Genomic DNA, 114,973 nt, shown 5'->3' with positions numbered 1-114,973 from the left:
CGATCTTGGACTGGGACGTGCGCACCAGGGACAGCAGGGTCTCGTGCTCGTCCGGCAGGGTCGTGGACTCGAGTAGCACCAGGTGGTGCGCGTTGAGCTCGCGGTACTCGGCCACACCGCTGTTGGTCACGGCCGGGTCCACTCCCGTGCGCACGTGCAGCCTGCCGGTGTAGCCGCGCGAGACGATCCTGGTCTCCTGGGCGCCCAGGTGCCGGTACCGCAGGGAGACCAGGCGACGCTGGACGACCTCCAGGCTGCGGGCGGGTTCCTCCGAGTCGGGGTCGGCGTCCGCGTCCGTGAGGACCAGGGTGCGGGTCAGCAGACCGCGGCGCAGGTCCAGCTCCACGCGCTCGTCCGAGGGGCGCAGACCGCCCTCGGACCACCACTGGCCCTCGGAGAAGCGCAGGTCCAGGTGCAGCCAGTTGGGGGCGTTGACCATGGACTCGTGCTCCACGTCCCGGCCGTTGAGGTGGCTCAGCACGCGGTTGAAGACCCCGGCGAGGTACGTGCCGGGGTAGTGGACGGAGTTGGCGGGGAACTCGCACGCGGCCCCGCGCACGCCCATGTAGCCGTTGGCCAGGGTCAGCAGCGCCTCGCGACGGGACTCGGTGGCCGGGTCGAAGCCGTCGAAGACGAGGGCCCAGGGGTCGTCGCGGCGCGCGCCCAGGTCCAGCTCGCCGACGTCGTTGAGCACCACGTGCGCGCCGGCGCGGTACAGGCGTTCGCGGGCGCCGTCGCGGTTGATGCCCACCACCAGACCGAAGCCGCCGGCGACGCCGGCCTGCACGCCGGCCACGGCGTCCTCCACGACCACGCTGTTGTCGGCAGCCACGTCCAGCAGCCGCGCGCACTCGAGGAAGGTGTCCGGGGCGGGCTTGCCGGGAAGATCGTGCTCCGCGGCCCAGTTGCCGTCCACGATGCGGTCGAAGGCGTCCTGCAGCCCCGCGGCGGCGAGGACGACGGCGCTGTTGCGGCTCGCGGTCACCAGGCCCACGGGAACCCCGCCCTCGCGCAGCCGCTCGATCATGGCCACGGTGCCGTCGAAGACGCGCACGCCGTGGACCGTGAGCTCCTCGTGGAAGTAGCCGTCCTTCGACGCCGCCTGGCCCTGTACGGTCCACTCGCCCGGCTCGGGATCGGCCTGGCCGTCCGCCTCGGGCAGTGCGGCACCGCGCGCGGCGAGCAGCGCGCGCACACCGTCCTCGCGGCGTCGGCCGTCCACGTAGGTGCGGTACTCCGCGCCCATGTCGAACGGGGAGCGGTCCACCTCCGCGCCGTCCTCCGCGGCCTCCAGGCGCGGGTCCGCGAGCAGCTCGTCGAAGAGCTTCTTCCACGCGCGGGCGTGGACGCTCGCGGTGTCCGTGACCACGCCGTCCATGTCGAAGATCACCGCCGAGTAGGAGGTGCGCAGCACGTCCACGGGGTGGGACTGCACGGACCCGTCCGCGACGCGCGGCATGGTCGTGGTGAACGGGGCGGTGGGAAGAGCGTTCACTGTGCGGGAACTCCTAGCGCAAGGATGGACTGACGTCCTGGATCGGGTGGTGCGGTGGCGCACGGTCACTGGTCGAGGGCGGTGGCCCGGCATCGTCACGGAAAAACCGCGCGGACCCGTGGTACGCGCGCGGTACCAGCACACACGTTACCCTCATCTGTTCGCCGTGTACCACATCACATGATGGGGCCCACGGTGCGTGGGGGGTGCGGCGGCACGGGCCCCCCGGGCCCCGGTGTCACAGGGGGCGGCGGAGCGACCCGGGGCACGGCGGGTGAGGCGGCCCGGATATACTGGGACGGACCCTACCGTGCACAAAGAAGGTGGAGCATGACGCAATCCCTGGGACACCCCGTCACCGACCAGCCGCTCTCGGAGGTGGACCCGGACGTCGCGCGGGCCATCGAGGACGAGCTGGGACGCCAGCGCTCGACGCTCGAGATGATCGCCTCCGAGAACTTCGCACCGCGGGCCGTGCTCGAGGCGCAGGGCTCCGTGCTGACGAACAAGTACGCGGAGGGCTACCCGGGCCGCCGGTACTACGGCGGGTGCGAGTACGTGGACGTCGTGGAGAACCTCGCCCGTGACCGCGCGTGCGCGCTGTTCGGTGCCGACCACGCCAACGTGCAGCCACACTCCGGCGCGCAGGCCAACACGGCCGTGATGGCCGCGCTGATGCAGCCGGGGGACACCCTCATGGGCCTCTCGCTCGCGCACGGCGGGCACCTGACCCACGGCATGAAGATCAACGTCTCCGGCAAGCTCTACAACATCGCCGCCTACGAGGTGGACCCGGAGAGCTACCGGATCGACATGGACCGGGTGCGCGAGCAGGCCCTGGCCGCGCGCCCCGCCGTGATCGTGGCCGGCTGGTCCGCGTACTCCCGGCAGCTGGACTTCGCGGCGTTCCGCGCCATCGCGGACGAGGTCGGCGCCAAGCTGTGGGTGGACATGGCGCACTTCGCGGGCCTCGTGGCCGCGGGCCTGCACCCGAACCCGGTGCCCCACGCGCACGTCACCACCTCCACCGTGCACAAGACGCTCGCGGGGCCCCGCTCCGGCGTGATCCTGTGCGAGGCGGACCTCAAGAAGAAGATCGACTCCGCGGTGTTCCCCGGCCAGCAGGGCGGGCCGCTGATGCACGCGATCGCCGCGAAGGCCGTGGCCTTCAAGATCGCCGCGTCCGAGGAGTTCGCCCAGCGCCAGCAGCGCACCATCGAGGGCGCCCAGATCCTCGCGGAGCGGCTGAACTCCCCAGACCTCGCCGAGCACGGCGTCTCCGTGCTGACCGGCGGCACGGACGTGCACCTGGCGCTCGTGGACCTGCGCAACTCGGAGCTGGATGGCAAGCAGGCGGAGGACCTCCTGCACCAGGCCGGGATCACGGTCAACCGCAACGCGGTGCCGTGGGACCCCCGTCCGCCCATGACCACCTCCGGGCTGCGGATCGGCACGCCGGCGCTGGCCACCCGCGGGTTCGGCGCGCAGGAGTTCACCGAGGTCGCGGACATCATTGCCGAGGCCCTCAAGCCCGGTGCGGACATCTCTTCCCTGCGCTCGCGCGTGGACGCGCTCACCGCGCAGTTCCCGCTGTACCCCGGCCTCGAGGAGTGGTGAGATGACGGCGCAGATCCTCGACGGCAAGGCCACGGCGGCGCAGATCAAGTCCGAGCTCGCGGAGCGCGTGCGGCGCCTGGCCGAGCGCGACGTCGTACCCGGGCTGGGTACCGTGATCGTGGGCGACGACCCCGCCTCCCACTCGTACGTGGCGGGCAAGCACCGCGACTGCGAGCAGGTGGGCATCGCCTCGATCCGCCGGGAGCTGCCCGCGGACGCGAGCCAGGAGGAGCTCGAGCGCGTCATCGACGAGCTCAACGAGGACCCCCGGTGCACGGGCTACATCGTGCAGCTGCCCCTGCCCGAGCACATGGACACGAACGCGATCCTCGAGCGCATCGACCCGGACAAGGACGCCGACGGGCTGCACCCCACGAACCTGGGGCGGCTCGTGCTCAACGTCAACGAGCCCATAACCTCGCCGCTGCCGTGCACGCCCAACGGCATCGTGGAGCTGCTCACCCGCCATGGGGTGGAGCTCGCGGGCCGCGCGGTGCTCGTGATCGGCCGCGGCGTGACCGTGGGCCGTCCCATCGGCCTGCTGCTCACGCGCAAGCCGATCAACGCGACCGTGGTCCTCGCCCACACCGGCACGCGCAACCTGCCCGAGCTGCTCGCTCAGGCGGACGTGGTCGTGGCCGCCGCCGGTCGCCCGCACATGGTGACCGCGGACCAGATCAAGCCCGGCGCCGTGCTCCTGGACGTGGGGGTCTCCCGCGTGGAGGACCCCGAGACCGGGAAGAAGAAGCTCACGGGAGACATCGCCCCGGACGCCGCGCAGAAGGCGTCCTGGATGTCCCCGAACCCCGGAGGTGTGGGTCCCATGACGCGGGCCATGCTGCTGGTCAACGTGGTGGAGTCCTGCGAGCGGGCGGTCGCGGCCGACTCCTGAGCGCTCCGTCACTCACCGGTCACGACGCCGCGGTGCCGCCTCCCCCGGGAGGCGCCCGCGGCGTCGTCGTACCCGGGCCCCGGGGTCCGCTCTCGGCGCAGTTCAGGATTCGGCGGGTCCGTCGCGGTTTTGAGACAATGGCCCCATGCAGCCGATCGGATCCTCGAACGCCCAGCCCACCGTCACGCCCGAGGGGCCCCGCACGGGGCGCACGGCACTGTGGGGGACGGTGATCGGGCTCGCCGTGCTGGTGGTCATCTTCGCCGTGGCGCTGCTGCAGGCGGCCCACTCGAACTCGGTGCTGGGGTGGGTGCTCGCGGGCATTGCGCTCGGCTGGCTCATGCTCGCGGTGTGGGCCCTGTCCATGGTGCGCAAGGCCGCCGTGTTCGGCCGGGAGCAGATGCGCCAGGCGCAGGAGCAGTTCCAGGCCCAGCACGGCCGGGCGCCGGCCACGGCCTCGGCGGTCGCCGGGGAGGGCCACTCCCTGCGGGACGAGAAGCTCGCCCACGGCATGCAGGTGATCCTGGTGCAGTCGAAGGTCGTCAAGGAGCAGCTCTCCTCCCCGAGCCCGGAGGCCGAGACCGTGCAGCGCGCGCTCGAGACCATCGACATGACCGCGGCCAACGGGCTGCGCAGCCTCAAGGACTCCGGCACCCCGGTCAGCGGTACCGTGGAGGACTGAGACCGGACCCGCGCGGCAGGCACGCACGAGCCCCGGCCGGCACACACGTACAGAACAGAGGAAACGGACGGACATGGCGGATTCAGGGCAGACGGTGCGCATTGCCACGGTGAACGTGAACGGCATCCGTGCCGCGTACCGCCGGGGCATGGCGGACTGGCTCGCGCCCCGCGGCGTGGACCTGCTGTGCCTCCAGGAGGTGCGCGCACCGGACAAGATCACGCGCGAGCTGCTGGACGAGGACGTCTGGGACGTCCGGCACACAGAGGCCGCGGCCAAGGGTCGGGCGGGCGTGGCCATCGCGACCCGCCGTGACGCGTTCGACGGCGCCCTGCTGCCGGTCGAGTCCCGCGTGGGGATCGGCGAGGAGTACGTCGACGACTCCGGGCGCTGGATCGAGAACGACGTCCGGCTGCCGAACGGTCAGACCCTCACCCTGGTCTCGGCGTACGTCCACTCCGGCGAGGTGGACACCCCCAAGCAGGTGGACAAGTACCGCTTCATGGACGCCATGCTCACGCGCCTGCCCGAGATCGCAGCGAAGAGCGACCACGCCCTGGTGGTCGGCGACCTCAACGTGGGCCACACCGAGCTGGACATCAAGAACTGGAAGGGCAACGTGAAGAACGCGGGCTTCCTGCCCGAGGAGCGCGCGTACTTCGACAAGTTCTTCGGGGACGTGGGCTACGTGGACGTCGCCCGCAGCCTCGCCGGCGAGGTTCCCGGCCCGTACACGTGGTGGTCCTACCGCGGCAAGGCGTTCGACACGGACGCCGGGTGGCGCATCGACTACCACATGGCCACCCCGGGCCTCGCGGCCCTCGCCGAGTCCGCGACCGTGGACCGCGCCGCCAGCTACGACACCCGCTTCTCTGACCACGCGCCGCTCGTGGTCGACTACCGCCTCGCCTGAGCCGGCAGAGCTCACCCGAGCGGGCGGAGGAGACGGGGGCACGACGACGCCGCGGCGTCGTCGTCACCGCGGCCTTCCTGCGCGGTGGCTGGCCACCGGACGTGAAGTGTCCCGGAAGAGCACGGCAGTCAGCCGCGCGGGCCACGGCAGCGCAGCACGAAGCACACCACCACGACATACACGTCCCCGGCACGGGGGCCGAGAGAGAGCCGGAGCACCATGACCGATCAGATCGCCCAGGAACGCGCCGTACCGCGAGTCGTCTCGGGGGTGCAGCCGTCCGCGGACAGCCTGCACCTCGGCAACTACGTGGGTGCGCTGCGCAACTGGGTGGACATGCAGGACAGCAACGACTGCGTGTTCTTCGTGGCGGACCTGCACTCGATCACCACGGGCCAGGACCCGGCCACGATGTCCGAGCGCACGCGCGTCACGGCGGCGCAGTACATCGCGGCGGGCATCGACCCCGAGCGATCCACCCTGCTGATCCAGTCGCAGGTCCCCGAGCACACGCAGCTCGCGTGGGTGCTCAACTGCATCACGGGCTACGGCGAGGCCGCCCGGATGACCCAGTTCAAGGACAAGTCCGTGAAGCAGGGCGCGGAGAACACGACCGTGGGCCTGTTCACCTACCCCGTGCTCATGGCTGCGGACATCCTCGTGTACCAGGCGAACCAGGTCCCCGTGGGGGAGGACCAGCGCCAGCACCTGGAGCTGACCCGCAACCTCGCGCAGCGCTTCAACGCGCGCTTCGGCGAGACCTTCGTGGTGCCGGACGCCAAGATCCTGCAGAACTCGGCCAAGGTCTACGACCTGCAGAACCCCACCGCGAAGATGTCCAAGTCCGCGCCGTCGGACGCCGGGCTCGTGCGGCTGCTGGACCCCGCGAAGACCAACGCGAAGAAGATCAAGTCCGCGGTGACCGACGACGGCACCGAGGTGCGCTTCGACCGTCAGGCCAAGCCGGGCGTCTCCAACCTGCTGACCATCTACTCGTCGCTGACCGGGCGGCCCGTGGAGGAGATCGTCGCGGAGTACGAGGGCAAGATGTACGGCCACCTCAAGGTGGGTCTGGCCGAGGTGGTCACGGAGACCCTGGACCCCATCCAGAAGCGCGCCCAGGAGCTGCTCGACGACCCCGCCGAGCTGGACCGCCTGCTTGCGCGCGGTGCGGAGAAGGCCCGCGGGATGGCGGCGCAGACGCTGCACACCGTCTACGACCGGATGGGCTTCGTCCAGGGTGCGTGAGGCCCTGCGCGCGTGAGACCACGCGTGCGCAGCCCTCGTGGGGCGGATCACGCCGGTGGGATACTGTGGGACGCGGCCGAACTGAGGAGGATCGCGTGAGCTCTGGTCATGTGTCTCCCACCGTGCGCCCCGGACAGGTCTACGCCGGCGTGGTCATCCGCCTGCCCGAGCCCGTGGGACAGGAGCTGCAGGACTGGCGGGCGTCCTTCGGGGACGCGGTCGCGGGCAGCGTTCCGGCGCACATCACCCTCATGATCTCCCCGCGCGGGGAGAACGGGGAGGAGCTCGTCCGCCACGTGCGAGAGGTCGCGGGGCGCTGGTCCCCGTTCCACGTGGAGATCAACGGCACCGGCACCTTCCGCCCGGTGACGCCGGTGGTCTACCTGCGGATCGGCCGCGGCTTCGACGAGTGCGTGCGGCTGCACCGCGATCTGCGCGGGGATGCCATGACGTCCGCCTCGCCCTTCGAGTTCCACCCGCACGTGACGCTCGCCCACGGCACCACCGAGGAGGGCTTGGACCGGGCCCAGGCCATGCTGCGCACCTACCGCGCGGGCTTCCAGGTGGACCGGGTCGACCTCTACGAGGGGGACGAGCACGGCGACTGGCACGTCCGCGAGCGGATCCCCTTCGGCGCGCCCACGGCGGAGCACCGTGGCCGGCACTGAACCACCCCCGGTGGTCCCGGCGCTCACGGACAGGGCGGGACTGGTTGCCGAGCACCGGCGGCTGCGCGCCGTCCGCCGTGATCTCGCACGCCAGCACGCCCCGGTGCTGCGCCGCACGGGAGCGTTCTTCGCCTGGGCGTTCGCGCGGTTCATGGCCGTCTACCCCGTGCGCGTGGTCTCCCACTACATGTTCCACGGCGGTCCGCTCATGGCGGCGGGCCTCGCCTACCAGCTGCTCTTCGCCTCGACGTCCCTGCTCGTGATCTTCTTCGCGGGCCTCGCCACGTTCCTGGGCACCGACTCCCCACTGCAGCAGACCCTCGTGGAGGGCCTCGTGCGCAGCATCCCGGGTCTGCTGGACACCGGTGACGGCCGCGGGGGAGTGGTGCCCCTGTCCCTGCTCGAGAACACCGGGCCCTTCACCACCGCGTCCACCGTGGCGATCGTGGTGCTGCTGTTCACGGCGTGGCGCTGGGTCGCGGGCATCCGGCTGGCCACGCGCCGCATGTTCGAGCTGCCGCCCGCACCCGGTGTGCCGATCGCCTCAGTTCCCCGCGACCTCGGGTGGCTCGTGGTGATCGGTGTGCTCTTGCTCGCCTCCGCCACGGTGAGCCTCTTCGCGTCCGGTGCGGTGGACGGGGTGATCGGCTGGCTCGGACAGATCGGCCTGACCAGGGTGCAGCCCTGGCTGGACGGCGGCACGAAGTCTCTGATCATCCTCGCCGTGGGTCTGTTCGTGGACATCCTCATGAGCCTTGCGCTCGTGCGCGGCGTCTCCCGGCTCGCTCTGCACCGCAAGGCGCTCGCGATGACGGTGCTCGTGGGTGCCGTCGGTTCCCAGGCCCTGCGCTACGGCGGCAGCGAGCTCATCGGCCGCACGGCCGGCAACCCCTACCTGCTCTCCGCCGCCGTGCTCGTGGGCGTGCTGCTGTGGTTCAACCTCTACGGCCAGATCCTGCTCATCGCCGCAGCATCCGGTGCGGTGGTGCAGGCGGACATCCGCGGTGCCCGCGCCCAGCCCGAGCGCGAGGACCGCGCCGTGACGGTCGTGGCGGCGTCGACCCTGCCCGGTGCCGCACGGGGGAGGGGCGTGCCGCCCGCGGTGCGGTTCGACCGTCCGGAGGCGGGCAGCAGCGCCGTCCGCGCCGGTTCCCACGCGGCGTCGGACGACAACGCCGCCCGGCCGGCCGCGGCGCCCACCCCCCCCGGTCGAGGCGCTGAGAGAAGACCACTGCTCGACCCGCAGGACGACGACAAACGGCGACCCCGGAACTCAACGAGGAGTTCCGGGGTCGCCGCGGTCTCAGAGGGTGCTCACAGGGCGGAGGCGAAGACCGCCTTCTTGACCTCGGCGATGGCCTTGGTCACCTGGATGCCACGGGGGCAGGCCTCGGTACAGTTGAAAGTCGTGCGGCAGCGCCACACGCCCTCCTTGTCGTTGAGGATCTCCAGGCGCATGTCTCCGGCCTGGTCGCGCGAGTCGAAGATGAACCGGTGCGCGTTCACGATCGCGGCGGGGCCGAAGTACTGGCCGTCCGTCCAGAACACGGGGCACGAGGAGGTGCACGCGGCGCACAGGATGCACTTGGTGGTGTCGTCGAAGCGCGCGCGGTCCTCCTGGGACTGGTACCGCTCCCCGGTGGGGGTGTGGTCCTCGTTCACCAGGAACGGCATGATCTCGCGGTAGGACTGGAAGAACGGCTCCATGTCCACGATCAGGTCCTTCTCGCACGGCAGACCCTTGATGGGCTCCACCGTGATGGGCTTGGACAGGTCCAGGTCCTTGAGCAGGGTCTTGCACGCGAGCCGGTTGCGGCCGTTGATGCGCATGGCGTCCGAGCCGCACACGCCGTGCGCGCACGAGCGGCGGAAGGACAGCGAGCCGTCCAGCTCCCACTTGACCTTGTGCAGCGCGTCCAGCACGCGGTCCGTGCCGTACATGGTCAGCGGCCACTCGTCCCAGTGGGCCTCCGAGCCGAGCTCAGGGTCGTAGCGGCGGACCTTGAGCACGATGTCGTACGTGGGGATGGCCTCCTCGCCCTCGGCTGCGGGCTTCTGAGCGTCCTGGTTCTGGTTCTCGGTGAGTGCAGTGGACATCAGTACTTACGCTCCATCGGCTCGTAGCGGGTCATGATCACCGGCTTGGTCTCCTGCCGGATTCCCGCGGTGGGGGAGGACGGATCCTCGTACACCATCGAGTGGACCATGAAGTTCTCGTCGTCTCGGTTCGGGAAGTCCTCACGGAAGTGACCGCCGCGGGACTCCTCGCGGTGCAGCGCGGCCACGGACATCACCTTGGCGAGCTCGAGCAGGAAGCCGAGCTCCACCGCCTCGAGCAGGTCCAGGTTGAACCGCTTGCCCTGGTCCTGGATGGAGATGTTCGCGTAGCGCTCCTCGAGCGCCGCGATGTCGTCCAGAGCCTTCTGGATGGTCTCGGCGGTGCGGAACACCTGCATGTTCAGGTCCATGGTGTCCTGCAGGTCCTTGCGGATCGCCGCGACCTTCTCGTCGCCGTGGGGGCTGCGGGCGTTGTCCAGCAGCGCCTCGGTGCGCTTCGTGGCGTCGTCCGGGATCGGCAGGAACTCGGCGTCGCGGGCGTACTCCGCGGCGTAGGTCCCCGAGCGCTTGCCGAAGACGTTGATGTCCAGCAGGGAGTTCGTGCCCAGCCGGTTGGAGCCGTGCACGGACACGCAGGCGACCTCGCCGGCGGCGTAGAGGCCCGGGACCGTCTTCTCGGAGTTCTCGAAGACCTCGCCCTTGATGTCCGTAGGAATTCCGCCCATGCAGTAGTGCGCGGTGGGGAACACGGGGACGGGCTCGGTGTAGGGCTCCACGCCCAGGTAGGTGCGCGCGAACTCGGTGATGTCCGGCAGCTTGGCGTCGATGTGCGCCGGCTCGAGGTGGGTGAGGTCCAGCAGCACGTAGTCCTTGTTCGGACCGCAGCCGCGGCCCTCACGGACCTCGTTGGCCATGGAACGGGCCACTATGTCACGGGGGGCGAGGTCCTTGATGGTGGGGGCGTAGCGCTCCATGAAGCGCTCGCCCTCCGAGTTGCGCAGGATGCCGCCCTCACCGCGGGCGGCCTCGGACACGAGGATGCCGAGCCCGGCCAGGCCGGTCGGGTGGAACTGGACGAACTCCATGTCCTCCAGCGGCAGGCCGTTGCGGAACGCGATCGCCATGCCGTCACCGGTCAGGGTGTGCGCGTTGGAGGTGGTCTTGAAGACCTTGCCCGCGCCGCCGGAGGCGAAGACCACGGACTTGGCCTGGAAGACGTGCAGCTCGCCGGTCGCGAGCTCGTAGGAGACCACGCCCGCGGGGCGACGTCCCTCCGGGGTGTCCACCATGATCAGGTCCAGCACGTAGAACTCGTTGTAGAACTCCACGTTGTGCTTGATGCACGTCTGGTAGAGCGTCTGGAGGATCATGTGGCCCGTGCGGTCCGCGGCGTAGCACGCACGGCGCACGGGGGACTTGCCGTGGTCCCGGGTGTGGCCGCCGAAGCGGCGCTGGTCGATCTTGCCCTCGGGCGTGCGGTTGAACGGCAGGCCCATGTGCTCGAGGTCCAGCACGGCGTCGATGGCTTCCTTGGCCATCACCTCCGCGGCGTCCTGGTCGACCAGGTAGTCACCGCCCTTGACCGTGTCGAACGTGTGCCACTCCCAGTTGTCCTCCTCGACGTTCGCGAGGGCCGCGCACATGCCACCCTGCGCGGCACCCGTGTGGGAGCGGGTGGGGTAGATCTTGGTCAGTACGGCAGTGCGGGCGCGTTGGCCGGACTCAATGGCGGCACGCATGCCGGCGCCACCGGCGCCGACGATTACCACATCGTACTTGTGAACCTGCATACCAGATGTTCTTTCTACGTGGGTGAGTGTGAGAAGTGCGGGGTCCGGCGGGACGCCGGGACGACCGTGACCGGTGGGGCCCGTGGGCGCCACCGGTCACCGGTTCATCGTGCGGGGCAGAAGGACGCCAGCAGGGACGGATCGGCGCCGGACGGGCACGGCTCGAAGGTGAAGATCACCATGGTGCCCAGGAGGATCACGAACGCGGCCGCCACGAAGAGCAGCACCTTCAGCCAGAAGCGCGTGGTGCTGCGCCCGGCGTAGTCGTCGATGATGGTGCGGATGCCGTTGGTGCCGTGGAGCATGGCCAGCCACAGCAGGACGAGGTCCCAGACCTGCCAGAAGGGGTTGGCCCACTTGCCGCCCACGAAGCCGAAGTCGATCGCGTGCACACCCTCGCCCACCATGAGGTTGACGAAGAGGTGGCCGAACACAAGGACCACGAGCACGACACCGGACATGCGCATGAACAGCCACGCGAACATCTCGAAGCTGCTGCGCGAGGACTTGGCGCGGTTGTACTTGACGCCGTCCACTTGGAGGTCGCGACTGCGGGGTACTTGGATCTTGGTCTTGAGAGGAGTGCTCACGGTATCAACCCCCGAAAACGACTGACAGGTGACGGATGAGGAACGGGGCCATGGTGATGACCCACAGGGCGATCACGCCCCAGAGCAGGCCCTTCTGGTGCTTGGTGCCGCCCTTCCAGAAGTCGATCAGGATGATCCGCAGGCCGTTGAAGGCGTGGTAGACGATGGCGGCCACGAGGCCGGCCTCGCCCAGACCCATCACGGGGTTCTTGTACGTGGCCATCACTGCGTTGTAGGCCTCCGGGGAGACACGCACGAGGGCGGTGTCGAGGACGTGGACCAACAAGAAGAAGAAGATGGCCACGCCTGTGATTCGGTGGGCAACCCAGGACCACATGCCGTACTGGCCGCGGTAAAGGGTGCCCCTGGATAAGTTCGCCACGGAATGTCCTCCCTGTGTCGCTCGTCGTCGTGCGCACTGAAAGTGGTGGGTAACGGCAGCGTTCTCGCGTTCCTGCACGGCGATGGCGGAGCCCTGGCTGGCTCTGTCATGGATGATGCGTTAGTTCTCACTCAAGATACCAGCCCCGCGGATGGTCACTGACACCGTGTCTCCAAGTGCTCTGCCCCGTCCTGACGCGGAATTAGAGCACTGCGGCATGCCCGAATCCGGGCCCGAGTGTCGTCGTCGGGCGTGCTCCACGCGGTGGCTCCCGGGGGCGTCACACGCGCGAGATCCAGGCCGCTCACCGGCCCTGCCCTTACACTGACCGTCGTGACTTCGCCATTGCAACGATTCCATCCGTTCATCCCCGCAGGAGGGGTGGGTTCACGGCTGTGGCCGCTGTCCCGAGCGGACGCGCCCAAGTTCCTGCTGGACCTCACCGGCTCCGGCTCGTCGCTGCTGCGCGCGACCTACGACCGACTCGAGGGGCTCTCGGCAGGCCCGCTCATGGTGGTCACCGGACGCTCTCACGCGGGGGCGGTGCAGGAGCAGCTGCCGGAGCTGTGCGCGAGCGACCTCGTGCTCGAGCCCTCCCCGAAGGACTCTGCGGCGGCGATCGGCCTTGCGTGCACGCTCATCGCGCGGCGGGATCCGGACGCGATCGTCGGCTCGTTCGCCGCGGACCACGTGGTGGAGCCGGCGGAGTCCTTCCAGGACGTCGTGCGGGAGGCCGTGCAGGCTGCGGACACCGGGCGCATCGTGACGATCGGCATCACGCCGTCCTCGCCGGCCACCGGCTTCGGCTACATCAAGGCGGGGGAGCCGCTGGGCCTCGCGCAGGCGCCCCACGCCGTCACGGTCGAGCAGTTCGTGGAGAAGCCTGACCTGGAGACCGCCCGCGAGTACGTGGCCAGCGGCCACTACACGTGGAACGCCGGCATGTTCGTGGCGCCGGTGGGTCTCATGCTCGACTACCTGCGCCGCAGCGAGCCGGAGCTCGCGCGCGGTCTGGACCGGATTGCGGACGCCTGGGAGACACCGGAGCGCGACGCCGTGGTGGACAAGGTCTGGCCCACGCTGACCAAGACCGCGATCGACTACGCGGTCGCGGAGCCGGCGGCGGCCGCCGGGGACGTCGCCATGGTCCCCGGCGACTTCACCTGGGAGGACGTGGGGGACTTCGCGGCGATCAACCGCCTGAACAAGGTGGACCCGCAGACCGACTCGCAGGTCTCGATCCTGGGCAGCAACAAGCGCGTGCTCGAGGACGAGTCCTCCGGGATCGTGGTCTCGGACACCGCGCGGCTGATCGCGCTGATCGGGGTGGACGACATCGTGGTCGTGGACACCCCGGACGCCCTGCTCGTGACCACCGCGGAGCACGCCCAGCGCGTGAAGAACGCCGTGGACTCGCTCAAGCGCAACGGCGACACGGACGTCCTCTGAGACCGCGCGCGGCACTGCCCCGGCGCTGACGTGGCGCGTCGCACACGGGGCCGTGTCCCGGCGGTAACCTGAGTGCCATGTTGGATCTGCCTCTGCCGAACGCCGACGACGTCGGCCAGCCCCCCGCCATCGGGCCCCTGCTCTCGCACTACCTGCCGGACCTGATCCGGTTCCGCAGGGACATCCACCGCCACCCGGAGCTCTCCTACGAGGAGTACCGCACCACCGAGCGGATCGTCCATGCCCTGGAGTCCGCCGGGCTGCAGCCGGTGCGGTTCGAGCGCACGGGATGCTACGTGGACATCGGGCGCGGACCGGTGATGGTCGGGTTGCGCGCGGACATCGACGCCCTGCCGATCCTCGAGGAGACCGGCCTGCCGTACGCCTCCATCAACGAGGGCGTGATGCACGCGTGCGGGCACGACATCCACACGACCGTGATGCTGGGCGTGGCCCGGGTGCTCGCGGACCTGCACCGCTCCTCGCCGTTCGCCGGCACCGTGCGCGTGGTCTTCCAGCCCGCGGAGGAGAAGCTGCCGGGCGGCGCGCTGAGCATCATCAAGCAGAACGTCCTGGACGGGGTGCCGCGGATGTTCGCGCTGCACTGCGAGCCCAAGGTGGACGTGGGCAGCGTGGGCACCCGGATCGGCGCCATCACCTCCGCGTCCGACACCATCCGGATCGAGCTCTCCGGCCGCGGCGGGCACACCTCGCGCCCGCACCTGACCGAGGACCTCGTGTACGCGATGAGCCAGATCGCCATCGACGTCCCCGCCGTGCTCTCGCGGCGCGTCGACGTGCGCTCCGGGGTGGCCGTGGTGTGGGGGCAGATCCACGCCGGGGTGGCCCCGAACGCGATTCCCATGAGCGGATTCATGGCCGGCACCATGCGCTGCCTGGACGCGGACGCCTGGTACCGCGCGGGCGAGATGCTCGACGAGGTCGTGGGACAGGTGGCCGCGCCCTACGGCGTCACGGTGGACCTCGAGCACATCCGGGGCGTCCCGCCGGTGGTCAACGGCGAGACCGAGACCACGCTGCTGGAGATCTCCGCGCGCGCCGAGCTGGGCGAGGAGAGCATCCTGCTGGTCGAGCAGTCCATGGGCGGCGAGGACTTCGCGTGGTTCCTGCAGCAGGTGCCCGGGGCCATGATGCGTCTGGGCACGCGGGAGCCGGGCGGGCGCACGTTCGACCTGCACCAGTCCGACTACGCACCGCAGGAGGAGGCCATCCGCTGCGGCGTGCAGGTCATGGCCTCCACCGCGCTGCGGGCGCTGCGGCTGCGCGTCCGGGAGGTGGCCGACGCCGCCCTCCCGCAGGAGACCGCGGAAGCCCCGGAGGACTGACGGAATCCATGAGCGCTCGTCCCCTCCGCCGCGCGGGTGCGCTCTGCCTGGCGGGTGCCACCGGCGTGGTGCTCGCGGGCTGCGGTGCCGTCGCCGGGGGTTCGGGTGAGGCCAGCGGTCAGCCCTCGGACGTCAAGGCGTGCGTCGTCACGAGCGACGGCGGGTTCCAGGACCGTTCCTTCAACCAGGGTGCCCACGACGGGCTCAGGGCCGCCGCGCGGGGCGGGGGCGTCCGTACGAGCCAGGCGGAGTCGCGCTCCGCCGCCGAGTTCGAGCCGAACCTGCGGTCCATGGTGCAGCAGGGCTGCGCGCTCACCGTCTCGCTGGGCCACCAGCTTGCGGCCACCACCCAGAAGGTCGCGGCGGCCCACCCGGAACGCCACTTCGCGGTGGTGGACGACGCCTCGGTCTCCGCCCCCAACGTCACCTCCGTGGTCTACCGGAGCGAGGAGGCGGCGTTCCTGGCGGGCTATCTCGCGGCGGGCACCACGAAGACCGGCAGCGTGGGCACCTTCGGCGGCGTGGACGACCCCGCGGTGAGGGCGACGATGGACGGCTTCGCAGACGGGGTGCGGCACTACAACGAGAAGAACGGCAAGGACGTCGCGGTCCTGGGGTGGAACCGCGACGAGCGCAGGGGCTCGTTCCTGGGCTCCTTCCACGACACCGCGAAGGCGAAGAAGGTCACGCAGGACCTGGTGGACGACGGCGCCGACGTCGTGCTGCCCGTGGCGGGGCAGGCTGCACAGGGTGCGGCGGACACCGTCGTGGCGGCCAACAGGAGCGGCCACACCGTGCGACTGATCTGGCCGGACACGGACGGCTACGAGGTACTCCCCGCGGGCAGGGAGTACGTGCTGACCTCGGTGCTCAAAGGACTCTCCGCCTCGGTGGAGGACCTCGTGACGCACACCGCGGACGGCACGTTCACCACCGGCACGACCGTGGGCACACTCGGCAACGGCGGTGTGGGACTGGCCCCGTACCACGACCAGCAGTCCGTCGTGGGGGAGGCGCTGGACCGGCAGGTCCGGCAGCTGAAGCAGGATGTGATCGGCGGCAGGGTCAGGGTGCGCTCGGACAGCACGGGAGGCACCCCGAGTCCCTGAGCACTCGGTTCCGGGCGTGCCGCCCCCCCCCCAGAACCAAAGCACCACAGCACCACGACGACGCGGCGTCCCGAGCGCGGTCGGCAGACAGAGAAACAGAGAAGGAGACACCATGGAACACACGCACACACCCGTGGACGAGACCACCTGGCAGGAGCTGCAGCGCGCGGCCACCGAGGCGCTCGCCCACTCCTACTCCCCGTACTCGAACTTCCCGGTGGGCGCCGCCGCACTGGTCTCCGACGGCCGGGTGGTCACCGGCGCCAACATCGAGAACGCCTCCTACGGGGTGACGCTGTGCGCGGAGTGCTCGCTGGTCAGCGACCTCTTCATGTCCGGCGGGGGCTCGCTCGTGGCCTTCGTGTGCGTGGACGGCAACGGGGACGTGCTCATGCCGTGCGGCCGCTGCCGCCAGCTGCTCTACGAACACCGCGCACCGGACATGCAGCTGCTCACGGTCAGCGGCGTCCGCTCCATGGACGAGGTGCTCCCGGACGCGTTCGGGCCTCAGAACCTCTGACACGCCCTTCCATGTTCCTCCCTGCCGACGGCGGCGGGGGCACCGCGCGCCGGCGACCGCGGCGAACGGCCGCGGCCATCGGACACGACCACGGCGGCCCGCACGGCCGTGACCGCGGCGAGGACGACGACGCCGCGAGGGCCCGCCGGGACCCTCGCCACAGTGCATCGGGCCAGGTCCGGGAGCCCGCGGGGCAGGACGCGAGACGTCACGGGCCCAGGTCCCGCCCGGGGCGCGCCGCCTATACTTTGCAAGAAACCACGCCAGGCTCTCGAAGGGAAACGATCACGTGGGTTTGAGAGATTTGTTCCGCAGCAGCAAGAACACCGCCCCGACACCGCAGCCGTCGCCCGGCCGGCGTCCCTCCGACCCGGCGGCCGAGCGCGCCGCGGAGCCCACCGGCACCGGGGCCCCGGGGCAGGCCGTGGCCGCGCAGGACGCCGAGCGGCGTCGTCCCGAGGCAGCCGTGGCACCCCTACCCGAGAGCGGGGCCCTGCGCCACCTCGTGGAGATCCTGCTCTCGCGCGGAGCGCAGTGGGCGCGGCTCACCCTCGTGCAGTCCGGCAACATCATGACGCACCAGACCCGCTCGGCCGTGGGCCTGTCGGGGCCCCGGGCCGAGGGCGACGTCGAGAACGGCACCGTGGACCAGGGTTCACCGCTGTTCGACGACGTCGCAGAGCTGTACACCCAGGCCATGAGCACGCCCGTGGGACCGTGGCGCCAGCTCGACCTCGAGGTCGCCGCGCCGCGTGACGGCGTCCGCGAGATCACCGTGACCTACGACTTCCCGAACGGCGAGTCCCGCGTGGAGCACTACGCCCACGGCACCGCCCACGCGGCGGGGCACAGCGCATCGGACGAGGCCGGTCGTGACGGCATGGCCGACGACGCGAGCCCCCACGAGACCGCGAGCCCCGCCGTCGACGGCGCCGAGGCTGGTCACGAGCACACCGCGGCCGCGACGGGCGGTGCCGCCCTGGGCGGAGCGGCCGTCGGCGCAGGACTGGCGGCGGCGGGCACGCACGAGCCCGCGGCCGACGCCGCCGAGACCCCGCAGGACGACGCCGTGCGTGTGGTCGAGGACGGCGACGTCGTGGCCGGTGCCGAGCACGCCGCACCGGTCGTGACCGAGGCGAGCACCACGGAGGCCGCCGCCGAGGACGACGCCGCTCCCGGAACCGCGGATGCCGTGGCCCCCGAGGGTTTCGACGCCCAGGACGGCCGTGACCTGGAGGACGGCGCCGAGACGGTCGCCGAGGATCCTTTCGCGACCCCCGTGGAGGTGCAGGAGGCCGGGACCGTCGAGGACGGCGCCGTGACCGAGACCGTCATCGACGAGACCGCCGTCCCCGCCGAGGGCGTGGCCATCGACGAGCCGTCGGACACGGAGGTCGCCACCACGGCCCCCGAGGAGCACGACGCTGCAGGCTCCGACGACCTGCCCGCCCACGTGGACGAGTCCGAGTTCGGCACCGCCACGGGCGAGCCGCTGCTGCCCGCCGCCGCGGGCGCCGCGGGGGAGGACGAGGACCTGTCGGACGCCCCGCAGCTCGCGGCCGCCACGGACGTCGCGCCCTCCTACCGCGGCTCCGACCGGGAGGGCGTGGATCTCTCCGCGCTCGCCCCGGGCAACCTGGTGCTCACCACGGGCGACGTGCTCGGCCGGCTCGCGGGCGCCCAGCGCCACCTGTTCGGTCCCGAGGGCAGCGCGCGGGAGGTCTCGACCGTCCTGATCCGTGTGCGCGCGCTCGGCACGTACTACGACGCCCTGACCCACGTGCGTCTCAACGGCTTCTGGGACCAGCGCGCCACGTTCGACCTGGTGCCCGAGGAGCTCCTGAAGGTTCAGGAGCTCAAGGACGACTCCTACGTGGAGGGCTCCGGTGCCCCGCTGGCCATGATGTTCCGCTTCCGCCCGGGGCTGCCCCCGGAGGTCACGTTCGACTACTCGGACGAGGAGGCCTTCGTGCGCTACGAGCAGCGCCTGCCGGGCCAGAACTACCTGGAGGAGCTGCGTATGTACCCGCGCACCGGCTCGAACATCCCCCAGCACGTCAACGAAGCGCTGCAGGACTGGAACTACTGATCCATGACGACACGAGCAACGACCCCCGAGGGCCCCATCCGCGCTGCGGACGGGGCCCTCGGGCCACACCGACACATCTGCCTGCACGACCACCTGGACGGGGGAGTGCACCCGGCCACGGTGCTCGAGCTCGCCCGGGAGGCCGGTCACGAGCTGCCCGCGCAGGACGCCGAGGCGCTGGGCCGCTGGTTCCGTGAGAGCGCGGACTCCGGCAGCCTCACGCGCTACCTGGAGACGTTCGAGCACACCGTGGCCGTGATGCAGAGTGCGGACGCCCTGCGCCGCGTGGCGCGAGAGCACGCGCTGACCTGCGCCGCGGACGGAATCGTGCACGCCGAGGTGCGCTGGGCCCCGGAGCAGCACGTCGCGGGCGGTCTCACGCTCGACGCCGCGGTGGACGCCGTGCAGCAGGGCCTCGCCGAGGGCGTCGCGGAGGTCAAGGCCGCCGGCGGTCACCTCTCCGCGGTGCAGATCCTGTGCGCCATGCGCCACCTGGACCGGTCGCGGGAGATCGCGGAGCTCGTCGTGCGGCGGGTGCGCGGCGAGGACGCGCTCCTCGGCGGGCCCGAGGATGCCCTGGCCTCGCAGCTGCGGCCCCGGAGCGGGGGCCAGCGAGGGGTGGCGGACGACGTCGCGGCGAGCGGTGCGTCGTCGTCGCGCTCCGCTGCTGCGGGCGGTGCCGTGCCGAGTCCGAGCACGACGACGTCGCCCGCGCGCGTTCCCGGGGAGCCCGAGCCCGGCGCCGTGGTCGCGTTCGACCTCGCCGGTCCGGAGGCCGGGTTCCCGGCGTCGGCCCACCGCGAGGCGCTGGAGCTGCTCGCGGCGCACCGGATCCCGGTGACGCTGCACTCGGGGGAGGCGGACGGTGCGGCGTCGATGGCGGACGCGCTGCTCACCGGGCGTGCGCTGCGGCTCGGCCACGGCGTGCGCCTGCTCGACGAGGACCCGGGGGCCACGTCCCCGCTGTCCCGGTGGATCCTGGACCGCGGGATCACGCTGGAGGTGTGCCCGTGCTCGAACCTGCAGACGGGTGCGACCCGCGCGTGGGGCGAGGGCATCGCCGAGCACCCGGTCACGCGCATGCTGCGCCGCGGTTTCGCGGTGACGGTCTCCCCGGACAACCGGCTTATGAGCGACACCTCCGTGAGCCACGAGCTGGAGCTGCTGCGCGCGGGGGCGGGCTGGGACGACGGGGATGTGCTGGCCGTGCAGCGCCACGCGGCGCGCGGCGCCTTCGTGCCGCGGGAGTACCAGCAGTGGCTCGAGGAGCACGTCACGGCGGGCCACGAGCGGCAGGTCCGCGCGTGAGCGCCGGGAGGACGACGCCGCACGGCGGGCAGCCGGGGTCGGTCACCGGGTCGGAGAACGCCGGCGCGCCCTCGGCCGAGACGATCCACGGCGCTGCCGTCGACGGGCGCACGGACGGTGCCGGAGGCCCGGGGCAGGAGTTCGAGCGGCTGCTGGCCGTCATGGACCGGCTGCGCTCGCCGGGCGGCTGTCCCTGGGACGGCGAGCAGACCCACGAGTCCCTGCTGCGATACCTCGTGGAGGAGGCGTACGAGGTCGTGGAGGCCGTCGAGGCGCCGGACCCCTCCAGGCCGCGCCGGGTGGACCTCGTGGAGGAGCTCGGCGACGTGCTGCTCCAGGTGGTCTTCCACGCGCGGATCGGCGAGGAGCACGAGGGCAGGGAGCGCTTCGACGTCTCGGACGTGATCGAGGCGGTCACCACCAAGCTCGTCCGGCGCCACCCCGAGGTCTTCCCGCCGGAGGCCGAGGAGCCCGGCGCGGCGGCGTCGTCGGTCCCCGCTCTGGACGACACGGCCCCGAGCGAGGCGGAGCTGGCCGCCCGCTGGGACGCCGTGAAGCGCGCGGAGAAGCCGCAGCGCACCCGGGTCTTCGACGGCATCCCGCCGGCGCTGCCCGCCCTGGCGTACGGGGAGAAGGCGCTGTCCAAGGCCCGGCGCCACGGTGTGGGAAACGTCTCACCCGAGACCGCGGAGCTCACCCCGCGGCAGCGGGAGGACGAGGAACGGGAGCTCGGGGAGCGGCTGCTCGGACTGCTGCGGGAGAGCTCGGCCCGCGGGCTGGACGCGGAGCGCGCCCTGCGGACGGCCGTGCGCCGTTTCACGCGGGAGAACGACCGGCCCGTATCGCCCTGACCCGGCACGCTCGGTAAGCTGGAGGCGGGGCGCAGACCGCCCCGCTGGTCCACGACCGACAAGGAGATTTTCATGGCAATGATCATTGCGCTGCAAGCCCGCCAGATCCTCGACTCCCGCGGCAACCCCACGGTCGAGGTGGAGGCGCTGCTGGAGGACGGCAGCTTCGGACGCGCGGCCGTTCCGTCGGGTGCGTCCACCGGCGAGTTCGAGGCCGTGGAACGTCGTGACGGGGACAAGAAGGTCTACCAGGGCATGGGCGTCCTGGATGCCGTGCACGCGGTGGACGAGGAGCTGGAGCAGGCCGTCGTGGGTCTGGACGCCTCGGACCAGCGCGCCGTGGACCAGGCCATGCTCGAGCTCGACGGCACCGACAACAAGGGCAAGCTGGGCGCGAACGCCATCCTGGGTGCGTCCATGGCGATCGCCCGTGCCGCGGCGAGCTCCGCGGACCTCGAGCTCTACAAGTACCTGGGCGGCCCGAACGCCCACGTGCTGCCCGTGCCCATGATGAACATCCTCAACGGCGGTTCGCACGCGGACTCCAACGTGGACATCCAGGAGTTCATGATCGCGCCCATCGGTGCGCCCACGTTCTCCGAGGCCCTTCGCTGGGGCGTGGAGGTCTACCACAGCCTCAAGTCCGTGCTGAAGGACCGCGGCCTGTCCACCGGCCTCGGCGACGAGGGCGGCTTCGCCCCGAACCTCGAGTCCAACGCCGCCGCGCTGGACCTGATCCTCGACGCGATCAAGAAGGCCGGGTACACGCCGGGCCGCGACATCGCGCTCGCGCTGGACGTGGCCTCCTCTGAGTTCTTCGAGAAGGGCAAGTACTCGTTTGAGGGGGAGAAGCGCACCGCCCAGGAGATGTCCGCGTACTACGAGGACCTCGTCTCCCGCTACCCGCTGGTCTCCATCGAGGACCCCCTGGACGAGAACGACTGGGAGGGCTGGGCCACCCTGACCGAGCACATCGGCGAGAAGGTCCAGCTCGTGGGCGACGACCTCTTCGTGACCAACCCGGAGCGCATCGCGCGCGGCATCGAGGAGCACGTGGCCAACGCGCTGCTCGTGAAGGTCAACCAGATCGGCTCGCTCACCGAGACCTTCGACGCCGTGGAGCTGGCCCAGCGCAACGGCTACCGCTGCATGATCTCCCACCGCTCCGGCGAGACCGAGGACACGACCATCGCGGACATCGCCGTGGCCGTGAACGCGGGCCAGATCAAGACCGGCGCGCCGGCCCGCTCGGAGCGCGTGGCCAAGTACAACCAGCTGCTGCGCATCGAGGAGGAGCTGGGCGACTCCGCGACCTACGCGGGCGCCTCGGCGTTCCCCCGCTTCAGCGCCAAGTGATCCGCCGCGCGGCGTCGCACGTGTGACGCCGCCGGTGCCAGGCACCCACGCCGCCCTTTTCCTCTCGGAGGGACCGGGCGGCGTCGTGCTGCCTGCCGCGCGGCGGGTAGACTGGCCGGGCACCAGAAGCCCCACCACGTCTTCCCCCGGAGGTGACCCCATGGTCGGTCCAGGCCCGCGGATCCCCCGGAGCGGATCCCCGCGCGACAAGGGTTCCCGGCACGACGACGCCGCCCGCGAGCCCCGGGCATCGGACGGCCGGGCACCGGCCTCCTCCCGGGAAGCCCGCGGCTCCCGCACCTCCGGAGCACCCGAGACGCCGCGCGCACGCACCGGCCGCGGCGGCGTCGGCCCCGAGGCCCCGACCGGCGGCGGTTCGCACACCGTCGCGGCGCCCACCCCGGCGCACTCCTTCAACGGCCGACTGGTCGCACTGATCGTGGTGGCCACCCTGATCGTCTTCCTGGCCGCGCCGACCGCCAAGATCTTCTTCGACCAGCGCGCCCAGATCTCGCAGCTGCGCAGCAGCATCGCGTCCGAGCAGGACCAGCAGCAGCAGCTCAAGCGCGAGGAGCAGCTGTGGGGGGACGACTCCTACGTGGAGCAGCAGGCCCGTGAGCGCATGACCTACGTGATGCCGGGGGAGAGCGCCTACGTGGTCCTCGGCGCGCAGCCCGGTGTGCACCACGGCGTCGAGTCCTCCGCCGAGCAGGTCGAAGCCGGCAAGCCCGCCTGGGGTGACGGGCTCTGGCAGTCCGTCGTGGACTCCGCCTACCCCCAGCAGGACGTCACCCTCGAACCACAACCGCAGGAGAGCAGCGACAAGTGAGCGAGCCCGCAGCACCGCACGACCCCACCGTGACCGAGCAGGACCTCACCGTGGTGGGCCACCAGCTGGGGCGGCCCGCCCGGGACGTCGTGGAGATCGCCGCGCGCTGCGTGTGCGGCAACCCCCTGGTGGTGGCCACCGCGCCGCGGCTGGGCAGCGGCACGCCGTTCCCGACCGTGTTCTACCTGACCCACCCCGTGGTCACCGCGGCCGTCTCGCGGCTCGAGGCCGAGGGTGCGATGTACACCATGACCGACCGCTTGGGCGAGGACACCGAGCTGGCGCGGCGCTACCGGGCGGCGCACGAGCACTACCTGGCGCAGCGGCACCGCATCGGTGAGCTGGCCGGCACGGGGGAGGTCCCCGAGATCGAGGGGATCTCCGCGGGCGGCATGCCCACGCGTGTGAAGTGCCTGCACGTGCTCGTGGGCCACAGCCTGGCGGCCGGTCTCGGCGTGAACCCGCTGGGGGACGAGACCCTGGAGACCATCTCCGAGACCTGGACGCCGCAGCGCTGCGCGTGCGACCCGGTCTGGCGCGAGGCCTGAGAGTCGCGCGCGCCCGCCTCGCGCCCTTCCTGACGTGCCACCTTCCCCGACCGATGAACCGAGGACACCTGCTGCCATGCGCGTTGCTGCGATCGACTGCGGTACCAACTCCATCCGTCTGCTGATCGCGGACGCCACGGACGGGCCCCGCCCCGTGCTCACGGACGTGGTGCGGGAGATGCGCATCGTCCGGCTGGGGCAGGGCGTGGACGCCACCGGCTGGCTCTCGGAGGCGGCCCTGGAGCGCACCTTCGCGGCGGTGGACGACTACGCCGCGCTGATCACCCAGCACGGCGCGCAGCGGGTCCGCTTCGTGGCCACCTCCGCGACCCGCGACGCCGGCAACCGCGACGTCTTCGTGGCCGGGATCCGCTCCCGCCTGGGCGTGGAGCCGGAGGTCGTGAGCGGCGAGGAGGAGGCCGCGCTGTCCTTCCGCGGCGCGCTCAACGCGGCGCCCGCGCTGGCACCGGAGGACCGCGTGCTCGTGGTGGACCTGGGTGGCGGCTCCACCGAGTGCGTGCTCGGCACCCCCGCCGAGGTGATCGCCGCGCGCAGCGTGGACATCGGCTGCGTGCGCCTCACGGAGCGCCACCTGGGTTCCAACCCGCCCACCGAGGCCCAGCAGCGGCTCGCGCTGCGCGACGTCGACGACGCCATGGACGCCGTCGCCCGCGCCGTCCCGCTGGAGCTGACCACCCGCCTCGTGGGCGTGGCCGGGACCGTCACCACGGTCACCGCCATGGCGCTGGGGCTCACCGAGTACGACGCCGAGCGGATCGACGGCACCGACCTGCCGATCCCCGAGGTCACCGAGGCGTGCCGAGAGCTGACGGCCATGACCCGGCAGCAGCGCGCGGAGCTCGGGTTCATGCACGAGGGCCGCGTGGACGTGATCGGCGCGGGCGCCCTGGTGTGGGGCCGCGTGGTCGAGCGCGTCGCGGAGGCCACCGACGGGCGCGTCAGCACGGTGACCGCGAGCGAGCACGATATTTTGGACGGCATCGGACTGTCCCTCGTCTCCTGACGGGGGCCGGCACGGTCGGACGACGGACGGGCGGTCACGCCCCGGGGGAGAGCTGAGGGGCCCATGAAGGCACGGACGAGGACGCGCGCCCTGTTCTCGGTCACGGCTGCGGCCGCGCTGCTCGCGGGGCCGAGCACCGCCCCCGCGCTCGCGGAGCAGCCCGCGGTGCCCGCCCCAGCGCCGTCGGTGCCCGTGGAGAGCCCCGTGGCACCGGCTCCCACAAACGGCAAGACCACGGTCGAGGGCTCCGACATCCAGCAGCGCGAGTACTGGCTCGACGACTACGGGGTGCGCGAGGCCTGGAAGTCCGCGACTGGCAAGGGCGTGAAGATCGCCGTGATCGACACCGGCGTGGACGGCTCCCACCAGGACCTCACCGGATCGGTGGGGGAGGGCACGGACGTCTCCGGCAAGGGCGCCGCGAACGGTCAGGAGGGCCTGGGCGAGGAGCCCGAGCACGGCACCCTCGTGGCGTCGCTGGCCGCGGGCCACGGCCACGGGGACGGCAGCTCGGACGGGCCCGGGAAGCAGCAGGGCATCATGGGTGTGGCACCAGAGGCGGAGATCCTCCCGGTCTCCCTGTGGCTTGGCGACGAACAGGCCGGGGTGCGGGACGTCAACCAGCAGATTCCGGACGCCGTGCGCTGGGCCGTGGACCACGGGGCGGACGTCGTCAACATGTCCGTGGGCTCGAACTCCACCGCGTGGCCCGAGTCCTGGGACTCCGCGTTCGCCTACGCGGAGGAGAAGGGGGTGCTGGTCGTGGCCGCGGCCGGCAACCGCGGGTCCGGCCTGACCCAGGTGGGCGCACCCGCCACGATCCCCGGGGTGCTCTCCGTGGGCGGTGTGGACCGCAAGGGCGTGGCCAGCTGGGACTCCTCCTCGCAGGGCATCTCGATCGCGGTGGCAGGGCCGAGCGAGGACATGGTGGGGGCCATGCCCGACGACGGCTACGCCGAGTGGTCCGGCACGTCCGCGACCGTTCCCCTGGTCTCCGGCGCCGCCGCGCTGATCAAGCAGAAGTACCCGGACCTCACCGGTGCGCAGATCGCCCAGCGCATCGTGAAGACCGCCCACGACGCCGGGCAGAAGGGCAAGGACCCCTTCTACGGCTACGGCATCCTGGACGTGCGCGCGGCCGTGGCCGACGACGTGCAGACCACGGACGAGAACCCGCTGGGCAGCGTGCGGCACTGGATCGAGCAGAACCGTCCGTACACCGCGAGCCCTTCGCCGAGCGCCACGGCGTCGTCCGCGGAGGGGGACACCGTGCAGGTGACCCAGGAGGCCACGCCGCCCGCGGCGCGCAAGCCGCTCAACGAGACCGGCGCCCTGCCGGTGGTGATCCTCGTCTCGTTCGCGGTGGTGGTCACGGGCCTGACGGTGGCCGCGATCCTGCACATCCGCCGGATCTCGCGCTGATCCCTGCCGCACCGCCGTCACCGTGCGGATCCGCGTGAGCAAAAGTCCCCGGTGATGAGTAAACTTCTCGGCATGTCTTTCAATCAACTTACCAAGGACCGGCCGCGCCTTCTCATCGTGGGTGGCGGGTACGTCGGTTTCACCCTCGCGCAGAAGCTCCAGACCCGCATCAAGGAGTCCGGGGGTGTGGTCACGGTGGTGGATCCCAACCCGTACATGACCTACCTGCCGTTCCTGCCCGAGGTCACGGCCGGGAACATCGAGGCGCGCTTCGCCACGGTTCCCCACCGCCAGAACCTGCGGGACTGCGAGTTGATCGACGGCCGCGTGGAGAACATCGACCACGCCAACCGCAAGGTCACCATCCGCGGCATCGACGAGGGCCCGGAGTTCGAGCTGCCGTACGACGAGATCGTGGTTGCCGGCGGCTCCAACACCCGCACGTTCCCCATCCCGGGGCTCGCGGACAAGGCCATCGGCATGAAGACCATCGAAGAGGCCCTCACGGTCCGCAACTGGGTGCTCGAGCGCATCGAGATCGCGTCCCTGACGGACGACGACGCCGTCAAGCGTCAGGCGCTGACGTTCGTGGTCGTGGGTGGCGGCTTCGCCGGCATCGAGACCATCGCCGAGCTCGAGGACATGGCCCGCACGGCCGTCGAGCGCAACGACCGTCTCAAGGTCTCGGACCTGCGCTTCGTGATGATCGAGGCCATGGGCCGGATCATGCCGGAGGTCTCCAAGGACCGCGCCGAGAAGGTCGTCGCGGAGCTGCGCGCCCGCGGCGTCGAGGTGCTGCTGAACACCTCGGTCTCCGAGGTCGACGGCGACGTCGTCAAGCTCATCAACATGGGTGACAAGTCCCCCGCGGGCGAGCTGGCCACGGACACCCTGATCTGGTGCGCCGGTGTGGCGGCGGCCTCGTTCGTCAAGAACAGCGACCTGCCCATCGACGAGCGCGGCCGCCTGCGCGTGGGTGCGGACCTGCGCGTGACCGGAGACGACGGGCCCCTCGAGGGCGCCTGGTCCGCCGGTGACATCGCCGCGGTCCCGGACCTCACGGGTGCCGGCCCCGGTGGGTTCTGCGTGCCCAACGCGCAGCACGCCGTGCGCCAGGCCGCAACCATGGCCAAGAACATCATGGCGGCCCACCAGGGTGAGCCCCTGCAGGACTACTACCACGAGGGTCTGGGCTCCGTGGCGGGCCTGGGCCTGTACAAGGGTGCGGCCACGGTGCGCAACATCGACCTCGGCGGGCTCCCCGCGTGGCTGATGCACCGGCTCTACCACGGCTACGCGATCCCCACGGTGGACCGCAAGGCGCGCGTGTTCTCGCAGTGGGGCCTGAACATGCTCTTCGGTCGCGACACCCAGCCGCTGCGCCACCTGCGCGATCCGCGCCGGGCGTTCGAGAAGGCCGCGGGCGTGAAGGTCTCCGACGAGAAGGCCAGCCTGTAACGAGCCGCGTCCGAGAACGGTGGGGCCGCACCCGGTGCGGCCCCACCGTTCTCGTTCCCGGCCCCCATAGCCCAACCGGCAGAGGCAGCGGACTTAAAATCCGCTCAGTGTGGGTTCGAATCCCACTGGGGGCACCACCGTCCACGCTCGGGGCACCCCGGCACCCCGGCACCCCGGCAACCGGGCCTGCGGGACAGCTCTCCGGACACCGTGCGCACGCCTCACGGAACCTGGGCGGGGCCTCCCTGTTCGCCCTGCACAAACTCCCGGCTGGGGCGCAGGTCCCGGTGATAGCCTGGCCTCTCAGCTTGCCCCACGCCCAGAAAGGACGTCCCATGGCCGGCGGAAATCCCCTCCTCCGAGACTTCAACAAGAAGTACGCCACGACCGCGACCGCGTCACCCCGCGGCGCCGAATACTCGCCCGAGAACCTCGAGCGGATGTACAACGCCCCCGCCGCCGGCTCCGCACAGACCGGCCGCATAGGCTACGACGACGTCGTGATGCGCACCGCGCTCGTGCTCGGCTGCGTGATCGTCACCGCCGTCGCCGGCTGGTTCATGCCCGCGCTCGCCGTGCCCGGTGCCCTCGTGGGTCTCGTGCTCGGTCTGGTCAACTCGTTCAAGCGCGAGCCCAGCCCCGTGCTCATCATCCTGTACGCCCTCGCGGAAGGGCTGTTCCTGGGCGGTGTCTCGGGGATCTTCGAGAGCCAGTACCCCGGCGTGGTCGTCCAGGCGGTGATCGGCACCCTGGCCGTGTTCGTCTCGGTGCTCGTGCTCTACAAGACCGGGGTGCTGCGCGCCACGCCGCGCGTGACCAAGTTCTTCTTCGTCGCGATGATGGCCTACGCGATCTTCGCGCTGGTCAACCTGGGCACCTCCCTGCTGGGCGGCTTCGACATGCGCCAGGAGGTGCACGTCTTCGGCATCCCGCTGGGCCTGCTCGTGGGTGCCGTGGCGATCCTGCTGGCGGTCTACAGCTTCGTGCTGGACTTCGAGAACATCAGCGACGGTGTCGCCCGCGGCCTGCCCCGCAAGGCGGCCTGGTCCGCGGCGTTCGGTCTGACCGTGACCCTGATCTGGACCTACGTGGAGATCCTGCGGCTGCTGTCGATCATCCGGTCGATGAGCGACTGACCGCTCTGCCCGTCCCGACCACGCGGCGGACCGGTGCGCACCACGCACCGGGCCGCCGCGTCGTCGTACCCGGGGCCGGAGGCGGCGTCAGAGATAGCTGATGCCGAGGTCCCGGGGCGGCAGGTTGATCGCACGCGAGGGCACGCTGTCCGCGGCGGCGCGTCCCAAGAAGAGCCAGCCGAGGACCTCCTCGTGCTCGTCCAGGTCGTAGAAGTCGCGGACGATCTCCCGCTCGAAGGGCTCGCGCTGGGACCAGATGGTGGCCCAGCCCTGGGTGTAGAAGGCGGCCTCGAGCACCCCGCGGGCGGCGTGGACGTTCCCGCGCTGCACCTTCTTGGACTCCGGCAGCTCGGGGTCGTGGCGGAAGACCACGGCGATCGTGGCCCCTCCGCGCGAGGCCCACGAGAGTGAGCCGCGGTAGGCGGCCAGCATCCGGATCTTCCTGCCCTTCAGCCGGGGCACGGGGCCGGTCAGGTTCGGGACCGCGGTCAGTCCCGCCATCGCGGCGGCCAGCACCGAAGCGGACTGCCGGTTGGTGACGACGGCGCGCCACCCGGTGGGCCGGTCGTCGTACCTGGGGCCGGCAGCCGCCCGCAGGATGGCCTCGAGGTCCTCACGGCGCGGGGCTTCCTGGGTCAGCAGACTTGCGGGACGCCGTTGGGCCAGGATGCGCAGCAGGGTGGTGGACATGACACTCATTTTGTCATCCCGGCCCGGACCCGGCTCACAACATTGCGCGCAATGATGTCATGATGGAAGGCATGTCTTCCAGCATCTCCACGTCGCGCGCGGGCACGTCCCCGGACCGCGCGGACGGCACCCCCGGGTCGAGCGCAGCTCCCCTCGTCGACGCCAAGGACAGCGTCACCGCTCCCGTGCGGATCGCGGCCGCATGGTCCTGGCGTGTCCTGCTCATCATTGCGGCCGTGGGGGTGGTCGGCTGGCTGCTCTCGCACGTGACCAGCGTGCTGATCCCCGTGCTGCTGGCCGCGCTGCTGGCCGGTCTGCTCTCCCCGGCCGTGCGGTGGCTGCGCTCCAAGGGCTTCCCCTCCGCGCTGGCCGCCATCACGGTGGAGCTCGGTCTGATCCTCGTGGTCCTCGGGCTGCTGGCGCTGGCCGGGCAGCAGATGATCCTGGGCTTCACCCAGCTCTCCGACAACGTGGTGGCCGGCTTCCAGCAGGTCGTCGGCATGCTCGAGGACAGCCCGCTCAACCTCTCCACGGACAACATCAACCAGTGGGTCGGGGACCTGGGCAACACGCTCAAGGACAACTCGGGCACCATCTTCTCCGGCGCGCTGACCTTCGGCTCCACCGCCGGCAACATCGCCACCGGCACGATCATCATGCTCTTCGTGCTGCTGTTCTTCCTCAAGGACGGCGAGGGCATCTGGCTGTTCCTGGTCAAGCTCTTCCCGCGCCGCTCGCGCGCGGCGGTGAACGGCGCCGGCCGCCGGGGCTGGATCTCGCTGGCCCAGTACGTGCGGATCCAGGTCTTCGTCGCGTTCGTCGACGCCGTGGGCATCGGCCTGGGGGCGTTCTTCCTGGGCGTGCCGCTCGCGCTGCCCATCGGCGTGCTGGTCTTCCTGGCCTCGTTCATCCCCATCGTGGGTGCCGTGCTGACCGGCGCGGTCGCGGTGCTCGTGGCCCTGGTGGCCGTGAGCCCGCTGACCGCCCTGGCCATGCTGGCCGTGGTGCTGATCGTCCAGCAGGTCGAGTCCAACATCCTGCAGCCCCTCATCATGGGCAAGGCCGTGTCCCTGCACCCGGTGGCCGTGTTCCTGGCCGTGGCTTCGGGCAGCGTGCTCTTCGGCATCGCCGGAGCCCTGTTCTCCGTGCCGCTGATGGCCATGCTCAACACGATCATCCGCTACCTCGCGAGCCGCTCGTGGGAGCACGACGACGAGATCGCGTGGGAGCCCCTCATGTATCCGCGCGAGATCAAGAAGGCGGCCAAGAAGAAGGACCTGGACCGCGAGCAGGTCATGGCGCTGCTGCAGCGCTTCCGTGGCAAGCGCCACCGTGAGCGAGAGCTCGAGGAGCACAAGCGCGAGGAGAAGCACAAGAAGCAGACCGCGCACGACGCCAGCGCCCGGGAGGACGTCCTGGAGTCGGGCGACTCCCGGTACTGAGGCCTCTCGCGAGGTAATAGCATGGAACGCGGCGCCCCCATCCCGGGCGCCGCGTTCTGCTTCTCCCGCACAGCACCGCCGGCCGTGAACCGCCCGGCCGCACTCCTGGCGGGGCGAACACGTCACCGGCTACGACGAAGGAAGTTCTCTGTGGCCCAGCAAGACCTGCCCGTTTCGGTGGAGGACGTCCACCGCGCCGCCACGCTGCTGGAGGGGGTCACCGAGCGGACCCCGCTGGCGCACTCCCGGGCCCTGTCCCGCATGCTCGGCTCCGAGGTGTACCTCAAGTGCGAGAACCTACAGCGCGCGGGCTCCTTCAAGGTGCGCGGTGCGTACGTGCGCATGTCCCAGCTCACCGAGGAGGAGAAGGCCAGGGGGGTGGTCGCGGCGTCGGCGGGCAACCACGCCCAGGGCGTGGCGCTCGCGGCGGCCATGCTCGGCATCGAGGCGCGCATCTACATGCCCCTGGGCGCCGCTCTGCCCAAGATCGCGGCCACGCAGGACCACGGCGCGGAGGTCGTGCTGCACGGCTCCGCGGTGGACGAGGCGCTTGCCGAGGCCCAGCGCTTCGCGGACGAGACCGGCGCCGTGTTCGTGCACCCGTTCGACCACGTGGACATCATCGCGGGCCAGGGCACGATCGGCCTGGAGATCTTCGACCAGCTGCCCACCGTGGACACCGTGATCGCTGGCGTGGGCGGTGGAGGACTGCTCGCGGGCGTCTCCGTGGCCATCAAGGCCAAGGCGCGCGAACAGGGCCGGGACATCCGGGTGATCGGCGTGCAGGCGGAGAACGCCGCGGCCTACCCGCCCTCGCTCGCCGGGGACGCGATCGTGACGCTGTCCAAGGTGTCCACGATCGCGGACGGCATTGCCGTGGGCCGGCCCGGGCAGCTGCCGTTCACCGTGATCCGGGAGCTCGCGGACGACGTCGTCACGGTCTCCGAGGACTCGCTCGCCCAGGCCCTGATCTTCATGCTCGAGCGCAACAAGATGGTCGTGGAGCCCGCCGGTGCGGTGGGTGTGGCCGCGATCCTCGAGGGGGACCTGAAGGCCGCCCACCCGGACCTGGGCAACACCGTGGTGCTGCTCTCCGGCGGGAACATCGACCCCATGCTCATGCTCAAGGTCATTCAGCGCGGCCTCAGCGCGGCCGGGCGGTACATGACGATCAAGATGATGCTGACCGACCGCCCCGGCGAGCTCGCGCAGATCTCCCAGATCATCGCGGACCTGGACGCGAACGTGACCGGTGTGGACCACACCCGAATCGGCGGCTCGCTGTCCATGGGGGACGTGTCCATCACCATCGACATGGAGACCAAGGGCCACGAGCACTGCGACCAGGTGATCGCGGAGCTGGAGTACCACGGCTTCCACCCCGTGATCGTGCACTGAGAGCGGTTGCTGGGCGGCCCCGTGCGGGGCAGGAGCCGTTCCGCGCATGAGGGCTGGGCGGTACCGCGGCCCCGCCCAGCCAGCCGCGCCGATGGTTCCGCTGAGCTGCACGGCCAGTCCCTCCCAGCCCCGCGCTCGCGGGCGGCTCAGCCCACCCACTGGTTCAGCGGCGCCGTGCCGTCAGGTACGTCACGAAACCCATGACGAACGTCGCGAACCACAGGATGTTGCGCAGTCCGCCGGTGCTGTTCAGCGCGGGCTGACTCAGCCCGATGACGTGCACCACCACTGCGGCCACGGCGAGCACGGCGGTGACCACGAGCAGCGGGACGGTCCAGCGGGTGGGGCGTCGGTTCCAGTGGGTGACCACGGGGAGACCTCCTGGGTGAGCGGAGAGGGCCGCGTCGCAGCAGCGGCGCGGCCCTCTCCCCGGGGTGGATCAGCGGCTGAAGGGCTTGGCCTTCAGGATCTTGACCGTGATGTTCTTGCCGTTGGGGGCCTGGTAGCTGACGGTGTCGCCCACCTTGTGCCCGCTGATCGCGGCACCCATGGGGGAGCGCTCGGAGAAGACCTCGAGGTCCTCGCCGCCGGTGAGGTCCTCGGCGACCTCGCGGGAGCCCATGAGGAAAGTCATCTCGTCGCCGGCGATCTCCGCGGTGACGACCATGCCGGCCTCGATCACGCCGTCGTCCGCGGGGGCCTCGCCCACCTGGGCGTTCTCGAGCAGCTGGGTGAGCTGGACGATGCGGCCCTCGTTCTTGCCCTGCTCCTCGCGCGCGGCGTGGTAGCCGCCGTTCTCCTTGAGGTCACCCTCGGAACGGGCCTGTTCGATCCGGTCCACGATCTCCTGGCGGTAGGGCCCGGCGATGTAGTCGAGCTCCTTCTTGAGCCGGTCGTACGCTTCCTGGGTGAGCCAGGCTCCCTCATGAGTAGGCACGGTGCCTCCGTTCTCTGGTGTCCGTCGCCCTGACGGACACGTGTGAAAATCCCCGCCCCAGTGCGAGCCTGTGGCCCAGCGTCTCCGGGTCGGGGATGTGATCTCTCCGTCAGTCTAGTGGAGCACCGGCGTGCATCCCAACGTGTCGCAGGTCGTGCGCATGGTGCCGGGACCGGCGCACCGGGGAGGGCCGAGCCCGGACCTGTTGAGGCGCAGGGCCGGTCCTGCCCTCAGCCGCCGGTGGCCCGGCAGGACTCCACGCCGGCGGTGGTGGCGATACCCGTGGTGCGCAGCGGCACCCGGTGGGTGCTCGTCCGGCCGTTGAGCTCGTCCTCGGCCACGTGGCCGATCGTGACCTCGCGCCAGCCCACCACGGCGTGCTGCTCGTTGAGCGCCTGCATCGCGCACGTGACGCTCTGGTCCGGGTCCTTGGTGAGGTCGAAGTCCGCGTAGACGTGCCCGGCGTCCGTGATCTGGAAGCTGACGTCCTTCGCGACCGGCTTCTGGGAGTTCCCCCACACGATCCACACGACGAACAGGGATGCGAGCAGTGTTCCCACCACGGAGATCACGATCCAGCCGCGGGGGGAGGGGCCGCGCCGGGACGGACGGCCCACGGTGCGGTGCCCGCCGCCGTAGCGCCGGGCGAGCACGCGCTCCGCCTCGGACGCCGGGGTGGTGCCGGTGGCGGGTCGGGGCGTGGCGGAACTCATGGCTCCACTGTACCCAGCGGTCGTGGGAGCAACCCGGGTGCCGGGGACGACGCCGCCGGGCCCGGGCGGCGGGCAGGGGGCGGGACCGCCCGGGGCGGCGTCGTCGCGAGGCGGGAAGCGCCGTGACCTCCCCGCAGCCGCGCCGGGACCGGGCGGCGTAGGATACCGGGGACTGGTTTTTCCCGCGCTAGAGGTCTTGGAGGCATTCGTTCGGTGACGGACTATTCACAGATGCGTGTGTTGGCGATCCACGCCCACCCCGACGACGAGTCCAGCAAGGGTGCCGCCACGATGGCCCACTACGCCGGCCTGGGCGCCCGCGTCATGGTCGCCACGTGCACCGGTGGCGAACGCGGCTCGATCCTCAACGCGGAGATGGAGGGCGATGTCCGCGCGGAGCGCGACCTCGCCGGGCTGCGCCGTCACGAGATGGCCGCCGCGGCACAGGCCCTGGGCGTGGAGCACCGCTGGATCGGTTTCATGGACTCGGGGCTGCCGGAGGGCGATCCGCTCCCGCCGCTGCCGTGGGGCTGCTTCGCGCTGCAGCCGCTGGAGCGCGCCGCCGCACCCGTGGTGCAGCTCGTGCGCGAGTTCCGCCCGCACGTGATCCTCAGCTACGACGAGAACGGCGGCTACCCGCACCCGGACCACATCCAGACGCACAACGTGGCCATGGAGGCGTACCTGCGCGCGGGGAATCCGGACGCGTACCCGGGCACGGGAGAGGCCTGGACCCCGTCCAAGCTCTACTACGACCGCGCGTTCAACGTGGAGCGCTTCCTCGCGCTGCACGAGGCGCTCGAGGCCCGCGGGCTGCAGTCGCCGTACGCGGAGCGCATCGCCGCGATGCAGGAGGCGGACGCCGAGGGCCACCAGCCGCCGGTGCCGCGTCACGAAACGACCACCAGGATCGAGTGCGCGGACCGCTTCACCGCCCGTGACGAGGCGCTGAAGAGCCACCGCACGCAGGTGGATCCCCGCGGCATGTTCTTCGCGGTGTCTGCGGAGACCCAGGCGGAGGTGTGGCCGTGGGAGGACTACACGCTCGCGAAGTCCCGCGTGGACTCCGAGCTGCCCGAGACCGACCTCTTCGCGGGCGTCACGGACACGCCCCCGACCACCCGGAAGTGAGCGAGCACCCGTGCACACGCTGCTGAGCGTCCTGAACGCGGCCACCCCCGCCCCGAGCCCCGAGAACACGCTGCGACCGGGCCTCGACCCGAGCCAGGTCTCCCCGGGGCTGATCGGCTTCGTCATGACGTTCCTGCTGACCGCCGCGGTGGTCCTGCTGGCCATCGACTTCAACCGTCGCAACCGCAGGCTGCGCTACCGCGCGCAGTACGCCGAGCGGCGCGCGGCGGAGGAGCACGTGGGCGGCTACCGCCACGCGGCCGGCGCGGAGCCCGGTGACGGGCGGGACGGGGGCGCGGAAGCGTCGTCGTCGGTCGGCGCACGGCCCACGTCCGCGCGGACGGGGCGCGACGACGCTGCGGCCGCCTCCGAGACCGACGGCGCCGCGGGCGGTCCCGCCGCGCGATAGTCGCCCGGTGCCACTCTCCGCGGAGTTGCGAGACCGCGGCCCTGTGGGGTCAAGGTGCTGTGGGATCGGGGCCCCGCAGGACCGGGGCGTTGCGAGACCGTGCCGTTGTGAGACCTGCTCGTTGTGAGACCGTGGTGCCCATGACGAACCGTCTGGCCGGTGCCACGAGTCCCTACCTCCTGCAGCACGCCGAGAACCCCGTGGACTGGTGGCCCTTCGGCCCCGAGGCGTTCGAGGAGGCGCGGCGCCGGGATGTCCCCGTGCTGCTGTCCGTGGGCTACGCCGCGTGCCACTGGTGCCACGTGATGGCGCACGAGTCCTTCGAGGATCCGGACACCGGGGCGTACGTCAACGAGCACTTCGTGCCGGTCAAGGTGGACCGCGAGCAGCGCCCGGACGTGGACGCGCTCTACATGGCCGCCACGCAGCTGCTCACGGGGCAGGGCGGCTGGCCCATGACCGTGTTCCTCACGCCGCAGGGCCGGGCCTTCCACGCCGGTACCTACCATCCGCCGGTCCCGTCCCACGGCAGGCCGTCCTTCCACCAGGTGATGGCCGCCGTCACGGAGGCGTGGACACAACGGCGCGGGGAGGTCGAGAAGGCCGCGGAACAGGTCTCCGAGGCCCTCGCGGCTCACCCCGACCTCGTGGACCGGATGCTCGCGGACGCCGGGCCCTCGGTCGTGGTCGAGCCGAACCTCGACGACGCCGCGGAACCCGCAGGCCGGCTCGTGGGTGCCTGGCTCGACGGTCTCGAACGCGCTCGCGACGCCGCCCACGAGGGCTTCGGCACCGGAGCGAAGTTCCCGCTGTCCCCGGCGCTCGAAACGCTCACGAGGATCGCGGGAGCACCGGGCGAGCAGCGTGCCACGGCCCACGAGCTGCTGTGCGCCACCCTGGACGCGATGGTGCAGGGAGCACTGCAGGACCACGTGGGCGGCGGGTTCTTCCGGTACTCCGTGACCCCGGACTGGTCCCTGCCGCACTTCGAGAAGATGCTCTACGACAACGCCCAGCTCGTGCGGGTGCTCGCGCGCACCGTGCACGTGCTGGAGGGGCGGGGCACGGATCCGGCCCGGGCCGCCCGGTACCGGCACGCCGCCACGGCCGCGGTCGAGTGGCTGCGGCGCGAGATGGTGACCCCGCAGGGCGCGTTCGCGGCGTCCCTCGACGCGGACAGCGAGCCCTCGCCGGATGAGCCCCGCGCGGAGCGGGAGGGGGCGTACTACACGTTCTCCCGTGGAACGGGGACAGACGGCCTCCGTCCCGAACCCGTCACGGCGGCGCGGGGCGAGGCCGGCCGGATCACCGGCGTGCTGGACGAGACGCTGCGCCGCGAGCTGTGGGAGCGGCGCGCCCTGCGGACCCCGCCGCCGCAGGACGACAAGGTGGTCACCGCATGGAACGGCATGGCCATTGGGGCACTCGCGGAGGCTGCCGTGCTGCTGGGGGATCCCGACTGGTTGGAGCCGGCGAGCACCGCCGCCACGTTCCTGTGGGAGCACCACCGCGACCCCGAGACCGGCACCGTGGTGCGCACCTCGCGCGGCGGCGTCGTCGACCCCCACGAGGGCACGCTGGAGGACTACGCGTGCCTGGGCACCGGGCTGCTCGCCCTCTACCGGGCCACGGGTGAGGGGCTCTGGTACGAGCGCAGCAGGGCGCTCGCCGAGACCGCGGTGGAGCGGTTCGTGGGGGAGGACGCCGTGCACGACACCGCCAGCGTGGACGCCACGCTCGCGGCGGCCGGGGCCACGGGCCGTGCGGAGCCGTTCGACGACGTCGCCGCGGCCGCCCCCGCGGTGCTCGCCCGCTGGCTCACGGACCTGTCCCGACCGGAGACGGTGGGGCGGCCCACGCAGGAGGTGGTGGAGCGGCTGACGGGACAGGCCACGGGGGTCGTGCTCACGGCCGCCACGGCGGCCGGTGGGATGCTCGGTGCGGTGCTGGACCGGCTGCACCCGCCGGCGCTGCTGCAGGTGGTGGGGGCGTCTGACGGCGCGTTCGCCGAGGTCCTCGGGGCGGTGGGGGAGCGGCGCGTGCTCGACGTGCTCGTGCTGCACAAGGACCGTGCCCCGTACGGTGTGCCCGATGCGGGCGAGGGCTTCGCGGTGTGGCTGTGCCGTGACGGGCGCTGCGAGCTGCCGGTTCGCAGCGTGGCGGAGGTGACGCGGCTGCTGGGCTGAGAGACCCGGGCCGACCGGAGAGGCCGGAGCAGTCTGTGGCGGGCGGCTCAGGCCCCGAACATCGCGAGCATGATCGCGATGTAGTGGCACACGAAGCCTCCGATGGTGCACGCGTGGAAGACCTCGTGGAAGCTGAACGCGTGGGGCAGCAGCAGCGGCCGCCTGGTCGCGTAGCAGACGGCTCCGGCGATGTAGATCACGCCGCCCACGATGAGCATCACGGTCGCCGGGACGTTCACGGCGAAGAACGCCGGGAGGTAGAGCACGGACAGGCACCCCATGACCACGTAGAGCGGGGTGTAGAGCCAGCGGGGCGCACCCAGCCAGAAGACGCGGAAGGCCACGAGCAGGGCACCGAGGGACCAGATCACGGCCAGCAGGATCGTGGCGCCGCGCGGTGGCAGCAGGGCCACGGCCAGCGGGGTGTACGTGCCGGCGATGATGAGCGCGATGTTCGCGTGGTCCAGCCGGCGCAGCACGGCGTTCATGCGCGCGCCCCAGTAGAAGCGGTGGTAGACGGCGGAGGTGCCGAAGAGCATCACGGCGGTGATGGCGTAGACGACGCAGGCGAGCCGCAGCTGCAGGGTGGGAGCGACGACGATCGCGATGATCCCCAGGACGGTGGCCACCGGGGCGAATCCGGCGTGGATCCAGCCACGCCACGCGGGTTTGCGCTCCACCGTGAGGGGCCCGTTGCGGGTCTGGCGCACGATGGTCCGAGTGCTGTCCGACTCGTGGCGGACGGCTCGATCGTCCCGCATGGTGATCACTCTGCCTTCCGTGACGTCTCCCGCCGGGGCGGGGTCCCGGACCCTCTGCCGGGATGGGTCAGCCCTACGGGTAGTTTAGTGGATGTGAATCCGTACAGGCCCCAGCAGAGTCAGGGGGAAGGACCGTGCTGAAGCTCCCCCGAGTCATGTACTCCTTCTACGAGCACCGCTTGAGGCGCGCACTGACGCCGGACGAGCTGCCCCACCACGTGGGGGTTCTCGTGGACGGCAACCGCCGGTGGGCCCGGCAGTTCGGTGCCTCCGCAGAAGAGGGCCACCGGGCCGGGGCGCGGAAGATCGTGGAGTTCCTGCGCTGGTGCGACGAGCTCGAGATCCAGGTGGTCACGCTCTACGTGCTCTCCACCGAGAACCTGAACCGCCCGCCGGAGGAGCTCTCCGCGCTGCTGCAGATCATCACCAACCTCACGCGGGAGCTGCAGGACGAGGGGATCTGCCGGATCCAGGCGGTCGGTGCCCTGGCCACCCTGCCCCCGCAGCTGCAGGAGCAGCTCGCCTCCAGCGCGCGCAGCACGGCCGGGAACCCGGGACCGCACCTGAACATCGCGGTGGGGTACGGGGGCCGCCAGGAGATCGTCGACGCCGTGCGGGAGGTCTTCGAGGACGCCGCCTCGCGCGGCGAGTCCCTCGAGCGCACGGCCGAGGCACTGAGCATCGAGGACATCTCCGCCCACCTCTACACGCGAGGGCAACCGGACCCGGACCTGCTGATCAGGACCTCCGGCGAGCAGCGGCTCTCCGGGTTCCTGATGTGGCAGTCCGCCTACAGCGAGTTCTACTTTTGCGAGGCCCTGTGGCCGGACTTCCGGCGCGTGGACTTCCTGCGCGCCCTGCGGGACTACGCCCGCCGGCAGCGCCGCTTCGGGGGCTGAGCCGCCGGCGGACTCACCGACCCCCCCACGGGCCAGGGCACGTGCCGTGAGACGTCCGTGAGGTCGAACGCCTCGCGGGTGAACAGGTCGTCCAGCTGGTACTCGTCCACCGCCTCGACGACGAGCCGGTGTCCCTGCCCGGCGTACGGACCCTCCAGCACGTGCGAGTGCACGCAGACCCCGGTGGCCACGTCCACGGCAATCCGGGTGGGGCCCGGCGCGAGGGGGTGTCCCGGCGTCGTGGGGCGGTAGCGAACGGTGGGCTCCACGGTCGCGCACCACACGCGCCGCCGGGCGAACGCCCCCGCGGTGAGGGACCGCAGGGCGGCTGGGCGCTGCTCGGGCAGATAGGGCGGCACGAGCGCGGGGCCCACGAGCTCCACCGGGTCCAGGATGGCCTGCCACCGGCCGCCGCCGAAGACCGGGTCCCCGTAGGCGGCCTCCGGGCGCCGGGTGACCAGGGCGTCGTCGTCGTACACGGGCGTGACGAGTGCCGGGTGCAGCAGCCAGGAGCGCGGGGTGTCCGCGACGTAGAAGTCGTCCCGGGAGCGCTCCAGCGAGGTGCTCGTGTACAACCGGGCGCCGTGCAGGGTTTCCACGCGCAGGTCCGAGGGCCGGCGCAGCCATGCACGCACCGGCTGCGCCGCACGGTCCTGCGGCCCCGGAACCCAGTGCAGGGAGAAGCGCAGGGTGTCCCACAGCCACGGCGAGGAACGGCACAGGGCCGCGAAGGAGCGCTCGGTCACGGCGGGTCGGTCGGGGTCGCGCTGCCAGGGCTCGCTCATGGGGCCAGTCTACGAAGCCGTTGTCCACACCCCGGCGCCGGGGCTCCCGCGGGCCGGGGAGCTGCGCCTAGGATGAGCGCATGATGCCGCCCACGACGGCGGGCATCGGGGGGTTCGTGGGGGGACACCTGCAGGACGCGACGCCCAGCGCTCAGCTGGCGGCGGTGACCTGTGCCCTGGCCGTCCTGGTGCTCGCGTGCACAGGAGTGTGGCTCGCCGCCACCGACATCCGCGAACACCGGCTGCCCGGTGCCGTGGTTCGTCCGCTGTACCCCGTGACCGCCGCCCTGCTGGCCGGTTCCGCCCTGCTCGTGCACGACACCGTGCGGCTGTGGTGGATGCTGTGGGGCCTCGCGATCATGGGCGGGCTGTTCCTGGTGCTGCGGCTGCTCAACCCCGCCGGCATGGGGCTGGGGGACGTGCGCCTGGCCGGGGTGCTGGGCCTCGCCACGGGGTTCGCGTCCGTGACCCACACCGTGCTCGCGCTGGCGGCGACCTTCGTGCTCGCCGGGGTGTTCTGCGCCGTGCTGCTGCTCACCGGCCGGGCCGCCGCGAGCAGCCGGATCCCGCTGGGACCGTTCATGATCGTGGGCAGCCTGGGGGTCATGACGTTCCTGTGAGCCGGGCGGGTCGTATCGTGGTGGGATCCCAGACCAGAGCCCCGAGGCCACCGACCCGGCGGCTCCCAAGGGGGGCGGCTCCCGATCCGCGCCCCCGGCCTCAACCGATCTCTCCAGGAGGACCGCCCGTGGCGACACCGGAATTCATCCAGCAGCTGCGCCGTTCGATCGGCCACGACCTCCTGTGGCTGCCCGGCTGCACCGCCGTGGTGCTCCACGAGGGCCGCGTGCTGCTGGGGCGTCGCGCGGACAACGGCAACTGGGGACTGATCACGGGGATCGTGGAGCCGGGCGAGGATCCCGGGGTCGCCGCCCGGCGCGAGTGCCTCGAGGAGACCGGCGTGGAGATCACCGTACGGGCGCTGGTGCGGGTGAAAGCCGGTGACGTGGTGGAGTTCCCCAACGGGGACCGCTGCCAGTTCCTGGACCACACGTTCCTGTGCGACTACGTGTCCGGGGAGGCACGCGTCGCGGACGACGAGTCCCTCTCCGTGGGCTGGTACCCCCTGGACGAGCTGCCCCCGATGCCCGAGCACCAGGCCGAGCGGCTGCGGGCGGCCCTGGACTTCACGGGGACCACCGGCTTCGATCGCTGAGCGGGGCCGACACGCCCAGGCCTGCCCCTGTACGCGGACCGGTCCGGAGAAGAGCGGTCGGGCCGCCGAGTCGACGCTCCGTGGGCATCCGGCGGGGGCTTCCGCTCCCCGCCGAGGCGACCCCTCAGCCGAGTTCCGCCTCCAGCGCCCGCCGGGCGGCGGTGTAGCGCGCGCGGAAGGCGCGGGCGCCGTCGTCGCCCCGGGGGCGGAGTTCGCGGCCCTCGGCCCGTGACCACTGCGGGAGCGTGCCCGTGGCCACCCACGCGGCCTGGCGGGCGGCACCGAGCGCCGTGTACTCGCGCGGCCCCGGAACCGTCACGGGCACACCGAACGTGTCCGGCAGGACGTCCCGCAAGGCCTCCGAGCGCGCACCGCCGCCGATGAGCAGCACCCGCTCCACGGGGACGTCGAGCCCCCGCAACACCCCGAGGCAGTCGGCCAGCGAGTTCGCCACGGACAGCACGGCGGCACGTGCGAGGTTCTCGCGGGTCATCGACGCGCGTGTCATCCCGTCCAGACGCCCGGTGGCGGTGGGCAGGTTGGGCGTGCGCTCGCCGTCGAGGTAGGGCAGGAAGGTCAGACCGCCGGCGTCGGCCGCCGCGGCCCGCGCGAGCCGTGTGAACTCCCCGAGGTCCACTCCCAGCAGGTCCGCCGTGGTGCTCATAACGCGCGCGGCGTTGATCGTGCACAGCAGGGGGAGGAAGCCGCCGGTGGCGTCCGCGAAGCCTGCGGTCGTGCCCGTGGGGTCCAGGGGCAGCTCGGCTGTGCGTGCGACGACGGTGCCGGAGGTGCCCACCGAGACGACCACCTCGCCGCGGTCCAGCTCCAGGGCCAGGGCCGACGCCGCGTTGTCACCCGCGCCGGGGCCCACCAGCACGCCGTTCCCGCAGCCCCACTCGCACCCCAGGGTGCCGGCGGCCTCGGACGGGCCCAGCACGCGCGGCAGCCCGGGGACGGCCCCGAACCACGCCTCGAGCAGCTCCGGGCGGTAGTGGTGCTGCGCGGCGTCGTAGTACCCCGTGCCGGAGGCGTCCGAACGGTCCGTGACGAACGCGCCGCACAGCTGCAGCGTGAGCCAGTCGTGGGGGAGCATGACGCGGTGCACGCGCGCGGCGGCCTCCGGCTCGTTCTCGCGCAGCCACGCGAGCTTGGACAGTGTCATGGAGGGCACGGGCGCCATGCCCACGCGCTCCATCCACCAGCCGGTGCCGTGCTCCGCCGCCATGCGGGCGGCCTGGGGGGCGCTGCGGACGTCGTTCCACAGCAGGGCGTCCCGCACGGGGGTGCCTGCGGTATCCACCGCGACCATGCCGTGCTGCTGCCCGGCCACGGAGACGCCCACGACGTCGTCGCGCCCGGGGACCCCCGCCTCCCGCCACGCCGTGCGCAGCGCGTCCAGCCACGCGGCGGGGTCTGCGCTCGTGCCGTCCGGGTGCGCGGCACTGCCGCTCGCGAGCACTTGGCCGCTGTCCGTGTCCACGACCACGACCTTGCACGACTGCGTGGAGGAGTCGATGCCGACAACGGTGCTGCTCATGGGGTCCTTCCGGGGAACGAGGTGGGCGCGGGCCAGGGGTGCGGGGCCACGAGGCGTTCGAGCTCGTCGCGCAGGGCGGCGTCGCAGACCAGGTGGTTCACGAGCCCCCCGCGCACGGCAGCCAGCACGGCCGGTGCACGCTCCGCGCCGGAGGCCGCCGCGATCTTGTAGCGCGCCGCGCGCAGCTGCTCCACACCGGCGGAGACGATCATGCCGCCCACGGGGGTGTCCAGCTCGTGCCCGTGGGCGTCCAGCAGGTGGCCGGCGACCTCCGCCACGGCCCCGGCGCGTGCCGCGGCCAGGGCGACCTCCTCGCTCACGCGCGGCCACACGGTGGAGCCCCCGGGGGACCAGTGGCCCACGGCCAGCACGGCGACGTCGAGCGCGTCCGCCCGGCGCAGGGCCACCTCGATCTCCACGGACTTCTTCAGGGAATCCGCCTGCTCGACCACGAGCGGCGCCCACAGCGGCCAGGCGGAGCGGGCCGTGAGGCCCGCGAACAGCCGCGGGGACTCGTCCGCCGTGGTGTCGTCCGTGCGCAGCGCGCCGGCGAGCTGGACGACGTCGTTGTGGGGCAGGGCGGGCAGATGGTCCACCGCGAACTGCAGGGTGCGCGACCACGCGATGCCCAGCGTGTCACCGTCCTGCAGCACCCGTGTGATCTCCCGGGCGACGGCGCGGGCGAGGTCCTGGCGGTCCGCCGGCCACTGGGTGCCGCCCACGCTCACGAGCCGCTCGACCCCCACGGCACGGGCGAGGGCCGCGTCGGTGCTCTCGAGGGGCACGGCGATCTCGATCCGCACGATCCCGGTCTCCCGCGCTTCCTGCAGCAGCGCGGCCACCTGGAAGCGCGAGAGGTTGGACTTCTTGCCGAGGGAGACCTTGGACAGGCCCTCCACGAAGTAGCCGTGGGCCAGGTGCGCGAGCAGGTGCCGGCGCTGCTGGGGGTCCGTGGGCGGCCACGGGTCATTGGGGGACATGTATCACCGCATCCGTTGCTGACGAGCGTGGACAGAGAAGTTGGTCACGCGAGTCTATATGGCGCGGCTCACCCCGCGGGCGAGGAGGCCCCCCGGCGGGTTCGTCATCGTGAACGTCCGGGGGCGCCGTCGCGGGCGGGAAAGCGTGCCCCCGCGCACGGGAAGGGGACCCGGTGGCGTACCTCCGGGTCCCCTTCTCGGCCTCCGCCCGCGGCTGTCACGCGGGCGGGACGGCGGCTCAGCCGCGCGGGATGTTGCGCAGGTTGGAGCGTGCCATGGACACGGCCTCACCGGCTCCGCGGTTGAGCACGATGCGCGACATGGCCGTGGCGAAGCCGAACACCTGGCTGCTCTTGATCTCCGGGGGAATGGACAGGGCGTTGGGGTCCGTGATGACCTCCACGAGCGAGGGGCCCCGGTGGGCCAGCGCCGTGCCGAACGCGGACTCCAGCTCGGTGGGCTTCTCCACGCGGATGCCCTGCAACCCGGCGGCGCGGGCGATCGCCGCGTAGTCCGCCTGGGGCACGTCCACCCCGTAGTCCGGCAGGCCGTCCACGAGCATCTCGAGCTTGACCATTCCCAGGGTGGAGTTGTTGAACACCACCACGGTGACGGGCAGGTTGTGCGCGGACAGCGTGAGCAGCTCGCCCATGAGCATGGACAGTCCGCCGTCACCGGAGACCGAGATGACCTGGCGGTCCGGGTCCGCCAGCTGCGCGCCGATGGCCTGCGGCAGGGCGTTGGCCATGGAGCCGTGCAGGTAGGAGCCGATGATCCGGCGGGAGCCGAGCGGGTTGATGTAGCGCGCGGTCCACACGTTGCACATGCCCGTGTCCGCGGTGAACACGGCGTCCCGGGCGGCCACCTGGTCCAGCACCGACGCCGCGTACTCCGGGTGGATGGGCGTGATCTTCTCGACCTTGCGGGTGTAGGCACCCACGGCCTTGTTCATGAGCTTGTCGTGCTTGGCGAGCGTCTTGTCCAGGAAGGAGCGGTCCTTCTTGGGGCTCAGCTCGGGCAGCAGCTTGAGGATCGTGGACTTCACGTCCCCGTAGACCGGAATCGTCACGTCGGTGCGGCGCCCGATCACGGCGGGGTTGATGTCCACCTGGATGGTGGTGACGTCCGGGAGGAACTGGTCGTACGGGAAGTCCGTGCCGAGCATGACCATCACGTCCGCGTCGTGCAGGCCCTCGGCCGCGGCGCCGTAGCCCAGCAGACCGGTCATGCCCACGTCGAACGGGTTGTCGAACTGGATCTGGTCCTTGCCGCGCAGCGTGTGGCCCACCGGCGCGTTGAGGGTGTCCGCGAGGGCGATGACCTCGTCGTGCGCACCCGCCACGCCGATGCCCGCGAAGATCGCGACCTTCTCGGCGGAGTTCAGCGCCTGCGCCATGCGGGCGATCGTCTCGTCCGAGGGGACGATGGAGCTGGGCTCCGGCACGGAGTAGGGGCGGGCCTTGGCGGCGACCTCGGAGTCGGCCAGGTCACCCGGGAGGGTCACCACGGAGACGCCCGGGCTGGTCACCGCGAACTGGATGGCGGAGGCCACCACGGCGGGGGACTGCTTGGCCGTGCTCACGAGCTCCGAGTACACCGAGCACTCGGTGAAGATCCGGTCCGGGTGCGTCTCCTGGAAGTACCCCGAGCCGATGTACTGGGACGGGATGTGGGAGGCGATGGCCAGCACGGGGGCGCCGGAGCGGTTGGCGTCGTAGAGGCCGTTGATCAGGTGCAGGTTGCCCGGACCGCACGAGCCCGCGCACACGGCGAGCTTGCCGGTCAGCTGGGCCTCGGCGCTCGCGGCGAACGCGGCGGCCTCCTCGTGGCGCACGTGCACCCAGTCGATCCCGCCCTTGGCGGAACCGCCGGAGCGGCGTACGGCGTCCACGATGGGGTTCAGGCTGTCGCCCACCACGCCGTAGATGCGCTCGACGCCCGCGGCGACGAGCTGCTGGATGATCTGGTCTGCAAGTTTCACGCATTCTCCTCGTGCGGTCGGCCGCCTCGGACGGGGATGTCCGGGGGCGGCGAAAAGTCACTGCGAGCCAGCGTAGTCCCGTTGTCCCGGGTGCGTCGGAGGGTGTGGTGAACATGACAGCCGCCGGTGCCCTGCCACACTGTGTCAAGATGTGGTTGACAGCGGGGAGGGTGTCAAGGTTTGCTTGATGCATGACGAGCACACGGAAGACCACCGCCCGCACCTGGGCCGGGATCGACTGGGCCGCCATCGACTGGGGCTGCGTGGACTGGGCGAGCGCGGCACCGCGGCTCGCGACCGGCCGCCCCTCGGCCTGGGCGGAGCTGCCCACCCGCGGCGGGCGGCGTCGTGGCGGGGCCACAGTGCAGGAGGACGGTACGTGCACCGCGTGCGGCACCACCCTCACCGAGCCGCAGCACCAGACCCGGCCGCGGCCCACCGCCCAGGCCGCGGGCGACGTCGTCGACACGGACGTCCTCGACACGGACCTCGCCGAGACCGAGGGGGCGGCCGTCACCTGGACCCAGGACACAGACTGGAGCGCCACCGACTGGAGCACCTGGTCCGCCCCGGCCCGCACGTACCCCGTGACGGTCTACGGGATCCACGAGGCCACGCCCGGCCCGCGCTGGAAGGCGCTCTGCGACGCGACCTGGCCCGCCTACCGCTCGTGGTACCTCACGGGCCCCGGCACCAGGCCGAGCCTGGCGGAGGCGCAGGGCAAGCTCGAGAAGTACATGCCCGAGCTGGTCCCGGTGTGGCGCGAGCTCGTGGCGCAGACCGGCGGTGACGACGACGCCGCCCGCTTCCTGACCATGTGGAACCTCCCCGCGTTCGCGCCGGCGTGCTCGCAGCTGGCCACGGTGGGCGAGGAGACCTCGCTGACCCGCAACTACGACTACGTGCCGGACCTGTGGGAGGCCACGGTGTACTCGAGCGAGTTCACCGGTCGCAAGGTGATCGGCACGGGCGACTGCCTGTGGGGTCTGCTGGACGGCATGAACGACGCCGGCCTGGCCGTGTCCCTGACGTTCGGCGGCCGCCCGGGCTCGGGCCCGGGCTTCGCGATCCCGCTCGTGATCCGCTACCTGCTGGAGGTCGCCGAGACCGCGGCGCATGCGCGTGAGCTGCTGCGTGGGCTGCCGGTGTCCATGTCCTACAACATCACGGTGGTGGACGTGAGCGGCGAGCGCTTCACCGCGTTCGTGGCCCCGGGCCAGGACGTGGAGTTCTTCGACGCGTGCACCGCGACCAACCACCGCGGGAAGACGCCGGAGTACCCGGAGAAGGCCGCCCAGTTCCACTCCGTGGAGCGCCTCGAGTTCCTGGACGAGGTCTCGGAGAAGGGCGTGAGTGCCGCCGAGGCGCGGGACGGGTTCCTGCGGGACCCGCTGCACCAGGACCACTACTCGGCCGGTTTCGGCACCCTGTTCACGGCCCACTACCGCCCGGACCTGGGCACGGTGGAGTACGTGTGGCCCGGCGTCTCCTGGACCCGCCGCTTCGACGACGCCGACGACACCCTGGACATCGTCCTCGAGGGACGGTGAGCCCAGCGGCAGGCCCCGCAGCTCCCGCCACGGCCACGGGGATGCCATCATGGTTCCCGTGAGCAGCCACGAACCCACCCCGTTCGACCACGAGCCGACCGTGTCCCAGCTCGAGGACTCGGCACTGCGGACCCTCGCGCAACTGAGCGGCCGCGGGGATCCTGAAGCGTTCCAGGCTCTGCTGAGGATCAGCGCAGCGGTGGGGGAGCACCTGGGGATCAGTGCCCGCTCGGTGGCGGAGGCGGCCTCCTGGTCCGCCGTCGCCGGTGCCGCCGGGACGTCCCGGCAGGCGGCGTGGTCCCGGTGGAAGGCCTGAGCCCCACCCGGCACGCCTCCCACGGGCAGCCCCCTCGGGAACGGACCTGAGCGGTCCCGGCTCCACACACGACTCGGCCACCCGAAGCATCGGGTGGCCGAGTTCTCATGGCGGTGAGCTCACGTGCGGGCGCGGACGGGCCGCGTACGCGGTTCTCAGTAGTTGCCGGTCATGGTGGTGACGTCGAGCGCCTTGTCGAGCTGCTCCTCCGTGAGCTTCTCGCCGTCCACGTAGCCGAGCTCGATGGTGGCCTCGCGCACGGTGACCTTGTTGGCCACGGCGTGCTTGGCGATCTTCGCGGCGGCCTCGTAGCCGATGGCCTTGTTCAGCGGCGTGACGATCGAGGGGGAGGCCTCGGCCAGGAAGCGGCAGCGCTCCTCGTTGGCCTGCAGCCCGTCCACCATCTTCTCCGCAGCCACGCGGGAGACGTTGGCGAGCAGGCGGATGGACTCCAGCAGGTTCGCGGCCATCACGGGGATGCCCACGTTCAGCTCGAACGCGCCGTTGGTGGAGGACAGCGCCACCGTGGTGTCGTTGCCGATCACCTGGGCCGCCACCTGGATGGTGGCCTCGCAGATCACGGGGTTGACCTTGCCCGGCATGATTGAGGAGCCCGGCTGCAGGTCGGGGATGTGCAGCTCGCCCAGGCCCGTGTTGGGCCCGGAGCCCATCCAGCGGATGTCGTTCATGAACTTCATGTAGGAGTACGCGATGTTGCGCAGCTGCCCGGAGGCCTCCACGAGACCGTCGCGGTTGGCCTGCGCCTCGAAGTGGTTGCGCGCCTCGGTCAGCGGCAGGCCGGTCTCCTGTGCGAGCAGCTCGATCACGCGCGCCGAGAAGCCGTCCGGGGTGTTGATGCCGGTGCCCACGGCGGTGCCGCCCAGGGGGACCTCGGCCACACGCGGCAGGGACGCCTCGATGCGCTCGATGCCGTAGCGCACCTGCGCCGCGTAGCCGCTGAACTCCTGGCCCAGGGTCACGGGGGTCGCGTCCATGAGGTGGGTGCGCCCGGACTTCACCACGTGCTTGAACTCCGCAGCCTTCTTCTCCAAGGAGGTCGCGAGGACCTCCATGGCCGGCTTGAGGTCGTTGAGCAGCGCGTTGGTCACGGCCACGTGCACGGACGTGGGGAAGACGTCGTTGGAGGACTGGGACGCGTTGACGTGGTCGTTGGGGTGGACCTCCGCGCCCGCGGACTCGAGCGCGCGGGACGCGAGCGTGGCCAGCACCTCGTTGGTGTTCATGTTCGAGGACGTGCCGGAGCCCGTCTGGAACACGTCGATGGGGAACTCGGCGTCGTACTCGCCGGAGGCCACGGCATCCGCGGCGTCGCGGATGGCGCGGGCGCGCTCGGCGTCGAGCACACCCAGTTCCTCGTTGGCCGTGGCGGCGGCCTTCTTCACCTGGGCGAGCGCCTTGATGTGCTCGCGCTCCAGCGTGTTGCCGGAGATCGGGAAGTTCTCCACGGCGCGCTGGGTCTGGGCACGGTAGAGGGCTTTCTTGGGAACGCGGACCTCGCCCATGGTGTCGTGTTCGATGCGGTAGTCAGTGTTTTCTGCCATGGCGCCAGTTTAGGCCCGCCCTCCCGGCGGCGTCCCCCTGTACCCCGGTGCGGATTTCGCCGGTGACGACGCCGCCGGGCTGGCGGTTGCCGTCGCTCGCCGCGGCTGCCGCTGCACGCCCCCCTGTCCCGTCTCGGGCACGACGACGCCGCCCGCGAGGCCGCGGGCGGCGTCGTCGTGCGTGGTGGGCCGGGAAACCGTCCGCGGCTCAGGACTCGCGGATCTCCGGGTCCTCGCTGTAAACCAGCTCGGCCTTGCCGTCCGCGAGGTGGTAGAAGACGCCGATCACGGCGGCCTCCCCGCGCGCGACCGCACCGGAGATCACCGTGGACTGGTCGAGCATGCGCGCGGCGGTCTGTTTGGTGTGCTCCACGACCATGTCCTGCAGGTCCGCGTCCCCGGAGCGCTTGGCCTGCAGCACCGAGGGCGTGATGCGCTCCACGAGGTCGCGCTGGAAGCCCGTGGGCAGCTCGCCAGACTCCACCGAGTTCTTGGTGGCCGTCACGGCGCCGCACGAGTCGTGGCCCAGCACCATGATCAGCGGCGTGCCGAGCACCTGGACGGCGAACTCGAGCGAGCCGAGCACGGCGTTGTCGATGACCTGCCCGGCGGTACGGATCACGAACGCGTCCCCGAGGCCCAGGTCGAAGATGATCTCCGCGGCCAGGCGCGAGTCCGAGCAGCCGAAGATCACCGCGAACGGCTTCTGCGACTGCGCGAGGTCCATGCGGCGCTGGGCGTCCTGGTGCGGGTGCAGCTTCTCGCCGGCGATGAACCGGGCGTTGCCGTCCTGCAGGGCCCGCCACGCCTCGGCGGGAGTGTGGGGGGCGTTGTCCACGGCGGCTGTCTCAGTGCTCACGCTCGAACTCCATGTCTGGGAGGGACGGCGCGGGACTCCGCACCGTGGTCAAGGGTAGACCCGGCGCACCGGGGCGGGCGCGCGTCGGTGTGTGGGGCACCCGGCCACTGACGGGCTGTCCCGTCACGAAACGGGTCGCCCGTCACGAACCGGGTCCGGCGTGCCGGGTCAGGAGCCGGAGAGCACCTCGGCCACGTGCTGGAAGTCCGCGTCCGGGGCCTTGCCGCTGAGCAGCACGGTGGAGTCCTTGAGCGTGGCGACCCACGCGGTGAACTCCTCCTGCTTGCCGGTGGCGTCCCGGTGGTGGAGCTGCCAGGTGACGTCCCCGATCTTCTTCTCACCCGTGACGGGGATCAGCTCGGTGCGCTGGGCGAGCCACGTGGGGTTCGACTCCGCGGTCTGGACCATCTCCACCAGGTGGTAGTCGGGGGAGAGGTAGCCCACGCTCCACAGGGGAACGCCGTCCTGGGACTTCTCGTTCCACGTGGCGTAGTTGGCGCTCCAGCCGTCCCCGAGCGCGGGTGCGGCGGGCGTGAAGGGCGCCTGGTCCTTGGCGAACGTGGCCTCCTGGGCCACGTCCACCTGCGCGCGGTACGGGTGGGCGTCCGGCTTGGGCTGCAGCCAGATGAACGGCAGCAGTAGGAGCAGCAGCACGATCATGGAGATGACCATGCCCCGGACCGGCGCGTTGATCCGCGACGCCTGCTTGGTGGTGAGCTGGGGCGTGGGCGGCTCGTCCGCGGCCTCGGCCCCCGGGGTGCCCGTCGCGGCGGTGGTGCCCTGGGTGGCCTCCGAGCCCGCGGTGCCCTGGTCCGCCCCCGGGCCGACGCCGCCCTGGCGGGTCTCGCCGCCGACCGCGCCCGGGGCGGACCCCGCGGAGGTGCCGGTGGTCGCGGGGCCGGTGCCCGCGGCGTCGTCGTCGGGACCCGTGCCCCCGGCGGAGGCGGAGGACGACGGCTCGGTGCGGGGATCGGGGGAGGGTCCGGAAGCAGAAGAACTCACGGACCCATTGTGCCGTGCTCCGGGGGACCGGCCCAACAGCGGGGCCCCGGGATATGCTGGGCACACCCGTGGTGGCGCCCGGGACCCGGCGGATCCAGGCGCGGCCGAAACTCGAAGGTGAGGAACAACGTGGCAGAGAACACCCAGCACGGCAGCTCGGGAAATGTGGCGGACCGGAACTTGGCGCTCGAACTGGTGCGCGTCACGGAGGCGGCCGCGATCGCGGGCGGCCACTGGGTCGGCGCCGGTGACAAGAACAGCGCGGACGGCGCGGCCGTGGACGCCATGCGCTCCTTCCTCTCCACCGTGGACTTCAACGGCACCGTGGTGATCGGCGAGGGCGAGAAGGACGAGGCCCCCATGCTGTTCAACGGCGAACGCGTGGGCGACGGCAACGGCCCGGAGTCGGACGTCGCGGTGGACCCCATCGACGGCACCCGCCTGACCGCACTGGGCATGAACAACGCGCTCGCGGTGATCGCGGTCGCGGACGGCGGGTCCATGTTCGACCCCTCGGCCGTGTTCTACATGGACAAGCTCGTGGTGGGCCCGGAGGCCGCGGACATGGTGGACCTGCGGCTGCCGGTCAAGCAGAACATCCACCTGGTGGCCAAGGCCAAGGGCGTGAAGCCCAACCAGGTCACCGTGTGCGTCCTGGACCGCCCCCGGCACCAGGGTCTCGTGGAGGAGATCCGCGCGACCGGTGCCCGCACCCGCATGATCCTGGACGGTGACGTGGCCGGTGCGATCGCCGCGTGCCGCGAGGGCACGGGCGTGGACATCATGATGGGCATCGGCGGCACCCCGGAGGGCATCGTCACCGCGTGCGCCGTGAAGGCCACCGGCGGTGTGATCCAGGGCCGGCTGGCCCCCACGGACGAGAGCGAGCGCGAGAAGGCCGCCGCCGCAGGGCTGGACGTGGACCGGATCCTCACCACGGACGAGCTCGTGACCTCGGACAACTGCTTCTTCGCCGCGACCGGCATCACGGACGGTGACCTGCTGCGCGGCGTGCGCTACCGCGGGCGGACCATCACCACGCAGTCCATCGTGATGCGCTCGCGCTCCGGCACGGTGCGCATGGTCGAGGCCGAGCACCTGGCCACCAAGTGGGAGAAGTACGAGCGCCACCAGCGCTGATCCCGCAGCTCCGCTCGACCACGCGCGCGTCCACACGGGAGGGAGGGCGCGTGTGTTTGTGCGTGCCGAGGACGCATCCGGCCTGACCGGAGGCCGGTCCGGGCTAAGCTGGGCCGCGGTGTTCGTGGGCCTGAGGAGAGGAAAGACACCGTGACGTTGAACGTGACCCCCAGCGGCAACCGTCAGAGTTGGGACGCCCGCGTGCGCGTCACGGGAGGCCACCCGGACCTCCTGTGGGGCATCGGCGAGGCCGAGGCCCTCACCCGTGACGACGTGCGCGTGGAACGCGTGGCCGTGGACCGCGACGAGCAGACCGTGGGCTACGGCCAGCTGCTCGTCTACCCGGAGGACCGGCACACGGTGGTGGACGCCAAGTCCCTGCACGTGAAGAACCCGCGCGACCTCGTGGCCGCGCTCGAGGCGCTGCAGGAGCACGCCCGCACGGTGTACGACGCCGCGGTGCTGCGCGTGAGCCCGGACACCCATGCCACCACGGAACTGGCGGCCGAGCTGGCGGAGGCGGGCTACCGGCGTCGTGACAAACCACGGCGCGGCGAAGCAGGCCCCCGCCACCTGGTGGTGCGGCTCGGAGAGACCGAGGGTGAGCTGTCCAAGAGGCTGTCGAGCGAGACCCTGCAGCGCTGCCGCGCGGGCCTGCGAGACACCGGCGTGCGAGTGCGCCGCGTCAACGCCGCGGACCGCGACCTCTCCCACGTGGGCCTGCGCACCCAGCACATCCGCGAGCTGCTGCGCGCCGTGGGGGAGAACTCCGTGTTCCTGGTGGCCACCGAGCGCCCCGAGGACGGCCCGGAGAAGGCCCTCGGATACCTGTGGTTCGTGCACACGGGCGAGTCCGCCATGATCTACCGCCTGGGCTTCACGGACCTCGCCCGGGACCTGGGCGTGGACGACGCCCTGCTGCTCACCGGCCTCGTGCAGCTGCAGCAGCGCATGGTCCACAAGGTGCTCGCCGGGGACCCGGACCAGCCCGGTCAGCCCATGGTGCTGCGCGAGCTCGCGACCGAGGACCACGAGGTGCTCGGCACGTGGGAGTACCCGCTCGTGGGCGAGTTCCAGATCGCGGGCCGCGCGGAGAAGACCCGACGCCGCGTGTTCGGCCGCCGCTCGCGGCGCCACCGGGAGGAGGAGATCCTTCCCGCGCAGGACGGCGCCGCGGCGCTCGCCGCGTCTGAGGCCCCCGCCTCTGAGGGGCCCGCTGCCGTGTCCTCAGACGTGACGACGTCGCCCGAGCAGGTTCTCGGGGTCGAGGCCGCCGCGTCGGAGACGGAGTTCACCGCGGAACCGGGCGCCGCCGTGGATGCCGATCCTGATCTGGCGCGGCTGCACGAGGTCGGTGCCGGGCATGCGGGGGCGGCGACTGCCGGTGCTGCAGGTAGTGGGAAGAAGGCGGCGAAGAAGGCCGCGAAGCGCGCCGAGAAGAACCGCACGGAGAAGCAGAAGAAGGTCCGTGCGGCGCCGGTGACCGGGCGGAAGAAGAACCGGAGCGGGGCCGGGGACACTCCCGCGACAGATGCTGCTGCTGCAGCTGAGACGCCCGCGGAGACCCCCACGACGAAGGACCGGGCTCTGCCGAAGCGTCTCACCGCCGCGGTCACCTCCAAGACGCCCGCGGCGCTGCGGGACGAGGAGAGCCTGTTCCGCCGTGCGCTGGCCGAAGGCCGCGCGGCAGTGAGGGATGCCGCGCGCTGGTGACGCCCGCGCCATCCCGGCGGCGCGGCGTCGTCGTCCTCGGGGGCGCCGCGCCGCGGGACGTCAGGAGCGGCCCGACACCACGTTCGCCACCCGTGCCGTGAGGCTCGGGGGCAGCAGGCCCGCGAGGCGGTCGAGGGCGTGGTAGCCGCGGGGGAAGACGATCCGCGCGCGCTTCCTGTCGAGTGCCGCGAGGGTGGCCGCGACGAGCTCGTCCGGGTTCGCGGAGCGCCCCACCTCAATGGCCGAGGCGTTCGCGACCTTGAAGAAGTCCGTGTCCACGGGCCCCGGGTTCACGCTGAGCACGTGCACGCCGTGCTTGCGGGCCTCTACTCCCACCGCGAGCGAGAACCGGTCCACGAACGCCTTGGACGCGCTGTAGGTGGCCATGGAGGGCAGCGGCTGGAAGCTCGCCACGGAGGCGATGTTGATGATCGCACCGCCCCCGGCCGCCGTCATGGTCCGCAGCGCGGTGTGGGTGAGCGTCATCAGCGCCCGCACGTTCACGGTGAGCTCCTCGAGCTCGCGGCCCAGGTCCGACGCCGCGAACTCCCCGTGCGTGCCGAAGCCCGCGTTGTTGACGAGCAGCTGCACCGGGTTGCACTCGAGCACGTCCACGAGGGTGTCGATGCCGTCCTGCGTGCCGAGGTCCGCCGCCACGATCTGCGCGGCCCCGCCCGTGACGTCCTGGGAGAGGGCGGTGAGCTTCTCGGTGCTGCGGCCGGTGAGGATCAGGGCGTAGCCGCGCTCGTGCAGCGCCCGGGTGAACGCGCGGCCGATCCCTCCGGTGGCACCCGTGACCAGTGCTGTGCGGGTCATGCGTCCTCCCCGCGGGAGCGCAGCGTGCCGGCGAGCGCCCCGAGCTTCTCGCGTGCCGCACGGACGCCGCTGTACGCCGCGTACCCGGCGCGGGACACGGGTAGGTCCCACGTGCCGGGGTAGGAGACGGGCTCCCCGCCGAAGGACTTCTTGAACGAGGTGAAGCCGTACCACTCGTGCTCGGGCCCGGCGCCCTCGGGGGCGGTGCCGAAGAGGTCGAACCAGGTGAGGCCCTTCTCCTTGGCGTCCATGATCATGGTGACCACCAGCGGGATGCCCGCGGAGAGCTTGCGGTGCTCCTGGTCCATCGCGGCGTGCGCGTAGGTGCGGGTGTCCGCGGAGTCGTACACGAGGGACGCGGCGATCGGCTCGCCGTCGAGCGTGGCGAGGTAGAGGGTGGCGGCGTCCGCGGGCATGAGGGACGCGGCGACGGCGCGCAGGTAGTCGTCGTGCTGACGGTTGAAGTTCCGGCGCTTGGCGGTCTCGTCCAGGAAGCGCAGCAGGTGCTCCACGTCCGCGGGGTCCTGCGAGCGCTCGATGCTCACGCCCTTCTTGTGGATGTTGCGGTAGAGGTTGCGGTTGGTGGACTTCATGTCCTTGAGCAGGTCCTTGGCGTCCTTGCGCAGGTCCACCACCTGGGTGTGCCCGGGCTGCACCTGGCGCGGGGCGAGCCTCATGCCGCGGCGTCGCAGGGAGGCCTCCGGGGTCTCGACCCCGTCCACGGTGTGCCCGTTGATGGGCTCCACCCGCACGAACCAGCAGTGGTTCTGCTTCGCCTGCGCGGTGAGGTCCGCCAGCGCGCGGTCGAAAGCCTCCGGGGAGTCCGACTCCGGCCCGTACGGGCAGTACAGGTAGCGTCCGGTGCGCCCGCCCTCCACGGTGGCCAGGTACCGCCACCCGGGCCCCTCGGCCTGGATCACGCGGTGTCCGATGCTGGTCTGGAACTGGGCCCACTCGGGGGACTGCAGGATATTCGCCACGTCCCCACTGTACCGACCGGGACCCGGCGGGATCACGGCACGGAGCACGTGCCGTTCGGGGACAGCGTCTCCTCCGTGGACACTTTCAGTGCCGCGGGCACCACGGCCGCGGTCCCGATTCCCGCTCCGGCCACGCCGCCGCCGGCGGTGCTCACACCGGCCCCGGCCGACGACGACGCCGCGCTGCCCGCCACCCCCGCCTGGGCGCCGTCGGCCTTCTTCAGGACGTCCGCGAGGTCGGAACGGAACTGCTCGTAGTCCGGGTAGGTGGGGAAGGACTGGTCGTAGTAGGGCGGACCGGCGGCGTAGGCCTGCAGCTCGTGGTTCTTGGCCTTGGTGGCGACCGTGACCATGGAGCCGATCGAGGCCTGGGGGATGTCCGTCTCGAGAATCTGCTGCCCGGAGCTCGCGAGCTCGTCGAACTTGGTGGCCACGGTGACCGGGTTCAGCTGCGCGAGCATCGCGGCCTGGACGCAGCGCTGGCGGGCCTGGCGGTCGTAGTCCGTGGCGCCCTCGCGGGAGCGGGCGTACCAGAGGGCGTGGTAGCCGTCCATGTGCTGCACGCCGGGCTCGATCCACCCCAGGATGGGGTTCTTCTCCCCGGTGTCCAGGTTGGTGCCGCCACCCATGGGCACGCGGCCGCCCACGTTCATGTCGATGCCCCCGAGGGCGTCCACGAGCGAGGCGAAGCCGTCCATGTCGATCAGCGCGTACGCCTGGATGGTCAGGCCCGTGACGCCCTCGGCGGCCTCCTTGGTGGCCTGTGCCCCGGGGTCCTCGACGTCCGGGTAGAGGTCCTTGTGGTTCTGCATCACGTCCGTGTAGACGGCGTTCATGATGCACTCGTCACCGCAGTTGAAGCCGTCCGGGTAGACCGAGTGCATGGGGGAGCTGTCCGGGAAGGGGACGTTCTGCAGGTTGCGGGGCAGGGAGACCGTCACGGTCTGGCCCGAGGAGGAGTCGATGCTCAGCACGGTCATGGAGTCCGGGCGGCGGCCCTCGCGGTCCTCGCCGGCGTCCCCGCCCATGAGCAGGATGTTGTAGCGCCCGTCCGCCGCGGAGAACGGCATGCCCCCGCCGAAGATGTCCGAGACCGCGTGGCGCGCGACCGAGACCAGGTGCGCCGCGTAGCCGAGCCCGCCGCCGGTGAGGACCATCGCGAGCACGGTGGTGATGACGACGCCGCGGCGCATGCCGTCCCCGAGCAGTCCCGGGCGGATGATCCGCAGGGTGTCGAACCACAGCAGCACCCAGCCGATGGCCAGCGCCACGAGCCCGTACATCAGCAGGGCGGAGGTCACGGAGTTGGTCAGCAGCCACACCAGGGCGGTGCGCCACACGAACCACAGCACCACGGCCAGCAGGATCAGCGCCCAGACCACCGCGGTGATCCGCACGGCCACGCGTCCGACGACGCGCTTTCCGGCCACGAGCTGCGCGGAGCCGGGGATCAGCAGGGTGGCGCCGAGCAGCCACCACGCGCGCTTGGTCCGGGTCGCGGGGGCCGCGAACCGGGGGCTGCGCAGCGGATCGCCCAGGCGGGAGCGCGCTCGGCGCGGGCCCGCCTCGGGATCGCGGACGGCCGAAGCGCCACCGGGGGCGGCGTCGTCGTCCTCGCCGTAGGGGTCCGCACCCGTCCGGGAATCCGCGGACGACGCCGCGGCGGCACCGCGCGGGGCGTCCTGCCGGGCGTCCTCGGGCACCTCCTCCAGGGCGCGGGTGGCCGAGGGTAGGGGACGGCCGTCCTCCGGGTGGTCGGTTGATCCGTTCACGTGCAACTCCGTGCTGAAGGGGAAGTCGGTGTTGCGGCGGGCCGGGCTGCGGGCCCACCGGTCCGTGACCCCGGGGGAGGGGCCACGAGTGGCTCATTGTGCCCCGCCCACCTGGATCCGGGCCGACAACCCACCCGGCAGCCCACCCGGCGGGCGCGGCCGGGGGTCAGTCGGTGGCGCTCGCGCCGCGGGCCACGGCGTCGCGTAGGGAGGCACCCTTGCGGTGCGCGGCCTCGGAGAGCTCCGCGGCGAAGACCTGCAGCCGCTCGCGCACCTGCTGCGCGGACGCGCCGGACCCCGAGCCGAGCACCCGCGCCGCGAGCAGGCCCGCGTTGCGCGCTCCGTTGATCGAGACCGTGGCCACGGGCACGCCCGCGGGCATCTGCACGATGGAGAGCAGGGAGTCCATGCCGTCCAGGGTCTTCAGCGCCACGGGGACGCCGATCACCGGCAGGGGCGTCACGGAGGCGAGCATCCCGGGCAGGTGGGCGGCCCCGCCGGCTCCCGCGATGATCACGCGCAGCCCGCGCTCGTGCGCGGTGCGGCCGTACTCGAGCATCTCGGAGGGCATCCGGTGGGCGGAGACCACGTCCGCCTCGTAGGGGATGCCGACCTCCTCGAGGGCCTGTGCGGCGGCGCGCATCGTGGCCCAGTCCGAGTCCGAGCCCATGACGAGCCCCACCAGGGGTGCCTGCGTCTGGGCCTCCGGCACGGCACCCCAGGGGGTCGCGGCCTCGTCCTCGCCGCGCGCGGTGGGCCGGGCGTCCCGGTCCTCGCCGTCGCGCAGGATGCTCGCGGCGTGGGTGGCGATCTCGCGCAGCGTCCCGAGCTCGTGGGCGTCACCGACCACGTTGACGTGGCCGATCTTGCGGCCCGGGCGCACCGACTTGCCGTAGGTGTGGACCTTCGCGCGCGGCTCGGCGGCCAGCGCCTGCGGGTAGGCCGCGAACAGGTCCTGGTTGTCCCCGCCCAGGAAGTTCTTCATCACGGCTGCCTCCGCCACCACGTCCGTGGCACCCAGGGGCCAGTCGAGCACCGCGCGCAGGTGCTGCTCGAACTGCCCGGTCACGGAGCCGTCCATGCTCCAGTGCCCGGAGTTGTGGGGCCGCATGGCCAGCTCGTTGACGGCGAAGCCGGCCTCGGTGCCCGGCGTCTCGAAGAGCTCCACGGCCATCACGCCCGTCACGCCCAGGTCCTCGGCGAGCTGCACGGCGGCGGCCTGCGCGGCACGGGCCACGGCGGGATCCAGCCCGGGAGCCGGGGCGAGCACCTCGTCGCACACACCGGCCACTTGGATGGACTCGACCACCGGCCAGGCCACGGTCTCACCGGAGGGGCGGCGGGCGACCATTGCGGAGAGCTCCCGGCTGAACGCCACGGCCTCCTCCGCCAGCAGGCCCTCGTCCGAGTCCGCCTCCGCGCACTGGGCGAACCACTCGGCGGCGGTGCCGGTGGAGGCCTCCTGCGGCCCGTCCAGCACGAGCACGCCCTTGCCGTCGTAGCCGCCGCGCGGGGTCTTCAGCACCACGGGCCAGCCCACGCGCTCGCCGAAGGCCACGAGCTCCTCGGCACTGTGCACCTCGTCCCACTCCGGGTTGGGCAGGCCGAGCTCCTCGACGGCGCGGCGCATCACGAGCTTGTCCTGCGCGTGCACGAGCGCCTCCGGTCCGGGACGCACGGCCACGCCCTGCTCCTGCAGGGCCCGCAAGTGCTCGGTGGGCACGTGCTCGTGGTCGAAGGTCAGCACGTCCACGTCCGCCGCGAAGCGCAGCAGCGTGTCGAGATCCGTGTAGTCACCCGCGGGGGCCGTGCGGACCGCCGCCACGGCACTCACCTCCGGGCTCTCCGCGAGGACGCGCAGCTCCACGCCGAGCGCGGTGGCCGCGGGAGCCATCATGCGGGCGAGCTGCCCGCCGCCCACGACGCCAATGACAGGACCGGTAACGGGAGAATTCACCGCTCCAGGCTATCGTCACAGCGGACGTCCAGTCATGTCGGAGTACGATGCAACTCAATCATCCGGCGCCCACGGTGAGTCCGGGGCCGCGGCGATGCCCGTCCGGGTGGGACGCTCGTGCGAGACGGCCCCCCGCCCTTCCTCCGTCCCCGATGAGCAGAGTGAGAACGATTTCTTGAACACCATGGTCGAGCGCGCGCACGCGCTGTGGGAACTGTTCGTCAAAGAGCTCGCGAAGTTCGGGCTCGTGGGGGCCGCGGCCTTTGCCATCAATGCGGGGCTCGTGTGGCTACTCATGCACACCCCGTACTTCGCCGACAGCCACATCAAGGCCAAGATCGTCGCCACCGTGGTGGCCATCGTCTTCTCCTGGATCGCCAACCGGCTCTGGACGTTCCGCGACAAGCGCCAGGACGACAAGAAGAAGGAGCTCGTGCAGTTCCTCGTGGCCAACGGGATCGGCATGGCCATCGAGCTCGGCTGCCTGGGCGTGAGCTACTACGTGCTCGACCTGAGGTCCGCGACCGCCTCCTTCATCTCCGGCACGATCATCGGCACCATCCTGGGAACCGTGTTCCGCTACTTCGCCTACCGCTTCTGGGTCTTCAGCACCGAGCTGGACCAGGACCCCGACTTCGCGGACAGCCCGGACGAGGAGTTCGCGTTCGTCACGGGCCAGATGCCGGTGGTGCACCGTCGCGACCACGATGCCCACGGTCATCAGGACCGCAGTCACGCGCCCCGCAACGACGCTCCCCGGGACGGCACGAACGACGACGACGTCCGCCGCGCCTCCTGAGCACACTCGCCTCGGGCCTCGGGCTTCGGGCCGATCCTCAGAGAGCGGTCGCGTGCTCCTGGGCCAGGACGTCGCCCGTGATCTCGCCCGGATCCGTGGCCATGAGCACCGCACCGTCCTGCGCCGCGGCCCCGAGCACGCGCAGCAGCTGCGTCTCGTCCCAGCCGTCGGGCATCGGCACGAAGACCGTCTCTCCCGCGTGCTCACCGGGCAGGCTCTCCAGGGCAGCGGCCACGAGCTCGCCGTGCGTGAGTCCGGACGGCAGGGCGGCGTCGTCGGCCTCCGGCTCCTCGAACCCCGTGTAGACGTCCCCCATGCCGCGGACCTCGTCGCAGAAGTCCACCGCGCCCCCGGGCAGCGGCTGCGAGCACGCGAAGGCCAGCGCGGGCGCGGCGACCACGAGTGCGGTGGCGCCCGCAGCGGGATCCTCCGGCGCGGTCTCGAGGTACGCGTGGACCACGGCCTCGGACTCGGCGTCCAGCTCGGGGTCGAACGCCACGCGGGCTCCTACGCGCAGTGCGGCGAGCGTCAGCACGACCAGTCGCCAGTGCGGGACGGGGGAAATGCGCACGACGTCACCGGCGGTGACGTCCAGCTCGTCCACGAGCAGACCGGCGGACTTCTCGACCCAGTTGACCAGCACGCGCCCGGAGAGCTCCACGCGCTCGGGTCCGTCACGCCAGACGAGAGCCGGTGTGGGGCGTGCGGAGACCGCGGCCAGGGCCCCCGCGAGATCGGTCGGTGTGCGTCCCACGCAGAAACTCCTTAGGGTAAGTGACGGGTCCACGGGGGCGCGGACGGCGCGCCGATGGCCCCGGGAAGCCCAGGATACTCGGCTTGACTACGCGGGACTTACACGCGTGTAATTAGGGAGTCCACCTGGCAGACAGGGGTGCGCCCCGTCACGCCAACCCGTTCTCGGCCGGGACAACCGGGCTGGTTGAGGGCACGGAGCACACGAACGCGTGGTACGGAAGGACAGACATGGGAGAGGCCGCACGCCGCCGGATCGACGGACGCGAGGACTCGGACACCGGATCCGCGGGCGGCAGCGTCCCCGTGGACTGGTTCGTGGACCCTGTGGACCAGGCCCGCGGAGCAGCGGGTGTCACCACCCTGGACGACCTCGCCTCGGCCTTCCTGGCCGCCCACCCCGAGGTTGCCGGCGACGTTCTGCTGCGCTCGGACCGCAAGAAGAAGCCCGAGCCCGAGCCCCCCGCCCACACCCCCCAGGACCTGCAGGGCATGGAGGTCCACGACGTCCAGAGCGTGGACGCCTCCGTGTGGCAGGCCGTGGCCGGTCTGTACTCCGTGAGCGAGGGCGACGCCGAGGGCGAGCTCGCGTGGCAGACGGACGCGCTGTGCGCGCAGACCGATCCCGAGGTGTTCTTCCCCGAGAAGGGCGGCTCCACCCGTGACGCCAAGCGCGTGTGCGAGGCGTGCCCCGTGAGCGGGCAGTGCCTGGACTACGCGATGACCAACGACGAGAAGTTCGGCATCTGGGGCGGGCTCTCCGAGCGCGAACGGCGTCGGCTGCGGCGCAGGGGCCGGTGAGCCGCGTGGCGCAGGAGACCGTGCCGCGGCGCAGCTGCTCCAAGCAGACGTGCAACCGGGATGCCGTGTGCACGCTGACCTACGTCTACTCGGACTCCACCGCCGTGATCGGGGCGCTGTCCGCGCGCCGGGAGCCGCACGCCTACGACCTGTGCCCCGTGCACGCGGACTCCCTCACGGCACCGCGCGGCTGGCGCGTGGTGCGCCTGGAGTTCCCGGACGGCTGGGGCCGCGACGACGTCGACGCCGTGGTGCAGGCCGTGCGCCCGGACGAGGAGCCCGTGGTGCGGCGCAGTCCCCGCGGACCCTCGCTGGGTGCCGCCCGCCCGAACGGCCCCGCCGTTCCCGGCGCGCGCGTGCTGCGGGACGTCTCCTACCGCCCGGATGCTCCTGACGCTGACGCTGACGACGACGCCGCGCGGCCCGCCGCTGACGGGCGCGCCGCCGATGCCGCCACGACACGCCCCTCCGCCGGAGCGGGAACGTCCACGGGTGCTCGGCGCGGCGACGGCACGCGCCGCCCCGCGGAACTGCCACGCGACGACACGCCCGCGGGTGTGGTGGGTCGGACGTCCCCGGGCGTTCCTCCCGCCGACTCCGACGAGTATTCTGGGACGAGGCGTTCGAGTGTGAACGCAAACCCTCGGCCGTCCACGACCGGGCGTTCCGTCCCCCTCCCGGCGGCTCTGCGCACCCCGCACCTGCGGCGGCCGTAGCCGCTCCGCGCCCCCTCGGGCGACCGGCCGGGAGAGGCTCCGTTCGCCGTGGTCCGGACCGGCGCCCCCGCCGTCTCACCCCTGCGAGGAACCCATGACAGCCTCACCCCGCCCGCACGACCACCACTCCGCGCAGGAGCCGCCCGCCGCGCGCGGTCTCAGCCGCCGCCGTTTCGCCGCGACCTCCACCGGCCTCGCCGCGGTCCTCGCGCTGGCCGCGTGCGGGGCGGACTCCGGTTCCGACGCCGCGGGGGACCCGTCGGGCTCGGGTGCCGCGGCGTCGTCGTCCTCGGGCACGACGCCCACGGTGCGCGTGACCCCCGCCGCGGACACCACGATGGTCGATCCCACGGCCGCCGTGGTGGTCGCCACGGACGCCGGAAAGCTGACCGACGTGACCGTGACGGCGTCGACCTCCGGCGAGAAGGCCAGGGGCGCGTTGAAGGAGGACGGCACCGAGTGGCGCTCCGAGGGAGCGCTGGCGTTCGACGAGACGTACACCGTGGCCTGGACGGCGCGCAACGGTGACCGCGAGAGCACCGGGCAGAGCGTTTTCAGCACCGTGGACGCCGCGCACGAGGCGGACGTGAGCATGAACGTGCGGGACGGTGAGACCTACGGCGTGTGGCAGGTCGTGGAGCTGAACTTCTCCGAGCCCGTGACCAACAAGGACGCGATCGAGAAGGCCGTCACCGTGGAGGGCGCGCACAAGGACGGCGCGTTCCGCTGGTACTCGGACCAGAAGCTGCGCTTCCGCCCCAGGGACCCGTGGACCCCGAAGTCCACCGTGAAGGTCAGCGCGAACATCCTGGGCAAGGACCTGGGCAACGGGATGATCGGCAACGGCAACAAGACCGTGACGTTCACGACCGGCCCGGAGCAGCGCGCGTACGTGGACAACAACACCAAAACGCTCGTGGCCTACGTGGACGGCAAGGAGAGCGGCACGTGGCCCGTGACCCTCGGCGACGCCGAGTGGCCCTCCACCACGGGCAAGAAGGTCATCCTGGAGCAGGCGGCGTCCTACAAGTTCAACGCGGGCTCCCTGCACCTGAAGCCGGGGGACTCGCACTACTACCCGCCGTTCGACGCGTCCAACGTGTCCCGGCTGACGTGGAGCGGCGAGTTCGTGCACCAGGCGCTGCCCTCCGCGTACTCCGTGCTGGGCGTGGCCAACGTGTCCCACGGCTGCGTGGGCATGCCGCCCGAGGGCGCGAGCTACATCTACAACACGTTCCGCCCCGGTGACATGGTGGAAGTGGTCAACACGAACTACCCGCAGGCGGACCCGGACGACGGCCTGGGGGACTGGAACATCCCGTTCGAGCACTACAAGGACGAGAACTGGCACGGAAACTGGTGACACCCCGGTGAGTGCAACCCGCACGACCCCCGCCCGCCCCCGCCGCACGGTCGTCCAGCGGCTGCTGCAGGGCCTGCTGACCCTGTCCCTGCCCGTGCTGCTGGTGGGGCTGGGGGCGCGGCTCGTGGCCACCCCGGCCTTCCTGTGGCTCGAGTACCACAGGCCCGGGTTCCCCGCGGACCGCTGGGGCATGGGCACGGACGAGCGCATGACGTTCGGGTCCTACGGGCTGGACTACATCATGAACCTCGCGCCGCCCGAGTACCTGGGCGGGCTGGTGAGCCCCGAGGGCGGGATGGCGTTCACGCCCCAGGAGGTCTCGCACATGCACGACGTCCAGGGCGTGATGCAGTGGGGCCTGCTGCTCGCGGGCGTGCTGCTGGTGCTGAGCGTGCTCGCGGGCTGGTGGCTGCACCGGCGCGCACCGGGGGCGGCCTCCGCGGCGTGGTTCTGGGGCTCGTGGCTCACGGTGGCGCTGCTGGTGCTCGCGTGCGTGGCGGCCCTGCTGGGCTGGGAGACCTTCTTCGCCGGGTTCCACTCGCTGTTCTTCAGCTCCGGGACGTGGACGTTCAGCCTTTCCGACACCCTGATCCGGCTCTACCCCACGCAGTTCTGGGTGGACGCCGCCCTCACCGTGGCGCTGGTGGCGCTCGTGGCCGCGTTCGCGGTCATGCTCGTCACGACCCACCGACGACGCCGCCTGGCCGCGGTCCCGTGGGCGGCTCCCCGCCCGCTCAGATCCAGGACCTGAACCACATCCGCCAGCGCCAGTGGTCGTAGGGGATGGTCTGGCCGGTCCACACGGGCCAAAAGAACACGGCCAGCGCCACCACGAGCACGAGGAACACCAGGGTGACTACACGCCAGCGCCGGGCCCAGCGCGGGGAGACCACCCGTTCGTCGTCGAGCGCGGCCACCGTGCCGGCCGTGGCCCCGTGCCGCGGCACCGCGAGCCTGCCGGTGAGCACACCGATCGCGCCCGTGAGCAGCAGCACCAGTGCGGGGAAGTAGGACAGGGCGTAGAAGAAGAACATGGTGCGCTCGGGGTAGAGGTACCACGGCAGGTAGCCCGCCGCCCAGATGCCCACCAGGGCGCCGAAGCGCCAGTCGCGGCGCACCGCCCACAGCCAGATGCCCAGGCCCAGGGCCGGGATGGCCGCCCACCAGATCGCGGGGTTGCCCAGGTTCAGGATCGCCTGGCTGCACGAGTCCACGGTGCAGCCGTCCGTGCCGGCGCCGGGGGACTCGTAGTAGTAGGACGTGGGCCGCTCCATGACGAACCAGCTCAGCGGCCCGGCCATGTACGTGTGGTGGGAGGACAGGCCCGTGTGGAACGAGTACGCGGCCACGTGGTACTCCCACAGCGAGCGCAGCGCGGACGGCAGCCACTGGGGGCCCTGCCCCGGGTTCAGCTCCGCCCAGTTGCGGTCGTAGCCGGTGTCCGTGAGCAGCCAGCCGGACCACGTGAGCAGGTAGGTCACCAGGCCCGTGCCGATCATCGTGAGGAAGCCCCACGGCCCGTCCTTGAGCAGCGCACCCGTGAACCAGCGGCGCACGCCGGCGACCCGGCGCGCGTTCATGTCCCAGAGCACGGCCAGCACGCCCAGGGCCGCGATGCTGAACAGGGCGTTCCACTTCACGGCGGCCGCCGCACCGCACGCCACACCCGCTGCCACGCGCCACCACCGGACCCCGAGCCACGGGCCCAGGGGAGAGGTGTTCATGCGGGCGAGCAGGCGGCGTCGTCCGTCGTCCCGGTCCAGCAGCACGAGCACGAAGGCGAGCAGCAGGAAGAACATCAGGAAGATGTCCAGCAGCGCGAGCCGCGACTCCACCAGGTGCAGCCCGTCCAGCGAGGTCAGCAGCCCGGCGACCGTGGCCAGCGAGACCGAGCGGAACAGCAGCCAGCCCGCGCACCAGATCAGCGCGATGGACGCCGTGCCGAACAGCGCGGCGGAGAACCGCCAGCCGAAGGGGTCCTCCCCTCCGAAGGCCCACAGCCCGACGGCGATTAGCCACTTGCCCAGGGGCGGGTGCACCACGAAGGACGGGTGGTTCTCCACGTCCGGGATCTTCCCCGACACGAAGCCCTCGTCCGCACCGGAGGGCCACTGCTGCTCCGTGCCGTGCAGCAGCAGCGAGTAGGAGTCCTTGAGGTAGTAGGTCTCGTCGAAGACCACGGCGTGCGGGGAGGACAGGCTCACGAAGCGCATCACCCCGCCCAGCAGCGTCACCAGCGCCAGCGGAACCCACCAGTACCGGGGCAGGCGCGTGACCGCGGGCAGCAGCAGCTCGCCCAGCGGACGCGCGGGGGGACCGGCGCTCGGCCGGACGGCGGGGGAGGAAACGGTCGAAGGCACGGACCCATGGTAGGGCGCGGGGCTGGACGGGCTTCGTAGAGTGGACCTGTGACTTCGCAAGCTTCTGCCCCATCAGCATCCCCGGCGGACCCCGAGAACTCGGGCGACGGTGCCCTGGTCATCGTGGGCACGCCCATCGGCAACCTCTCGGACGCCTCCCCGCGCCTGCTGGAGATCCTGCGCACAGCGGACGTTCTCGCCGTGGAGGACACCCGTACTCTGCACCGCCTGGCCGCCGGGCTGGGCGTGAACGTCACCGGACGCGTGGTCACCCACCACGAGCACAACGAGACCGCGCGCACCGCCGAGCTGCTGGACGAGGTGCGCCGTGGCAAGACCGTCGCGGTGCTCTCCGATGCCGGGATGCCCACGGTCTCCGACCCCGGCTTCCCGCTGGTGCGCGCCGCCGCGCAGGCCGGGCTGCCCGTGACCGTGCTCCCCGGGCCCTCCGCGGTGCTCGCGGCGCTCGCGGTCTCCGGGCTGCCCACCGACCGGTTCACGTTCGAGGGCTTCCTGGCCCGCAAGAAGGGCGAGAGGGCCGCGCAGCTCGCAGCCCTGGCCACCGAGCAGCGCACCATGGTGTTCTACGAGTCCCCGCACCGCCTCGCGGACATGCTCATCGCCCTGCGGGAGGCTATGGGCGGGGACCGGCGGGCCGCAGTGTGCCGCGAGCTGACCAAGCTGCACGAGGAGGTGCTGCGGGACGACCTCGACGGGCTCGTCGCGTGGGCCACCCAGAACCAGGTGCGCGGGGAGATCGTGGTGGTGCTGCACGGCGCGGCCCCCGCCGTCGCACCCGATCCGGAGGACCTCACTGCGGCCGTCGAGGAGCTCGTGGCGACCTCCGACATCAAGCTCAAGGCCGCCGCGCGCCAGGTCGCGACCGAGCACGGCGTGAGCACGCGCAGGCTCTACGACGCCGTGATCGCCGCGCGCGCGGAGGGCTGAGGCCGGGCTACGACGGGGCGCAGACAACCCGGCGCCCGAGATGGGGCACCCATGCCGGGGTACTGGGAGAACCGGGGCGGCTCGCGCCCCGCGGCCGGCGCCACCACCCGTCTCCCGCGGCCGGCACGCCCGGCACCCCGCGCCGGCCTCGGCGTGGCCCCCAACGGACGACGCCGCCCGGTGCCCTCGCGCGAGGGCACCGGGCGGCGTCGTCGGTGGTCAGCGGCGGGGGCCCGTGCGCAGCGAGGCGGGCCACCACGCGGCGCGGAACCGCTGCCCGCGCGAGGCGCGGTGGCGGAACTCGTCACGCACGCGCGCCAGGTCCTCCGGGGTGGTGCGCGGCGTCCAGTCGGGGCCGGGCGCGCCGTAGCCGGTGGTCTCCAGGTCCTCGACGAGCCGCTCCACGCAGGGAGTGGCGGCGGGAATCCCCGCCGCGAGCCGCCGGGCGGCGACACGGGGCGTGTCCGAGGCGGGGGCGGTGACGCCGTAGTCCTCGGCCAGCGCGCGGAACTCGTCCCACGCCGCATTGGCGCGGCGCTGCGGGGCGAGCGCGGTGTCGGCCATCGCGGTGAGCCGCGCCCGACGACGCCGCCCGCGCAGCCACCGCGGCAGCACCGCCGCCACGAGCACCAGGACCAGCAGCAGCCCGCCGGCGAGCGCCCACCACGGGATGACGAGCACCGGCGCCGCCTGCTGCGGTGCAGGGCTCTCCTCCGGCTGGTCGGACGGGCCGGCCGAGGCGGAGTGCTCGGCAGGGGTGCTGACCTGGTCGGACGGCTTGTCCGACGTCCCCGCGTCCGAGGGCTTGCCGTCACCGGAGGCCGCGGACGAGGGGGAGGAGGACGCGCCGTCGGCCTGGCCCTGCCCCGACTCCGGTGCGTAGTCCGGCGTGCTCGGGACGCCCGGGGTGGGCTCGAAGCGCACCCAGCCCACGTTCTCGAAGTACAGCTCGGGCCACGCGTGGGCGTCCCCGGTGCCCACGGAGAAGGACGTGCCGCCGTTCGCGTCCCGGGAGGCGGCCGTGGGGAGGTAGCCCACGGCCACGCGGGCCGGGATGCCCACCTCACGGGCCATCAGGGCCATGGCGGGGGCGAAGTGCCCCGCGTAACCCGTGCGCGTCTGCATGAACTTCTCGAGGGAGGCCATCCCACCGGCGTCGTAGCCCTGGGCCAGCGGGGCGTTGACGTCGTAGTGGAAGTCCTTGCGCAGGTGGTTCTGGAGGGCGAGTGCGCGGTCGTAGTCGGTTCTCGCGCCCTGCGTGAAGCTGCGGGCGGCGTCCGCGAGGGGCTGCGGGCGGTCCGCGGGCAGGCGCAGGTCGTCGGCCAGGGCGTCGTCGGAGGCCGCCGACGGCGCCCTGCGCAGCGCCTCGGCCGTGGCCGGGGGAGCCGCGGAGGTCACGGTGTAGCTGCCGCCGGACATGCCCGTGGCCGCGCTGTAGACCGAGAGGTCCTTCGGGCTCCAGCCCCAGCCCTGGTCCCCGAGACCGGCGACCGCCACGGGGGCGTAGGGGGCGGGAAGCCAGTGCTCGTCGTACTGGTCGAACGTGACCTTGGTGGTGGTCTCCGTGCCGCGGGGCACGGGGTTGCGGGAGCTGTCCGCGAGGTGGGAGAGGTCGTTGTCGAGGCCGTCCGTGGCGGGGAACCACTCGTCCTGGGAGAAGTCCGAGAGCGTCAGCAGGCGCATGTAGGCGGGCTTGTCGTCCGAGCTTGTGTAGCTGAAGCGCTGCGTGCGCTGCTCGGAGCGCAGATCCTGTCCCACGGCGCGCAGGGGCCCCACACCGGCCGCGCGCTGGGACGTGAGCGAGCTGCCCTGCGGGAAGGCGCCGTTGAAGAACCCGGGCATGAGCGAGGGGACGAACAGCACCACCGCGAGCACACCGGCAACCACCAGCACGGCACGGGGCAGACCCCCGGGCGCGGGGGCGATGCGCTGGGCGCGCGTGGCACCGAGGGCGCGGGAGCCCGCGAGCAGGGCCAGCGCGGCGAGCACGGCGGCGGCGAGTCCGAGGGGGGAGACGCTGCCCGGCAGGGTCAGGGCGGGGACCACCAGCAGCGCCAGCAGACCCACGCACGCGAGCCCCGCCATGCGCAGACCCACGAGCACGGTCTCCATGAACACGGTCACGAGCCCCACCAGGGCGCACAGCACGAACGCGAGCCCGGCGTGGGCCGGGTACGGGGCCGCGCTGCCGGAGACGAAGTCCCCGGAGGACGTCCACAGCCGAGAGGCCGTGGTGAACGTGTCCGGCACGGGGATGAAACCGAGCAGGGCGTGGTCGCCCAGGTGCACGACCGTCAGCGCCAGCAGCAGCGCCGCGAGCCCGGCGACCGTCACCAGGGGGGAGGGCAGGCGCAGCCAGCGGGCGGCCCCGGTGACCACGAGCACCGTGAGGACGGTCGCCGCCACGGGAACCATCCACCAGCCGCCGTCCAGCGCGCCGGCCATCCCCACGCAGCCCAGCGCGACGGCGCCCAGCAGCAGCAGGCACAGCGGGACCACGCGGGGGCGGGAGGAGCGCGGCCTGAGACCGGACCCGGGGGTCGACGGCGTGCGGCCGGCACCGCCGGGGGCCGCGGCCGCGCCGTCCTGCCAGGGCGTCTCGCGGGGCGTCGAACGGGGGGAGGGAGCGGGGGAACTCATACGGTGGTCCTGCCTCGGGTGCGGGCCTTCATCTCGTCCATGCTCAGGTGGCGTTCACCCGGCGCGGGAGGTGGCGGGGCGAGCAGCGAGCCGCCGCCCACGAGAGAGTGCCAGGCGGCGTCGACGTCCGTCCAGCGGCTGACCAGCAGCACCGACCACCCGGCCGCCTCGAAGACGTCCGCGCTCTCCGGCCGGGTCAGCGGCGGGTTCACGACCATGACCACGGACCGGGAGGCGGTTCCCTCAGTGGCCCGCACGTAGCGGCGCGCGGCGGCGGGGGAGAGCGTGCCCGTGAGCAGCAGCACCGGGTGGGTCAGCCCCTCACGGTCCAGGCGTGCGGCCAGGGGGTCGTCCGCGAGCTCGGGTTCCGGGCGGGGGACGAGCGCCACACGGGAGAGCCCGTGGACCACCTCGGTTGCGGTGTCGTCCGTGACGGCGGTGTCCCGCAGCTGGCCGGCCTCGGACTCGCCGCGGGGCAGCGCGCGGCCCTGGTCGTCGAGCGCGTAGACCACCGTTTCGCGGCGCGTGAGGTGCTCGACCACGGACGCGACCGCGGTCACCCCCCACTCGAACTCCTCGGTGGACTCCAGCACACCGGCCCACACGCGCTCGCCGGGCCAGTGCTGGTCCACGGTGTCCAGGACCACCACGGTCCTGCGCGTGCTGCGCGGGTCCTCCTGGCGCACCATCAGCTCGCCGTGCTTGGCCGACGCCGCCCAGTGCACGCGGCGCATCGGGTCGCCGTGGCGGTACTCGCGGGTGGTCACGTTGTCCGGACCCGGCTGCGGCTGGGCGCGGCGGGAGGGGTCGTTGCCGGACTCGTGCGCGAAGTTCGCGCCGAGCTCCGTGAGCTCCTCGGGGTCCGGGGCCACGTGCAGCGACGTGCGCTCGGCGACGTCCAGCAGCTCGGAGACCACCCCGAACGGATCGCTCACCCGCACCGTGGCCGGGCCCAGCTCGTGGATCCCGCGGCGCCGCGGCCGCACCGTGTAGGAGACCGGCACGCCGGACACGGGCACCTGGACATCCTGGTCCCGGCCCAGCAGCGGGTCCACCTTCTCGTGGACGTCCACCGCGGCGCGGTCCGAGGCACGCAGGGATGACGACGCCGTGCGGCGGCCGAGCGGCGTCGTCGCGCCGTCCTCGTGGCCGGGAATCGTGGCGGAACCGTCCGCGGCAGTGTCGTGGGGCGCTGTGCCGTCCCCGGCCGCCGCTCCGGAACCGTCACCGGAGGTGCGCGTGCGGGAGGGGAAGGCCGAGCGGCGTCGGACGCGCAGCGAGACCTGGGCGGCGTCGCCGAGGGTGACCAGCGGCGGATCCACCGCGCGCTTGAGCAGCACCCGCGGCTTCACGAGCCACATGGCCAGCGAGGAGAGCAGCGGGACCATGCCCAGGAACAGGGAGAGCGCCAGGACGTCCTTGCGCCCGAGCCACGTGGCCAGCACGAGACACACCACGGCGGCCGCCAGGAAGCACCAGCCGCGCACCGTGAACTTGGCGCGGGAGTCCACCCGCGCCCTCGAGGCGGGGGCCTTCATCGGGTGCGGGGTGCGTCTTCGGTGGGGACACGGACGTCGTCGAGGATGCCCCGCACGATGTCCTGGGCGCTGTCCGCGCCGGAGCGGCGTTCGAGGATCAGGCGGTGGGAGAGCACCGCCACGGCGACGTCCTTGACGTCGTCCGGCAGCACGTGCGGACGGCCGGCGAGGGCCGCCTGAGCGCGGGCCACGGCCTGCAGCTGCAGGGCGGCGCGGGGGCTCGCGCCGAGCCGCAGGTGCGGGTGCGTGCGCGTGGCCTGGCACAGGGCCACGATGTAGCGGCGCACCGCCGTGGAGACGTGCAGCGAGGCCACGTGCCGCACGAGCTCGCGGGCCTGGTCGATGTCCAGCACCGGCTCGAGGCCCGCCAGCGGGGAGCCGGAGCCGTGGTCCGAGAGCATGGCGACCTCGGCATCGGCGTCCGGGTAGCCCATCGAGATCCGGGCGGTGAAACGGTCGCGCTGCGCCTCCGGGAGTGGGAACGTGCCGTCCATCTCCACGGGGTTCTGGGTTGCGACCACCATGAACGGGGTGGCCAGCGTGTACGTGGTGCCGTCCGCCGTGACCTGACCCTCCGCCATCGCCTCCAGCAGGGCCGACTGGGTCTTCGCGGACGCACGGTTGATCTCGTCGCCGATCACGATGTTCGCGAACATCGGCCCCGGTTTGAACTCGAACTCCCGGCGCACCTGGTCGTAGACGGAGACACCGGTGATGTCCGTGGGCAGCAGGTCCGGGGTGAACTGGATGCGGCTCACGGTGCCGCCGATCGCCCCGGCCAGCGTACGGGCCAGCATGGTCTTGCCCACCCCTGGGACGTCCTCCACCAGGAGGTGCCCCCCTGCCAGCAGCACCGTGAGAGCGGTCCTGGTCTCGGCGGGCTTGCCGTCGATGACCGCGTTCATGCGGTCCAGGACGGCCTTCGTGCGGGCGGCGAACTGCTCCATATTTCCTCGTCTCACGAGCATGCGGGGGGATGGCCACGGGGGTGGCGTTTCCACCATGTTCTCAGGAATCGGCGGGACCGGCGATAGCGGGCGGACATGTGGCGCCCCGCGACGACATGGGGCGATGCGGGCGCGGATCTATATGGGTGCATGGGCGTCCGCGCTTCCCGCGTGTGCGCGGGGGGCATCGGAGGGACTCCACGCCCTGAACGGACGCGGGATGCCGTGACGCGCGGAGTCCTTCTCTCACGACCCGCGGTGTCCGCACGTCCGGGAGGGCCCTGTCCCGGGAGGTCGGGGCCGCTCGCCACGCCGGGGGCGAGGCGCGGGGCGGTCCGTGGCGGGCGGCGTCGTCGGCGGTCATTTATCGTGGAGGCGTGATCGAGACACCCCTGACCGAGACCGTTTTCCGCGATGTCGGGCGCCCGGCGGCCGTGCCCGGGGAGACGCCGCCCGCCTACCGGCCCGAGATGTACGCGGTGGCGGACGCGACGGGCGAGGTTGCCAGTGGCGAAGGCACCGAGCGCCGCGCCCACACGGACGCGCAGGGCCAGCGCCGGAACCTGAGCTTCCCCGCGCTGCCGGAGCCGCTGCCGCACCCCGTGGTGGACGACCACACCCACCTGGACATGCAGGACGGGCTCGTGCGCGTGTCCGTGGCGGATGCCGTGGCCGTGGCGCGGGACGCCTCCGTGGCGGGGCTCGTGCAGGCGGGGTGCGACGTCGAGTCCTCCCGGTTCGCGGTTTCGGCCGCCCAGACGGTGCCCGGGGTGCTGGCCGCCGTGGCGCTGCACCCGAACGAGGCGCCGTCGCTCGCGGCGGCCGGATCGCTGGAGAGCGCGCTCGCGGAGATCTCGGAGCTGGCCGGTCAGGACCGGGTCCGCGCGATCGGCGAGACCGGCATGGACCGCGCGCAGACCCCGGAGGAGGGGCTCGCCGCGCAGGAGGAGTCCTTCCGGGCGCACATCCGGATGGCCAAGGAGCACGGGCTCGCCATGCAGATCCACGACCGCGACGCCCACGAGGACGTGCTGCGCATCCTGCGCGACGAGGGAGCCCCCGAGCGCACGGTGTTCCACTGCTTCTCCGGCGATCCGGAGCTCGCGCAGGTGTGCAACGAGAACGGCTGGTACATGTCCTTTGCCGGGACGGTCACGTTCAAGAACGCGAAACCGCTGCAGGCGGCCCTGCGGGTGGCAGACCCGGCGCTGGTGCTGAGCGAGACGGATGCACCGTTCCTCACCCCGCACCCGTTCCGGGGTCGCCCGAACGCCCCCTACATGGTCAACTACACGGTCCGCGGCATGGCCACCCTGCTGGAGACGGACCTGGAGACGCTGTGCCGCCGCATCTGGGACAACGCGAGGGCGGTCTACGGAGAGTTCTGAGGGGCTCCACCCCATGGACGGATTCTGAGGTGTAGAAGTGCCACGAAACGGGCGCTCGGGGCGGGCACTACTACACCTGAGAGTGGTGCGTCCGGTCTCTGGCACCGACGGGTGACGACGACGCCGCCTCGCCACGGTCACCGTCGTGGCGTTCCCAGGCTGCGCGCCAGCCAGGCGACCCAGGCGGCGCGGCGTCGAGCGTCCGCGAGGTCCTCGTACACGAGCACACGCAGGGACCACCCCAGATCACGCAGCACCTCCAGACGGTGCATCTCGTCCTTGTAAGCGGCGTGGTTGGTGTTGTGAACCTGGCCGTTGAACTCTATGGCCACCATCCGTTCCGGCCACCCGAGATCCAGGTACCGCGTGCCATAGGGCGTGCGGACCTCAACGTTCATCTCCTGCTCGGCGAAACCTGCGGCCACCACGATCAGACGCACCAGCGTCTCCATGGGGGACCACGTGTTCGGGGCGGTGCGTGAGAGTGCGGCCCTCACGGCGCGCACCGCCCGTGCAGTAGGCGGCAACTGCTCCAGCAGGTCGCGCACGAGGTCCGGTGTGTAGGTCACGGGTACGAACCGCTGTGACGCCCGCGTGCCCTCCAGGAGACTGCGGTGGAACGGGTCGACGGCGCGCGGAACGGCGCCGCGGCTGAGGAGCGCGTCCAGGGCGGCAGTGATCGCCCAGCCAGCCATCATGTCCGCTGCGACCACCAGCGCCTCGACCGGGTCCACCAGAGGCGCAAGCCACGGGCCGAGCACGGTGGGCAGATCCAGGGACTTGCGGATACGGACTTCCGGAAACCGCGAGTGGGCCCGGGCGCCGCTCCACGAGAGGTGCACGACGGACTCCAGGTGCCGGGCCAGCAGCTCAGCGTGCGGGGGTCGCCTGCCGCGAAGCAGCGAGTTCGCCCATGCATGGCCGCGGGGGACGGGAAGGCCTAGGAGCTGCAGGGCCGTGACGCTCGTCAGACGCAACGGCTGTTGTCCTGGGGACAGGTGGTTCTGCAGCAGGACCGCTCGTTGCAGGTGCGTGGGTGGCGTCTCCGCCACGCACCAGAGCCCGTGCGCCAGGCGGTGCAGAGTGTCGGCGCGCCGGAGCACGTCCGGACGGCCCCCGACCTGCGACGTGGTGACAAGGCGGGGCAGGGGCTGGACCGGTCCTGAAGAGTTGCGCACGGGGAGCACGCTAGATGGGACCGGCACGGCAGAGCAGCACGCGAAGCAGCATGGGGAGCGCACATGCCACCTCACTGACGCTGGGGTGTAGAACTGCCACGATTGCTGCACGCAAAAAGGGCACTTCTACACCTCAGCGTGAGGGGCCGCGCGCTCGGCGCCCGTCGCACCGGACCGCGGCCCGTAGAATTGTCCGGTGACCGAGCACAGCACAGACGGCCCGCTGCTGGGGCCCGCGGAGATCAGGGAGCTCGCCGAACGGGCGGGGATCCGGCCCACCAAGACCCTGGGCCAGAACTTCGTGATCGACCCGAACACCATCCGCCGCATCGTGGCCGCCGCCCACCTGTCACCCGAGGAGCACGTCCTGGAGGTGGGGCCCGGCCTGGGGTCGCTGACGTTGGGGCTGCTGGCGGCGTCGTCGTCCGTGACCGCGGTGGAGATCGACCCGCCCCTCGCCCGGCAGCTGCCCGAGACCGTGGCCCGTTTCTACCCGGAGGCCGCGCCGCGGCTGAGCGTGGTGGAGGCCGACGCCGCCCGCGTGCGTGAGCTGCCGCGTGGCACCGAGCCCACGGCGCTCGTCGCGAACCTGCCCTACAACGTGGCCGTGCCCGTGCTGTTGCACATCCTGGAGACGTTCCCGAGCGTGCGCCACGGCCTGGTGATGGTCCAGGACGAGGTCGCGGACCGGCTCGCCGCGGGCCCCGGCTCGCGGGTCTACGGGGTGCCGTCCGTGAAGGCGTCGTGGTACGCGACCGTGAGCAAGGCCGGTGTGATCGGCAAGAACGTGTTCTGGCCCGCGCCCAAGATCGCGTCCGGGCTCGTGCGCCTGGACCGCCGCGAGCCGCCCGCCGGGGAGGAGCTGCGGGTCCCCACGTTCGCCGTGGTGGACGCGGCCTTCGCCCAGCGCCGCAAGACCCTGCGCGCGGCCCTGAGCGGTTGGGCGGGCTCCGGGGCGCGCGCCGAGCAGGTGCTGCGCGCGGCCGGGGTGGACCCGAGCGAGCGCGGTGAGAAGCTCGACGTCGCGGACTTCGCGCGGATCGCCCGGGCCGACGCCGCCGTCCCCGCCCTCGGCGCCGACGCTCCCTCCCACGCGGCGTCGCGTCCCGGGGCCGCACCGGCTCGGGGAGAGCTGGGGCCGGAGGAAGTGACGCTGCGCGAACCAGGACAGCGGGAGTCGTCGCCGGATGAATCCACGCCGGGCGGCTCGTCCCAGGGGGAGCGGCAGTGACCCACCCAGACCAGCAGCCCGCTGCACGCCCCGTTGTGACGGCGAGCGCCCCCGCCAAGACGAACCTCTCCCTGCACGTGGGCAGTCCCACCCCGGACGGCTACCACCCCTTGGAGACCCTCTTCCTCGCGCTGGACCTGCGGGAGACCGTGACCGCGACCCTGGAACCCGCTCTCGTGCGGCGGGGCAACGGGATCACCGTGAGTGTGGCGGCCGAGTCCGGTAGCGCGTACGAGCGCATGGTCGAGGACGGTTCCGCGCGCCTCTCGGACATTCCGCTGGACGGGTCGAACCTGGTGGTCCGGGCGGCGCTGGCGGTGTGCGAGGCGCTCGCCGTGCCCGTTCCCGGGATCGCCCTGAGCATCAGCAAGGCCGTGCCGGTGGCCGGCGGGATGGGCGGTGGCTCCGCGGACGCGGCGGCCGCGCTGCTCGCCGTCAACCACCTGGTAGCGGAGCACGCCGGTGTGGCGCCGCTGAGCGGTCAGGACCTGCACCGGATCGCTGCGACCCTCGGGGCGGACGTCCCCTTCATGCTGCTGGGCGGCGCGGCCATCGGCCGGGGCACGGGCACGGAACTCGAGTCCGTGCCGGCTCCCGCGCCGCTGCACCTCGTGGTCGTCCCGCAGGACCAGGGGCTGTCCACGCCCGCGGTCTACCGGCAGTGGGACGAGGCGCACACGGTGGTCAACGCGGAGGCGGCACCACACGGTGGTGCTCCGACACGTTCGGGCGTGGTTCCGGACCCCGTGCCGGCGGACGTGCTCGAGGCACTGGCCGCCGGCGACGTCGACGAGCTCGCCGCTCGCGTGCGCAACGACCTGCAGGCCCCCGCGATCCGCCTTCTGCCCGAGTTGGAAACGCTGCTCGACCACGGGGTGGAGCTCGGCGCGGTGATGGGGTGGGTCTCCGGATCGGGGCCCACCGTGTGCTTCCTCGTGCGCTCCGCGGACGCGGCCCGCCGCCTGGTCGCGGACTTCGACCGGGAGCAGCGCCGTGCGATCGCCGTCACGGGACCGGCCACCGGCGCGGGGATCACGTCGCACGAATGACTGGTGGCCCGGCGTCCCGCGGGGCAGAATCGGCTCAGCACCGCCGCGCGCCCACGGTGCCGCCGCGCGGGACGTGAACCCCGCGGCGGGTGGGCAGCGGCTCCGCCGCCGGTGAGGAGTCAGCATGGCCATCCGTCCGCAGCAGGCCCGCCCCGTCCCCGAACCGCTCGTGAGCGCCCTCGATGCGCTGCGCCGCGAGCTCGGCATCCCCGACGACTTCCCGCCCGACGTTCATTCCGCCGCAATCGCGGCTGAGGCAGCCTCCCGCTCCCACGTGGGGGACGACGACGCTGCGGAGCGGGCGGACCGCACCGACCTTGACCTCGTGACCATCGACCCCGAGGGCTCCCGCGACCTGGACCAGGCGGTGTTCGTCGAGCCGGCAGGTGACGGGTTCACGGTCTGGTACGCCATCGCGGACGTCGCCGCGTTCGTGACTCCGGGCGATCCCGTGGACCTGGAGGCGCACCGGCGCGGGCAGACCCTCTACGCGCCCCACCAGCGCACGCCGCTGCACCCGCCGGAGCTCTCGGAGGACGCCGCGAGCCTGCTGCCGGAGCAGGTGCGGCCCGCCGTGCTGTGGCGGCTCGGCCTGGACACCTCCGGTGAGCTGACGAGCACCGCCGTGACCCGCGCGCTCGTCCGCAGCCGGGCGCAGCTGAGTTACCGGGAGGTCCAGGAGAGCCTCGACGCGGGCACCGCCGGACCCGCCCTGGAGCTGCTGCGCACGGTGGGGCTGCTGAGGGAACGCCTCGAACGGCAGCGCGGGGGCGTGAGCCTGCGCATCCCCGAGCAGGAGGTGGTGGTCGAGCAGGAGCAGTGGCTCGTGGTCCACCGCAGCACCCTGCCGGTGGAGGGCTGGAACGCGCAGATTTCCCTGCTGACCGGCATCGCGGCAGCCCGCCTGATGCTCGACGCCGGGGTGGGACTGCTGCGCACGCTGCCGCCGGCCACGGAGTCCGCGATCCGTACCCTGCGCACGACGGCGCGCGCCCTGGAGATCCCCTGGCCCGCGCAGACGTCCTACCCGGAGTTCGTGCAGGGCCTCGACCCGGAGATCGGCACGCACGCCGCGATGCTGTACACGTGCACCCTGCTCTTCCGCGGGGCCGGGTACGAGGCGTTCGACGGCGCGCCTCCGCAGCAGCCGGAGCACTCGGCCCTGGCCACGCCCTACGCGCACGTCACCGCGCCCCTGCGCCGGCTCGTGGACCGCTACGGGAGCGAGGTGTGCCTCGCCGTGAGCGCGGGCCGCCCCGTGCCCGACTGGGTGCTGACCGCACTGCCGCAGCTGCCCGCGGAGATGGCCGCCTCCCACCGGACGGCCTCCGCGTACGAGCGGGGGATCGTGGACATGGTCGAGGCGCTGACCCTCGCCCTGCATGTGGGGGACGAGTTCACGGCCACCGTCGTGGCGGTCACGGACGACGCCGCCCGCGGCACCATCGTGATTCGCGACCCCGCGGTCGAGGCCCGCCTCGCGGTGCCGGGACTGCCGCTGGGCGGCACCGCGCGGGTGCGCCTCGTCGCGGTGGACGTCTCCGCCGGTCGCAGCGAGTTCGAGCTGGTGCCGGGCTCGGCTACTCCGTGATGTGCATCCGTGGCACCGGTCGGGTGAACATGCGCGTGTGCCAGAGCAGGCGGAAGACCCCCACGAGGATCCACGCGACCCCCAGTCCCACCGTGAGCGGCGCGAGGCTGGTCCAGAGCCAGGCCGTCCGGAGGAAGCCGATGGCCGGGACGACCCCGTAGAGGAGCCAGGTGGTCGCCGTCCGATTCTTCGCCCGTACGAGGTATGTGGCGATGACGCTGAGGTTCACCATGGTGAAGGCACTGAGCGCCCCGAAACTGACGATGGAGGCCACGAAGTCGACGTTCGCCACCAGGGCGCTGAGCGAGATGGCGGCCACGACGAAGACGGCGCCCACGGGGGTGCGGAACCGTGGGGAGATCGTTCCGAAGATGGCCCTTGGAAGCAGGCCGTCGCGCCCCATGGCGTAGAGGATGCGGGACACGGACGCCTGTGACGCTAGTGCGGAACCGAGGGCTCCCGTGATGTAGGCCGCGAGGAACAGTGCCGTGAGCAGGTTCCCGCCGATCCTGCCCAGCAGCGTCACGGCGGCGACGTCCGCGGCGTCGCCGGTCATGACCTCGGGTCCGGCCATGTGCGCGAACCACGCAACCAGCACGAAGAACAGCCCGCCGATCACCGTGGTCAGGATGACGGCGCGGGGGATGGAGCGCCGGGGCTCCCGAGCCTCCTCCGCCATGGTGGAAACCGCGTCGAAGCCCAGGAACGACAAGCAGAGGACGGCCGCGCCGGCTGCGATGGCGCTCATGTCGAAGCCCTGACCGATGAAGGGGTCGAGGGGCTGGACCGAGGGGTCGAAGGCCCGGGCCGCGTAGACGAAGAAGATGCCGAAGAAGACCACCTGCAGCAGGACCAGAACCACGTTGGCGCTCTTCACTGCGGCGACACCCACGATGTTCAGCACCGTCACAAGGGCCAGGGCCGTGAGGGAGAACGCCCACGCCGGGAGGCCGGGGAAACGTTCGTGGAGGTAGAGCCCGATCAGCAGGTAGTTCAGCATGGGCAGCAGGATGTAGTCGATCATCACGGTCCACCCGGTGAGGAAGCCGATGCCGCTGCCCAGCCCGACCCTCGTGTAGGCGTAAGCAGATCCTGCGGACGGCACGGCGCGTCCCATGAACGCGTAGCTGCACGCGGTGAACAGCATGGCGAGCAGCGTGAGCAGGTACGCGGTGGACAGGAAGCCGCCGGTGATTTCGTTGACGATCCCGTATGTGGTGAAGACGGTCATCGGCACCATGTACGACAGTCCGAAGAAGACCAGCGTGGGGACGCCCATGGACTTCCGGAGGGTGCTGTGGTCCGTGGCAGCAGAGGGGACGGGTGGCGTGGTCATGGATCGGCTCCTTGGGCGGGGCGGGCCTCGCGGCCGGCGGAAGTGGAGAAGTGCGTCGGTTCGGAGCGGATGGCGGAGTCATGGGTATTGACTTCGCAGTGGACTGCCCCCATATTGACCATGTGGTCAATATCACGTTCGATGAGCGTAAAAGCGGTCGGAGAACGGTGACAAGAGGGGGGTCCCACGGTGACTGACGAGCAGCAGGAGAAGTCCGCGGCGTCGCCCCGGCGTCGGCTCAGCAGCGAGCAGCGTCGGGAGCAGATCCTGAACACGGCCGAGGCCCAGGTGCTGCGGTCCGGGCTGCAGCACCTCACGCACCGCGGGATCGCCTCGGAGCTCGGTGTCACGCACGCGCTGGTGGTCCACTACGAACCGGACATGGGGGCACTGCGGGCTCGCGTGTGCGAGTCGTTGCTCCTCGCGGAGTACGACGAGACCTGCGCGAGGCTCGCCTCAGTCCCGGACGCCGTGGCCGGGGTGAGGGAACTGATTGCGCTGATGAGCCGACCGGGGCGCGAGGAGATGGCCGCCGTCTGGCTTGATGGCTGGAGCCTGGGGCGTCGCCACGGTCCCACGGCCGAGGTCATGCGCCAGATGATGGACCGGTGGCAGGGCTTCGTCGCGGAGCTGGTGTCCCGGGGGATCGCAGCGGGGGAGTTCGCGGACGTGGACGCGCAGGCCTGTGCCTGGGAGGCCATCGCTCTTCTCGACGGTCTCAACGCCCACACCCTGGTGGGCTACGGGGACAGGTCCCACTACACGGAGCGGGTGGCGGCACCTATGGAAGCCCGCCTCGGACTGCCGCACGGAACACTGGCGCTGCAGAACAGCACGCACTACGCGGCTCACTGACGAGCCATGGCACGAACACAGGAGAACAGCATGAGCACTGCAGACAACGCACCCACCGTTCCCGCATCCGTCCACGACGTCGTCGTCGTCGGGGCGGGGATCTCCGGCCTGACCGCCGCGGAGGCGCTTGTGGAGCGGGGGCTGGACGTGCGCGTCCTGGAGGCCCGGGACCGCGTGGGCGGGCGCACGGAGGGCGGCCGGTTCGCCTCCGGCACGCCCATCGAGCTCGGCGGCCAGTGGGTGGGCCCCACCCAGGACGAGGCGCTCGCCCTCGCCGCACGCCTGGGCCTGGAGACGTTCACCGTTCACGACGACGGCGTCTCCCTCCTCTTCGCGGACGGCACCCGCCGCGAGGGCTCGGACGACACCTTCGGGCTCGGCGGCGACTCCGCGGCCGCCTTCCTGGACGTCCTGCGCCTGATCGACACCACCGCCGCCGGCCTGGACCTCGAGGAGCCCTGGCACAGCCCGGACGCCGCGGCCCTGGACCGGATCACGGCTGCCGAGTGGCTGCGGGAGCACTGCCCGGACGACGCCGCCCGCCGCTTCACGGACACCATGCTCGCCTCGATCTTCGCCGCGGAGTCCGACGAGTACTCCGCGCTGCACATGCTCTTCTACCTGGGTTCCGGCGGCGGGTTGCACCGCATGATGATCACCATCGGCGGTGCGCAGGAGTCCCGGATCCTGGGCGGCACGCACCAGCTCTCGGAGGGCCTCGCGGCGAGGCTGGGCGACCGGGTGGTGCTCGGCACCGAGGTGCTGGGCGTGACCGGGTGGGATGCGGCGTCGTCGTCGGCCGAGGAGGCGGGGAACGCTGACAGCGGAACCCCGCAGGTGCTCGTCCACACCACGGACGGTGACTGCGCGGCCCGGGCGGTCGTGATCGCGCTGCCGCCCGTGATGGCCAGCCGGCTGCGCTTCGAGCCCGCGCTGCCCGCCAACCGGGACATCGCTCAGTCGCACATGACCGCGGGCAACGTGATCAAGTTCCAGGTGGAGTACGACACGCCGTTCTGGCGCGAGGAGGGGCTCAGCGGCACGGTGCTGAGCCTGGACCACCACGTATCGCTCGTCTACGACAACTGCGTGCCGGACTCGTCGCGCGGCATCCTGGTGGCCTTCGTGGAAGGCCGGCACGCCCGCGAGTTCAACGAGCTGGACGAGGCCGAGCGCGCCCGCCTGGTGCTCGCGGACCTCGCGGCGTTCTTCGGCGAGCGCGCCACGGTGCCCACGGAGCTGCTGCAGCGCAACTGGTCCGAGGAGTCGTTCACGCGCGGCTGCTACGGCGGCAGGTTCGCCACGGGGCTGTGGACCACGGTGGGGCGTGAGCTGGCGGCACCAGCCGGCGCGATCTCGTGGGCGGGCGCGGAGACAGCGGCCGTGTGGAACGGCTACATCGACGGCGCCATCCGCTCCGGGCAGCGCGCGGCACGGGAGGTCGAGGACCGACTGCGGCGGTGACGACGCCGCCGCGTCCCGGGCGCCGCTGCGGGGCCAGGACGGCGTCGTTCCCGCACCCCCGGACAATCCGTCTGTCCGCGCCTACAGTGGAAGAACCAGTGGAGAACTACGAGGAGGCACGCATGTCCGTCGTCAAGATCAACGCCATCGAGGTTCCGGAGGGTTCAGGCCAGGAGCTCGAGGCGCGTTTCGCGGCCCGCCGGCACTCGGTGGACAGCGAGCCCGGTTTCGAGGGCTTCCAGCTGCTGCGCCCGGTCGCGGGGGAGAACCGCTACTTCGTGGTGACCACGTGGGCCACGCAGGAGGACTTCGAGGCGTGGCGCGACGGCAACGCCAAGGCCGCGCACGCCGGCGGCGGGAAGAAGCCGGTGGCCACCGGTGCGTCGCTGCTGGAGTTCGAGGCCGTGGACCTGTCCCAGGCCGACTGAGCCCACACGTACCATCCAAGGAGGGCACCCACCCGTCCCTCGAACGGACGGCGCGAGCGCGCCGTCGACCGCAGAGGAGCACCCCATGACAGACACCGTTGCCGGCATCGCCGTCCCGGACACCGCACTGACCCGCGAGATCACGCAGTACATCCGGGACACGGAGGACGACCTCCTCTACCACCACTCCCGCCGGGTATTCTTCTTCGGGGCGCTCGTGGGGCAGGCCCAGGACGTGAGCGTGGACCACGAGCTGCCCTACGCGGGCGCCATGTTCCACGACCGCGGTCTCACCGAGGACCACCAGAAGTCCACGCTGCGCTTCGAGGTGGACGGCGCCAACGACGTCTTCGAGTTCCTCATGGAGCGCGGGACGTCCCGGGACCGGGCGCAGAACGCGTGGCTCGGCATCGCACTGCACACCACCCCCGGGATCCCCGAGTTCATGGCCCCGGAGGTCGCGCTCGTGAGCGCCGGTGTGGAGACGGACGTGCTCGGCATGCACTTCGACGAGGTCACGGAGCAACGGCGCCGCGCGGTCGTGGAGCTGCACCCGCGCCCGGACTTCAAGAACCGCATCCTCACGGCCTTCCACCACGGCATGGAGCACCGCCCGGGCTCCACGTTCGGCACGATGAACGCGGACGTCCTGGCCCACTTCGACCCGGAGTTCGAGCGGGACGACTTCGTGGAGATCATCAAGGGCAACGACTGGAGCGAGTGAGCCTTCCCGTCGCACCCTGTCGCGGCCCCGCACGGAACCCTCCGCGCGGGGCCGCAATTTTCGCGGGGCCCCCGTCCAGTGCATAATGAGAATCATTATTATGTCATGTCCGGCTCCCGTGGTAACCGGACACGGCACACACCAGGAGGCACCCATGGAACCGGTCGACGTCGTCGCCGTGGTGGGCAGCTGCGCCCCCGAGCGCTCGCTGTTCGCCCGCGAGCTCGCGCGGGAGACCGGCCGCATGCTCGTCCCGGCGCAGCGCGTCGGCCTCTCCCCGGACCCCGTGGCGGAGGCCGTGGCCATCGCCCCGTGGACGGCGCGACCCGCCGGCGCGCTCGTGGAGTTCCCCGAGGTCACGGACGTCGCCGAGCTGACCGCGGCCACGGCCGCACCCGGTTCACCGGTGGCCCTGACCGGGGTGCTGTGCGTCGTGGACGCCGGTCACCTGGAGGCGGATCTGCAGCGCGAGGACTGCGTGATCCATCCCGGCCAGCCGCAGCTGCCGTGGCGGCAGACGGCTCGCGCTCTGCTGGACGTCACCTCCGTGGAGTTCGCCTCCCTGGTGGTGCTCGTGAACTGGGAGCCCCTGGCGACCCGGCAGCTGTCCACGGTGATGGCGCTCGTCAACCACCTCAGCCCCCGCGCCCGCCTGCAGCTGCACCGCGCGTCCGGTGGCGCCTGGGTGGGCGGGCTGCTGCGCGACGGTGTGCGCTACGACGCCGCGCAGGAGCGGGCCGGGTGGGTGACCCTGCTCAACGACGAGCACGACCCCTACATGACGGATCCCCGGGTGGGCGCGCTGCACTACGAGAACGTGCGTCCGCTGCACCCCGAACGCCTGGCCCGGCTGCTGGACGACCGCGTGGAGAAGGGCGAGTTCGGCACGGTCCTGCGCTCCGCCGGGTTCTGCCGCTTCGCCACGCGCTCGCACGTCACGGCCCGCTGGAACCACGTGGGCCGCATGATCGCCTTCTCCCCGCTCGCGCGTGACGAGGACCTGGGGGAGCAGGACGAGCTGCTCGCCCTGGGGCAGGACCTGGGGATCATCGGTCTGGACCTGGACGTCCCGGCGCTGACGGCCGCGCTCGACGACGCCGCGCTGACGGACGACGAGCTCGCCGCGGGCCCCACGGCGTGGGCCGAGTTCCGCGATCCGTTCCCGGCGTGGCCCACGGTGGACGAGCACACGGACTGAGCACCGGCCCCGGCCCGCTGTGCGGAACCGGAGCCCTGCTCGGGGGAGCGGCTCCGCCCCCCGGGGCATCGCCCCCCGTTCGGCCGGGTCGCGCCCGGGAGAACCCGCGTGCGAAGCCGTTCGCCGTGCACCGCCCTCGTTCGAGCGGGGCGCGCTACTCCAGCGCCTCGCCGAGTTCGAGCCAGCGCAGCTCCAGCTCGTCCACCTGATCCTGCAGCTCGGTCTTCTTCGCAGAGAGCTTGCCGAGGCCTTCGAAGTCCGAGGGGTCCGCGGCGGCCATCGTGGCGTCGAGGTCCTCGATCTCGCGCTGCACCTTCTGCAGCTTGCGCTCCACGGCGCCGAGCTCCTTCTGGGCCGCGCGCGCCTGCGCACCGCCGAGCGCGGGACGCGACGCTGCGGCGTCGTCGTGCCCGGAGGTCGAGGCGCCGGACGACGACGCCCCGCCACCCGCGAGCGGGTTGGACGCGCCTGTGGAGCCGGCGGCCGAGCCCGAGGCGGAGGACGCCGAGAGCTTCAGGTACTCCTCGACCCCGCCGGGAAGGTGGCGGAAGCGGCCGTCGATCACCGCGTACTGCTGGTCCGTGACGCGTTCGAGCAGGTAGCGGTCGTGGGAGACCACGAGCAGCGTGCCGGGCCACGTGTCCAGGAGGTCTTCCATGGCCGCGAGCATGTCCGTGTCGAGGTCGTTGGACGGCTCGTCCAGGATCAGCACGTTGGGCTCGTCCAGCAGGATCAGCAGCAGCTGCAGACGCCGCTTCTGACCGCCGGAGAGGTCCTTGACCGGGGTCTTCAGCTGGGCGGAGCTGAACCCGAGCCGCTCGAGCAGCTGCGTGGGCGTCATCTCCTTGCCGTCGGTGAGGTAGGAGGTCTTCTTGCGGGCCACCACGTCCGACACGCGCTCGTCCGCGACGTCCGCGAGCTCGTCCAGCTGCTGCGTGAGCGTGGCGATCTTCACGGTCTTCCCGCGCTTGACCCGCCCCGAGCTGGGCTCGACCTCCCCTGTGACGAGCCCCAGCAGCGTGGACTTCCCGGCGCCGTTGACGCCCAGGATCCCGGTGCGCTCACCGGGGGCGATCAGCCACGTGACGTCCTGCAGCACGCGTGTGGTGCCGGAGCCGTCCGCGGCGGGGAAGGCCACCGAGACGTCCTCGATGTCCACCACGTCCTTGCCCAGGCGGGAGACCGCCATGCGGGAGAGCGAGACCGAGTCCCGGGGCGGGGGGACGTCCTCGATCAGGGTGTTGGCGGCGTCGATGCGGAACTTGGGCTTGGACGTGCGCGCCGGTGCCCCGCGGCGCAGCCACGCGAGCTCCTTGCGCATGAGGTTCTGCCGCTTCTGCTCCACCACCGCGGCCTGGCGGTCGCGCTCCACGCGCTGCAGCACGTACGCGGCGTAGCCGCCCTCGAAGGGTTCCACCATCCGGTCGTGCACCTCCCACGTGTCCGTGCACACGGCGTCCAGGAACCAGCGGTCGTGGGTCACCACGGCGAGCGCGCCGGAGTTACGCGACCACCGCGAGTTCAGGTGCTGGGCGAGCCACGTGATGCCGTCCACGTCCAGGTGGTTGGTGGGCTCGTCCAGGAAGACCACGTCCCAGTCGCCGGTGAGCAGGCTCGCGAGCGCCACGCGGCGCCGCTGCCCGCCGGAGAGCTGGCCCACGGGCGTGTCCCAGTCCACGTCCGAGACGAGCCCGGAGATCACGTCGCGCACCTTGGGGTCCGCGGCCCACACGTAGTCCGGGACGTCCCCGACGACGGCGTGGCCCACGGTCTGGTCCGGGTCCAGGGTGTCCGCCTGGTCGAGCATGCCCACGGTGGTCCCGGAGCGCACGGTCACGCGCCCGGAGTCGGGGCGGATGCGCCCGGCGAGCAGGCGCATCAGGGTGGACTTGCCGTCCCCGTTGCGTCCCACGATGCCGATCCGGTCACCCTCGTCGATCCCCACGGTGACCGCGTCGAACACGGTCTTGGTGGGGTACTCCAGATGCAAGTTTTCTCCGCCGATCAGATGAGCCACCCGCCAAGGATACAAGCGGGTGCGCCGCACCCGACCCGCCCGCGCTGCGCTCGTGGGACACTGTGTGCCATGCAGGCAACAGGGGCGGGCGCAGCACCCGCGGGAACCGTCCTGGACGAGGCGCAGGACCTCGCCGCCGCGGTGGCGCGCGTGGCCGCGCACCCGGGCCCGGCGGAGATCACGATCGGCGCGGACCGCCCCGTGGGTTCGCGCATGGGCTCCGTGGTGCGCCGCCATGCGAAGCAGCAGCTGAGCGCGGCCGGGGCCGATCCGCTGCTGCTGCGCGCCCCGGTGGCCGTGGACGACGACATCCCGGACGAGGGCGTGATCGCCGCCGTGGACGACGCCCTGGACCTGTGCCGCGGGGTGGGCGCCGGGATGCTCGTGCTCGCCCTGGGCGGGGTGGCCCACCGGGGCCGCCAGCGCCAGCGCCTCTTCTCCATGCTCGCCGCGCTCGCGGAGGCCGCCTCCGACCGCGGCGTGCGCCTGATGGTCCAGAACGCCACGGAGGTGGACGAGGTGGGCATGCTGCTCGTGCTGCTGGACCGCGAGTTCGAGCAGGGCACCCTGGAGGTGACCTCCCCGGACGTCACCTCCCTGGCGTGGGACGTCTCCCGATCGCGCGCCGCCGGGCAGTCGGACGAGGACGCCTGGGCCGTGGTCCGCAGGGCCGCCCGGAGGGCCCCCGTGCTGGTGCGGGGACTGCGCGCCGCGGACGACGACGCCCTGCTCGGGGAGCTGCCCGAGTACCGCGAGTGCCGGGCCGCCGGCAGCGTCCTGACGGTGCCGACGCCGGATTCCCAGATGATAAAGTGACCTCTCGTGTGCCCGCGGGCACACCCGTGTGTTGCACCCCGCGGGGCGCGACGCTCCGCCATGGTGTAATTGGCAGCACACCGGCCTTTGGAGCCGTGAGTCTAGGTTCGAGTCCTAGTGGCGGAACGCAAGACACAACGAGGCGCAGATGGCCCCCACCGCCTCACGAGCAACCCGAGGAGTCTGCTGCGTGAGCACCGTTGACACCGTGGAAGGTGGGGAGACCCCCGCCGCGATCATCGTCCTGGCCGCAGGCAAGGGCACCCGCATGAAGTCCAGGACGCCCAAGATCCTGCACGCGATCGGCGGACGCTCCATGGTGGGCCACGCGCTGAAGGTCGCCCGCGAGCTCGAGCCGCAGCGCGTCGTCGCCGTCGTGCGCCACCAGCGGGACCTCGTGGCCGGGCACATCGCCGAGCTGGACCCCGAGGTGCTCGTGGCGGACCAGTCGGACGTCCCCGGCACCGGTTCCGCCGTGGACGCCGGGCTCGAGGTGCTGGACGCCGAGTCGCCCGTGAGCGGCACCGTGCTCGTGACCTACGGGGACGTCCCCCTGCTCACCGCCCAGACGCTGCGCGAGTTCGTGGCCCACCACACCTCCCACGGCAACGCCGTGACCGTGCTGAGCGCGGACCACCCGGAGCCTGGCAAGTACGGCCGGATCCTGCGGGACGGCAACGGCGAGTTCACGGAGATCAAGGAGTTCAAGGACGCCACGGATGCCGAGCGCGCCGTGACCGAGGTCAACTCCGGGATCTTCGCGTTCGACGCCGCCGTGCTGCGGGACGCGCTGTCCCGCGTGGACACGGACAACGCGCAGGCGGAGAAGTACCTCACGGACGTCCCCCGCCTGGCGCGCGAGGCCGGCCACCGCGTGGACGCCCTGAAGATGGCCGACTACATGGAGCTCGAGGGCGCCAACGACCGCGTCCAGCTCGCCGCGCTGGGCCGCTACCTGAACCAGCGCACGCTCGAGGCGCACATGCGCAACGGCGTGAGCATCGTGGACCCCGCCACCACCTGGATCGACGACACCGTGGAGCTCGAGGCGGACAGCACCGTGCTGCCCGGCACCCAGCTGCACGGCGCCACCCGGGTGGGGGAGGACGCCGTCGTCGGCCCCGACACGACCCTCACGGACGTGGTCGTGGGCCGCGGCGCCACCGTGACCCGCACCCACGGCAGCGAGTCCGAGCTCAAGGCCGGCTCCAGCGTGGGCCCGTTCGCCTACCTGCGCCCCGGCACCGTGCTGGGCGAGGACGGCAAGATCGGCACGTTCGTGGAGACCAAGAAGGCCAGCATCGGCCGCGGTTCCAAGGTTCCGCACCTGTCCTACGTGGGGGACGCGACCATCGGGGAGAACTCGAACATCGGGGCGGCCTCCGTGTTCGTCAACTACGACGGCGTGGCCAAGCACCACACGACCGTGGGCAACGACGTCCGCATGGGCTCCGACAACATGTACGTGGCACCCGTGACTGTGGGCGACGGCGCCTACTCGGGGGCCGGGACCACCGTGCGCAAGGACGTCCCCGCGGGCGCGCTCGTGCTCACGGAGGGGAAGCAGGTCATCGTGGAAGGATGGGTGCAGAAGCACCGTCCCGGCACGGCGGCGGCCCGCGCGGCGGAGGCCGCCACACAGCCTGAGCGCGACGAGCACGCCTGAGTCCGGGCGCACGCCACGCGAGCAGTGATCCAGCAGGAATTCAAGGGAAGCGAGTTCACATGACCGGCATCACCAACACGGGTTCGAACCGCATGGTTCTGCTCTCGGGGCGCGCGCACCCCGAGCTGGCCGAGAACATCGCGAGCGAGCTGGGCACCGAACTGGTCCCCACGGACGCGTACGACTTCGCCAACGGTGAGACCTACGTGCGCTTCGGCGAGTCGGTGCGCGGCGCGGACGCGTTCCTGATCCAGTCCCACCCGGCCCCCATCAACCAGTGGCTGATGGAGCAGCTGATCATGATCGACTCGCTCAAGCGCGCCTCCGCGAAGTCCATCACCGTGGTCAGCCCGTTCTACCCGTACGCCCGCCAGGACAAGAAGCACCGCGGCCGCGAGCCCATCTCCGCCCGCCTGATCGCGGACCTGTACAAGACCGCGGGCGCGGACCGCCTGATGTCCGTGGACCTGCACACCGCGCAGATCCAGGGCTTCTTCGACGGCCCGCTGGACCACCTCATGGCTATCCCGCTGCTCAGCGACTACGTGCGCTCCGTGGTGGACGTGGACAACGTGACCGTGGTGTCCCCGGACACCGGCCGCGTGCGCGTGGCCGAGCAGTGGGCCGAGCGCCTGGGCGGTGCCCCGCTCGCGTTCGTGCACAAGACCCGTGACATCACCGTGCCCAACCAGGCGGTCTCCAAGGAGGTCGTGGGCAACATCCAGGGCCGCACGTGCGTGCTCATCGACGACATGATCGACACCGGCGGAACCATCACCGGGGCGGTGCAGGTGCTCAAGAACCAGGGCGCCACCAATGTGATCATCGCCGCGACCCACGCCGTGTTCTCCCACCCCGCCGTGGAGCGCCTCGCGAACTGCGGCGCGGACGAGGTCGTGGTCACGGACACCCTGCCCGTGCCGCAGGAGCACACCTTCGAGAACCTCACGGTCCTCTCGATCGCCCCGCTGATCGCCCGCGCCATCCAGGAGGTCTTCGAGGACGGCTCCGTGACGAGCCTCTTCAACGGCCACTCCTGAGCCGCCCGGCGCGGTGCACCGCGCCGACCGTGGCGCGTGAACCCGCAGGCCGGACGCCTCCCAGTCGCAGAAGTGCCCAGATCCCGTGACGGGACCTGGGCACTTCTGCACTTCCGGGTGCGGCCCGAACGACGGACGGCGGGCGACCCTGGGAGGGGACCGCCCGCCGTCGTGCGCGCCGTGGTGGCGCCAGAGCGGATCAGATCCGGATCACAGCTTGACCACCCGGGTCGCGCCGTTGGCGGTGTTGTAGCCGATCATGTAGCCCTTGGAGAACTGCTGGCGCACCTCGGTGCCCGCGCGGTACTCGTCCGTGGTCGGGAAGCCGTAGCCGTTCTCCATGCCGTCGCGTGCCCAGCGCTGGCCGATCGCGCCGAACTCCTTGATGGCGTGGGAACCCGTGCGGCTGCTCCACATCACCTTGGTGTCCTTGCCCGCGGTGGTGCGGAACACCTGGAACGCCCCGCCGGAGGCGTTGCGCTCCTGGTTGATGGGGAAGCCGTAGCCACGCTCGCGCCCGGCGGAGAGGAACTTCTGGCCGATGCTGGTGGTGTTGCGCAGCATGTGCCCGCCGGTGCGGGGGTGCCAGTAGCCGGTGGACTTCACGCCGTTCTTCACGAACTCCTGGTAGCGCCCGCCGTAGGCCGCGTTGCCCTCGCCCGTCACCGGGTCGCCCCAGACGCCGGCGCCGCCGGTCGCACGGTAGACGGTGCCGATGCCGCCGCCCACCGAGTACCCGGAGGCCCGCCCGCCCAACGGCTTGTAGGTGCTCGAGGACGCCAGGGAGGCGTACTGCGCCCAGGACCCGCCGTACACGTTGGAGTCACCGGAGAACGGGCCGTTGTCCGTGAACTGCCACAGGTCGTGGGAGGACCACCCGTTGGGGAAGGACTGGGGGTAGGCCACACCGTAGGACGCAAGGTGCAGGGGGTGGTTGTTGAACTGGGACGTGTTGCCCGTGCACGTGGTCCACCAGTCGGTGGTCGTGTAGATCGCGGGCAGTCGACCGGTGCGCTGCTTGTAGCGGTCCGAGAAGGACTTGATCCACGAGTTCATCTGCCCCTGGGACATGTTGTAGCACGTGTTGCCCAGGGAGGCGTACGGGTTGTACTCGATGTCCAGCAGGCCGGGCAGGGTGCGGCCGTCCGCGGACCAGCCGCCGCCGTTGTTGACGAAGAAGTCCGCCTGCTGGGCGCCCGAGGACTGGCTGGGCAGTGCGAAGTGGTAGCCGCCGCGGTTCATGCCCACGGCGTAAGACCCGGTGTACTGGTCGTTGAACGCCTCGGAACGGTAGTTGATGCCCTCGGTCGTCTTGACGTACGCGAAGCGAGCGCCGGCGTTGTACTCCGCGCTCCAGTTGATGGCGGGCTGCCAGCCGGACACGTCCATGCCGGCGATCCCTGCCGGACGCCACGTGGACGCCTGGATCACGAGGGACATCGAGCCCGCGGGCCCCACGGAAGTGGCACCGGCGGCCTTTGCGGAGGCGCTCGAGGACGACGCCGCGCTCGGGCTGGCGGAGGCCGCGCCCGGCTTCTTCGTGGTGCCGGAGCCGGTGGGCTCCTCGCCCAGGACGGTGTCGGCGACCTTGTCGAGCTCCTTCTCCGAGGCCTTGGACACGCGGGTGGTGTCCTCCATGGACTTCATCTTCTGGCCCATGGTCGCGCCGGGGTTCTTGTCCCCGGTCTTCGGCGGGGCCGCCGGGAGCTTCGGGTCCTCGACCACGGTCTGGAGCTCCTTGGTCTCGACGGAGACCACGTCACCCTTGTCCGGGTTGAGGTTCTGGTGGGGTTCGTCCGCCGCAACGGCGGGCACGAAGGTGGAAAGTGCCAGCACGGCCGCGGTCACGGCGGCGGGCAGCACGGATCGTTTGGGGGGGATCATACGTAGAGCCTTTACTGCGTGGGGGAAAGCCACTCGAAGGGGGGAAGTGGAGTGACCCGGGGGGACGCACTAGAAAGTGTAAATGTTCCCTGGGAAAAGTGAAGTATCCCGGGCAGGCTCGGTGGATAACGGGCTGATTTCGGGACGGAAAAGTTTCGATTTCCGAGGACGACGACGCCCCCGTCCGCACCGGCCCCACAATGTGAGGAGGGTGTACGACGGGGGCGTGCGAAGTGGGCCCGCGTGCCGCTAGTAGGCGCCGTCCGAGGCGAAGACCGCGCGCACCGTGCGCAGCATGATGATCATGTCCTGCAGCGGGGACCAGTTCTCCACGTAGTAGAGGTCCAGGCGCACGCTCTGGTTCCAGTCTAGGTCCGAGCGTCCCGAGACCTGCCACAGCCCGGTGATCCCGGGGCGCACGCGCAGGCGCCGGTAGACGTGCTGCTCGTACTTGTCCACCTCGCTGGCCAGCGGGGGTCGCGGCCCCACGAGGGACATGGTGCCGTTGAGCACGTTGATGAACTGCGGCAGCTCGTCCAGGCTGTAGCGGCGCATCCACTTGCCGGGCTTGGTCACGCGGGGGTCGTCCTTCATCTTGAACAGCACACCGCCCTCCGACTCGTTGGCGGCGACCAGCGCGGCCTTGCGCTCCTCCGCGTCCACGTACATGGAGCGGAACTTGAGCATCCGGAACCGGGTGCCGTCGATCCCCACGCGCTCCTGCGCGAAGAAGGCGGGCCCGCCGTCGTGTGCCTTGACCAGGATGCCCAGCACGATCATCACGGGGGAGAGCAGGACCAGGGCGGTCAGGGAGCCCACGATGTCGATCAGCCGCTTGACGAGCTTCTTGGCGCGCGTGAAGCGCGGCGTGGCCACGTGGATCAGCGGCAGGCCGGCGACCTGCTGCGTGTGGATGCGGGGCCCGGCGATGTCGGTGAGGCCGGTGTTCATCACCAGGCGGATCCGCTCGTCCGCGAGCGCCCAGCCCAGGTGCCGGATTTCGGTGGTGCTCAGCGGCACCGCGGAGGCCATCACCAGGGTCTCGACGTCGTGCTCGCGGCACGCCTGCACGATGCCCGCCACGCTCGGCCGGTCGGAGGGGGCCAGCGCGTTCTCCGGTAGCCGCACGGACTCCAGCGAGGCGGGCAGCCGGTGGTGGGAGGTGGGCATGTAGACGACCACGGAGTCGAAGCCGGCGTCCGGGCGCTCCTGCAGCTCGCCCACGAGCTCAACGGCTCCGGGGAAGCGGCCCACGACCATGGTGCGGGACATGTTCTGGCCCCTGGCCCGGCGCAGGATCAGCTGCCGGCGGGCCCACATGCGCCCGGCGAGCAGCGCGAGCGTGCCCAGCGGCAGCGCGATCAGGATGTACCCGCGGGCGGTCGGCACGTTGGACGCGTAGGACGCGATGGCGATCGCCGCGAAGAGCGTGAGCGAGGCGGTGACGAGCTGCTTGGCCTCCTCCGCGCCGTTGCCGATCAGGCGGACCTCGCGCGTGCCGCGCAGCTCGAGCCAGCTCCACCACACGACGGCGAGCAGCAGGCCCACGAGCCAGTACGGGACGGGCAGCAGCGTGTCGAGCTGCAGCAGCCCTTGCAGCCACCCGAACCGCAGCACCTGGGCGGCGACCAGCGCCACCACCAGGGACACGGCGTCGTAGATCCGCAGCTTCTGCTGGTAGCTGTGCCGCCACGAGACGTGCCGGTGTTTTTGACGTGCTTGTTGGAACACGGTCGACGAACCTTCCCCCCAGAACCGTTCGACGGCGAGACGCCCCACGCGCTCGCTCGGATGCGGCGACCGAGTCAGAGGCGGTCCCCGCACCACGGCGTTCATCTCCCCCGAGATTTACGCCCGTTAATCACCGAATATACCCTCCCACCAGGGCCGATAGGCGCAGATTGCATGAATCGGTACTGATTTGTGGACATGTGACGAAGGCTTCCGGCCCCGTTCGTGGCCCCCTTGGGGGTCAACCACCACCGTCGGGTGGACGAACCGCGGGCGGCGTCGTCGTGGTAGCCTGGCTGGCGTTGCCAAGGCGAGGGGGCGCAATTCTGCCCCGTTATCGACGACGGCCTGTGGATCCCGATCCGCCACCCCCGGTGAACACTCCCGGCGGGTGGGCGAGTGGGGTGCCGCACCACGTCGGTCGGAAGTCGTCCGCGAGGCGAGGTGCGGGAGCGCCGAGCTGCTCGGACGGTCCGAGGTGACCATCCGGACCCACGATCGAAGGAGACCCACCATGGTGGACGTCATCACCATCCCCGCAACCCTGCGCACCGAGTTCGGCAAGGGCTACGCCCGCCGCCTGCGCGCCAACGACCAGATCCCCGCCGTGATCTACGGCCACGGTGCCGAGCCGCTGCACGTGGTCCTGCCGGGCCACGAGATGATGCTCGCGTCCCGCAACCCGAACGCCGTGCTCGAGATCGACGTGGACGGCGAGGGCCACCTGGCCATGATCAAGGAGGTGCAGCGCCACGCGGTGCGCCCGGAGATCCTGCACATCGACCTGCTGACCGTGCGCCGCGGCGAGCGCGTCGAGGTCGAGGTGCCCCTGACCGTCGAGGGCGAGGTCGCCCCGACCGCCGTGCACAACCTCGAGGAGAACGTCCTGCTGGTCGAGGCGGACGCCCTCAAGGTGCCCGAGCACTTCGTGGTGGACATCGAGGGCCGCGAGGCCGGCGAGCACATCCACGCCTCGGACGTCGTGCTGCCCTCCGGCGTCACGCTGGTCTCCGACCCCGAGCTGCTGGTCGTCCACGTCTCCGAGCCGGTCGAGCAGGACCTGGGCGAGGAGCCCGAGACCGAGGACGAGGCCGCCGAGGGCGAGCAGGCCGAGGAGAGCTCCGAGGAGCAGTCCGAGGACGGCGAGTAAGCTCGCACACCCCTCGCCGCTCCCGGACGGGTGCGGCACCCCGCGCGGCGGCAGGCACACGGTGTCTGCCGCCGCGCGGCGTTGAGAGGCCCCGTGGCCGTGCCGCAGTGGAGCGGCCGACGCCGCGCAGGAGCCGGCGCGGGCGGTCGGCCCGGGATACCGGCGGGCACCACGACATGCGATGAGAAGGAGCACGAGATGACGGAGCGCACCCTGGTGGTGGGGCTGGGCAATCCCGGGGACACGTACGCGGGGACGCGCCACAACATCGGCGCGATGGTCGTGGCGGAGCTCGCCGACCGGGCGGGGGAGAAACTGTCTGCTCACAGGGCGCGTGCCGCCGTGGCGGAGACCAGGATGCGCCCCGGCGCGCCCCGGCTGGTCCTGGCGCAGCCCCTGAGCTTCATGAACGTCTCGGGCGGACCGGTCAGCGCACTCGCCAAGTACTACTCGCTGGGCCTCGAGGACCTCGTGGTGGTGCACGACGACGTCGACCTCCCGTTCGGCGCCGTCAAGCTCAAGCGTGGCGGCGGTGAGGGCGGGCACAACGGTCTGCGGGACATCACCAAGGGCATGGGCGGCAGGGACTACGTGCGGGTGCGCGTGGGGGTGGGCCGGCCCCCGGGTCGCATGGACACCGCCGACTACGTGCTCAAGCGGTTCTCCGGATCCCAGGCCAAGGAGCTGCCGCTGCTCGTCTCCGACGCCGCGGACGCCGTGGAGATGTACACCGAACGGGGTCTCACGGAGGCGCAGCAGCACTTCCACGCGCGCAATCCGGCCTGAGGCCGCCCCGCGAACGGGCAGAGGACGGGAACGGGCCCGGCACCGAGGTGCCGGGCCCGTTGCCACGGGTGCCGTGCCGCGCGGGCACGACCGCGGGCTCAGTCGAGGGTGTCCGGGTCCTCACCGGCCGCGCGCATCTTCTTGTACTTGGCGTTGCGCGGAGCCACCAGTGCGGCACCGATCAGCGCGGCCAGGAACGAGCCGCACAGGATGCCCACCTTGGCGTGGTCGCTGTGCGGGCTGCCCTCGCCGAAGCTCAGCTCCGCGACCAGCAGGGACACCGTGAAGCCGATGCCGGCCACGAACGTCATGCCGAACATGTCGAACCACGTGTAGTCCTTGTCCTTCTCCGCGGACGTGAAGCGGTCCATGAGCCACGAGGCCCCGAAGATGCCGATGGGCTTGCCGAGCACCAGGCCCGCGACGATGCCCAGGGACACCGGGTCCATGGCGGCGTCCTTGATGCCGCTCAGACCGCCCACGGCCACACCGGCCGAGAAGAAGGCGAAGACGGGGATGACGATCCCGTTGGACAGCGGGCGGAAGCGGTGCTCGAGCGTGGGGGCGAGACCCATGCGGGGGTCCTCCTCACGGATCACCCGCGGCTCCTGCTTCAGGACGGGGACCATGAAGCCCAGCAGCACACCGGCGATGGTCGCGTGGATCCCGGACTCGTACACGAGCCACCAGGTGACGAGGCCGATGGGCAGCAGGATGACCCACGCGGCCCACTTCTTGTGCATGAACCACGCCATGTACTTGTGGGTGAGGAACCAGAAGAGGGCCAGCAGCACCGCTGCGCCACCCAGGAAGCCGACCTTGACGCTCTCCGTGTAGACAAACGCGATGATGAGGATCGCGATCAGGTCGTCCACGACCGCCAGCGTCAGCAGGAACGTGCGCATGGCCACGGGCAGGGACGAGCCCACGACCGCCAGCACGGACACGGCGAACGCGATGTCCGTGGCGGTGGGGACGGCCCAGCCGTGCAGCGCGCTCGCCTCACCGCCGGAGGCGAGGTTCACCCCCAGGAAGATCAGTGCCGGCACGAGCACACCACCGGCGGCGGCCACCACGGGCAGGATGGCCTTGCGGATGTTGTGCAGCTCGCCGTCGACGAACTCCGTCTTCAGCTCCAGGCCCGTGAGGAAGAAGAACAGGGCGAGCAGCCCGTCCGCGGACCAGTGCGCCACGGTGTGCTGCAGGCCGGTCAGGGGCGGCCCCACCTCGGCGTCGCGCACCCCGAAGTAGAACTCGCTCCAGGGGGAGTTGGCCAGCACCAGGGCCAGCAGCATGGCGATCAGCAGGAAGAGGCCGCCGGTCGTGTCCCGGCGCAGGAAGGCGGTGATGGAACTGCCGGGCCCCGAGGGCGTCTGCGTGTCCGTACTCAAGAGATAAAGCTCCCGTCGCGTGGCCCGCGTGCGGACCGCGATCGTCGTGTCGAGTGGAAAGGGGCCGGGCCCCGCCGCGGGCGCGACCCGGCCGACCGGTGGGCCGCGGGCCTCAGCCCTTGGCGATCCACGCCTCGGCGGCGCGTGCCTGCAGGGTCAGCGCCTTGCCGATGTAGGGCTCGGCCGCCGCGGCGATCTTCTTGCCGACCAGCGGGATGCTGGCCTGGACCTCGCCGGAGACGTCCACGGAGGTCTCCTCCTCGCCGAGCGGCTTGATGGTCTGGATGGCGGTCGCCCCCACGGGGATGCCGCCGGCCTTAATCTCGCTGCGCACCGTGCGGGTGCCGTCCGCGGCGGGGGCGTCGTAGGTGTCCACCTGGGTCAGCTTCACGCCGCCCTTGACGAACTTCTGCACGACGTCCGGCAGCTTGTCCGCACCCATGCTGCGCACGGTGGTGGCCGTGAACGCGGTGGAGGTGTCCCCGTTGACCTCGAAGGACTCGAGCTGCGTGCCGGCCTTGTCGCTGACGTGGCGCACGAAGGCCTCGTCCACGAACGTCTTCAGGACGGTGTCCACGGGGGCCTTGATCGTGGTGGAAGCGTTGACGGACATGGTGCTCCTTATGGATCGGTGCCGATTCGTCGGTCCCGCGTGGCCTCCGGCCGCCGCGGGTGCTGGGTTCATCCTAGTCGCGCATGCTCCGGCAACGGCCCGAGGGCTCTCGCGGAGGGTGACGACCCTCTGGTCGCCGGGGGAGCCGCTGTGTGGAGACGGGTGTCCGCCAAAGAAAGGGCAAGCTGGATGCGGCTGGACGCAAGATCATGACGCCCGGCGTCCTTAGACTGAGGGGCGGCCCTCGCTCCCGTGCCGGGACGGGGCCGTGCTCGACGGGGTGGGGACTCCGTCGCGTGCACGAAGGGGCGAGTGCTCCGCGTGCGCCCCGCGCGCTGCCGCGCGGTCACGGAATCATCGGGGGATGAATGTATCTGCAAGAACCAGGGGCGGTTGCACGCACACCGGACCGGGCGCTCACGTGCCAGGACGATGTCATGGCGGCCGTCGCATCGGGGGCCGCCGTGAGTGAGCAGGGCCCCGGGCACCGACCCGTGGTGCTGCACGTCGTGGAAGCCTTCGGGGGCGACGGACCTGCCCGGCACCCGGCGGGATCCGCGCGGCACAATGGGAGGCGTGAGCACTCCGACCTCCTCGACCCCCGTTCTCCTCGCCTGCGCCCACGGCACCCGTGACCCGCGGGGCCAGGCCGCCGTGGCCGCGCTCGTGGCCGAGGTGCGGGCCGCCCTGCGCGACGTCCCCGTGGTGGCCACGTGGGTGGACGTCCAGGAGCCGGATCTCGCCGCGCGCACCGCGGAGTTCGCGCGCGAGTCCGCCGTGGTGGTGCCGCTGCTGCTCTCCGCCGGCTACCACGTGTTCGTGGACATGGCCCGCGCCGTCCGGGGATCGGAGCACCACCGCGTGGCGGTGGCCCTCGGCCCGGACCCCCGGCTCGCAACCCTGCTGGCGCGTCGGCTCCACGAAGCGGTCCACGCCGCGGGCGAGTCCGCCGTGGGTCCGGAGGACAGCGTGGTCATGGTCTCCGCCGGGTCCTCCGACCCCCGCGCGGGCGAGGACTGCGAACGCGTCGCGGAGATGCTCTCCAACCTTCTCGGGCTGCCGGTATCCACCGCCTACCTCTCCGCCGCACACCCGACACTGCCGGAGGCCGTTGCCGCCGCGCGCGAGAACCTCGCGACCGGCGACGACGCCGCGCAGCTCTCGGAGTCAGCGCCCGGCGGCCGTGCGGGTCGGGTGCTCGTGGTGCCGTACCTGCTCGCCCCCGGCTTCTTCCACGGGCGGGCGCTCGCGGCGGAGGCGGACGTGGTGGCCGAGCCGCTGCTCGTGAGCCCCGGCCCGGTGCCCCCCGAACTCGTGGAGCTCGTGGTGGAGCACTACCGGGAGGCCGCCGCCGCGGCGTGATCGCACACGGCCTTGACCATGGCCCCCAGGCGGAACCGCTCGGGCACCACGGCGTTGTGGATGCCGGCCTCCTCCAGGGGCTGCACGCACACGGGACCGATTGCCACGGCGGTGCAGGGCCCGTCGCGCAGCGCGGTGACCACGGTGTCGAGGCACCCGGCCTCGCGGGCGGCGTCGAGCACGGCGTCCACCGCGGGGGCGGCCGTGAACGTCACGTAGTCCACCTCACCGGCGGCGATGCCACGGACCAGCTCGGCGAGCCGCGAGCCCTCGTCCGCGGAGGCCCACCGGTACGGCGCCACGACCCGGACGGAGAGCGCCGCCGCGCGCAACCGTTCGAGCTGCTCGTGGTCCGCGGTGCCGTGCAGCTGGACGGTCACCGTGCCCCGGGGCGGGTCCTCGAGCACGCGGTCCACGAGCTCCGCGGTCCGCCCGGAGGAGCCCGTGTAGGCGCACGGGATCTCCAGCGCCTGCAGCTGGCCCCTGGCCTTGGCCCCGCGGGCGAGCACGGTGCTCGCACGCAGCACCGCGAGGAGCTCGTCGTGCAGACCGTGCTCCTGCGCCACCGCGAGCCAGCGCTTGAGCCCGTAGCCGGTGGTGACCAGCACGGTGCCCGGTCCGGAGGCGACGGTCTCGCGGGCGGCGGCCACGACGTCGTCGTCCTCGTCCAGGGGCGTGATCTTCAGGGCGGGGGCGTACTCGACCCGCGCACCGTGGCGCTCGAACGCGCCACCCTGCTCGCTCGCGCGGCGGTGCGCCGTGACCGCCACCGTGCGTCCGGCCAGTACGTGGGGCTGCGAGGTCCTCATGTCCTCAGCGTACGAGACGACGGCGCACGAACCGCCCGCGCACGAGGCCGGGGCGTGGGACCTCGACGGCCGCCCCCCGTGCGCTGAGCGTGTCCGAGCCCCCGAGTAGGCTGGCACGCGATCCGCACGACCCGTTCCGAGCGTGTGCCGCGAGGCACCACGCGTTCCGGAGCGGTACCGCACGCACTCTTCCAGGAGCCCGCCACCCATGTCCCTGACCGGTCTGCTCACCGCCCTCAGCGAGGACCGCGGTTTCGCCAACGTCCGCACCCAGGCCGCGCGGCCCCTCGCGGAGCGCTCGGCGGAGACCATCATCAGCGCCACGGACGGTCTGCGCGCGCCCGTGCTCGCGCAGGTCGCGGCGGGTCTGGAGGAGGCGCACGCGGCGTCGTCTTCGGACGGTGGCCCTGCCCCGGTGCTGCTGGCCGTCACGGCCACGGGCCGCGAGGCGGAGCAGGTGCAGGCCGCGCTCGCCTCCTATCTGCCCGCGGAGACGGTCGCCAACTTCCCGTCCTGGGAGACCCTGCCGCACGAGCGGCTCTCCCCGCGCTCGGACACGGTCGGTCAGCGCCTGGGCGTGCTGCGCCGCCTCGCGCACCCGGAGGCGGGGGACCCGCTGCGCGTGGTCGTCGCGCCGGTGCGCTCGGTGCTGCAGCCGGTGGTCGCCGGGCTCGGCGAGATGGAGCCCGTGACCCTGCGCACCGGTCGGGACTACGACTTCCAGGCGCTCGTGACGGACCTGGCCGCGGCGGCGTACGCGCGTGTGGACATGGTCACCAAGCGCGGGGAGTTCGCGGTGCGCGGCGGGATCGTGGACGTCTTCCCGCCCACCGAGGACCACCCGGTGCGCCTGGAGTTCTTCGGGGACGAGCTGGACGAGATGCGCTGGTTCGCCGTCGCGGACCAGCGCACCCTCGCGGACGCCACCCACCCGAGCGTCGTCGTGGCCCCGCCGTGCCGCGAGCTGCTCGTGACGCCCTCCGTGCAGTCCCGCGCCGCCAAGCTCAAGGAGCAGCTGCCCGGCGGCCGCGAGATGCTCGAGCGCATTGCCGGGGGCCAGTACGTGGAGGGCATGGAGTCCCTCGCTCCGCTGCTCGCGGACGACATGGTGCAGGTGATGTCCCTGCTGCCGGAGGGCTCCATGACCGTGGTGCTCGAGCCGGAGAAGGTGCGGGCGCGCGCCCACGATCTCGTGGCCACCAACGAGGAGTTCCTCATGGCCGCGTGGGAGTCCGCCTCCGGCGGCAACGACGCGCCCCTGGACCTGAACACTGCGCTGGACACGGACGACGGCGCCACCCGTTCGCTCTCGTCCGGCTCGTTCCACACCATCGCGGAGGTCCGCGAGCTCGCCCTGGACCGCACGGTGGGCTGGTGGTCCGTCACCGGTCTGAACGTCAACGCCGTGACCACCTCGGACATCGACGCCGACACCCCCGAGGAGGAGGTCCACCTCGCGGACACGGACGCGGACACCCTGACCGTGGGCGGGCGCGAACCCACCCGCTTCTCGGGGGACGTGGAGGCAATGCTCGCATTCCTGGCGGATCGGGTGCGCGAGGAGTGGCGGGTCGTTCTGGTGACCGACGGGCCGGGTCCGCTGCAGCGGCTGAGCGAGCTGCTGCACGTGGCGCAGATCCCCGCCGCCCGCTACGACTCCTTGACCGAGCCCCCGCAGCCGGGGCTCGTGGAGCTGACGACGGCGCGCGCGGGCCGCGGCTTCGTGCTCGAGGCCACCCGCACCGCGCTGCTCACGGAGGCGGACGTGCTCGGGCGCTCGAGCACCTACGACAACCGCGCGGAGCGCAAGCTGCCGCAGCGCCGCAAGCGCAACCAGGTGGACCCGCTGGCCCTGCAGAAGGGCGACTACGTGGTGCACGAGCAGCACGGCATCGGGCAGTTCGTGGAACTCGTCCAGCGCCCCATCGCCGGTGCGATGACCGCGCCGGGCCAGCCCAAGCCCGTGCGCGAGTACCTCGTCCTGGACTACGCGCCGTCCAAGCGCAACGGTCCCCGGGACCGGCTCTTCGTGCCCACGGACCAGCTCGACCAGGTGAGCACGTACGTGGGCGGCGAGGCGCCGTCGCTGTCCAAGATGGGTGGTGCGGACTGGAGCAAGACCAAGCGCAGCGCCAAGAAGGCCGTCAAGGAGATCGCCAACGAGCTGATCCGCCTGTACTCCGCGCGCATGGCGTCCAAGGGTCATGCCTTCGGCCCGGACACCCCGTGGCAGCGCGAGCTGGAGCAAGCCTTCCCGTACGTGGAGACCCCCGACCAGCTCACCACGATCGACGAGGTTAAGGCGGACATGGAGCGGCCCATCCCCATGGACCGGCTGATCTCCGGTGACGTGGGCTACGGCAAGACCGAGGTGGCCGTGCGCGCCGCGTTCAAGGCGGTGCAGGACGGCAAGCAGGTGGCCGTGCTGGTGCCCACCACCCTGCTCGCGCAGCAGCACACCGGGACCTTCGCCGAGCGCTTCTCCGGCTTCCCCGTGCGCCTGGCCACCCTCTCGCGCTTCCAGAGCGCCAAGGAGTCCCGGGCCACCATGGAGGGGCTGCGCAGCGGCGCGGTGGACGTGGTGATCGGCACGCACCGGCTGCTGAGCAAGGAGATGCAGTTCAAGAACCTGGGGCTGGTGATCATCGACGAGGAGCAGCGCTTCGGCGTGGAGCACAAGGAGAAGCTCAAGGCCATGCGCACGGACGTGGACGTCCTCGCGATGTCCGCCACGCCCATCCCGCGCACCCTGGAGATGTCCATGACGGGCATCCGAGAGACCTCCACGCTGGCCACCCCGCCGGAGGAGCGCCACCCGGTGCTCACCTACGTGGGGCCGTACACCAACAAGCAGGTCTCCGCCGCGGTGCGCCGCGAGCTCATGCGCGAGGGCCAGGTGTTCTTCATCCACAACCGGGTCTCGACCATCGAGGCGCGCGCCAAGGAACTGGCCGAGCTCGTGCCCGAGGCGCGGATCGCCGTCGCCCACGGGCAGATGAGCGAGTCGCGGCTGGAGCAGATCATCGTGGACTTCTGGGAGAAGAAGTTCGACGTCCTGATCTGCACGACCATCGTGGAGACCGGGCTGGACATCGCCAACGCCAACACGCTGATCGTGGACCACGCGGACCGCTACGGGCTCTCGCAGCTGCACCAGCTGCGCGGGCGCGTGGGCCGCGGGCGGGAGCGCGCGTACGCGTACTTCCTGTACCCGGCGGAGAAGCCGCTGAGCGAGACCGCCCTGGAACGGCTCAAGGCCGTGGCCGCGCACAACGAGCTGGGCTCGGGCATGCAGCTGGCCATGAAGGACCTCGAGATCCGCGGAGCCGGCAACCTGCTGGGCGGTGAGCAGTCCGGGCACATCGCCGGGGTGGGATTCGACATGTACCTGCGGCTCGTGGGGGAGGCCGTGGCCGAGTACCGCGGGGACCAGGAGACCGGGCCCGCCGAGATGAAGATCGAGCTGCCCGTCAACGCGCACCTGCCGCACGACTACGTCCCGGGGGAGCGGCTGCGCCTGGAGGCCTACCGCACGCTCGCCAACGCCACCACGGAGCAGGCGGTCGCGGAGGCCGCGGAGGAGCTCGTGGACCGCTACGGTCCCGTGCCCGTCCCGGTCTCCAACCTGCTGGACGTCGCCCGGCTGCGCATCCGCGCCCGCGCGGCCGGTCTCACGGACGTGGCCACGCAGGGGAACATGATCCGCTTCTCCCCGGCGGAGCTCGCGGAGTCCCGCGAGATGCGGCTGCAGCGCATGTACCCGGGCTCGCAGGTGCGGCCGGTGCCGGGCACGGAGCAGCGCATGGTGCTGACCCCCAAGCCCAAGACCGCGCGGATCGGCGGCAAGGACCTCGTGGACGGGGACATCCTCGCCTGGGCCCGCGAGGTGCTGGACGCGATCTTCCCGGTGCTCGAACCCGCCGGCGGCACGGACGACGCCGCGGGGTAGTGTCCCCGGGGGGAGTCGGCCCCGCGGCGCATCGGCTGAGCGCGTCCCCCGCTCGGGGCTCCTGTGATGAACAGTCATAGGACATCTGCTCGTGACCGGCGGCGCCGGGTTCATCGGCGCCAACTTCGTGCACCACGTCCTGGAGAACACGGAGCACTCCGTGACCGTGCTGGACAAGCTCACCTACGCGGGCAACCGCGAGAACCTGGCCACCGCTGACCCGGCCCGCTGCGAGCTGGTGGTGGGGGACGTTGCGGACGCGGGCGCCGTCGAGCCCGGACTCGGCCACCAAGGCGGCGTCGGACCACCTGGTGCGCGCGTGGGCGCGCTCGTTCGGGGTGGAGGTCGCGCTGTCCAACTGCTCCAACGACTACGGCCCGTACAGCACGTGGAGAAGTTCGTCCCGCGCCAGATCACCAACGTCCTCACGGGGCAGCGGCCCAAGCTGCACCGCGCGGGGGAGAACGTGCGGGACTGGATCCACGTGGCGGACCACTCCGCCGCCGTGCTGCGCATCCTCGAGTCCGGAACCCCCGGCCGCACGTACCTGATCGGCGCGGACGGCGAGCGGGACAACCTCACGGTGCTGCGGGAGATCCTGCGGCTCATGGGTCAACCGGAGGACGCGTTCGAGCACGTGACGGACCGCGCCGGGCACGACCGCCGCTACGCGATCGACGGCTCCCGCACCCGCGCTGAGCTGGGCTGGGAGCCGCGCTGGACGGACTTCTCGGAGGGCCTCGCGGACACCATGGCGTGGTACACCGAGCACCGGGACCGGTGGGAACCCGCGAAGTCCGCCACCGAAGCCGCCTACCGGAAGGCCGGACAGCGACCGCTCAGGACCTCACCGTTCACACCACCGCCATCGACGGGCTGCTGCTGGTGGACGTGCCCGTCCACGGGGACAACCGCGGCTGGTTCACGGAGAACTGGCAGCGCGCCAAGGCCGTGGCCGCCGGGCTGCCGGACGCCTCCTTCGTGCAGAACAACATCTCGTTCAACGGCTCACGCGGCCCCACGTGCGGCATCTACGCCGAGCCGTGGGACAAGTACGTCTCCGTGGCCACCGGCCGGATCTTCGGCGCGTGGGTAGACCGGCGGGAGGGCCCGGGCTTCGGCACCGTGGTCACGCACGAGATCACCCCGGGCACCGCGGTGTTCGTGCCGCGCGGGGTGGGCAACGCGTTCCAGACACTGGAGGAGGCCACCGCCTACACCTACCTGGTCACGGACCACTGGCGCGCGGACGCCACGGCCGAGTACTCGTTCGTGAACCTGGGGGACCCGCAGCTGGGCATCGAGTGGCCCGTGCCGCTGACGCAGGCGGAGCTCCCGGACAAGGACCGCGCGCACCCCGCGCTGGACGACGTCGCGCCGCTGGCTCCCGCGCCGGTGCTCGTGCCGGGTGCCCGCGGCCAGGTGGGCCTGGCCCTCACGGCGCGGCTGTCGACGACGGGGGTTCCGTTCACCGCATGGACCCGGGAGGAGCTGGACCTCGCGGACCCGGCCTCCTGGCCCGCGGAGATCAGCTCGGGGGACGCCCTGCGCCGCTACCGTGCCGTGGTCAAAGCCGCGGCTTTCACGGCCGTGGACGCGGCCGAGACCCCCGAGGGCCGAGCGGCGGCATGGGCTGCCAACGCCACGAGTGTGGGAGCGCTCGCCGCGGCGTGCGCGCGAGCCGGCACCACCCTGGTGCACTTCTCCACGGACTACGTGTTTGACGGCGCACTGCCGCTGGACTCGGCGTACACCACGGACCACCCCGTGGCGCCGCTGTCCGTGTACGGGCAGTCGAAGGCCGCGGGGGAGACCGCCGTGCGGGCCTGCCCGCGGCACTACGTGATCCGCACGAGCTGGGTGATCGGGGAGGGGAAGAACTTCGTGGCCACCATGGCGCGGTTGGCCGCGCAGGGGGTGGGCCCCTCCGCGGTCGCGCACCAGCACGGGCGCCTCACCGCCGCGGCGGACCTGGCGGCGGGAGTCCTGCACCTCGTGGACTCCGGCGCCCCGTACGGCACGTACCACCTCACCGGCTCCGGTGAACCGTGCACGTGGGGGCAGGTGGCCCGCTGGGTCTTCGAGGACCTCGGCCACGACCCGGCCCGGGTCACCCCCGTGAGCACGGCCGAGTACAACGGTGGCACCAACGACGGCGCCCCGCGTCCGGTCAACAGCGTGCTGGACCTCTGCTCGATCCTGGACGCCGGTTTCACCCCGGCGGACAGCCGCGCGGTGGCACGCGAGGAGGCCGCCGCGTTCGACGGGCGGCGCTCCGCACACGACGGGTGCAGCCCGCGCGGCTGACGCGCACCGGCCTCTGGACGTGACGCCGACGTGACGCCGGACGCTCGCAGGAGACGGCTGGTGCTGGTGGCACTGGCACTGGCACCCGGCACGTCGTCGGCCACGACCCCGGAACTGAACGCTCGAGACCCACGTGCGGTGCGGCGTCGTCGTCCGGGGCCGGGATGCGCAGCAGCCCCGCTCGTCGCGGTGACGGAGCGGGGCTGCTGGGGAGTGCTCGGGTGCGTGCGCCGGGTCAGACGGCGCGGTCCTGCTTCTGCTCGCCGGTGCCCACGGCGCGCTGCGCCATCTCGGACGCGTTGCGCGGCAGGTCCAGGGTGACCTCGGTGCCGCCGGTGGAGTGCTTGGCGGTGGCGCCGCTGAGGAACAGGGTGGGGACCATCAGGGCCAGGCCGTAGGCCAGGATGCCCAGGAAGAACAGCCACCAGTTCTCCGGGTAGGTGCTGAACAGCCACAGGCTCACCACGATGGTGACCATGCCGCCGCCGAAGAGGATGGCGTTCTTTACGATCTCGCCCTCGCCCGAGTACTGCGGCCTGCGGCGGCCGTGGTGCTCGTGGGCGGTGCGGGTCTCCGCGTCCACGGCGTGGCTGCCGTCCTCGGTGGTGCGCCCGGTGGACGCACGGCGCGCGTTGGACTCGGCTTCTGCTCTTCTGACCATGAGTTCACCCTTTCAGACCGCCGTGGCGGGCCCAGTACTGTCGTGGGGCCAGTCTAGTGCCTGGCACCCCCACTTGCTGACATTCCGTCGCCGTCCGACGGCGGGGTCAGAGCTTGCCCACGATCTCCGCGAGCAGCCGGGAGATCCGCGGACCGGCGGCCCGGCCGGCCTCGAGGACCTCCTCGTGGGACAGCGCCTCGGGGCTGATGCCCGCGGCCGCGTTGGTCACCAGGGACATGCCGAGGATCTCCAGCCCGGCCTGGCGGGCCGCGATGGCCTCCAGCGCGGTGGACATGCCCACGAGGTCCGCGCCGAGCACCTTGGCCATCTGCACCTCGGCGGGGGTCTCGTAGTGCGGGCCGGGGAACTGCGCGTAGACACCCTCCTCCAGGGACGGGTCCACGGTGCGGGCCAGCTCGCGCAGCCGCTGGGAGTAGAGGTCCGTGAGGTCCACGAACGTGGCGCCCTCCAGCGGGGAGCGGGCCGTGAGGTTGAGGTGGTCGCTGATCAGCACCGGCGTGCCCGGAACCCAGTCCGGGTTGAGCCCGCCGCAGCCGTTGGTGAGGATCATGTACTGCGCTCCGACCGCCGCCGCGGTGCGCACCCCGTGGGACACCGCGCGCACGCCCTTGCCCTCGTAGAAGTGGGTGCGCGCCCCGATCACCAGGGCGTGCTCGCCGTCCGGCAGCCGGATGGAGCGCAGCGTGCCGCCGTGGCCCTCCAGGGCGGGCTTGGAGAAGCCGGGGACCTCGTGCGCGGGGATCTCGGCCACGGTCTCCCCGAGCAGGTCCGCGGCACCTCCCCACCCGGAACCGAGGGTCAGGGCGATCTTGTGCCGCGCCACACCGGTGCGCTCACGCAGGACGTCGGCGGCCTGCTGGGCGAGTTCGAAGGGATCCTGGGCCGTGGTCTCAGTCATGGCGCCATCCTAGGTGCGCACGGCGGCCGCGTCAGCGTGTGGGCGGGCCCCGGTAGGCTGGGGCGCATGGCTGACATGACTGTGCAGAGGGAATTCGCGGACCAGAAGCTCGTGATCATCGGTGGCGGCCCCGGTGGCTACGAGGCCGCCCTCGTGGCGGCGTCGCTCGGGGCGGACGTCACCGTGGTGGAGGAGCAGGGCATGGGCGGTTCCGCCGTGCTCACGGACGTGGTGCCGTCCAAGACGCTCATCGCCTCCGCGGACACCATGAACCGCTTCGCCTCCGCGCGTGACCTCGGCGTGCACGTGGGCGACGACCTCGACGCCACCGAGGAGCTCAACAACCTGCGCGTGGACCTGGACAAGGTCAACGTGCGCCTGCTGCGCCTGGCGGCCACCCAGTCCCGTGACATCAAGCGCGGCCTGGAGCGCGTGGGCGTGCGCGTGGTCCAGGGCCGCGGGAAGATCGTGGACCGCCACACCGTGGTGGTGGAGCCCACCGACGACGAACCCTACGAGCTCACCGCGGACGTGGTCATCGTCTCCGTGGGCGCGCACCCGCGCGAGCTGGACACCGCCAAGCCGGACGGCGAGCGGATCTTCAACTGGAAGCAGATCTACCAGCTCACCGAGATCCCCGAGAAGCTCATCGTGGTGGGCTCCGGCGTGACCGGTGCGGAGTTCGCCTCCGCGTACAACGGGCTGGGCTCTGAGGTCACCCTGGTCTCCTCGCGCGAGCAGGTGCTCCCGGGCTCGGACACGGACGCCGCCCAGGTGCTCGAGAACGTCTTCGAGCGCCGCGGCCTGCGCGTGCTCTCCCGCTCCCGCGCGGACGCCGTGGAGAACACCGGCGACGGCGTGCGGGTAACCCTCTCGGACGGCCGCAAGATCCGCGGCACCCACTGCCTGCTGGCCGTGGGCTCCATCCCCAACACCGCGGACATGGGCCTCGAGGAGGCCGGGGTGGCCATGACCGAGTCCGGCCACATCCGCGTGGACGCCGTCTCCCGCACCACCGCCCCCGGCATCTACGCCGCGGGCGACTGCACCGGGGTCATGCCGCTGGCCTCCGTGGCCGCCATGCAGGGGCGCATCGCCGTGGCCCACATCCTGGGCGACATCGTCCACCCGCTGCGCACGGACGAGGTGGCCTCCAACATCTTCACCTCCCCGGAGATCGCGTCCGTGGGTATCACCCAGCAGGACGTCGAGGCGGACCCCGCCATGTTCACCGGGATGACCATGAACCTGGCCACCAACCCGCGCGCCAAGATGATGGCCGTGGACGACGGCTTCGTGAAGATCTTCGCCCGCCGCGGCAGCGGCACCGTGATGGGCGGCGTGGTGGTGGGCCCGCGCGCCTCCGAGCTGATCTTCCCAATCGCCCTCGCGGTCACCCACCGGCTGGGCGTGGACGACCTCTCGGACACCTTCGCCGTCTACCCGTCCCTGTCCGGGACCATTGCGGAGGCCGCGCGCCGCCTGCACGTCCACCGCTGACGCAGTTCTCGGCCGCGGTACGACGACGCCGCGGTGACCTTTTCTGCGAAGGTCACCGCGGCGTCGTCGTCCTTGGGGCGGCGGAGGGCTACTCCACGACCACCCGCGCGGCACCCACGGTGTTCATGTTCACGTGGCGGGTCTCGGGGGAGAACCACAGGGCCACCAGGGTGATGACTGCCGCGAAGGAGAGGTACAGCCCCACCGAGCCCACACCGAAGTTCGCGTTGAGCGTCACGGCGATGTACGGCGTGATGGCCGCACCCAGGATCGAGGCCACGTTGTACGCGATCCCGGAACCGGTGTAGCGCACGTTGGTGGGGAACAGCTCGGGCAGGATCGCGGACATCGAGCCGAACGTGAGGCCCATGAGGGTCATGCCCACGGTCAGGAAGAACAGCACGCGCAGCAGGGAGGCGTCCTCACCGGTGCCCACGAGCGAGGGGTCCATGATGAGCCCGAACGTGAGGCCGAAGACCAGGATCAGGGACGTGATCACCAGCTGCGAGGAGCGGCGGCCGAAGCGGTCCGCGAGCCACCCGGACACCGGCACCATGGCCGCGAAGAGCAGCACGGCCAGCAGCTGCAGCACCAGGAAGGTGCGGTACTGGATGCCCAGCCCGCCCCCGGCGGGCTTGCCGATGCCGTAGGAGAGGATCCACGCGGTCATCAGGTAGAACAGCACGTAGGTGGCCAGCATGATGAACGTGCCCTGCACGATCTGCACCCACGAGGTCTTGAAGACCTCCAGCACGGGAGCGGTGACCTTCTCACCCTGCTTCTCCGCGTGCTTGAACACGGGGGTCTCCTCGAGCTTCACGCGCACCCACAGGCCCAGCAGCACCATGACCACGGAGGCCAGGAAAGGGATGCGCCAGCCCCACACCAGGAACGGGTGGCCGGTGCCGAGATCGTGGCCCGCCGTGCCGAACTGCATGGCCACGGTGAGCAGCAGGAAGAAGCCGTTGGCCAGGATGAAGCCGAACGGCGCACCCAGCTGGGGCCACATGGCCGCCCGCGCCCGCTTGCCCTCCTCGGCGTACTCGGTGGCCAGTAGGGACGCCCCCGACCACTCGCCGCCCAGACCCAGGCCCTGGCAGAAGCGCAGGATCGTGAGGATCAGAGGCGCCCACACGCCGATCTGGTAGTACGTGGGCAGCACGCCGATGAGGAACGTGGCGATGCCCATGGTCAGCAGCGCACCGATCAGGGTGGCCTTGCGCCCGATGCGGTCCCCGAAGTGCCCGAAGATCACGGAGCCGATGGGCCGGCCGAAGAACGCCGCGGCGAACGTGGCCATCGAGGCCAGCAGCTTGGCGGTGTCGTCGTTGCCCGTGAAGAACAGGGCGGGAAACACCGCCACTGCGGCCGTCGCGTAGACGTAGAAGTCGTAGAACTCGATCGTGGTCCCCGCGAGGGAGGCCAGGATCACGCGGCTGCGCGGAACGTGCGGGTGGGGTGCGGCGGAGCCGGGTTCCACGGTGGACGCGGGTGACGACATGGAGAACCTCACAGGACGGGTATCTGGAATTCCTTCAAGATAGAGCCCCGAATACCGCATCGTGAACTTGGATGTCCGCATGGTGAGATACATGCTTGACGTGCGCGACGACGCCGCAGGCCCCGCGCCGGTGGGGCTGCGGGGCCTGCGTGCTGGCGTGGCGTGGAGGAGCGCGCGAAAAGGGTGAGGGATCAGCTCGCGATGGTCGCGAGCACCGCCCCGGCGGAGACCGAGTCCCCCTGGGAGACGTCCAGGTCCTTGACCACGCCGGACTTGTGCGCGGTCAGGGGCTGCTCCATCTTCATGGCCTCGAGCACCATGATCAGGTCCCCCTCGGCCACCTCGTCCCCGTTGGAGACCGCGATCTTCACGATGGTCCCCTGCATGGGCGAGGTCAGCGAGTCCCCGGACGCGCCGCGGGCGGCGGCGGAGCCACGGGTGCCGCGCTGCTTGCGCTGCTTGGACGGGGCGGGAGCGGCCGTACGGGCACCGCCGGCCACGAGCTGCTGCGGCACGGTGACCTCCAGGCGCTTGCCCCCGACCTCCACGACGATGCTCTGGCGCTCCGGCTCCTCCTCCGAGGGCTCGGGCGTGGCGGTGAAGGGCTGGATCTGGTTGTCGAACTCGGTCTCGATCCAGCGGGTGTGCACCGTGAAGGGGGTGCCCTCCGGGGTGGCGAAGGCGGGATCGGAGACCACCGCACGGTGGAACGGCACCACGGTGGGCATGCCGTCGATGCTCAGCTCCTGCAGCGCACGGCGCGAGCGCTCGAGGGCCTGGGTGCGGGTGGCGCCGGTCACGACGAGCTTGGCGAGCATGGAGTCGAAGTTGCCGCCCACGGTCTCACCGGCCTCCACGCCGGAGTCCACGCGCACACCGGGTCCCGAGGGTACCGTGAACGTGGTGAGCGTGCCGGGGGAGGGCATGAAGTTGCGCCCGGCGTCCTCGCCGTTGATGCGGAACTCGAAGCTGTGGCCGCGGATCTCCGGGTCGTCGTAGCCCAGGGCCTCGCCGCGGGCGATCCGGAACTGCTCGCGGACCAGGTCCAGCCCGGAGACCTCCTCCGAGACCGGGTGCTCGACCTGCAGACGGGTGTTGACCTCCAGGAAGGAGATGGTGCCGTCCTGGCCCACCAGGAACTCGCACGTGCCCGCGCCCTGGTACTTGGCCTCGCGCAGGATCCCCTTGGAGGACTCGTAGAGCCGCTCGTTCTGCTCGTCCGTGAGGAACGGCGCCGGGGCCTCCTCCACGAGCTTCTGGTTGCGGCGCTGCAGCGAGCAGTCCCGCGTGGAGACGACGACGACGTTGCCGAACTGGTCCGCGAGGCACTGGGTCTCCACGTGGCGGGGTGCGTCCAGGAACCGTTCCACGAAGCACTCACCGCGGCCGAACGCGGCGGTGGCCTCGCGCACGGCCGATTCGTAGAGCTCGGGGATCGCGGCGCGCTCACGCACCACCTTGATGCCACGGCCGCCACCACCGAAGGCGGCCTTGATCGCGATCGGCAGGCCGTGTTCGTCCGCGAAGTCCAGGACCTCCTGGGCCGAGGACACCGGGTCGGCGGTGCCGGGGACCTGCGGCGCCTCGACCTTCTCTGCGATGTGGCGGGCCGCGACCTTGTCACCGAGCTGGGCTATCGCCGCCGGGGGAGGGCCGATCCATGTGAGTCCCGCCGCGATCACCGCGGAGGCGAATTCCGCGTTCTCGGACAGGAACCCGTAACCGGGGTGGACGGAGTCGGCACCGGCGCGTCGTGCGGCGTCGAGGATCTTGTCGATCCGCAGGTAGGAGTCCGCGGCGGTCGTCCCGCCCAGTGAGTACGCCTCGTCCGCCATGCGCACGTGCAGCGCATCCCGGTCCGGGTCCGCGTAGACGGCCACGGAGGCGATGCCCTCGTCGCGCGCGGCGCGGATCACGCGCACCGCGATCTCCCCTCGGTTGGCCACGAGGACCTTGGTGACGGGGCGGGTTGCGGTGGCGGCCTCTTGCTGCCGCGAGGTGGTTGTCACGTTATAGCTCCTTGTCGACTCTCTGCCGAAAGGTTAGTGCCCCGCGCCGGGGAACGCCTAAGCGCGGGGGCACCGCGGTGCGGTAACTGTGGAAGATCTACAAATCATTGCGCCCCGCCCTGTGCTGCGGCACCCCACCACGAGGACGCCCGGATCCCTACCCCGGCGAGCAGGGTACGCAGGGTGGACAGGCTCAGCCCGATCACGGCGTTCGGATCCCCGTTCACCCGTTCGATGAACTGGGATCCCCGCCCGTCCAGGGTGAAGGAGCCCGCGACCTGGAGGGGCTCACCCGTGGCCACGTAGTCCTCGATCTCCTCGCGCGTCATGGAGGCGAAGTGCACGTCCGCGGAACAGATCAGGCCGTTGCCGGATGCTTCGCCCGTGCGCGCATCCACGAGCCAGTGGCCCGTGTGCAGCGTGCCCGTGCGCCCGCTCATGGCGCTGATGCGCTCGATCGCGACGTCCGGCTCGTACGGCTTGCCGTAGGGGACGTCGTCGAGCTCGAACACGGAGTCGCAACCCAGCACGAGCCGCCCCTCCGCTTCCGGAAGCGCTGCGACGGCCTCCGCCTTGGCGCGGGCGAGCAACAGTGCCGTCTGCGGAGGGGTCTCGGGGGTCTCCGCGGCCACGAGGGCGTCCTCATCCACGTGGGAGACGATGGCGCGGTACGGGATGTGCGCGCGCTCCAACAGGGATGCGCGCGCCGGTGATTGCGAGGCCAGGACGAGAGCGGGGTGCACGCCCCTCACTCTACGGCGGATCGGGTGAGGGCACGTCGGTCCGGTGAGGAGGGGTGTGCTCGCGGGAGGGCCGCGATCATACAAATAGGGACAACCTCAAGCATCTGGATGTACCCTGTGACGTCGGCCGCGCGCGTGGAGAGGGAGGTGGCCCGGATGGTCGAGATCGTGCGTCGTGGTGCGCGCATCCCACGGGACCTCCCTGGCGTCACCGGGTCCCGACCAGCGACAGCATCCCACGCCTCGAACGGGACCGGGCTGTCCCTCGGGACCGGGCTGGCGAACGGGCCGTCCATAGGAGCCGGGCTCCCGCACGGGCCGTGGCTCTCGGACGGCATCGGCCTTACGAACGCCACCGGGACACCACCGGCGCGGCCTTCGCGATGGCTGTCCCGCCCCCTGACGTCGATACTGCTGGACGCCCTGGCCGTGACCCTGGCCCTGATCCTCGCCAACCAGGTGGTGGCTCGAGGCGCGGTGATCGCCCTGCCGGGCGACGCCGGACTCACGTACCCGCAACTGTCCGTTCCACTGGGAACTGGGTGGCTCGCGGCGCTCGCCACATGCCGACGGGCCGTGCGGCTGCCCCGTGGTTATTGGCGCACCGAGTGCCGCTGCATCGCTCGTGCCTCGTTCATCGTGCTCGGTGCGGTGTGCATGGTGGCCGTGGTTCTGCCGCTCGACATCGACCGTCCGTTCATGGCCGTGACGTTCGCCGCGGGGCTGCTCCTGCAGCTCGTGAGCCGGTGGCTCATCCGGCGCGCCGCCCTCCGCCGACGGGACGACCGCGCGCGAACGGCGGGCCCGCACCTGGGATCCGAGGCGCGGAGCGCCGCCGTTCACGAGTGACGCGGGCCCGATGAAGGTGGTTCCTAGCTGTTGTGGAGGATGGGGTTGTTGGCACGGGTGTGGTGGTGAGATAGGGAACGGGCTGCTCGTCGCGGGATGGAAGTTCCTACACCACCCACCCGTACGAGAGAGCCCGTTCACGACCCACGCTAATGCACCCCTGACCCCGACCGGCCCTCTGCGGATGGTGCACCGTCATCTTTACGATGGTGTGCCCCAGGCTCACGTGGCTGCAAAGTTCCGGGTTTCCCGGCCCACTGTGGCCACCTGGGTGGCCCGTTGCCGTGCTGAGGGCGAAGCAGGACTGCATGATCTCACCCCGTCCGGGGAGAACCTGCAACGCCCACCCCAACGTATCCGTGCCGGATGGGCCGGGCACATGATCCACCTGGATGTGAAGAAGCTCGGGAGAATCCCCGACGGTGGTGGTTGGTGGGCCCACGGGCGAGAC

Annotated in this window: 97 protein-coding genes, 2 tRNA genes and 3 pseudogenes (1 of these 102 cut by a window edge); 62 read left to right on the top strand and 40 right to left on the bottom strand. The window is 71.7% G+C overall.

All coding sequences use genetic code 11. The features are described 5' to 3' along the window. Positions 1–1,495: the 5' end (the start) of a beta-phosphoglucomutase family hydrolase gene (locus tag KVA01_RS02670; RefSeq protein ID WP_141268824.1), read on the bottom strand. The gene continues 1,862 nt to the left of window position 1, outside the view; 1,495 of the gene's 3,357 nt are visible here — the first part of the coding sequence; it begins with the start codon at positions 1,493–1,495; the stop codon falls past the left edge of the window. A gap of 330 nt (positions 1,496–1,825) precedes the next feature. On the opposite strand from KVA01_RS02670, the gene glyA reads away from it, so the two are divergent. The 7 genes and pseudogenes from glyA to KVA01_RS02635 all read left to right on the top strand — a co-directional run. Continuing rightward, a complete protein-coding gene (gene glyA / locus KVA01_RS02665) occupies positions 1,826–3,112 on the top strand; it encodes a serine hydroxymethyltransferase (protein WP_068469989.1) in 1,287 nt (428 codons plus the stop codon). Position 3,113: 1 nt separating this feature from the next. Then, complete coding sequence (locus tag KVA01_RS02660) at positions 3,114–4,004, top strand: bifunctional methylenetetrahydrofolate dehydrogenase/methenyltetrahydrofolate cyclohydrolase (protein WP_068469992.1); 891 nt, start codon at positions 3,114–3,116, stop codon at positions 4,002–4,004. Positions 4,005–4,149: 145 nt separating this feature from the next. Continuing rightward, positions 4,150–4,686 carry a hypothetical protein gene (locus KVA01_RS02655; RefSeq protein ID WP_068469994.1) on the top strand — a complete coding sequence of 179 codons (537 nt, stop codon included), beginning with the start codon at positions 4,150–4,152 and terminating at the stop codon, positions 4,684–4,686. Between the two features lie 73 nt (positions 4,687–4,759). After that, the gene (locus KVA01_RS02650) at positions 4,760–5,599 is read left to right on the top strand and encodes an exodeoxyribonuclease III (protein WP_068469996.1); all 840 of its coding nucleotides are present in this window, start codon (positions 4,760–4,762) and stop codon (positions 5,597–5,599) included. A gap of 219 nt (positions 5,600–5,818) precedes the next feature. Next, positions 5,819–6,847 carry a tryptophan--tRNA ligase gene (gene trpS, locus KVA01_RS02645; RefSeq protein WP_068469998.1) on the top strand — a complete coding sequence of 343 codons (1,029 nt, stop codon included), beginning with the start codon at positions 5,819–5,821 and terminating at the stop codon, positions 6,845–6,847. 95 nt (positions 6,848–6,942) lie between these two features. Beyond that, positions 6,943–7,515: a 2'-5' RNA ligase family protein gene (locus KVA01_RS02640; RefSeq protein ID WP_068470000.1), complete on the top strand. Its 573-nt coding sequence runs from the start codon at positions 6,943–6,945 to the stop codon at positions 7,513–7,515. 151 nt (positions 7,516–7,666) lie between these two features. Next, positions 7,667–8,527, top strand: a pseudogene (locus tag KVA01_RS02635) (YhjD/YihY/BrkB family envelope integrity protein); the annotation flags it as partial. Between the two features lie 302 nt (positions 8,528–8,829). Here KVA01_RS02635 and KVA01_RS02630 read toward each other — a convergent pair. The 4 genes from KVA01_RS02630 to sdhC form a co-directional block, all read right to left on the bottom strand. Next, positions 8,830–9,612: a succinate dehydrogenase iron-sulfur subunit gene (locus KVA01_RS02630; RefSeq protein ID WP_068470002.1), complete on the bottom strand. Its 783-nt coding sequence runs from the start codon at positions 9,610–9,612 to the stop codon at positions 8,830–8,832. Next, positions 9,612–11,363, bottom strand: a complete 1,752-nt coding sequence (sdhA, locus tag KVA01_RS02625; RefSeq protein WP_068470004.1) for a succinate dehydrogenase flavoprotein subunit — start codon at positions 11,361–11,363, stop codon at positions 9,612–9,614. Before sdhA ends, KVA01_RS02630 begins: the two co-directional genes overlap by 1 nt. A 104-nt stretch (positions 11,364–11,467) precedes the next feature. After that, the gene (locus tag KVA01_RS02620) at positions 11,468–11,953 is read right to left on the bottom strand and encodes a succinate dehydrogenase hydrophobic membrane anchor subunit (protein ID WP_068470006.1); all 486 of its coding nucleotides are present in this window, start codon (positions 11,951–11,953) and stop codon (positions 11,468–11,470) included. Between the two features lie 4 nt (positions 11,954–11,957). Beyond that, positions 11,958–12,335 (bottom strand): succinate dehydrogenase, cytochrome b556 subunit, encoded by a 378-nt coding sequence (sdhC, locus tag KVA01_RS02615; protein WP_082810394.1) that lies wholly within the window; start codon positions 12,333–12,335, stop codon positions 11,958–11,960. Between the two features lie 333 nt (positions 12,336–12,668). Here sdhC and KVA01_RS02610 point away from each other — a divergent pair, with 333 nt between their 5' ends. The 15 genes from KVA01_RS02610 (at position 12,669) to KVA01_RS02540 (ending at position 28,780) form a co-directional block, all read left to right on the top strand. Further along, on the top strand, positions 12,669–13,784 hold the full coding sequence (locus KVA01_RS02610) for a mannose-1-phosphate guanylyltransferase (protein WP_068470008.1): 1,116 nt from the start codon (positions 12,669–12,671) through the stop codon (positions 13,782–13,784). A 77-nt stretch (positions 13,785–13,861) separates the two neighbouring features. Then, complete coding sequence (locus KVA01_RS02605) at positions 13,862–15,130, top strand: amidohydrolase (protein WP_068470009.1); 1,269 nt, start codon at positions 13,862–13,864, stop codon at positions 15,128–15,130. An 8-nt stretch (positions 15,131–15,138) separates the two neighbouring features. Continuing rightward, on the top strand, positions 15,139–16,239 hold the full coding sequence (locus KVA01_RS02600) for a BMP family lipoprotein (RefSeq protein ID WP_141268822.1): 1,101 nt from the start codon (positions 15,139–15,141) through the stop codon (positions 16,237–16,239). A 112-nt stretch (positions 16,240–16,351) separates the two neighbouring features. After that, the gene (locus KVA01_RS02595) at positions 16,352–16,759 is read left to right on the top strand and encodes a cytidine deaminase (RefSeq protein ID WP_068470013.1); all 408 of its coding nucleotides are present in this window, start codon (positions 16,352–16,354) and stop codon (positions 16,757–16,759) included. A 295-nt stretch (positions 16,760–17,054) separates the two neighbouring features. Next, the gene (locus KVA01_RS02590; RefSeq protein ID WP_141268820.1) at positions 17,055–18,848 is read left to right on the top strand and encodes a hypothetical protein; all 1,794 of its coding nucleotides are present in this window, start codon (positions 17,055–17,057) and stop codon (positions 18,846–18,848) included. Positions 18,849–18,851: 3 nt separating this feature from the next. Then, positions 18,852–20,156 carry an adenosine deaminase family protein gene (locus tag KVA01_RS02585; protein WP_141268818.1) on the top strand — a complete coding sequence of 435 codons (1,305 nt, stop codon included), beginning with the start codon at positions 18,852–18,854 and terminating at the stop codon, positions 20,154–20,156. Next, positions 20,153–21,007 carry a MazG nucleotide pyrophosphohydrolase domain-containing protein gene (locus KVA01_RS02580; RefSeq protein ID WP_231860665.1) on the top strand — a complete coding sequence of 285 codons (855 nt, stop codon included), beginning with the start codon at positions 20,153–20,155 and terminating at the stop codon, positions 21,005–21,007. Before KVA01_RS02585 ends, KVA01_RS02580 begins: the two co-directional genes overlap by 4 nt. Positions 21,008–21,079: 72 nt before the next feature. Further along, positions 21,080–22,363, top strand: a complete 1,284-nt coding sequence (eno, locus tag KVA01_RS02575) for a phosphopyruvate hydratase (protein WP_141268816.1) — start codon at positions 21,080–21,082, stop codon at positions 22,361–22,363. 160 nt (positions 22,364–22,523) lie between these two features. Further along, positions 22,524–23,192 carry an FtsB family cell division protein gene (locus KVA01_RS12810; protein WP_233438731.1) on the top strand — a complete coding sequence of 223 codons (669 nt, stop codon included), beginning with the start codon at positions 22,524–22,526 and terminating at the stop codon, positions 23,190–23,192. Then, on the top strand, positions 23,189–23,740 hold the full coding sequence (locus tag KVA01_RS02565) for a DUF501 domain-containing protein (protein WP_141268814.1): 552 nt from the start codon (positions 23,189–23,191) through the stop codon (positions 23,738–23,740). The genes KVA01_RS12810 and KVA01_RS02565 overlap by 4 nt, the downstream gene beginning before the upstream one ends. Positions 23,741–23,816: 76 nt before the next feature. After that, positions 23,817–24,764 carry a Ppx/GppA phosphatase family protein gene (locus tag KVA01_RS02560; protein ID WP_141268812.1) on the top strand — a complete coding sequence of 316 codons (948 nt, stop codon included), beginning with the start codon at positions 23,817–23,819 and terminating at the stop codon, positions 24,762–24,764. A gap of 63 nt (positions 24,765–24,827) precedes the next feature. Beyond that, complete coding sequence (locus KVA01_RS02555; RefSeq protein WP_141268810.1) at positions 24,828–26,186, top strand: S8 family peptidase; 1,359 nt, start codon at positions 24,828–24,830, stop codon at positions 26,184–26,186. 72 nt (positions 26,187–26,258) lie between these two features. After that, complete coding sequence (locus KVA01_RS02550) at positions 26,259–27,644, top strand: NAD(P)/FAD-dependent oxidoreductase (RefSeq protein WP_141268808.1); 1,386 nt, start codon at positions 26,259–26,261, stop codon at positions 27,642–27,644. 60 nt (positions 27,645–27,704) lie between these two features. Next, positions 27,705–27,781, top strand: a tRNA-Leu gene (locus tag KVA01_RS02545). 198 nt (positions 27,782–27,979) lie between these two features. After that, positions 27,980–28,780, top strand: coding sequence for a Bax inhibitor-1/YccA family protein (locus KVA01_RS02540; protein ID WP_141268806.1), 801 nt, complete (start codon positions 27,980–27,982; stop codon positions 28,778–28,780). 87 nt (positions 28,781–28,867) lie between these two features. Here the strand turns inward: KVA01_RS02540 and KVA01_RS02535 are convergent, their stop codons facing one another. Further along, positions 28,868–29,470, bottom strand: a complete 603-nt coding sequence (locus KVA01_RS02535) for a nitroreductase family protein (protein WP_082810395.1) — start codon at positions 29,468–29,470, stop codon at positions 28,868–28,870. Positions 29,471–29,541: 71 nt separating this feature from the next. Between KVA01_RS02535 and KVA01_RS02530 the strand changes: the two genes are divergently transcribed. Both KVA01_RS02530 and ilvA read left to right on the top strand, forming a co-directional pair. Further along, positions 29,542–30,912, top strand: coding sequence for an AI-2E family transporter (locus KVA01_RS02530; protein WP_141268804.1), 1,371 nt, complete (start codon positions 29,542–29,544; stop codon positions 30,910–30,912). A 150-nt stretch (positions 30,913–31,062) separates the two neighbouring features. Beyond that, positions 31,063–32,310, top strand: a complete 1,248-nt coding sequence (ilvA, locus tag KVA01_RS02525; protein ID WP_068470033.1) for a threonine ammonia-lyase — start codon at positions 31,063–31,065, stop codon at positions 32,308–32,310. A 163-nt stretch (positions 32,311–32,473) separates the two neighbouring features. On the opposite strand, the gene KVA01_RS02520 is transcribed toward ilvA, so the two are convergent. From KVA01_RS02520 to KVA01_RS02510, 3 genes are all read right to left on the bottom strand, one after another. Further along, positions 32,474–32,680, bottom strand: a complete 207-nt coding sequence (locus KVA01_RS02520) for a hypothetical protein (RefSeq protein WP_068470034.1) — start codon at positions 32,678–32,680, stop codon at positions 32,474–32,476. A gap of 69 nt (positions 32,681–32,749) precedes the next feature. Further along, positions 32,750–33,247, bottom strand: coding sequence for a transcription elongation factor GreA (gene greA, locus KVA01_RS02515; protein WP_068470036.1), 498 nt, complete (start codon positions 33,245–33,247; stop codon positions 32,750–32,752). Between the two features lie 230 nt (positions 33,248–33,477). Further along, entirely contained in the window at positions 33,478–33,960 is a 483-nt protein-coding gene (locus tag KVA01_RS02510; RefSeq protein ID WP_068470038.1) for a DUF4307 domain-containing protein, read from the bottom strand. A 231-nt stretch (positions 33,961–34,191) separates the two neighbouring features. On the opposite strand from KVA01_RS02510, the gene mca reads away from it, so the two are divergent. From mca to KVA01_RS02495, 3 genes are all read left to right on the top strand, one after another. Next, positions 34,192–35,091, top strand: a complete 900-nt coding sequence (gene mca / locus KVA01_RS02505; protein ID WP_068470040.1) for a mycothiol conjugate amidase Mca — start codon at positions 34,192–34,194, stop codon at positions 35,089–35,091. 10 nt (positions 35,092–35,101) lie between these two features. Further along, a complete protein-coding gene (locus KVA01_RS02500; RefSeq protein ID WP_068470042.1) occupies positions 35,102–35,500 on the top strand; it encodes a hypothetical protein in 399 nt (132 codons plus the stop codon). A 140-nt stretch (positions 35,501–35,640) separates the two neighbouring features. Continuing rightward, positions 35,641–37,686: a thioredoxin domain-containing protein gene (locus tag KVA01_RS02495; RefSeq protein WP_141268802.1), complete on the top strand. Its 2,046-nt coding sequence runs from the start codon at positions 35,641–35,643 to the stop codon at positions 37,684–37,686. A 47-nt stretch (positions 37,687–37,733) separates the two neighbouring features. On the opposite strand, the gene trhA is transcribed toward KVA01_RS02495, so the two are convergent. Next, positions 37,734–38,447 carry a PAQR family membrane homeostasis protein TrhA gene (trhA, locus tag KVA01_RS02490; RefSeq protein ID WP_068470165.1) on the bottom strand — a complete coding sequence of 238 codons (714 nt, stop codon included), beginning with the start codon at positions 38,445–38,447 and terminating at the stop codon, positions 37,734–37,736. 137 nt (positions 38,448–38,584) lie between these two features. Between trhA and KVA01_RS02485 the strand changes: the two genes are divergently transcribed. Next, a complete protein-coding gene (locus KVA01_RS02485) occupies positions 38,585–39,346 on the top strand; it encodes an isoprenyl transferase (RefSeq protein WP_068470166.1) in 762 nt (253 codons plus the stop codon). Here the strand turns inward: KVA01_RS02485 and KVA01_RS02480 are convergent. Beyond that, positions 39,313–40,131: a hypothetical protein gene (locus KVA01_RS02480; RefSeq protein ID WP_141268801.1), complete on the bottom strand. Its 819-nt coding sequence runs from the start codon at positions 40,129–40,131 to the stop codon at positions 39,313–39,315. The genes KVA01_RS02485 and KVA01_RS02480 overlap by 34 nt on opposite strands. Positions 40,132–40,211: 80 nt before the next feature. Here KVA01_RS02480 and KVA01_RS02475 point away from each other — a divergent pair, with 80 nt between their 5' ends. Beyond that, complete coding sequence (locus tag KVA01_RS02475; protein ID WP_068470047.1) at positions 40,212–40,751, top strand: prepilin peptidase; 540 nt, start codon at positions 40,212–40,214, stop codon at positions 40,749–40,751. Positions 40,752–40,879: 128 nt separating this feature from the next. Further along, positions 40,880–41,347 (top strand): NUDIX hydrolase, encoded by a 468-nt coding sequence (locus tag KVA01_RS02470; RefSeq protein WP_068470049.1) that lies wholly within the window; start codon positions 40,880–40,882, stop codon positions 41,345–41,347. A gap of 124 nt (positions 41,348–41,471) precedes the next feature. Here the strand turns inward: KVA01_RS02470 and xylB are convergent, their stop codons facing one another. The 3 genes from xylB to KVA01_RS02455 form a co-directional block, all read right to left on the bottom strand. Then, positions 41,472–42,884, bottom strand: coding sequence for a xylulokinase (gene xylB, locus KVA01_RS02465; RefSeq protein ID WP_141268799.1), 1,413 nt, complete (start codon positions 42,882–42,884; stop codon positions 41,472–41,474). Then, positions 42,881–43,864, bottom strand: coding sequence for a sugar-binding transcriptional regulator (locus KVA01_RS02460; RefSeq protein WP_141268797.1), 984 nt, complete (start codon positions 43,862–43,864; stop codon positions 42,881–42,883). The genes xylB and KVA01_RS02460 overlap by 4 nt, the downstream gene beginning before the upstream one ends. Before the next feature lie 238 nt (positions 43,865–44,102). Beyond that, a complete protein-coding gene (locus tag KVA01_RS02455; RefSeq protein ID WP_068470055.1) occupies positions 44,103–45,845 on the bottom strand; it encodes a pyruvate dehydrogenase in 1,743 nt (580 codons plus the stop codon). A gap of 191 nt (positions 45,846–46,036) precedes the next feature. On the opposite strand from KVA01_RS02455, the gene KVA01_RS02450 reads away from it, so the two are divergent. Continuing rightward, positions 46,037–47,395 (top strand): C45 family autoproteolytic acyltransferase/hydrolase, encoded by a 1,359-nt coding sequence (locus KVA01_RS02450; protein WP_082810396.1) that lies wholly within the window; start codon positions 46,037–46,039, stop codon positions 47,393–47,395. 58 nt (positions 47,396–47,453) lie between these two features. After that, entirely contained in the window at positions 47,454–47,711 is a 258-nt protein-coding gene (locus KVA01_RS02445) for a hypothetical protein (RefSeq protein WP_068470169.1), read from the top strand. Positions 47,712–47,866: 155 nt separating this feature from the next. On the opposite strand, the gene KVA01_RS02440 is transcribed toward KVA01_RS02445, so the two are convergent. From KVA01_RS02440 to KVA01_RS02430, 3 genes are all read right to left on the bottom strand, one after another. Next, on the bottom strand, positions 47,867–49,273 hold the full coding sequence (locus KVA01_RS02440) for a class II fumarate hydratase (RefSeq protein WP_068470057.1): 1,407 nt from the start codon (positions 49,271–49,273) through the stop codon (positions 47,867–47,869). A gap of 208 nt (positions 49,274–49,481) precedes the next feature. Next, on the bottom strand, positions 49,482–50,132 hold the full coding sequence (locus tag KVA01_RS02435; protein ID WP_174805691.1) for a carbonic anhydrase: 651 nt from the start codon (positions 50,130–50,132) through the stop codon (positions 49,482–49,484). 168 nt (positions 50,133–50,300) lie between these two features. Further along, positions 50,301–51,134, bottom strand: coding sequence for a DUF4245 domain-containing protein (locus KVA01_RS02430; protein WP_068470060.1), 834 nt, complete (start codon positions 51,132–51,134; stop codon positions 50,301–50,303). Between the two features lie 129 nt (positions 51,135–51,263). Between KVA01_RS02430 and glpX the strand changes: the two genes are divergently transcribed. Next, on the top strand, positions 51,264–52,274 hold the full coding sequence (gene glpX / locus KVA01_RS02425) for a class II fructose-bisphosphatase (RefSeq protein ID WP_068470062.1): 1,011 nt from the start codon (positions 51,264–51,266) through the stop codon (positions 52,272–52,274). Positions 52,275–52,424: 150 nt separating this feature from the next. After that, positions 52,425–53,987, top strand: a complete 1,563-nt coding sequence (locus KVA01_RS02420) for a hypothetical protein (RefSeq protein ID WP_141268793.1) — start codon at positions 52,425–52,427, stop codon at positions 53,985–53,987. Positions 53,988–54,047: 60 nt separating this feature from the next. On the opposite strand, the gene KVA01_RS02415 is transcribed toward KVA01_RS02420, so the two are convergent. From KVA01_RS02415 to KVA01_RS02400, 5 genes and pseudogenes are all read right to left on the bottom strand, one after another. Next, positions 54,048–54,803, bottom strand: coding sequence for an SDR family NAD(P)-dependent oxidoreductase (locus KVA01_RS02415; protein WP_068470067.1), 756 nt, complete (start codon positions 54,801–54,803; stop codon positions 54,048–54,050). Then, positions 54,800–55,783, bottom strand: a complete 984-nt coding sequence (locus KVA01_RS02410; protein WP_068470173.1) for a lipid II:glycine glycyltransferase FemX — start codon at positions 55,781–55,783, stop codon at positions 54,800–54,802. The genes KVA01_RS02415 and KVA01_RS02410 overlap by 4 nt, the downstream gene beginning before the upstream one ends. Before the next feature lie 32 nt (positions 55,784–55,815). Next, positions 55,816–57,555, bottom strand: coding sequence for an LCP family protein (locus KVA01_RS02405; protein WP_141268791.1), 1,740 nt, complete (start codon positions 57,553–57,555; stop codon positions 55,816–55,818). A 166-nt stretch (positions 57,556–57,721) separates the two neighbouring features. Beyond that, positions 57,722–58,225 carry a 5-(carboxyamino)imidazole ribonucleotide mutase gene (gene purE / locus KVA01_RS13195; RefSeq protein ID WP_371858565.1) on the bottom strand — a complete coding sequence of 168 codons (504 nt, stop codon included), beginning with the start codon at positions 58,223–58,225 and terminating at the stop codon, positions 57,722–57,724. Positions 58,226–58,330: 105 nt separating this feature from the next. Then, positions 58,331–59,512 (bottom strand): annotated as a pseudogene (locus KVA01_RS02400) (5-(carboxyamino)imidazole ribonucleotide synthase); the annotation flags it as partial. A 184-nt stretch (positions 59,513–59,696) separates the two neighbouring features. Here KVA01_RS02400 and KVA01_RS02395 point away from each other — a divergent pair. Further along, entirely contained in the window at positions 59,697–60,311 is a 615-nt protein-coding gene (locus KVA01_RS02395) for a GtrA family protein (protein WP_141268870.1), read from the top strand. Between the two features lie 37 nt (positions 60,312–60,348). Here the strand turns inward: KVA01_RS02395 and KVA01_RS02390 are convergent, their stop codons facing one another. Next, positions 60,349–61,065 carry a TIGR03089 family protein gene (locus tag KVA01_RS02390; protein WP_068470073.1) on the bottom strand — a complete coding sequence of 239 codons (717 nt, stop codon included), beginning with the start codon at positions 61,063–61,065 and terminating at the stop codon, positions 60,349–60,351. 230 nt (positions 61,066–61,295) lie between these two features. Here KVA01_RS02390 and KVA01_RS13150 point away from each other — a divergent pair, with 230 nt between their 5' ends. The 4 genes from KVA01_RS13150 to KVA01_RS02370 all read left to right on the top strand — a co-directional run bounded on the left by KVA01_RS13150 (position 61,296) and on the right by KVA01_RS02370 (position 64,695). Then, entirely contained in the window at positions 61,296–61,865 is a 570-nt protein-coding gene (locus tag KVA01_RS13150) for a WhiB family transcriptional regulator (protein ID WP_068470075.1), read from the top strand. Positions 61,866–61,870: 5 nt separating this feature from the next. Then, entirely contained in the window at positions 61,871–62,581 is a 711-nt protein-coding gene (locus KVA01_RS02380; RefSeq protein WP_218023595.1) for a DUF3499 family protein, read from the top strand. 94 nt (positions 62,582–62,675) lie between these two features. Continuing rightward, positions 62,676–63,944, top strand: coding sequence for a L,D-transpeptidase (locus KVA01_RS02375; RefSeq protein ID WP_068470079.1), 1,269 nt, complete (start codon positions 62,676–62,678; stop codon positions 63,942–63,944). 7 nt (positions 63,945–63,951) lie between these two features. Beyond that, positions 63,952–64,695: a TIGR01906 family membrane protein gene (locus KVA01_RS02370; RefSeq protein ID WP_082810397.1), complete on the top strand. Its 744-nt coding sequence runs from the start codon at positions 63,952–63,954 to the stop codon at positions 64,693–64,695. Here the strand turns inward: KVA01_RS02370 and KVA01_RS02365 are convergent. Next, positions 64,679–66,304, bottom strand: a complete 1,626-nt coding sequence (locus KVA01_RS02365; protein ID WP_231860668.1) for a dolichyl-phosphate-mannose--protein mannosyltransferase — start codon at positions 66,302–66,304, stop codon at positions 64,679–64,681. The genes KVA01_RS02370 and KVA01_RS02365 overlap by 17 nt on opposite strands. 48 nt (positions 66,305–66,352) lie before the next feature. On the opposite strand from KVA01_RS02365, the gene rsmI reads away from it, so the two are divergent. Further along, positions 66,353–67,252: a 16S rRNA (cytidine(1402)-2'-O)-methyltransferase gene (gene rsmI, locus KVA01_RS02360; RefSeq protein ID WP_068470083.1), complete on the top strand. Its 900-nt coding sequence runs from the start codon at positions 66,353–66,355 to the stop codon at positions 67,250–67,252. A gap of 219 nt (positions 67,253–67,471) precedes the next feature. Here rsmI and KVA01_RS02355 read toward each other — a convergent pair whose 3' ends face one another. Genes KVA01_RS02355 through KVA01_RS02345 form a run of 3 tightly spaced genes read right to left on the bottom strand, consistent with a single transcriptional unit; the run spans position 67,472 to position 72,377 of the window. Next, the gene (locus tag KVA01_RS02355) at positions 67,472–69,892 is read right to left on the bottom strand and encodes a transglutaminase TgpA family protein (RefSeq protein WP_231860669.1); all 2,421 of its coding nucleotides are present in this window, start codon (positions 69,890–69,892) and stop codon (positions 67,472–67,474) included. Continuing rightward, the gene (locus tag KVA01_RS02350; RefSeq protein ID WP_141268787.1) at positions 69,889–71,430 is read right to left on the bottom strand and encodes a DUF58 domain-containing protein; all 1,542 of its coding nucleotides are present in this window, start codon (positions 71,428–71,430) and stop codon (positions 69,889–69,891) included. Before KVA01_RS02350 ends, KVA01_RS02355 begins: the two co-directional genes overlap by 4 nt. Beyond that, on the bottom strand, positions 71,427–72,377 hold the full coding sequence (locus KVA01_RS02345) for an AAA family ATPase (protein WP_068470087.1): 951 nt from the start codon (positions 72,375–72,377) through the stop codon (positions 71,427–71,429). The genes KVA01_RS02350 and KVA01_RS02345 overlap by 4 nt, the downstream gene beginning before the upstream one ends. A 377-nt stretch (positions 72,378–72,754) precedes the next feature. On the opposite strand from KVA01_RS02345, the gene KVA01_RS02340 reads away from it, so the two are divergent. Then, entirely contained in the window at positions 72,755–73,765 is a 1,011-nt protein-coding gene (locus KVA01_RS02340) for a TatD family hydrolase (RefSeq protein WP_233438730.1), read from the top strand. Between the two features lie 137 nt (positions 73,766–73,902). On the opposite strand, the gene KVA01_RS02335 is transcribed toward KVA01_RS02340, so the two are convergent. Next, a complete protein-coding gene (locus tag KVA01_RS02335; RefSeq protein ID WP_141268785.1) occupies positions 73,903–74,943 on the bottom strand; it encodes a hypothetical protein in 1,041 nt (346 codons plus the stop codon). 196 nt (positions 74,944–75,139) lie between these two features. Between KVA01_RS02335 and rsmA the strand changes: the two genes are divergently transcribed. The 3 genes from rsmA (at position 75,140) to KVA01_RS02320 (ending at position 78,814) form a co-directional block, all read left to right on the top strand. Then, complete coding sequence (gene rsmA, locus KVA01_RS02330) at positions 75,140–76,174, top strand: 16S rRNA (adenine(1518)-N(6)/adenine(1519)-N(6))-dimethyltransferase RsmA (protein WP_233438729.1); 1,035 nt, start codon at positions 75,140–75,142, stop codon at positions 76,172–76,174. After that, positions 76,171–77,223 carry a 4-(cytidine 5'-diphospho)-2-C-methyl-D-erythritol kinase gene (locus tag KVA01_RS02325; protein WP_141268783.1) on the top strand — a complete coding sequence of 351 codons (1,053 nt, stop codon included), beginning with the start codon at positions 76,171–76,173 and terminating at the stop codon, positions 77,221–77,223. Before rsmA ends, KVA01_RS02325 begins: the two co-directional genes overlap by 4 nt. Positions 77,224–77,347: 124 nt before the next feature. Then, positions 77,348–78,814, top strand: a complete 1,467-nt coding sequence (locus KVA01_RS02320) for an RNB domain-containing ribonuclease (protein WP_141268781.1) — start codon at positions 77,348–77,350, stop codon at positions 78,812–78,814. Here the strand turns inward: KVA01_RS02320 and KVA01_RS02315 are convergent. Then, positions 78,804–80,150, bottom strand: coding sequence for an APC family permease (locus KVA01_RS02315; RefSeq protein ID WP_141268779.1), 1,347 nt, complete (start codon positions 80,148–80,150; stop codon positions 78,804–78,806). The genes KVA01_RS02320 and KVA01_RS02315 overlap by 11 nt on opposite strands. A gap of 189 nt (positions 80,151–80,339) precedes the next feature. Between KVA01_RS02315 and KVA01_RS02310 the strand changes: the two genes are divergently transcribed. From KVA01_RS02310 to KVA01_RS02290, 5 genes are all read left to right on the top strand, one after another. Then, the gene (locus KVA01_RS02310) at positions 80,340–81,005 is read left to right on the top strand and encodes a TetR/AcrR family transcriptional regulator (RefSeq protein ID WP_141268777.1); all 666 of its coding nucleotides are present in this window, start codon (positions 80,340–80,342) and stop codon (positions 81,003–81,005) included. A gap of 30 nt (positions 81,006–81,035) precedes the next feature. Beyond that, positions 81,036–82,469, top strand: a complete 1,434-nt coding sequence (locus KVA01_RS02305) for a flavin monoamine oxidase family protein (RefSeq protein WP_233438728.1) — start codon at positions 81,036–81,038, stop codon at positions 82,467–82,469. A 122-nt stretch (positions 82,470–82,591) separates the two neighbouring features. Further along, positions 82,592–82,897, top strand: coding sequence for an antibiotic biosynthesis monooxygenase family protein (locus KVA01_RS02300; RefSeq protein WP_068470178.1), 306 nt, complete (start codon positions 82,592–82,594; stop codon positions 82,895–82,897). Positions 82,898–82,982: 85 nt separating this feature from the next. Beyond that, positions 82,983–83,621 carry an HD domain-containing protein gene (locus tag KVA01_RS02295; protein WP_141268773.1) on the top strand — a complete coding sequence of 213 codons (639 nt, stop codon included), beginning with the start codon at positions 82,983–82,985 and terminating at the stop codon, positions 83,619–83,621. Positions 83,622–83,775: 154 nt separating this feature from the next. Then, complete coding sequence (locus KVA01_RS02290) at positions 83,776–84,819, top strand: GTP-binding protein (protein ID WP_141268771.1); 1,044 nt, start codon at positions 83,776–83,778, stop codon at positions 84,817–84,819. A 154-nt stretch (positions 84,820–84,973) separates the two neighbouring features. Here KVA01_RS02290 and KVA01_RS02285 read toward each other — a convergent pair whose 3' ends face one another. Continuing rightward, a complete protein-coding gene (locus KVA01_RS02285) occupies positions 84,974–86,836 on the bottom strand; it encodes an ABC-F family ATP-binding cassette domain-containing protein (protein ID WP_141268769.1) in 1,863 nt (620 codons plus the stop codon). Positions 86,837–86,905: 69 nt separating this feature from the next. On the opposite strand from KVA01_RS02285, the gene KVA01_RS02280 reads away from it, so the two are divergent. The 4 genes from KVA01_RS02280 to KVA01_RS02265 all read left to right on the top strand — a co-directional run bounded on the left by KVA01_RS02280 (position 86,906) and on the right by KVA01_RS02265 (position 90,358). Next, positions 86,906–87,652 (top strand): apurinic/apyrimidinic endonuclease family protein, encoded by a 747-nt coding sequence (locus KVA01_RS02280; RefSeq protein WP_141268767.1) that lies wholly within the window; start codon positions 86,906–86,908, stop codon positions 87,650–87,652. A 54-nt stretch (positions 87,653–87,706) separates the two neighbouring features. Next, positions 87,707–87,778: transfer RNA gene (locus KVA01_RS02275), tRNA-Gln, on the top strand. 64 nt (positions 87,779–87,842) lie between these two features. Continuing rightward, a complete protein-coding gene (gene glmU / locus KVA01_RS02270; protein WP_371858564.1) occupies positions 87,843–89,318 on the top strand; it encodes a bifunctional UDP-N-acetylglucosamine diphosphorylase/glucosamine-1-phosphate N-acetyltransferase GlmU in 1,476 nt (491 codons plus the stop codon). Between the two features lie 59 nt (positions 89,319–89,377). Then, complete coding sequence (locus tag KVA01_RS02265; RefSeq protein WP_068470111.1) at positions 89,378–90,358, top strand: ribose-phosphate diphosphokinase; 981 nt, start codon at positions 89,378–89,380, stop codon at positions 90,356–90,358. 210 nt (positions 90,359–90,568) lie between these two features. Here KVA01_RS02265 and KVA01_RS02260 read toward each other — a convergent pair whose 3' ends face one another. Beyond that, on the bottom strand, positions 90,569–92,242 hold the full coding sequence (locus tag KVA01_RS02260) for a GH25 family lysozyme (protein WP_141268763.1): 1,674 nt from the start codon (positions 92,240–92,242) through the stop codon (positions 90,569–90,571). Positions 92,243–92,491: 249 nt separating this feature from the next. After that, positions 92,492–93,973, bottom strand: a complete 1,482-nt coding sequence (locus KVA01_RS02255; RefSeq protein WP_233438727.1) for a sugar transferase — start codon at positions 93,971–93,973, stop codon at positions 92,492–92,494. Positions 93,974–94,487: 514 nt separating this feature from the next. On the opposite strand from KVA01_RS02255, the gene KVA01_RS02250 reads away from it, so the two are divergent. Further along, the gene (locus tag KVA01_RS02250) at positions 94,488–95,123 is read left to right on the top strand and encodes a 50S ribosomal protein L25/general stress protein Ctc (RefSeq protein WP_141268759.1); all 636 of its coding nucleotides are present in this window, start codon (positions 94,488–94,490) and stop codon (positions 95,121–95,123) included. Between the two features lie 198 nt (positions 95,124–95,321). Beyond that, positions 95,322–95,909, top strand: coding sequence for an aminoacyl-tRNA hydrolase (gene pth, locus KVA01_RS02245; protein WP_068470119.1), 588 nt, complete (start codon positions 95,322–95,324; stop codon positions 95,907–95,909). 98 nt (positions 95,910–96,007) lie between these two features. Here pth and nhaA read toward each other — a convergent pair whose 3' ends face one another. Both nhaA and KVA01_RS02235 read right to left on the bottom strand, forming a co-directional pair. Then, a complete protein-coding gene (nhaA, locus tag KVA01_RS02240; RefSeq protein WP_141268757.1) occupies positions 96,008–97,300 on the bottom strand; it encodes a Na+/H+ antiporter NhaA in 1,293 nt (430 codons plus the stop codon). A 112-nt stretch (positions 97,301–97,412) separates the two neighbouring features. Beyond that, positions 97,413–97,913 (bottom strand): DUF2505 domain-containing protein, encoded by a 501-nt coding sequence (locus KVA01_RS02235; protein WP_068470123.1) that lies wholly within the window; start codon positions 97,911–97,913, stop codon positions 97,413–97,415. Positions 97,914–98,480: 567 nt separating this feature from the next. Here KVA01_RS02235 and KVA01_RS02230 point away from each other — a divergent pair. Beyond that, the gene (locus tag KVA01_RS02230) at positions 98,481–99,275 is read left to right on the top strand and encodes a sirohydrochlorin chelatase (RefSeq protein ID WP_068470125.1); all 795 of its coding nucleotides are present in this window, start codon (positions 98,481–98,483) and stop codon (positions 99,273–99,275) included. On the opposite strand, the gene KVA01_RS02225 is transcribed toward KVA01_RS02230, so the two are convergent. After that, complete coding sequence (locus KVA01_RS02225; protein ID WP_068470126.1) at positions 99,248–100,084, bottom strand: uroporphyrinogen-III synthase; 837 nt, start codon at positions 100,082–100,084, stop codon at positions 99,248–99,250. The genes KVA01_RS02230 and KVA01_RS02225 overlap by 28 nt on opposite strands. 208 nt (positions 100,085–100,292) lie before the next feature. Here KVA01_RS02225 and mfd point away from each other — a divergent pair, with 208 nt between their 5' ends. The 3 genes and pseudogenes from mfd to KVA01_RS02210 all read left to right on the top strand — a co-directional run bounded on the left by mfd (position 100,293) and on the right by KVA01_RS02210 (position 106,340). Further along, positions 100,293–104,033: a transcription-repair coupling factor gene (gene mfd, locus KVA01_RS02220; RefSeq protein ID WP_141268755.1), complete on the top strand. Its 3,741-nt coding sequence runs from the start codon at positions 100,293–100,295 to the stop codon at positions 104,031–104,033. 76 nt (positions 104,034–104,109) lie between these two features. Beyond that, positions 104,110–104,865, top strand: a pseudogene (locus tag KVA01_RS02215) (dTDP-glucose 4,6-dehydratase); the annotation flags it as partial. Next, entirely contained in the window at positions 104,814–106,340 is a 1,527-nt protein-coding gene (locus tag KVA01_RS02210; protein ID WP_141268753.1) for a sugar nucleotide-binding protein, read from the top strand. The pseudogene KVA01_RS02215 and the gene KVA01_RS02210, both read left to right, overlap by 52 nt. A gap of 235 nt (positions 106,341–106,575) precedes the next feature. On the opposite strand, the gene KVA01_RS02205 is transcribed toward KVA01_RS02210, so the two are convergent. Together KVA01_RS02205 and KVA01_RS02200 are read right to left on the bottom strand one after the other, a co-directional pair. Next, on the bottom strand, positions 106,576–107,001 hold the full coding sequence (locus KVA01_RS02205) for a hypothetical protein (RefSeq protein WP_141268751.1): 426 nt from the start codon (positions 106,999–107,001) through the stop codon (positions 106,576–106,578). A gap of 106 nt (positions 107,002–107,107) precedes the next feature. Next, complete coding sequence (locus tag KVA01_RS02200; RefSeq protein WP_068470134.1) at positions 107,108–107,920, bottom strand: purine-nucleoside phosphorylase; 813 nt, start codon at positions 107,918–107,920, stop codon at positions 107,108–107,110. Between the two features lie 75 nt (positions 107,921–107,995). On the opposite strand from KVA01_RS02200, the gene KVA01_RS02195 reads away from it, so the two are divergent. Continuing rightward, a complete protein-coding gene (locus KVA01_RS02195; protein ID WP_068470183.1) occupies positions 107,996–109,420 on the top strand; it encodes an NAD(P)H-quinone dehydrogenase in 1,425 nt (474 codons plus the stop codon). Positions 109,421–109,508: 88 nt separating this feature from the next. Here the strand turns inward: KVA01_RS02195 and KVA01_RS02190 are convergent, their stop codons facing one another. The 3 genes from KVA01_RS02190 to KVA01_RS02180 form a co-directional block, all read right to left on the bottom strand. Then, complete coding sequence (locus KVA01_RS02190; protein ID WP_068470136.1) at positions 109,509–110,921, bottom strand: MFS transporter; 1,413 nt, start codon at positions 110,919–110,921, stop codon at positions 109,509–109,511. Positions 110,922–111,112: 191 nt separating this feature from the next. Continuing rightward, positions 111,113–112,930, bottom strand: a complete 1,818-nt coding sequence (locus tag KVA01_RS02185) for an acetyl/propionyl/methylcrotonyl-CoA carboxylase subunit alpha (protein ID WP_068470138.1) — start codon at positions 112,928–112,930, stop codon at positions 111,113–111,115. A gap of 104 nt (positions 112,931–113,034) precedes the next feature. Further along, positions 113,035–113,673: a Maf family protein gene (locus KVA01_RS02180; protein ID WP_141268749.1), complete on the bottom strand. Its 639-nt coding sequence runs from the start codon at positions 113,671–113,673 to the stop codon at positions 113,035–113,037. 429 nt (positions 113,674–114,102) lie between these two features. Between KVA01_RS02180 and KVA01_RS02175 the strand changes: the two genes are divergently transcribed. Continuing rightward, on the top strand, positions 114,103–114,522 hold the full coding sequence (locus KVA01_RS02175) for a hypothetical protein (protein WP_068470142.1): 420 nt from the start codon (positions 114,103–114,105) through the stop codon (positions 114,520–114,522). A gap of 184 nt (positions 114,523–114,706) precedes the next feature. Continuing rightward, positions 114,707–114,973, top strand: a 267-nt coding sequence (locus tag KVA01_RS02170) for a helix-turn-helix domain-containing protein (protein ID WP_141268747.1), incomplete at its 3' end; no start/stop codon positions are given.

Source organism: Kocuria varians (assembly GCF_006539885.1).
GTDB lineage: Bacteria > Actinomycetota > Actinomycetes > Actinomycetales > Micrococcaceae > Kocuria > Kocuria varians.
This window is presented reverse-complemented; position numbering and strand designations above follow the sequence as displayed.

Excerpts from the sequence above, each read along its gene's own strand:
- glyA (WP_068469989.1), top strand. The coding sequence starts at position 1,826 with ATGACGCAATCCCTGGGACACCCCGTCACCGACCAGCCGCTCTCGGAG.
- KVA01_RS02660 (WP_068469992.1), top strand. The coding sequence starts at position 3,114 with ATGACGGCGCAGATCCTCGACGGCAAGGCCACGGCGGCGCAGATCAAG.
- KVA01_RS02655 (WP_068469994.1), top strand. The coding sequence starts at position 4,150 with ATGCAGCCGATCGGATCCTCGAACGCCCAGCCCACCGTCACGCCCGAG.
- KVA01_RS02650 (WP_068469996.1), top strand. The coding sequence starts at position 4,760 with ATGGCGGATTCAGGGCAGACGGTGCGCATTGCCACGGTGAACGTGAAC.
- trpS (WP_068469998.1), top strand. The coding sequence starts at position 5,819 with ATGACCGATCAGATCGCCCAGGAACGCGCCGTACCGCGAGTCGTCTCG.
- KVA01_RS02630 (WP_068470002.1), bottom strand. The coding sequence starts at position 9,612 with ATGTCCACTGCACTCACCGAGAACCAGAACCAGGACGCTCAGAAGCCC.
- sdhA (WP_068470004.1), bottom strand. The coding sequence starts at position 11,363 with ATGCAGGTTCACAAGTACGATGTGGTAATCGTCGGCGCCGGTGGCGCC.
- KVA01_RS02605 (WP_068470009.1), top strand. The coding sequence starts at position 13,862 with ATGTTGGATCTGCCTCTGCCGAACGCCGACGACGTCGGCCAGCCCCCC.
- KVA01_RS02600 (WP_141268822.1), top strand. The coding sequence starts at position 15,139 with ATGAGCGCTCGTCCCCTCCGCCGCGCGGGTGCGCTCTGCCTGGCGGGT.
- KVA01_RS02595 (WP_068470013.1), top strand. The coding sequence starts at position 16,352 with ATGGAACACACGCACACACCCGTGGACGAGACCACCTGGCAGGAGCTG.
- KVA01_RS02585 (WP_141268818.1), top strand. The coding sequence starts at position 18,852 with ATGACGACACGAGCAACGACCCCCGAGGGCCCCATCCGCGCTGCGGAC.
- eno (WP_141268816.1), top strand. The coding sequence starts at position 21,080 with ATGGCAATGATCATTGCGCTGCAAGCCCGCCAGATCCTCGACTCCCGC.
- KVA01_RS12810 (WP_233438731.1), top strand. The coding sequence starts at position 22,524 with ATGGTCGGTCCAGGCCCGCGGATCCCCCGGAGCGGATCCCCGCGCGAC.
- KVA01_RS02560 (WP_141268812.1), top strand. The coding sequence starts at position 23,817 with ATGCGCGTTGCTGCGATCGACTGCGGTACCAACTCCATCCGTCTGCTG.
- KVA01_RS02555 (WP_141268810.1), top strand. The coding sequence starts at position 24,828 with ATGAAGGCACGGACGAGGACGCGCGCCCTGTTCTCGGTCACGGCTGCG.
- KVA01_RS02550 (WP_141268808.1), top strand. The coding sequence starts at position 26,259 with ATGTCTTTCAATCAACTTACCAAGGACCGGCCGCGCCTTCTCATCGTG.
- KVA01_RS02540 (WP_141268806.1), top strand. The coding sequence starts at position 27,980 with ATGGCCGGCGGAAATCCCCTCCTCCGAGACTTCAACAAGAAGTACGCC.
- KVA01_RS02535 (WP_082810395.1), bottom strand. The coding sequence starts at position 29,470 with ATGTCCACCACCCTGCTGCGCATCCTGGCCCAACGGCGTCCCGCAAGT.
- KVA01_RS02530 (WP_141268804.1), top strand. The coding sequence starts at position 29,542 with ATGTCTTCCAGCATCTCCACGTCGCGCGCGGGCACGTCCCCGGACCGC.
- KVA01_RS02510 (WP_068470038.1), bottom strand. The coding sequence starts at position 33,960 with ATGAGTTCCGCCACGCCCCGACCCGCCACCGGCACCACCCCGGCGTCC.
- mca (WP_068470040.1), top strand. The coding sequence starts at position 34,192 with ATGCGTGTGTTGGCGATCCACGCCCACCCCGACGACGAGTCCAGCAAG.
- KVA01_RS02495 (WP_141268802.1), top strand. The coding sequence starts at position 35,641 with ATGACGAACCGTCTGGCCGGTGCCACGAGTCCCTACCTCCTGCAGCAC.
- trhA (WP_068470165.1), bottom strand. The coding sequence starts at position 38,447 with ATGCGGGACGATCGAGCCGTCCGCCACGAGTCGGACAGCACTCGGACC.
- KVA01_RS02480 (WP_141268801.1), bottom strand. The coding sequence starts at position 40,131 with ATGAGCGAGCCCTGGCAGCGCGACCCCGACCGACCCGCCGTGACCGAG.
- KVA01_RS02475 (WP_068470047.1), top strand. The coding sequence starts at position 40,212 with ATGATGCCGCCCACGACGGCGGGCATCGGGGGGTTCGTGGGGGGACAC.
- xylB (WP_141268799.1), bottom strand. The coding sequence starts at position 42,884 with ATGAGCAGCACCGTTGTCGGCATCGACTCCTCCACGCAGTCGTGCAAG.
- KVA01_RS02460 (WP_141268797.1), bottom strand. The coding sequence starts at position 43,864 with ATGTCCCCCAATGACCCGTGGCCGCCCACGGACCCCCAGCAGCGCCGG.
- KVA01_RS02450 (WP_082810396.1), top strand. The coding sequence starts at position 46,037 with ATGACGAGCACACGGAAGACCACCGCCCGCACCTGGGCCGGGATCGAC.
- KVA01_RS02440 (WP_068470057.1), bottom strand. The coding sequence starts at position 49,273 with ATGGCAGAAAACACTGACTACCGCATCGAACACGACACCATGGGCGAG.
- KVA01_RS02415 (WP_068470067.1), bottom strand. The coding sequence starts at position 54,803 with ATGACCCGCACAGCACTGGTCACGGGTGCCACCGGAGGGATCGGCCGC.
- purE (WP_371858565.1), bottom strand. The coding sequence starts at position 58,225 with ATGGGCTCGGACTCGGACTGGGCCACGATGCGCGCCGCCGCACAGGCC.
- KVA01_RS02395 (WP_141268870.1), top strand. The coding sequence starts at position 59,697 with ATGGTCGAGCGCGCGCACGCGCTGTGGGAACTGTTCGTCAAAGAGCTC.
- KVA01_RS13150 (WP_068470075.1), top strand. The coding sequence starts at position 61,296 with ATGGGAGAGGCCGCACGCCGCCGGATCGACGGACGCGAGGACTCGGAC.
- KVA01_RS02375 (WP_068470079.1), top strand. The coding sequence starts at position 62,676 with ATGACAGCCTCACCCCGCCCGCACGACCACCACTCCGCGCAGGAGCCG.
- KVA01_RS02355 (WP_231860669.1), bottom strand. The coding sequence starts at position 69,892 with ATGAGTTCCCCCGCTCCCTCCCCCCGTTCGACGCCCCGCGAGACGCCC.
- KVA01_RS02350 (WP_141268787.1), bottom strand. The coding sequence starts at position 71,430 with ATGAAGGCCCCCGCCTCGAGGGCGCGGGTGGACTCCCGCGCCAAGTTC.
- KVA01_RS02345 (WP_068470087.1), bottom strand. The coding sequence starts at position 72,377 with ATGGAGCAGTTCGCCGCCCGCACGAAGGCCGTCCTGGACCGCATGAAC.
- KVA01_RS02320 (WP_141268781.1), top strand. The coding sequence starts at position 77,348 with ATGGCCATCCGTCCGCAGCAGGCCCGCCCCGTCCCCGAACCGCTCGTG.
- KVA01_RS02315 (WP_141268779.1), bottom strand. The coding sequence starts at position 80,150 with ATGACCACGCCACCCGTCCCCTCTGCTGCCACGGACCACAGCACCCTC.
- KVA01_RS02305 (WP_233438728.1), top strand. The coding sequence starts at position 81,036 with ATGAGCACTGCAGACAACGCACCCACCGTTCCCGCATCCGTCCACGAC.
- KVA01_RS02300 (WP_068470178.1), top strand. The coding sequence starts at position 82,592 with ATGTCCGTCGTCAAGATCAACGCCATCGAGGTTCCGGAGGGTTCAGGC.
- KVA01_RS02295 (WP_141268773.1), top strand. The coding sequence starts at position 82,983 with ATGACAGACACCGTTGCCGGCATCGCCGTCCCGGACACCGCACTGACC.
- KVA01_RS02290 (WP_141268771.1), top strand. The coding sequence starts at position 83,776 with ATGGAACCGGTCGACGTCGTCGCCGTGGTGGGCAGCTGCGCCCCCGAG.
- KVA01_RS02280 (WP_141268767.1), top strand. The coding sequence starts at position 86,906 with ATGCAGGCAACAGGGGCGGGCGCAGCACCCGCGGGAACCGTCCTGGAC.
- KVA01_RS02265 (WP_068470111.1), top strand. The coding sequence starts at position 89,378 with ATGACCGGCATCACCAACACGGGTTCGAACCGCATGGTTCTGCTCTCG.
- KVA01_RS02260 (WP_141268763.1), bottom strand. The coding sequence starts at position 92,242 with ATGATCCCCCCCAAACGATCCGTGCTGCCCGCCGCCGTGACCGCGGCC.
- KVA01_RS02250 (WP_141268759.1), top strand. The coding sequence starts at position 94,488 with ATGGTGGACGTCATCACCATCCCCGCAACCCTGCGCACCGAGTTCGGC.
- pth (WP_068470119.1), top strand. The coding sequence starts at position 95,322 with ATGACGGAGCGCACCCTGGTGGTGGGGCTGGGCAATCCCGGGGACACG.
- KVA01_RS02235 (WP_068470123.1), bottom strand. The coding sequence starts at position 97,913 with ATGTCCGTCAACGCTTCCACCACGATCAAGGCCCCCGTGGACACCGTC.
- KVA01_RS02230 (WP_068470125.1), top strand. The coding sequence starts at position 98,481 with ATGGGAGGCGTGAGCACTCCGACCTCCTCGACCCCCGTTCTCCTCGCC.
- KVA01_RS02225 (WP_068470126.1), bottom strand. The coding sequence starts at position 100,084 with ATGAGGACCTCGCAGCCCCACGTACTGGCCGGACGCACGGTGGCGGTC.
- mfd (WP_141268755.1), top strand. The coding sequence starts at position 100,293 with ATGTCCCTGACCGGTCTGCTCACCGCCCTCAGCGAGGACCGCGGTTTC.
- KVA01_RS02205 (WP_141268751.1), bottom strand. The coding sequence starts at position 107,001 with ATGGTCAGAAGAGCAGAAGCCGAGTCCAACGCGCGCCGTGCGTCCACC.
- KVA01_RS02200 (WP_068470134.1), bottom strand. The coding sequence starts at position 107,920 with ATGACTGAGACCACGGCCCAGGATCCCTTCGAACTCGCCCAGCAGGCC.
- KVA01_RS02195 (WP_068470183.1), top strand. The coding sequence starts at position 107,996 with ATGACTGTGCAGAGGGAATTCGCGGACCAGAAGCTCGTGATCATCGGT.
- KVA01_RS02190 (WP_068470136.1), bottom strand. The coding sequence starts at position 110,921 with ATGTCGTCACCCGCGTCCACCGTGGAACCCGGCTCCGCCGCACCCCAC.